Genomic DNA, 115,343 nt, shown 5'->3' with positions numbered 1-115,343 from the left:
GAGTTAGTCCTTCACCGACCATACTTATATGTAACAATGCGGTCCAGCGCGATTGCGTTAACCCCAGCGGCTCTACAGCGGTGGTGATAACATCGCGGCACAAGCGATGTACTCGGCCCATATTACCAATAATGGTTAAATCTAACGTTTCGTGAAAAGGTGGGTGTGTCATTATTAATACGTTATTTAGTTAGCTTGCTAAGTATAATAACATTGCTTAACAGGCTAAGTAAATATGCGGCTGTGATCCATTTTTGTGTTGATAAAATACATTATTAATATTAATCAACAATTAAAACAGTTCGTTAAAAACGTCCTCAAACTGTTCGCCATTATTTAATCTCTCTAAGCCTTTGTACATGTCTTTTGGGTTCATCGGGTTTACAGCGATTAGTGATGCTTGATAATACTTTAAATTGGTGTTTGCAAAGTCACTGAGGTAAAACACCGATTTAACTTTGGTTACGTCATCATTTGTCACATCAATGTTTTCTAATAAAAATGGCTTTCGGTAGTCAGCTTTTATCCCAGTGCCTTCAACGAACCAAGCCGGTAATTGAGTTAGTTCTACATACAAGTTTGTTCTGTGTCTGACTTCTGCATGAACCAGTTCATGAGCTATTACGTCAATGTTTAGCCCTTTTGGACCAAGAAATATGCATTCTCTAAAAAAACCAGAGCTTTGCATGCCTGTGGTGTTGAATCCGAACTTGGCAAATTTAGTTTCTGCTGTTGCAATAACTCTAGGGTGAGCATCGGGAGTACCATAGATACCGGCAACTCTTTTAAATGCGGCTTCTACAGCCTGTAATAGCTCAACTTGCTTTAGGGTGTCGATACTTTGGTCAACATAAAAATTGGGTGACACTTCATTAAAGTGCGATAGTCCTATTAGCTCGCAAGCAATGGCATTTTTTTTAACATAGCCTAATGAAGCTATAAAAAATGTAATAAAAATAATAGTAAATATCTTAAGTATCTTCATTAAAAGTCCAATTGTTTATAGCTTGCATAGGGTAGATACCAGCTATCACTCTTTGTCTGTAAGTATAACCGGTACTTTAGGTATTGTTTTTTTAATGCCAGATAATGGCGTACCAGTGTTACTAAAATGGGGGGCGTGTGGCTGTGCCTTATCATGCACAGCAATGGATCAGCGTCAAATCTTCGCAGTATTAACTATTTTAATAAAAACACGGCCTAAGCCGTGTTTTGGATTTAATTATAATAATGTAAAGAGTTAAAAATTTAATAAATTGGCGGGTGAGTATTGATCTGTTAACACTTTGGTATCGCTTGGCCAATCTTGATTATTTTTGGTGTATTGCAGGTATTCACTTAAGCTTTGCATATCAACACCATAAGGTGCTAATTGTGGATTAAGGGTTTTTATACGTTGCTGTATTTGACTCTCGCTTGGCAAATGGGTGTAACCGGCCAGTATAATTCGGTTACTGCGCTTTTCGCGGCTCACATTAATAAAGTCGCCAAATACACTGTGATAGGTGGCCGATTCATGTTGGTATAACTTACTACTTGAAAACGTGTTGGCCGCTATGATGCCTTTAGGCGCAAGTATACTTTTTACCTCTGTAAAAAATTCTTTAGTGAGTAAGTGCTCGGGAATGTAGTCGCCATTAAACGCATCTAATATGATCCAATCGTAGGTTTGTTTTTTTAGAGCTGCACGTTTTATAAAAATACGGCCGTCTTGTACTTTAGCGCTAATGTTATCGGCTTCGATAAAATTAAAGTAATCGCGAGCCACTTTAATAACCGCAGGGTCAATTTCTACATTGTCTATTTGTGCTGCTGGGTAAAGCTGATGAATAATATTTGATAACGTACCGCCACCGAGTCCTACAATAAGTACATTTTTAGGGTTGTCGATAAGTAATAAACTAGAAAACACTAACTTAGTGTAATTAAACACCAATTTATTAGGGTTATCGGTATACATGCAACTTTGGCTACTTTTACTGCTTTTAGTGTTAAATTTTAAACAGCGTAAATTATCGTTTTGTTCAACAATGATATTTCGATACAAAGAGCGTTCTTGATGAATAACTTTACTGACAACAGGTGCTGAAAATACCGTTGCAAGCAGTAATAAGTATTTAAGCATGAGCAGGCTCCTTATGCGTGTTTACTATTTTATGTAAAAGTATGGCCAGTGTACCAAGCGCCCCTAAAGTGAGTGCAAATGCAGTGATAATGGTATTAACATCAAATGCCAGTACAAAATAAAACGAGGTAATAATAGTACCCAAGGCACTGCCTAATGTACTTACAAAATATAAAATTCCTGCAACTTGCCCACTTTTTTCACTGTCGGTTACCAATAGCCTAACGGAGTAAGGTGAGATCATGCCTAAAATAATCGTGGGAATAAAAAACAATGCGGTAGAGGCTAGTAAAGAGCCATAGCGGCTGTCTTCAATATGCGTAAAAATAAACGTCATAATAGGTTGGGCAAATAACACAATGGGTAACACCATGACGCTGGCAATTAAAAAGATTAAACCGTATTTAGACAGCGACGCATTTTTTGTACTGAGTTTACCGCCAAGTAAATAACCGAATGATAAGCTCAACATAAATACAGTAATAATACTGCCCCATATATGTACACTACTGCCAAAAAACGGCGCGAGTATGCGTCCACCTAAAAGCTCAATACCCATAATGCAAAAACCACTGCAAAAGGCTAAAAAATAAATTAATGTGTTGGTATTTAAAGTCATGTAATTATCGTTATGCAACTTAGTTAAATTATGTACTTACCATACTAACGTGAAGCGTATAAGCTAGCCAGTACAAAAATCAAGCTAAGTTAAAATGTGTATTTAAAAAGGGGTATTTAAGCTCACTGTTAACCCCCTTTACAGTAAAGTATGATGGGCTTAACTAATAAAATTTAATAACAACAGCAAAAATATTTAGCGGGTGGATATGGATAAAATAAAACAAAAAAACCTTACAATCACAATATGCATTATTGCACTGTTAATACTGCCTTTAATAGAAACAATGAGTAATGGCACACTATGGGGAATAAACTTAATCTCGCCCTCCTTTATGGCTCAAGTAAGCGGTTATTTGCTGATTATTAAGTTAGTGTTTGTAAGCCTAGGCCTTGTGGGGTTAGCCCTCAAAGCGCAAACGATTAATGCCGTAATTAAAGCCAGATATTTACGTGTTATGTTTTATTTGTGTGCCGGCTTTATAGGTATAGTTCAGATTGTATTTATTAGTTTAGGGGCTTTATTAAATCCCCTATTTTCATCTTCTGTAGGTTATATACATAAACAATTTAACATCGAAGGGCGCACATTTTATGTGTACACTGCCGATCCGGGAGCTATGGGGCGTGCCTATCACTATGTTTACTTACAGTGCCCACTTGCGTTGTCGCGCTATGAGTTAAAAACCATAGCAAAGGTAGGCTGGATGAAAGACTATTCTCTAGAAATACATAATAATAACTTAACAATACATCATTCACAGAGTGATAAACCCATTCCCAGTTTTGATTTAACTCATATTACCTGCACTAATTAAGCATCACATTTTAAGTGTGTATTGATAAATAACACCTGTATTTTACAGGTGTTATTTGCATTAACTTAAGAAAATCACTCGCTTTATTTTTAAAGTCGCCTGTTTATAGCTCGTATCGTATTTGCTCTTTTGTGATGCGTTTCGGTATGTTATATTATAACAATTAAGGTGGGTTTTTATTTATTCGCCTTGCAATACATTGTTTATATAAGGCTGAATTATGAAAAAGTACACGCAAGGGCTTTGTTTATCTGTTTTATTAAGTTTTGGGGTAAGTGCGCACACTCATACCCATGGACAAGGAGAGTTGCTTGTTGCCCAAGATGGCCATACTTTGCAAATGCAATTTATTATTCCTGCCGATGACGCTCTAAATGTTGAACGCACTGCAGATAGTGCAACAAAACAAGAGGCCATTAATGTCCTTGCTAACAAATTACACACCAGCCACTACATCGTCGATACAAACGGTCAATGCGTTTTGCAAAGTTCGTATAATTCATTAAATACAGAGCATGAAGAGCATGCGCATCAAAACGCGCATTCTGACAAAAGTGAAGATAGCCACGAGCATCACGACATTGAAGCAACTTACACTTTTAATTGTAAAACCACTGTTAATCGTTTTTCAATTACCTTGTTTGAACTCATGCCGTCTCTCAATTCACTGAGTATGCAGTGGATTAATAATTCGGATCAAGGGTTATTAAAAATTACACGTAATCAGCCTGTTATAAATTGGCAAAGTTAACAACCCGATAAGCCCCCATTATTAAGAGCGAAAAGCATGAGAAGCCAGTTAATAAAAAATGCCCGCATTGTAAACGACGGCAAAAGCTATGTTGGCGATGTACGCATTAGTCATCAAATAATTGAATGTATTGCCCCTAACATAACGCCAAGGCCTAATGATGAGGTTATTGATGCAAAAGGCGCTTGGTTATTACCCGGTATGATAGATGACCAAGTGCATTTTAGAGAGCCGGGTCTTACACAAAAAGGGTCTATATTAACAGAGTCACGCGCAGCAGTAGCAGGGGGGATCACAAGTTATATGGAAATGCCAAACGTTAACCCTGCCACCACAAATAATGCAGCGCTTGAGGCTAAATTTGCTATAGCGGCAAAAAATTCATACGCAAACTATTCGTTTTATCTTGGTGCTACAGAGCATAACCTTGACGATATTAAAGCCATTAACCCAAGAAAAGTATGTGGTGTAAAAGTATTTATGGGAGCGTCGACAGGTAATTTATTAGTGGAAAACCCTGAAGCGCTTGAGGGTATTTTTCGTGAATGTCCTGTTCTTATCGTTACTCACTGCGAAGATGGAAAAACCATACATAAAAATAATCAACGCTATGAGCAGCAAGGCATTGTACCGAGTATTACCGACCATCCTAAAATTCGCGATGTGGAAGCATGTTACACCTCATCGTCGTATGCGGTATCGCTTGCTAAAAAGCATAATGCGCAATTACATGTGTTGCATATCACCACCGAAAAAGAATTAAGCTTATTTAGTAAAGGCGCTATTACTGATAAAAATATTACCGCAGAAGCCTGTGTGCATCATTTGTACTTTAGCGAGCAAGCATACCCAGCTTTAGGTAACTTAATAAAATGTAATCCGGCAATAAAAGCACACACCGATCGCGATGCATTAATTGCCGCGGTTAAAAATAATCAAATAGACATTATTGCGACCGATCACGCTCCGCATACATGGCAAGAAAAACAAGCTCACTATGTTGATGCCCCTGCGGGGCTGCCTTTAGTTGAGCATGCACTACTTAGCTTATTAGAGCATGTTAAACACGCGCGTTTAAGCATAGAACAGGTCGTTGAAAAAACAGCCCATAACCCTGCACTGCGTTTTAAAATAGATAAACGCGGTTTTATACGCCAAGGCTATTACGCCGATTTAGTCTTGGTATCACCCGAGCAAACAACCGAAGTTACCCATGAATCATGCCGATACTTATGCGGCTGGACACCATTTAATGGCGTCACATTTTCTTCAAAAATAGCCAGTACATGGGTTAATGGAGAACGTGTTTACGATGGGATTAATGTTACTAAACCGCGTGCTGCTATGCCCCTTGTTTTTAATCGTTAACCGGAATATTTAACTTTATGAATGCTAAAAGCCATTTACCCGATATTACTTCTCAATATAACTCGCTTAACGCACTGCCTTTACAATGGGTTGGTATGGAAGCGATATCGTTGCCGCTACATATTTTAACAATCGATGGCGAGCCCATTCATACGCATGCCAAAGCCGACATTTTTGTAAGCCTAAATAAGGCTGATGCAAAAGGGATACATATGTCGCGTTTGTATTTATTGCTTAAACAACACCTTGCTGAACAACCATTAATGGGCGATAGCTTAACGGTTTTATTAAATAATATGCTGAGCTCTCAACAAGGATTAAGCCTAAGTGCTAAGGTAAATTTAGCCTTTGAACTTACCCTTAATAAGCCGGCCTTGTTATCAAATCAAGCGGGTTATCAGGCGTATCCGGTTAAGGTATCTAAGTATATTGTTGATGGTGAAATGGTGACTGATTTGAGTTTAACCATTGCCTACTCAAGTACGTGTCCATGTTCGGCAGCACTTGCAAGGCAAGCATTGAGCGATGCTGTAGATAAGCAATTTGCAGAGCAACAGGTTGATAAAAATGCGTTATTAGCGTGGCTATCGTCAGCGCAAGGAAGTATTGCTACACCCCACAGTCAACGCTCATATGCTTATATTACGATGAGTATTAAAGGCGAAGAACTCCCCGATTTACCCTCCCTTATTAACGAGCTAGAAAGTGCCATTGGTACGCCAGTACAAACAGCGGTAAAACGCGAAGATGAACAAGCATTTGCAAAACTTAACGCCGAAAACCTACTGTTTTGCGAAGACGCTGCGCGTAGAATTAAACGGGCATTAGAGTTAAAAGCCAATATCAGTAATTACACGTTTAAAGTTGAGCACCAAGAAAGTTTACACGCCCACAATGCGGTTGTGTACGATCAAAAATTTCCATCTCAACATGGTGTTTAAAATCCCAACAACCTGATAAATAGGATAAAATATGTTAAGAAAAAACCCCAGTGGCCATTTACCACAGGTTGCACAAAGTGCATTTATAGACCCTACGGCGATTATTTGTGGCAAAGTAATTATTGAAGATAATGTATTTATTGGCCCTTATGCCGTGATCCGTGCTGACGAAGTAGACGACACGGGTGACATGGAGCCTATTATTATTAAAAAAAATTCAAACATACAAGATGGAGTTGTCATACACTCTGTTGCGGGTGCCGCCGTGTCGGTAGGTGAGCGTACCTCAATAGCACATCGCTCAATTATACACGGTCCTTGCACCGTGGGTGACGATGTATTTATTGGCTTTAATTCGGTTGTATTTCGATCGCATGTTGGTGATGGCTGCGTGGTAAGGCATAATTGTGTTATTGATGGCTTAGATTTACCGCATCGTTTTCATGTGCCACCTATGACCAATATTGGACCCGGTTTTAATTTAAATAGCATCAGTAAAGTCCCACCTGAGTACTCATCATTTTCAGAGTCGGTGGTGTCTGCAAATCACGATTTAGTAAAAGGTTACAAAAAATTGGCAAATGAACTCTAACAATAAAACGTTACATGCAATTCCCACTTCAATTATTAGTGGCTTTTTAGGCGCTGGAAAAACCAGCGCTATTTTGTCGTTGTTACAACAAAAGCCCGCACATGAACGCTGGGCAGTGTTAGTTAACGAATTTGGCGAGGTCGGTATTGATGGCGCTTTATTGCAAGGGCAGCCCTCTGAGAGCAATACGCTATTTATACGTGAAGTCCCTGGTGGTTGTATGTGTTGCAGCGCAGGCGTACCTATGAAAGTAGCGTTAAACCAATTACTTGCAACAGCTAAACCTCACCGTTTATTAATTGAGCCCACAGGGTTAGGCCACCCTAAAGAAGTGCTAGCGACACTAAGCAGCGAGCATTTCAAAGATGTATTAACAATTAACGAAAGCATAACTTTAGTGGATGCCCGAAAACTTAATGACGTGCGGTATACGCAACATGCCATTTTTAATCAACAAATTGATATTGCCGATATTATTGTAGGCAATAAACACGATTTATATACAGAACACGATAAAAGCCGGTTAACCGCATATATTGCAGAGCGTTTTGAGCAGATGCCTAAGGTTATATTTAGTGAGTTTGGGCAATTAGATCTGAGTGTTTTACACAATGAATCGAGTAAAAATAATGCGTGTTTCAGCGATAGCCATACACATCATGCGCCAACTCAGTATGTTGATATTAATACTCTTAGTTTTCCTCAAAGTGGCATTTTAACTGTACAAAATAACGCGCAAGGTTATTACAGTATTGGATGGCGTATTGCGCCACAACATATATTTAACCTACAGGCGCTTAAACAGTGGTTTAGTGAGCTACAAGTAACCCGAGTAAAAGCGGCGTTTATAACACAACAAGGGGCATTTGGGTTTAACCTTGCCGATGATGTGTTAAGTATTAATGAGCTTAAAAAATGCCACGAAAGCCGTATAGAAATAATTACCGCGCAACCCCCTTTAGATTGGCAGCAATCATTTATGCAGTGCCTACAAAAATAAATGTATAGGATAAAAAATGAAACTATTTAATTCGTTAACGCTACTGGCTGTTGCTGTGCTCAGTACAGGGTGTACTGTGACTTCAAGTGAGCCCGTTAAGACTGGTGAGCCGTTAAACGTCATGTCTGGTGCATTAGCCACGCCTTTAAAAGTGGCTACTTGGAATATTGAACATCTTGCATTTCCTATTGATAGTGGCTGTAAAGCGCGTACTCCCGAGCAGATTAAAGCATTACAAAATTATGCTGAAAATTTAGATGCGGATATTATTGCCTTACAAGAAGTGGCTTCAAAAGAGGCGTTGCAACAAGTGTTTGCTGACACTCAATGGCAGTTAATCGTATCACCTAGAGCCGATAGCCCAAGTTATACATGCAGAGGAACCGGTGCTGAATCAACACAACAAAAAGTGGCATTTGCAGTAAAAAAATCAGTACCTGTATTAGCCGTTAACGCCTTTGATGAACTCGGACTTGAAAAAATAGGCCTACGATTTGGTTTACAAATTACGGTTAATACCGCCGCCGGTGCGACCGATTTACTAAACGTTCATATGAAAAGTGGCTGCTTTGTAGATGACTACTTAAAAAGTGATAAACCTGCATGTAAAACCTATGCACAACAAGTCCCAGTGCTTAATAATTGGATAGAAAAACATGAGTCGGCCGCACAGCCTTATCTTATTTTAGGTGATTTTAATCATCGTCTTTCTGCGCCTTATAACCGCGCCACACAGATGCTATTGAATGATGAACGCAGCGCAACAAATACCACTGCGCATTTATTGGGTTGCCAAGCGCGTTACCCTGCGCCTATCGATCATATTATTGTTGGTGGGATGGACACTCAACGTATTGCTGATTCGGCGGTTGTTCACCCATTTAAAAATATGCAACGCGATGCCATGTTAAGCGATCATTGTGCGGTATCTGTGACGTTAAACTTAGATAACGCCGCGCTATCATCGGCGGTAAAATGGCAAACCACAAGTAAAGAGTATCAGGCGCTCACGGCTCATATGTATCAGCAAGCTGAGGCAAGTGTGGTTGCTCTTGATACTCACATTCAACAAAGCGCTAACTGGGTTGCAGTAATGGATGTTGATGAAACTATTTTAGATAACTCGGCTTATCAAAAGCACAGTGAGTTAACCCAATCGGGGTACACACCAAAAACTTGGCAAGCTTGGGTAAAAAGCGAAAATGCAACCTTAGTCCCAGGTGCTAAGTCATTTATCGAAACGGTGTTTAAACACGGAGGTAAAATTGCACTTATTACTAATCGTGACAAGCAATTAGATGAAAATACATGGAACAACTTAAAAGCAGTTGGCTTGGCTATAAACAATCAAAATACATGTTTAATAGGGCGTTCGCAGGCCGATAAAAGTGCCGTTAATAATAAGCAGTTTATAAACGATAAAGACTTACGTCGCCAGCAAGTTACACAAGGTAATGCTGATTGCTTTACGCCTAACAATGCACAAAATAGCTGGCAACAACCACAGTCTATTTTGTTTCAAGTAGGAGATAACATTGAAGACTTTAGTGGCGTAACGCAAGAAAATGCGAATGTAGACACGCTGTTACCTAAAATAGGAAAATCGCTGTTTTTATTACCTAACCCAATGTATGGCTCGTGGTAGTTAAATATTGAGCGCTAAAATAGCGGTGTTAGCTTGCTGACACCGCTATTTTTTGTTCAAGAGAAAACGGCTGACTATTTAAAAAACCTGCTATTTTAATAATGATTTCGGCGTTACCTGCTTGGTTAGCAACATATTTTAAATGATGTATACCGCGGTTACGGGTCAGTAATAGTGAGGGTTTACTCGTTAAGTTAATTGCATCACTGGCAATAAACGTGATATTTACATTGGTGTAGCGTTTAGGTATTTGGTAGCTAAATTTAGCGATGTTTTCATCGCCTGTTTTTACGGTACTTTGGTTGGCATGATTTAGTGTAAAGTTTTGTAGTATAGGGGGTTGAAAATGCTGACGTGCAAAGGGATGAAACTGGTTTGCATATCCGCCATTAGCATGCAATTCACAAGCATTTACTGTTATTGTACTGCTGGCTAAAATCACAGCGCAAAAAAGAGTTATTTTTTTGTTGTTCATTATTTACTCCTCCTCATACAGCGATACGCTATCTAAAGTAAGTTGGTACGCAGACGTACCTAGCTCATTTTCTACCGTGACTATCGATAACGTTCCTTCAAACCAAAATGCATCGTACAAGCTTTCAAGCTCAACACCTTGTTTATGCTCAACATAAATAATTTGATTAGGCGGTGGAGGTGGCAAATGTAAACATGCGCCAAAGTAAGGCACAATAAAAAATTCGGTAATGTCTTCACCTTCAACCGATTCAAGCGGCACGATAAACCCCGGAATACGTATTTTAGTATTGTTAAAACTCGTCATTACGCGCATAGAGTTTAATGCTTGTTGGTAGCGCTTTTCGTGTTCGTTCGAAAACTGACTGCTATCAAAGTTTTCTATCGTATCTTGCGCTGAACCATCGGCAATATCGTCTAGGTATTCGGGAGGATTTAAGAGTGCGTCTAGGTCATCTTTAGGTAATAATTGTATCCATTCTATGGTTTTATAGTCTTTCTCGTTTGCAATTACGCTTGGGCTGGCAACGGTGCTGATAAAAAAAATGCTTAGAAAAACAAATCGTTTAGTTAGGTTTAAGATCATGAGATTAAACTTTAAAATGCTAATTACGTTATACTATAACATTTAAATTTAATTTATTCAGTAGCCTGTTTTCTTATTTTACACTTTGTTGGTAATAAGCCGTGAACGCTCAACTCGTGGGGTTAAAAATAAAAACCGCCATGGTAAATAGCGGTTTTATTTATACTTTTACTTATTAAATTGCTTGGTTAATATGCCCCTGCGCTATAAATTAGCTCGTAGCTATGGCTGTAAATCTCAAGGATGTTGCCAAATGGGTCTTCCATATAAATCATACGGTATGGCTTTTCACCCGGATAATAGTAACGTGGCTCTGGCATGCGTTTTTTACCCCCAGCGGCCACAATACGTTCAGCAAGGCCTTCTACATCGGGGTCTTGAACACAAAAATGAAATATACCTGTTTTCCAGTATTCAAAGTTATCTTTAGGGTTTTCTTGATCTTTAAATTCAAAGATCTCTACCCCAATACGATCACCTGTTGATAGGTGCGCTATTTTAAACTTTTCCCAGTTAGCACCAAATACATCGGTACACATTTCGCCAATAGGGCTGTTATCTTCTGTAATGAGGGTGGGCTGCATGATGGTGTACCAACCCATTACTTTGGTGTAAAACTCAACGGCTTTTTCAACGTTAGGGACCGAAATGCCAATGTGCGAAAAACTACGAGGGTAAGTGTGACTCATAATATTGTTTCCTTATTTAGTGAATGGAAAAAGTTTACGGTCAGACTAATATTAAGTAAAGTTATCATTAATCATCATTTTAAGTACGTTTTGTTATGATAAATCCAGTTTGGTTAAATACGTTTTGTACTTTAGTAGAAGTAAATCATTTTACACGCACCGCTGAGCGCTTATATATGACGCAGTCTGGCGTGAGCCAGCACATTAAAAAGCTAGAACAACAAGTGAATTGCCAGTTGCTTGAGCGTCATGGTAAACAGTTTTCGCTGACGGTTAGGGGACAAAATTTATATCAACAAGGCAGTGCATTACTTAAACAGTGGCAGTTTTTAGAACAACAATTAAAAGAAGACTCTGCGTATACGGGGTTAGTCAAAATACAGTCGCCGGGCAGCTGTGGTTTACAGTTTTATAATCGCTTGTTAGCACTGCAAACGCAGCATAACGAACTCAGTATAGATTACCGCTTTGCGCCTAATAGCAGTGTTGAGCGGGCAGTGGCTGATCACAGTGCTGATATCGGTTTTTTAACTCAAGCGCCCAGTTTAAGCGAGCTAATAAGCCATAAAATAGCAAAAGAGGCGTTATTACTGGTCACTCCTTCACGAGTTACGCAGCCTACGTGGCAAAACTTGTGCGAGTTAGGTTTTATTGGTCATCCCGATGCGAAACACCATGCACAGTTATTGCTTAGCGAAAACTACCCTGAGTTTGAACATGTTGATCAGTTTAAGCGGATGGGTTTTTCTAATCAAATTAGCTTAATTTTACAGCCGGTTAGTTTAGGGTTGGGCTTTACCGTATTACCGGCTCATGCGGTAAGTGCGTTTAATAACCCCGAACTAATCAACACTTTTCACTTAGCGCATCCCATTAGCGAAGACATTTATGTATGCCATCATCGGCATAAGCCATTGGCCAAGCGCATGCAGTACATTATTGAGGTGATAAGCGCTATACAGCCTAAAACAGCGTAGATGCAAACGTTTTTGTGAGGTGTTTTTGTTAGAAAAATCCTAAAAAAGGACGGTATAGAGCGTACTTCTGTGTACTTTATAACACGTTAACCTTCCATGTGTTTGCTGTTTATTGGCACAGTAAAGGGGCACCTTACAAGCAAAGCTGGATTTTTATGCTAAATTTTGAGCTGGCCTGCTTTATAAAAGGAAATACAATGGAAGTTAAAAATTTAACCGCCAAGGCGTTATCTGGCATGATGATCAGAACGTGTAATGCGGATGAAATGAACCCTGCTAAAGCCAAAATAGGCGCGCTGTGGCAAGACTTTGCTGCTCAATGCGGACCACAACTTAATGATGAGTCGAAAGTGTATGGTGTGTACTGCAATTATGAAAATGACATGAATGGTTATTTTGATGTGATTGCAGGGACAGATACAGGGTTAAATTCGCTCGGTAATTTAACCCAGGTTACCCTAACTGAGGGCGGCTATTTGGTGTTTAGTAAAAAAGGTAAAATGCCAGAGGCAGTGATAGCGCTTTGGGGGGAAATTTGGCAATACTTTAATGATAGCCAATGTCCACATATTCGTGAATATCAAACCGATTACGAATTTTACAAAAGTGAAAACGAAATCGACATCGCGATAGGGATAAAAACACCGTAATTTACATGCGATGCACTAAATTACGGTGACACAAAAAAGCGCTCGTTTTTGCCAGAGCGTTTTGTTTATAACATAGGTTTAAGTACATCAATAAGTGCATTAATGTGATCGTCTCTGTCGTTTAAAGCTGGGATATAACGGTATTTTTCGCCTCCAGCATGCTCAAATATTTCGCGGTTTTCGGCTTCTAACTCTTCGAGTGTTTCTAGGCAATCGGCACTAAATGCAGGGCTTATTATAGCGATATCTTTTATTCCTTGTTCAGGAAAGCCCTCTAGTGTGGCATCGGTATAAGGTTGCAGCCATTGCGCTTTACCAAAACGACTTTGAAAAGTACTGATCACTTGGTCTTTCTCAAGCCCTAGCTTTTCGATGACCAAACGTGTGGTTTGCATGCAAAGGCAATAATAAGGGTCGCCTCTTTCTAAAAATAACTGCGGCATTCCGTGGTACGAAAATACTAATTTTTGCGGTACACCGTGAGCGTTTAAATCCTCACTAATACTGTTGGCCAGCGACTCTATATAAAGTGGGTTTTTATGATAGCCGCTCACAAAATGAAGTTCTGGTACCCAACGCCATTTTTTTAAAACATTTGCAACTGCATCAAACGTTGAACCAACTGTTGGGCTAGAATATTGCGGATATAAGGGCAGTACGATTATTCGGGTGTAGCCTTTGTTACGTAGGGTTTTTAAACCCGCTTCGATAGAAGGATTACCGTAGCGCATTGCCATAACTACATCGGTTTCGCTGTACCCTTGTTGCTTTAATAAGGTATCGAGTTTGTCGCGTTGTTGTTTTGTGATGTGAGTAAGTGGTGAGCCGTTTTCGGTCCAAATACTTTTGTATAATTTTGCTGAACGTTTTGGTCTTACGCGTAAAATAATACCATGTAAAATGATCATCCAAAGCAAACGTGGAATTTCAACAATACGGGGATCTGATAAAAATTCGCGTAAATAAGTGCGCAGTGCGGCTGCGGTGGGGGCATCGGGGCTGCCTAAATTGGTCAGTAAAATGCCTGTTTTTTTATTAAAACGCCCATCGTGTGGGTTGTCGGTAATACCAGAAAATCGCGACACCGTTTGCTCCTTCAGCAAAACTTTATATTAAGGTTATTGTAACGAAAAAAAAGCCATTATAGATCATATAAACGGCGCTATTATTGATAAACATGCTAGAAATTAAGTTTATTTAATCATTAGCCTAAATGGCGCTGGCTTTTTCGCTTCGAGCTGCTGTAGTTTTTCGATAGATTTTTTAGTAAAAACATGGCCTTTAGGCAGGAGTAATATACCTGCATGACTATGTAAAGCACGTGCTAATACATTATTTTCTTCTAATTCTTGTGCATTACACACTTTAATAGAACCTGAACTATTTTGTTGGCATGCCAGTTTACTTTGGCAGCTTTCTAATGCTTTAGTTAATTTAGGATGATAAAACGTTCCGCTATAGCGCTTTATAACATCTTGGGCGTAAAGGTGTTTTTCAACATCTTTGGTACTCGGGCTTTGTTCAAAGGCTTCCCAATAATCCCTGGCTATATTTATCATCATTGCCCCAATGGGGATGTCATTTCCCGATAACCCTTTGGGTAAACCATTGCCATTGTAGCGCTCAAATTGGTAGTAAATTGCCTCAGAAACATAGTGTAAATGTGTTGCGGGCATTAGCATTAATTGTGCTGTACTTGGATGGGTATAAAATGTTTTTCGTTGTTGTTCTGTAAGTTGTGAAAAAGGGGTTTCATAAAGCGCAGGATCCATACCTAATAGCCCTATTTGCGCTAAATACCCTCCTAGTGGGGCGAGCTCTACCGCTTTAGGCGGTAACTTTAATGCGATGGCAATTTGCGCACAGGTGTTGGCAATATTTTGTGCTTTGTTACTGTCTAAATATGGATTGGCGTTTATAAAATTATAAAGTAGTTCAACGGTTGATTTATGTTCTATTTTTTCGTGTTCATTCGCTTCTTGTAATTGCTTTAATACTTTTCTGATTTGTTTAGTACGCTTTTCTACTTGTTGCTCAAGATTATTGTTAAGCTCTTTAAGTTCTTTATTTTGCTGATTAATTTTTATTTGAAGGGTATGGTTTTGAGTTTTTAATTGGTACTTTTCAATACTGCCGTTAATACTTTGTAGTAGTAAGTCGTTTTGCCAAGGCTTTTGAATATAACCATGAATTTGTCCTTGGTTTACTGCTGCTAATGTAGTGTCTATATCTGAATAACCGGTTAGTAAAATACGTTGGGTATCGGGTGTGAGTGATTGGGCTTTTTCTAATAATTGCGCACCGTTCATACCGGGCATTCGCATATCACTAATAATTAATGCAAATTGATGTTTAAAAATCAGGTCTATGGCTTCATCCGGATTAGAGCATGTCATGCTACTAAGATTGTTATTTTTTAGTAGCCTAGAGAGCGAGCGAAGAACGATTTCGTCATCATCTACACACAATACATCGATATACGTTCTTGTCATTAGTAGCAACCTAAATATCAGTTATATTTTTGTTTTATAATAATAGCTTAAAAAATCCACTAGGTTGCAAAAATCATATAAAGCAGCTAAATACTATAAAAAAACAGTATGTAAATGATGCGATGGCCACCAATATACCCGATTATAAAACATTATATTTGCAAGAGCGCGATAAGCGAATTGCGGCGCAGCAATTAGTCGAAGATAAAACGCAGGTACTGATTGCAATTAATGATGAATTACAAAAAAAAGTTGTGGCTTTAGAGCAACATCAACAATGGCTAGTGCAAAGTGAAAAAATGGCAACCTTAGGTACGTTGTGTGCAGGGGTGGCCCATGAAATTAATAACCCTTTATCGTATGTAATGAGTAATATTGAAGTAATACAACATACGGGGGTTTCTCGAGTTGCGTTGTTAAATGCGGTTAATGATTTTTTACACCAAGATATGGCTGAAAATGAGTTAAAAACCATTTTAGCAACGATTGATAAACAGCATAACTTGCACACGATGAGTGAAGATTTACCCGAGCAACTAAATGAGATTGCAGAGGGGTTAAAACGAATAAAAAATATTGTGGCCAGTCTACTTAATTTTGCGCATCCAGGCTCAAAAGACAAGCAGTTAGTGGATATAACTCAAGCTGCAAATGACGCACTAAAACTTCTGAATAATAAAATAAAACGTTGCAAGGTAAGTACACACTTTAGTGATGTGCCCAGCATTTATTGCCATTTAGAATCTATTAATCAAATTTTTGTAAATTTGATAATAAACGCATACCAAGCATGTTCTTTAAATGCTAATCAAGAATGGTTAATAGATTTATGCATCTATGCTAATTCAACACATATTGTTATTGAACTGACTGATAATGGCTGTGGTATGAGCAAGCAAACACAGGCTAAAATATTTGACCCATTTTATACGACTAAAGAAGTTGGCGAAGGCACGGGGATGGGGATGACGTTAGTTTATGCCATGGTAAACGATCATGGTGGGACAATAGAGATTAAAACGCAGTTAAATAAAGGAACCTGTATTTGTTGCTTTTTACCTATTACACAAGATGTGGATATATGAGCAGGCTAAAAATGCTTAAAATTTAATCTTAATTGAAATAATAAACCTTTTTCAGGTTGTTAATTAATCAGTGTAAGTTGTAAATTTCTCATGTTGTTTGTTTTTTGCATAATATTGCTTTTTAACATTTCTTTTTAAACCGCGTTATTGTTAGGATACCTGTAATTAGCGAGCTATAGCTTTGCTTTAATACTAAAAAACACACTAACAGGGTCTACAACATGGCAATATTTCGTTTCAATACACTCGCCATTGCTATCGCAATGGGTGGTGCTACTGCGAGCATAGTTAATGCACAAGAAGTAACAAATCAAGCACACAGTAATATTGAAAAAATATCGGTACTTGGTTCACGCGTATCTAATCGTACTGCTACAGAGTCTTCTTCTCCTATTGATTTAATTGACGCAGACGATTTAACTAAAGGAGGGTTTACTGAGCTAGGTCAAAGCTTACAAGCAACAGCACCTTCATTTAACTTTTCAAGAACACAAGTCTCTGATGGTTCAGATTTATTTAGACCTGCCACATTACGCGGTTTACAGCCAGATCAAACCTTGGTGCTGGTAAATGGTAAACGTCGTCATAATCAATCAATTTTTGGCCTTAACGGAACGGTAGGCGCTGGCGCTGCCGGGACCGATATGAATGCTATTCCGCTCACCGCCTTAAAAGGAGTCGAAGTACTGCGTGATGGTGCAGCTGCGCAATATGGATCGGATGCTATTGCCGGAGTTATCAATTTATCACTTAATGATTCTACTGGTATAACAACAGGATATGTTCAGTATGGAAGTACTAGCGAAGGTGATGGCGATACCGTATCAGTCGGTTTAAATCGGGGTTTTGATTTAGGCAATGAGGGTGGCTTTATTAACTTTTCGCTTGAATATCGTGATGCTGATGGCACCAATCGTGCTGAGCAAGACACAGGCGGATCGTTAACTGTAGAACCAGGTACGCTTTCAGAGGATGTACGTTGGAGCCAAGGTAATTCGGCCAGTGAATTTACGTCATTATTTTATAATATGGCATTGCCGATGGGCGATAACGAGCTGTATTCGTTTGGTGGTTACTCAAAGCGTACGGCACTTGGGAATGGGTTTTATCGCAACTTTAATGAAGCGTCTAAAAATGTCACCCAAGTATACAGTGATGGCTTTTTACCGCGTATTTATAATGAAGCGCAAGATATTTCATTTGCTGTAGGTGTTAAAGGCGAGATAAACCCAGATTGGAATTTTGATATTTCAGCGGTCTATGGCGAAAACGAGTACGACTTTACATCACGCAATACAATAAATGCCTCTTATGCTGCTGAATATGTATTTAATAATCCAGATGCCAGTGATGCTGATATAGCGGCGAATGCCGGACCTACAGGTGGTTATTCGGGTGGGTTTAGATTCGATCAAACCACTATTAATGCCGATCTAAGCGGGATTGTAGATATTGGTAGAGATGAGCCTTTGTACATTACTGTTGGCGCTGAGTACCGTAAAGAAAATTATCAAATAGTTCCTGGCGATGAAGCTTCGTACGCTTGTGGTTTAGCTAATATGGATACTTCGTATCCTTCAGTGAACGATCCAGATCAATTTGCACAATGTGGTTTTCAAGCTTATAACGGATTACGCCCTGAAGCATCTAATAGCAGCGATAGGGACAGCTATGCCTTTTATCTTGATGTAGAAACCATGCTTAGCGACGAATGGAATGTAAGTGCTGCACTTCGTTATGAAGATTTTTCGGATGCAGGTGATGACTTAATTGCTAAATTAGCTACTCGTTATGAACTAAGTGATGATTTTGCTGTACGCGCAGCGGTATCAACTGGCTTTAGAGCGCCTTCTTTACAGCAAAGCGGTTACACCGCTTATACAACAAATTTAGCGTCTGATGGGTCTTTAACGCAATCGTTTACTGCAACCACTGGCTCTGATTTCCCATCAGCATTAGGGGTTGATAGTTTAGAGCTTGAAACTTCAACTAATTACAGTGCAGGTTTTGTTTATGATGTGACGAGTGAATTATCGTTAACGGTCGATTTTTATAAAGTAGAAATTAAAGATCGTATCACGTTAGGTAGTTTATTATCATCTGACGATGTTGATTTTAGTGATGAAGCCGTTGCAGCGCTTGCAGCTACGGGCGCAGTACAAGCAAATTACTTTTCGAACTCGGTTGATTCGACCACACAAGGCGTTGATATTATTGCCTCGTACCGTACTGAGTTAGAAGGCGGCAACTTTGGTTTAACCTTTGCGGGTAATTTAAATGAAACCAAAATTGATAAAGTAAACGCCGAAGACGGAATACCACTAAGCGTAGCCTTTGATGATTTACAGCGTAGCTTTTTTACCGATGGGCAACCAGGAGAGCGCGCTACATTAACATTTGATTATGCTCGTGAAGACTACATAACAACATTACGCTTTAACTACTTTGGTGAAACAGACGTAAAATACTTTGGTAATGACCATATTTCACTGCCTGGTGAGCTATCACCGACCGGCTCATTTAAACCAACCAGCACAGTGGAGTCTGCGGTACTTGTTGATTTAAATGTTAGTTATGACATTAACGATATGTTTACTGTTGCCTTGGGGGCCGATAATATTTTTGACGAAACACCGGATGAGTTAGGTGATGATGAAGTACTTAACTTTATTACTAATGGGGCATTCAAGTATCCTGTACGTGCACTGCCTTATGGGTTTGATGGTCGAACATATTATGCAAAACTAAGTTTTAGTTTTTAATAAGCTTTAACTTTTAATAAGCGCAGTAATTTACTGCGCTTATTTATGGGTAACAATAAAATAGATTGCATCGCTGTAAAATAAGTCTACAATCGGCGCGCTCATGCTTGCAGCATGTATAAATATTCGACACGTTTTAACTAAAAAAGCTAACGTTAACTTTATTTACATTGTTGCTGTTGGGCAACTCAATAAAATATAAGTTAAATTTATTAATTACATGATGGGTAATAATAGTGTTTCGTTAATTTAAATAGGAACCAATATGGCTAAAAAAGCTAAACACAATAAAACAAAAAACAGTGCGATTGACACAGGTAGAGGAACTGTTAAGCATAATGCATTAGCAGCATTAGTGACTTCTAAAGTGTTTAAATCGCAAGTAGTTACGGCTAAAAAAGGAAAAGGGTCGTATAAACGTAACAATAAGCATACAGGGCAAGAGCCCTATTTAATCGCGGCTTAAATAGCTGGGATCAAATAGGGCTTTTACTCTTAAAATGAATGACGGTTGTAATAAAATAGACACAAAGTAAGGGTATATTAAAGGGACTTGCTTAGAGATATACAAGTATTGACATATGAATCCCTTTTTTCGGCAAGCTATTAGCTTGCCGTTTTTTATGCTGCACTTTCTTTCAGATCATTATTTTACCTACTAAAGCTAATTTATAGCTAAAACGATAGCGCTTATAATCATAGCAATTAGGGTTAGGGTGCTTAATAGTTTTATATACTTTACTAAAAAACTACAAAAAATCATTATAATTAAAGCACTTAAGTTAGTGTAACCAAAAAATAGTAAAGTGCCATAGCTGCCTTGAGTCGATACACAAAGAGCCAAACTTAGTAAAATATTGATCCACGCAACAGCAAGTAATAATTTTCTTTGCTGTGCACTTGGGCGGGTATTAAACACATCTTTAAAGTGGTTATTCTTTGCTAAAGCAAAGCAATTAAAGGCAAGTAAGCTAAGTAAAAAGGCGAATAAATCAATCATTACTCACCTCATGACGTTTATTTTTAGCTGTATTTGCGGGGCTTTTTACCGTACGTAATTTTTTGCTTTGTATAATAAATATAAGGCTAGAGAGCAAAAATAAGGCATCGAAAATAAACAACGCCCATTGCTTATTTAGCGCATAACTAATTATGTTTCCTTCGGTGGTAAAGGCATTAACGATAGGCACAGCTAGGCATGCAATGGCATTAAGATAGGCGGTAATGCGCCATTGTGTTGTATCGCGTTTCAGCAAAGCCAATATGGCAATAACCAACCAAGCTGCAAAAAATGCATCAATTTCTTTATCGGCTCGTCCTGCCAGCATTGGGTCGAGTAATCGATTTGCGATAAAGAACCCACAGGTGGCAAAGGGAAGGCCCATAATCGTTGTTAAATTGAGTCCTTCTACTAATTTTAAGCCAAAAGAAGGTGGGGTGTTTTTGTTTTTTTCTCGGATCCGTTTTGCCCATAACATACAGCTAGACGCTATCATTATACAGCCCGCGACACCGCCCAGTACAAAGAGCCAACGCAGTAGTGGATCTGCAAATCGCCCGGTATGCATAGAGTTGAGTGCTTCATAAAGTGCTTTGCTATTACTAAGCTCATCTTGCGATTTAGCAATCAACTCTCCACTGGCGCCACTAAAAATAATACGTGGAATTTGGTCACGTAATGCTTTATCAGAGCTGACTAACACGGTGACAGTAGAGGCTGCCATAGCGGGTTTACTGATCAGTACTTGGCGAATGTCGGCGTTTGGCCACTTAGTATAAACCTGATCTAAAATATGCGTTATGTCGACTAATGGTGCTGTTCCTTTTGCATTATTGGTGAGTGTGTTTTTCGGGGTGGTGTCGTTATAAAAGTCTCTGACCCCATTGTCATACGTGCTTTGAGCTGGATAAGGAAACAGCATAAAAATAAGAGTCATAATACCGGTGTAGGTAATCATTAAATGAAATGGTAAGGCAAGAACGGAGCTTAACGTATGAGCATCAAACCAAGCTCTGCTCCCTTTATTTTTCTTAAAATTAAACATATCTTTAAAAATACGTTTATGAATAATGATACCGGTTACGATGGCGATCAGCATAAAAAAGCTGGCAATACATACGACCCAACGCCCCGGAATTGCTTTGAGAAAATAAAGTTGATAATGCACTTGGTAAAAAAATGCACCCCCTTTAGTTTCGCGAAAAGGTGCCAATGGCTGCATGGTGTTAGGGTCTAATTGCGTGTTTATATATTGGCTTCTGCGCTGCCCAGGCTCTTTTGCTTTAGCATAACCAAACTCTAAATATGGAATACGTGGTTCGGGTAATGTAATACGCCAGTTGGGGGCGTTTTCGGCATGTTGAGATAAGTAGCTAATTGTATTTATAAGCTGATCTTTTTGTGCTGCTATACGCTGCTCTTGTGCCTGTATATTATGTATAGCAGGTTGATTCCAAAGATTTATTTCATCTCTGAAAAAGCTCACTGTGCCGGTGTAAAATACAATATAAACAATCCAGCAGGCCAATAAACCAACCCAAAGGTGAACCCAGGTCATGGTTTTTAAAAATTTATCTTTCATAATTCACCTTTAAGTAGTGCAAGTACGCCAATAAATACACTAATACTTAGTAAAATACTGATCCAAACCGTCGTGAATGATTTAACAGCAAATGTATATAGAAATACCAAGGTATAAATAACTAAACTAATTGAGACTGATAAATACACGGCATCTTGTTTACTTAAAGCTAATATAAAGCTTAACAAAGCGATTGCACTTGAGGTGAAAACATAGCCCCCCACAGTGGCAGTAAAAAACCGTAGAAACACTAATACTCGGTAGTTATTGGTTATTTTTTTTAAAAAGGCAGGTAACGTGTGTACTTTGTCTAAGGGTATTGGCATGCAGAGCGAATCATTTATCTATGAGGTTTAAACAGGGGAGCTATTATATCGCGTATAAATACAAAAGATAGTTATTCTCATTTAAAAGTGGTTGTTTTAACTTAGTAAAACAGTGATCTATAAATTATTTATTGTGGTTGCTCTCTATAGCGCAACACACTACAGTGTTTAAACCTCTAATGTGGAGTTAAATGATAATGCACGAACATGAAAAGTTAAATTATGTTGAGTTTGCTGCTGAGAACTTACCTGCAACAAAACAATTTTTTTCACAGGTATTCAATTGGCACTTTAGCGATTATGGTGACCAATACATTGCTTTTGAGGGCCAAGGGCTTAATGGTGGGTTTTATTATGCACCGTTAAAGTCTACTTTTGAACGTGGTGGTGCATTACTGGTGTTTTACTCGAATAATATTGTAGAGACGATGGACAAAGTGATTGCTTACAATGGTGAGATTATTGAGCCTATTTTTGAATTTCCAGGCGGTTGTCGTTTTCATTTTTTAGAGCCTAGTGGTAATGAATTTGCAGTATGGTCTGAAAATCAATGATATTTCATATGGTTATATTTAATTGTTGTTGAGATCATTATTTTACTAACATTGAGGGTATAACAGCAAAATAAACCGATTTTTTACCTACTAAAATACAAAACTTGGCTGTTTAGTCTGTTTTTTAAGCCAATATAGGTGTTTTTAAGTGAACTGTAACAATTTAATGACTCGAGTTAGTCAATGCGTGATCTGTAAATCGGCATTGCCCTTAGAAGTGCGTCCAATTATTCAATTTAACGCCAATGCAAAAATATTAATTGCAGGCCAAGCGCCAGGATTAAAAGCACATCACAGTAATAAACCGTTTACCGATGCCAGTGGGGAAAGGCTAAAGGCGTGGTTAGGATTATCCGACAGTGAATTTTATGACGCGAGTAAGGTGGCTATTTTACCTATTGGATTTTGTTATCCGGGCAGAGGGAGTCGTGGCGATTTACCGCCCAGAAAAGAATGTGCACAGGCATGGCGCGCTCCGTTATTAGCCCAACTAACCAAATTAAAGCTAACTATAATATTGGGTAAGCACGCCCAAGCATACCATTTACCGCAACTTAAAAATAAGCCGCTTACTGAGTTAGTAAAATCGTGGCGTGATCATTGGCCAAAATACTGTGTGTTACCACACCCAAGCCCAAGAAATAATATTTGGTTATCGAAAAATCCGTGGTTTGAACATGATGTTTTGCCAAGTATAAAGCAGCGTGTTTCTCAAGTTATAAAAAATTAAACTGATTTAGACGGTGTTTGATTAGCAGTAAAGAGAATAAATAGACATAAATAAAAAAGCTAAAGTACTAAAACGATAAAAGGGCCTTGCGGCCCTTCGGAAGTATCGTTCAAGTCAGATAGTGCTTTAACCCCTTAAAGCGCTATCCTATTGTTTTGCAACACCGGTTATGTTCTTCTCAAAGTTTCTAAGCTAGCGAGAGGAAAAACCCAGCAATTGCTGCACTCATAAGGTTAGCCATAGATCCTGCTAACACTGCTCTGAGCCCTAAGCGCGCGATGTCCTTTCGCCGACTAGGCGCCATACCGCCTAACCCACCTAGTAAAATGGCTATCGATGATAAGTTAGCAAAACCACATAATGCGAATGTAACAATCGCTTGTGTGTGGGCGCTTAACGTATCGCGATAATTAATAAAGTCTAAGTAAGCTACAAACTCGTTTACAACTAACTTTTGACCGATAAAACTGCCGGCTAGTATTGCTTCATTCCATGGCACACCTAGTAACCATGCAATAGGCGCAAATACATAACCTAAAATTTCTTGTAACGTTAGGTTTGGGTAATCAAACCAACCACCAACGCCACCTAACAATCCGTTAAGTAATGCAATTAAAGCGACAAATGCGAGTAACATTGCACCTACATTAAGTGCTAAATGCATGCCATTTGCTGCACCTGCGGCGGCTGCATCAATTACATTAACAGGCTTATCTTCGTCGATTTCTAAATCGGCTAAATTATCCTTGGGTGTTTCTGTCTCTGGCACAATCATTTTTGCCATTAAAAAACCACCCGGTGCGGCCATAAAGCTAGCTGCAATTAAATATTTAAGCTCTACACCAATAATGACATAACCCGCCATTACTGAGCCTGCAACGGTTGCTAAACCACCGACCATTACTGCAAAAAGTTCTGACTTAGTCATCGTTGCAATAAAGGGCTTAACGATTAATGGTGCTTCTGTTTGTCCAACAAATACATTCGCCGTTGCTGAAAGCGATTCAGTTCGCGACGTTTTAAGTAGTTTTTGTAAGCCACCACCTAAAATCTTGATAATCCATTCCATGATCCCAAGGTGATATAGCACCGCAACAAGCGCTGAGAAAAATACAATAACGGGTAATACCTGTATTGCAAAAATAAATCCCAGTGTGTCTTGTTCTCCTAGTGGGCCAAACAAAAAGCTAATCCCATCATTGGCATAACCAATAACAGAAGACACGGCAGCCGACATACTCGCAAGCACATTTTTACCCGCGTCAAAAAATAACACAAAACCGCCAATAATCACTTGCATCGCAAAAGCAACGCCGACGGTTCTTTTGTTAATTGCTTTGCGGTTTGTGGAAGCCGCAAAGGCAATGCTTAGCAGCATTACCATGCCAACTAAGCTCATAAATGTTGTCATAAACATGTTTCCCGTTGTTATTCTTGTAGTAAATGTTTAATTTTACTTTTTATTATATCTATAGCAACGCGGTTCATGCCGCCTCGAGTTACCACTAAATCAGCATTATGTTTCGAAGGCTCTATAAATTGATAAAACATAGGTCTTACAGTTGCTTGATATTGCTCAACAACAGATTGTAATGTTCTGCCTCTTTGCTCCATATCGCGTTGCATGCGTCGCATTAAGCAAATATCTAGCGGTGTATCGATAAATACTTTTATATCAAACTCTTTATTAAGCGCTTTATCGCTCAATAATAAAATACCTTCTACAATGAGGATTTTAGCCGGTGCGATGCGTCTGGTTTTGTCACTACGGGTATGTTGAGCATAATCGTAGGTTGGTACATCAACCGCGTGTCCGTTTCGAAGTTGCGTTAAATGCTCAAGCATTAACTCATGTTCAAATGCCTCAGGGTGGTCGTAGTTGGTTTGCGTACGATGTGCAAACGGTAAATGCGACTGATCCTTGTAATAAGCATCTTCTTCGATAATGGCAATGGCACCTGGATCAAGTTCATTTACCAACTCATTGTATATAGTTTGGCTAAAAAGAGATTTGCCTGACGCCGATGCGCCAGCTATAGCTATAATTGTTCGTGTCACTAAAGTTCTCACCCACACAGAAGGATATATTGTTGGACGATAACAATAGCAAAAAAGACAAAAATAATCTCTCTTGTATCGCCTAATAACGCAAATTTATAATGTTTAGGTTTTATGAAACAGGACTTATGTCCTGTACGGAAAATTCTAAGAGCGGATAAAGTAACCACCTAGAAGTTAAGTGAGGTCAAAATGGCAAGAGCAATTATTTTAATGGCAGATAGTCTTGGAATTGGTGCAGCACCCGATGCAAAAGCATTTGGTGATGAAGGCGCTAATACTTTAGCTCACTTGCTCAAAGCTTATTATGATGAAAAGGGTGAAGCACTTGCGTTGCCTAACTTATCAAAGCTTGGTTTGATTGATGCGTGCGAAGCCGCAGGTAAAGAACCATGCTTAGTTGCAAACCGTCAAGCACCGGAAGGTGCGTGGGGTTATGCTAAAGAATTATCAAGTGGTAAAGATACACCATCGGGCCACTGGGAAATGGCAGGCGTACCGGTTTTATTTGATTGGGGATACTTCCCTAAGCAACCGCCAAGTTTTCCACAAGAATTTATTGACGAGTTTATTGCTCGTACAGGTATTCCTGGCATTTTAGGTAATTGCCATGCTTCAGGAACAACCATATTAGAACAGCTAGGTGAAGAACATGTAAAAACAGGTAAACCAATCTGTTACACCTCTGCTGATAGTGTGTTTCAAATAGCCGCGCATGAAGAATCATTCGGCCTAGAGAAGCTTTATCAAGTTTGCGAAATCGCACGGGCGCTGCTTGATGAAATGAATATAGGACGAGTGATTGCGCGGCCATTTTTGGGTTCAACAAGTCAGGACTTTGCACGTACCGGTAATCGTAGAGATTACTCAGTATTACCGCCGGCACCCACTTTGCTAGATGTATTAGCAAAAAATGGTGGTGAAGTAATCAGTATTGGTAAAATTTCTGATATTTATGCGCATCAAGGCATTACACAAAAGCACAAAGCACCTGGACTTATGAACTTACTGGAAAAAACCAGTGAAGTATTAGCAAGTGCAGAACAAAATAGTTTAATTTTTACTAATTTAGTCGATTTTGATGAGAAATTTGGTCATCGACGTAATGCGGTAGGTTATGCACAAGCGCTAAAAGAATTTGATGATTATTTACCGAATATTTTAGCCAAATTAAATACCGATGATGTATTAATAATTACAGCAGATCATGGTTGTGATCCGACTTTTCCTGGGTCAGAGCATACCCGTGAATATGTCCCCGTTATTGCTTACCAACCAGGGCTAAAAAATACTCCGCTTGGTGAGCGCAATAGTTTTGCAGATATAGGTCAAACCCTCGCGCAGTGGTTTAACTTACCTGAACTGGAATATGGCGATAGCTTTGTAGATAAGCTAAATAAGTCTTAATAAAAGGATAAAAAAATGAGTACTCCGCATATCAGTGCTAACGTTGGTGATTTTGCCGAAACAGTTTTAATGCCGGGCGATCCGTTACGTGCGCAATATATTGCTGAAAACTTTTTAGATGATGCCGTACAAGTTACTGGTGTTCGTAATATGTATGGTTTTACCGGTACTTATAAAGGTAAACCTGTCAGTATTATGGGTTCAGGTATGGGTATTCCATCAATGTCTATTTATGCACGCGAACTAATAGTTAGCTTTGGTGTTAAAAATATTATACGTATTGGTACCTGTGGCGGTATTGGTAGCGATATTAAAATCCGTGATGTTATTTTTGCACAAGGTGCAAGTACTGACTCAAATGTAAATCGTGCGCGAGTACGTGGTTATGATTTTTCTGCTATTGCTAACTTTGACTTACTTTTAAACGGTGTTAACGCTGCGAAAAAGCTGGGTATTGAAGCAAAAGTCGGTAATGTATTTACTACCGATACTTTCTATCAAGCTGATGATACTTTCTATAAAGATTTAGATAAGCTAGGTATGTTAGCTGTAGATATGGAAACAGCAGGCCTGTACGGTGTTGCCGCTGAATATGGTGCAAATGCTATGGCACTATTTACAGTAAGTGATCATGTTATCACAGGTGAAGCAACACCTGCAGATGAACGCCAAAGTACATTTAATGAAATGGTTAAAATCGCGTTAGAATCAATCTAACGTGCAAACAGTTCCTTGGTAACGTATTCACTTTTTTTGGAGACACGCCCAAAGTGAGTGAGACAAACACCACCAAAGCCGCATATTATTTATGCGGCTTTTTTTATCCCTGTTATCTTTATTAAATAAATACAGATATAAAATATATATTGATGCTTTATGGCGTAAGCTATAACGCTCGCCATGAAATTGATATAACTACCAGTAAAACTTAAAGTTTGCTATGTTATAAATAATAAAATAAATGAATTTATTTAAAGGAAGGCCATGAAGCCAACTATTTACAGCTTTACTTTTAGTGTTGCTTTTTTTGTGTTTTTTAGCGCATCGACAGTAGCGCAAACCCAAAGTATAACGACCGATGAAACTAAACTTAATACTTTGTATCAAGAGCCCGTTAAAAGCAAAGAGGTTATTGAAACAAAAGATAAATCTAAAGTATTAGGCAGTGAGTTACTAAATACTAATGCTCAGGCTAAAACTTCTCAAGATAAAGAAGATGCACTGGCTGAAGAAGCAAAAACGCTAAATCAAGCGAAACAGGCATTAACAAAAAAGCAGCAAGAAAAAGCCAAACAATCTCGAGAGTCACTCGCAGTCGTTGAAAAATTGGTAAGTGCTTATAACGCACGTAACATTGAGGCGTTTTTACGTGTTTATTCTGAAGATGTAGAGTTTTATATTTTCCCAAATGAGCTACTATTTAAAGGAAAAGAAAAACTGATTGCCCGATATGGGTTAATGTTTAAAAAATTAAAGTGTATTCATTCATCGCCTATCAAACGGATAGTGCATGGCGATATAGTGATTGATCATGAGCTTTCTGAAACCTGCTCGCAAGATAAAGATATCATTGATAAGCGCTCAGAGCTTATATCTAGTTATCAAGTTAAAGATGGAAAAATAGTAAAAGTACTGTTTTTTAGGTAATAAAGGATACCCAATGCAAATAAGTGATGAAAAGAAAATACGTTTAATGTACCGAGTTGAGCCGGGGTGTTTAGGCCCTCAAGGTGTGGAGTATATTGAAGACTTTTGTCGGTATGCAAATAAGCATATAAAGTCGCCTTATTACAGTAAATTGATGTTTTTACCTAGATATGACAAGACAAAAGATGAGCGCCAATATAGCGTGAGTAATCGTAATTTATCACAAGCACAAGCCAAAGCGTATTTGCAACATTTTGAAATTAATATAGAAAGCTTTGAAGAGCAGCTAGATGAGCTGCTCACAAAAGCAATTGATTTGTTTTTTAAACGTTAACTAACATTTGCTGTATCAGGATTACTGACAATCGCGTTAAAACTTTCATTATCATGTAAGCTTGCAAAGGCGCTTTCATGTAATAGTTCGTTGCGTAAGTTAGGTGAGTGCTCTAACGCCATCGTGATATCAGCAAGTGCATCATCGTGTTTATGCGTAAGCGCATACGCACAAGCTCTTTGCCAGTAGGCATAGCCATAACCACTATCCATTTCAATTGCCTGATTACATAGTTCAATGGCTTGTGCGGTTTCATTTAGCTCAAGTAACGCATCTGCTTTATAGGCAATGGCTTCTACATCTTCAGGTTTACGTTGCAGTATTTCATCAAAAATTTCGATTTTGTTTGCAAAATCACTTTCTAAATTTGCTCGCATCCATAATGAATGTATCTCGTTGGTTATAGATATTCTTTCTTGGTTACTGAGTATTTCTTCTGAGCGTACTCTGAGCTTTTCTTCTAATGTTTTTAAGCGATCTTCGTATTCATTTGTAATCACACTGACACGGGTGTTAACGATATCTTCAACTTTGTTTTTAACATCTCGCAATGAATTCCAACCAACTAACACTAAAATTGAAGCCGTTGCTGTAATAATAAAAAACACGTTGTTTATTGTGTCAGTGGTATAAATAAGCGCCCTGTCAGCGGTATCTAGCTGAGCATGTGTTACCTGTTTTGTAACATCTTCGCGTAACTTTTGCTGGTCCTGACGAACAGATTTTAATTCATCTAGAATATAACGTTCTAGCAGTGGTTTATACATAGGTTCAGTAAGCTCATTTAGGGCATCTTGTTGCTCTTTTTGGCTTGGTGTATTGGCTTGCGATTTAGCACTTACAGTGAAAATACACGTTAAAATTAATATCAATAAAAAGTGGCGCATTAATATGCCTAAAGGTAGCTAAAGTAAAAGAAATATACTAACACAGCAATGCGATTAGGTACTAGGTGTGGTTATACCGAGACGCTGTTTATGTTATTGCATGTTATTTACCATCTCCTTAATTAATTTTGTTAATACTTAAGTTGTTTGTTTTTCATAAAATGCAGGAAATGACAATTATAAATTAGCACTTTGTTGTTAAGCGAACTATAATGCGTTCGAAATCAACACAAATATGGAACTACTATGAAAAAGCTACCTTTAGCTATCGCTGCGTGTTTAGCCCTAGCTGCAAACTCTGCAAATGCAGAAGTGCGTATTAATGGTTTTGCTTCTATTGTTGCAGGCAAAAGCCTTGACAGTGAGCAAACCATCTATGGTTATGATGATGATATTTCATTTAAAAATGAAAGTATTTTTGCATTGCAATTATCAGCCGATTTACAAGAAAGCTTAACTGCCACTGCACAAATTGTTGCCAGAGGGAGTAACGACTTCGACGCTGAGTTTGAGTGGGCTTATTTAACATACGAATTTACCGATGAGCTGCAACTCAGTGCGGGTAAAATGCGCGTCCCTTTTTATCGTTACTCTGACTTTTTAGATGTTGGTTATGCGTATCGTTGGGTTAGACCACCAGAAACAGTATATGGCTTACCATTTTCTACTTACGAAGGTTTAAGCTTACTGTATACCTCACAAATCGGAGATTGGGATTCGACAGTCCAGGTTATTTACGGTAGTTCTGAGGCAAGCATTGATGCTATTTCGAATGAGGCTTTAGATGAGTCAGAGCTAGAAAGTATCGCAGGTGTTAACTGGTCTGTTTCATATGACTGGTTTAGCGCTCGTGTTGCTTATTTAGTCGCTGAGACAACAATAAACGTAAGCTCTGCTGAAGAAGGCGGTGCTGGTTTTAATAGTTTAGTTGATACGTTAGTTGCATCTGGTTTATCTGCACAAGCCGATGAGCTTTTAATTGAAGAAGATGACGGCGCTTTCTTTGGTATCGGTTTTTCAATTGATTACAACGATATACTTTTTGATACTGAGTACACTCAGTTTGAAGTTAAAAATTCAATTTTAGCTGAACAAAAACAATATTACGTGTCGTTAGGTTACCGTTTAGATGATGTGATTGTGCATGTAACATATGAAAACGATGAGGATAAGCATGACGCTTCACGTTATAACCAAATTGCATCAGTACCTACATTAAATGCTTTCTTTAACGGTGCTTTAGATTCTTCACGCGATAAAGCCGAAGTTTATACCATTGGTACACGTTATGACTTCCACCCATCAGCTGCGCTTAAAGTTGATTACAGTCATGTAAAAAACAACCTAGCACAAACCGATGTTGATGTAGTATCAGTCGCTGTCGATTTAGTTTTTTAAGGAGTTAATAATGAAAAAATTATTATTAGCAAGTGTTGTGTCTTTATTTAGTATCTCGGCGTTTGCTGAGGTTGCTGTTATTGTTAACCCAAGTAACTCAAGTGCGTTAGATGCAAACGAAATTAAACGTATTTACCTAGGTAAATCTAAAAAGTTTGCTGATGGTGTGAAGGTTAACCCTGTTAACCAAGACGGAAATGCAGTGGCTGACGAATTTAACGATAAAGTCGTTGGTAAGTCGAGCAGCCAGTTAAATGCATATTGGTCTAAGCTTGTATTTACTGGAAAGGGAACACCACCAGAAAAGCGAAATAACGATCAAGCGGTTATAAGCTTTGTTGCTGGTAATGCCGATGCAATTGGCTACATTGATAGTAGTAAAGTAACTGATAGCGTAAAAGTGGTCGCTAGCTTTTAAATATAAATAGTTACGAGTAATAAAAGCCCAAGTCGACGTTTGTCGGCTTGGGTTTTTTATTACTTTAAATGTGTATTTATAGTCTTATCGATCGCCTTTACCGACATTAACTTAAACACTGAGTGACGCTGCTCGTATAAAGTAATCAAGCAACGACATACCTACACCGTTTTAACAAGTTAAGCTAACCCCAATTACAACACGTTATGTAATACGGCTCATAAGATCGGTATCACAATACTAACTAAACACGCACAAAAAAGGCCTGTAATAACAGGCCTTTAATACATTATTTCACGTGTTGCTGCGCTAAATTATAACGCCTTTATTCAACCTTAAACTTAGCCGTCGCATTAAGTAAGTTATCTGATAAGGTATGTAGGTTTTGCGCTACATCACCAACCTCAGACAGCGATTGCATGGTATCTTCAAACGATTCGTGCATGTTAGACACGTTTTCTACTACCATAGCTGCAACCGATGTTTGCTCTTCAGTGGCTGTTGCTATTTGCGCATTCATGCCATTGATTTCTAAAATCTGCTCTGCAATTTTCTCTATTGATACGCCTGTTTTTTCAGCTGCGGTGGCATTATCTTGTGCCATATCTCGAGCTGTTGTCATGGCTGTTACCGAGTCGTTGGCTGCGGTAGTTAAGGTATTTAGTAATTCTCTAATTTCGTTTGTCGATTGTGCGGTACGAGATGCAAGCTCTCGTACTTCATCTGCGACTACCGCAAAGCCACGACCATGCTCACCCGCTCTAGCTGCTTCTATTGCCGCATTAAGCGCAAGTAAGTTAGTTTGCTCTGCAATGGAGGTAATTACATTTAAAATTTGTGTTACATTTTTTGTGTCGTCAGCGAGTTTGTTAATGGTGCTTGCTGCTAAATTTATCTCGTCACTTAGCGTACGAGATGCATTGACAGACATTTCAACTTGTTCTCTACTTTGATCAACTTCTTTTTCTGCTGTTTGTGCCGCATGTGATGCATTAGCCGCAGATTGCGAAATATCACCCACGCTGAGCTTCATTTCTTCCATTGACTGCTTAACAACTTCAGCATCGCTCGCTTGTTTAGTGGTTGCATGCTCTGCTTTTTCCATGCCTTGTACTAAACGGGTTGAGTTTGTTAATAGCGGTTCACACACAGCCATCACTTCAAGTACGGTTTTTTTCAGCATCACCATGAAGGAGTTAAAGTTTATAGAGACTTTGCCTATTTCATCTTCTGAATTTACCGCTAATTGAGAGCTAAGAGAGCCTTCGCCATTAGCTAATAACCCTAAGTTTTTTGCCGCCGACTTTGCTGATGAGCCAATGTTTTTTGCAATAACCATCGCCACTATAATCAATAAAATAAGTGAAGTTACAGCAATCATTAGCATTAATTTCATCGCGCTATCAGAGCGAGCTTTGGTGTTTTCTACTAATTCAAAAAAGCGATCATCGGCTTTTTTCTGCGCAGCCGTTAAATCTTTTAAAGATAAATTATATAACGATGTTTTACGCTGAGCTTGCTCTTGTATTTTACTAAAATCGGCAGTGCCATCTATCATGCCAGAGGCGATAGAGGTCGAAATAGATTCATAATCAGCGAGCTCTTGCTTTATTTTAGCATTTGAGTAAAGCGAGTTTATTGATTCTATTGTGTTTAGATTGTTAGTGAGGAGTGTGTAAGTTTCACGTGCACCTTCAAGTAGTTCTTGTTCACCAAAAGTAACTGCTTGAGTGTATAACTCGTCTAACTTTTCTAACAGCACTACATTTTGTGATGTTAATTTTACAACCTTGTATGATGATTTTTCCATTTCATCGAGCGAAATATGATTTTCATTCATTGCAAAATAGTTATTTAAAACAATCATTAAAAAAGCAATGACGGCAATACAAGTGATAGCATGTATTTTCTTTGTAATGCTAAGGTTTTTAAACGAAATAACATCAGACATGTGTGTAGACTCAAATTTTTATTGACTGTATATAGTATCGGCTGAATATTGCAAAATGTTAAATTTTATTAAGTATTTAACGTAAATATTTTTAACACTGTGTTTTTACAGATTACAGGCATCGTACTTAAAGTTAATTAAGTACGATGCCTATATATTTATACTTTGTTTTCTTCGCAACTAGCAAGGTACTCATCAAAAGTGCCTTGAAAGTCGACCACTTGCTTATCTTTTATATCGATAATACGCGTCGCTAACGATGAAACGAATTCGCGGTCATGGCTTACAAATATAAGTGTGCCAGCAAACTCTTTTAATGCATTATTTAATGCTTCAATTGCTTCCATATCCATGTGGTTGGTTGGTTCGTCCATAACAAGTACGTTTACGTCTTGCATCATTAACTTACCAAATAACAAACGGTTTTTTTCACCACCCGAGCAGTTGCGGGCTTTTTTATTTGAATCATCGGCTGTAAACAGTAAACGCCCCAACATACCACGTACCATTAAGTCGTTATGTTTAGCGGTGCGCCATTGCGACATCCAATCAAATAAGGTTAAGTCGTTGTCAAAATCTTTTGTACTGTCTTGCGGGCAGTAACCAAAACTTGCGTTTTCAGACCACTTAATTTCACCTTCGTTACTTTTAAGCTCGTTGACTAAACAACGTAAGAAGGTGGTTTTACCTACCCCATTTTCACCAATTACAGCAAGTTTTGCACCGGCCTCTAGTAAAAATTCGCCGTTAGAGAATAAGGTTTCACCATCAAACCCATGGCTTAACTTACTTACTTCAAGCGCCTGACGATACATTTTTTTACCTTCGTCAAACGATAACGATGGGCTCATTCTACTCGATGCTTTAACTTCATCGAGTTTAATTTTATCCATTTTTTTAGCACGAGAACTGGCTTGTTTAGCCTTAGAAGCATTTGCACCAAAGCGATTCACAAAGTCTTGTAGCTCATCAATTTCGGCACTCTTCTTTGCATTTTCGGCTAATAGTTGTTCGCGTTGCAAACCTGCCGCTTCTAAAAACTTTTCGTAGTTACCTGGGTAAATACGTAGTTCACCGTAATCAATGTCGGCCATGTGAGTACACACAGAGTTTAAGAAGTGACGATCGTGCGAAATAATAATCATGGTGCATTTACGTTTATTTAATTCGCCTGCAAGCCACGAAATAGTGTGTATATCAAGGTTATTGGTTGGCTCATCGAGTAGTAATATATCTGGGTTAGCAAATAATGCTTGCGCAAGTAACACACGTAATTTCCAACCGGGTGCTACGTTTGCCATTAAGCCATAATGAAACTCTTTATCGATACCCGCTTCGAGCAAAATTTCTTCAGCACGGCTTTCTGCCGTGTAGCCATCCATTTCGGCAAAGATGCTTTCAAGATCGGCGACTTTCATACCGTCTTCTTCGCTCATTTCGGGTAAAGAATAAATACGGTCACGTTCTTGTTTTACTTTCCACAGCTCAACATCACCCATGATCACAGCATCAACAACGCTATATTGTTCAAATGCAAATTGATCTTGGCTTAGGTTACCTACTTTTAATCCTGGCGTGATAGATACATTACCCGCACTAGGAACTAAGGCTCCGCTTAAAATCTTCATAAAAGTCGACTTACCACAGCCGTTTGCGCCAATTAAACCGTAACGGTTACCGTTACCAAATTTAGCTGAAATGTTTTCAAACAGCGGCTCTGCGCCAAATTGCATGGTGATATTTGCGGTGGAGATCAAAAAAGGTAATCCTAACAATAATACTGAAAGAGCTTAGGATTATGACCATAAGCTTAAACAATAGGGGGTAAAAGAGGTGGCAAATTATACAGGTGCCTAGTACATGGCACAAGGTAAAGCTGAGCTTGGTTAAAATAATATGTTAAAACGAATAAAACTGCCCTGGCAAAGCTTGTGATTAACGCAACGAATTATAAAAACGCGCTGCGTTAATTATATTTTAATGAAGTTTCATTTTAGGGCGTACTACACGCAGTACTTTTTCGCTTATCCATAGCGCAAAGGTTTTTGCACTTCCATGTATGGCTCGTTGATGCATGCGATACAGCGAAATATACATAAACCGCGCTATTTTACCTTCAATAAAAAAGCTATTACTGGTTAAATTACCCATTAAACTACCTACTGTACTGTATCGAGATAAGTTTACTAATGAGCCGTGATCGTTATATTCAAACTTAGCTAATGGTTGCTGTTTTAATGTTGCGATTAGGTTTTTTTCTACACATTGCGCCATTTGATGAGCTGATTGTGCCCGAGGGGGGACTAACTTGCCATCTTCTTGGGTAAACGCACAGCAATCGCCAATAACAAAAATATCGTCATTGACGCTACTTTGTAAAAATTGGTTTACCTGTATTTGGTTACTACGCGTTAGCTCAAAAATACCTAAATCTTTTATAAAGTCAGGGGCCTTAACGCCGGCTGCCCAAACCATTATATCGGCGTTTATTAATTCGTCGTCTTTTGTTATAAAGCCTTTACTTGTCCCTTCTTTTACTTGGGTGTTTTCAAGTACATTTACGCCTAAATTAAGTAGCTCGCGTTTAGCACTTTGAGCAATGCGTTCTGGTAAGGCGGGAAGTATGCGTGGTCCTGCTTCTATTAAATGAATATGCAAACGCTTAGAAGACATATTCGTTAAACCATATAACTTTAATAACTCCGACACATGGTATAACTCTGCAGAAAGCTCTACGCCGGTTGCACCACCACCAACAATTGCAATATCGAGAGCTTGTTGTTGATTATCGTCTTGGTGTAAGCGGGTAAAACTGTCGAGTAAAGCATGTTGAAAACGTTCTGCTTGTTGCGTTGAATCAAGTAAATAACAGTGGTCTTTAATACCTGGAGTATTAAAATCGTTACTGACACTGCCAATCCCAAGCACCAAATAATCGTAGCGTACAGTGCGCTCAGGTAAAATGTTATGACCAAGCTCGTCGCTTAATGCAGATAAAGTAATGGTTTTATTATTTTGATCTAGATTAGAAAAGGTGCCTAGCTGAAAGTTATAATGATGTTTAGCTGCATGAGCCGAATACACAACCCCGTCTAAATCGGGGTCGATAGAGCCTGTTGCTACTTCGTGTAGGAGAGGCTTCCAAATATGAGTCCGGTTTTTATCAATTAATAATATGTCTGCGCGGTTTTTTTTCCCCAGTTTGTGTCCTAATTGGGTTGCTAGCTCTAATCCGCCAGCTCCTCCACCAATAATGACGATTTTTGGAGTCGTGATACTCATAACGGTTGCCTTTAAAAATTAATATACCCAAATGATCTAATTATTATTTTTTTGAACTCATTTGGGTATATAAAACAATATTAGCTAGTCATTTTATATATCGCTATTTTGCGCTTTAATTAAGGGAGTGTCAGCAATAAATACGTTATAGTAGATGCAAATTTTTCATTTGCCTTGCTGTTTTGTTATTTTGCTAAAAATGCTTAAAGGGAATTTTATGAACATATCACTTTTACAATCACTTGAACACCATTTTGGTTTTAGCGAATTTCGTCAAGGCCAGCAACAAACAATAGAGCAACTGTTAAATGGGGAGTCGTCATTAGCCATTTTTCCTACCGGCTCTGGTAAATCACTGTGTTATCAATTAACGGCATTACATTTACCAAATTTAACCTTGGTGGTGTCGCCTTTATTGGCCCTGATGAAAGATCAAATTAGCTTTTTAAACAGCAAAGGTATTTATGCTGCCAGCTTAGATTCAAGCCAAGATCAAATGCAAAGTAGTACCGTGATGAACGATGTACGACATGGAAAAGTTAAAGTATTAATGGTGTCGGTAGAGCGTTTTAAAAACGAACGCTTTAGAGAGTTTATCAGCCAAGTGGCTATTTCTATGCTGGTGATAGACGAGGCACACTGTATATCTGAGTGGGGCCATAATTTTAGGCCCGACTATTTAAAATTACCGCGCTATCGCGATGAATTAAATATCCCTTTAGTATTATTACTTACCGCAACGGCCACCAAAAAAGTAAAACGCGATATGAGCGAGCGTTTTAACATTGCACCTCAGTGCATAGTGCAAACGGGTTTTTATCGCCCTAATCTCGATTTAAGTGTACTAAGCGTAAAAACGAGTGATAAAAACCATGAACTGACTAACATTGTGCGTGCGCAAAGTGGCCCGGGTATTGTTTATGTCACGCTACAACAAAGTGCTGAACAAGTCGCTAGTATGCTAAGCGCACAAGGCATACATGCTGTTGCTTATCATGCTGGGCTTGAAGATACTCTGCGCTGGCAGATTCAAGATGACTTTATGGCGGGCAAAATTAATGTCGTGGTGGCAACTATTGCCTTTGGTATGGGTGTTGATAAGTCGGATATTCGCTTTGTTATTCACTATGATTTACCTAAATCAATAGAAAACTACAGCCAAGAAATTGGCCGAGCAGGGCGCGATGGAAACTTATCACATTGTTATACTTTAGCGAATTTAGATGGCTTAAATACGGTTGAAAACTTTGTTTATGGCGATACCCCAGAGCTGAGCGGTATTGAATACGTTATTAACGATATTAAATCGCAACCACAGCAGTGGGAAATGCAAGAGTATAGCCTTTCAAGCGAAAGCAATATTCGTCAACTCGCACTCAAAACACTGTTAGTGCAGCTAGAAATACAAGGTGCAATTACAGCACAATATGCCTATTACGCCGATTTTAAATACAAATTTTTAGTAGATAAACACACGTTGCTTGAGCAGTTTGATTCGCAACGCCAAGCATTTTTAACACAAATATTTAGCCATACCGATTTTAAAAAAATATGGGGTACACTTAATTTCGATACCCTCACACATGCAGCACAAGTTGATCGCAAACGTGTTGTTGCGGCACTTGACTATTTAGCCGAAAAAAACTTAATCACCCTAGAAACAAAGCGTATTACACAGGTTTATAAAGTAAATAATGAGATTATTAATAACCCCGCGCTTGCCCAGCAACTACATGCTTATTTTTGCGATAAAGAACAGGCCGAAATTAAACGCATTGCGGCATTAGTGCGCTTTTTTGAGCTGCAAACATGCTTAAGCTATAACTTAGCACGCTATTTTGATGATAATAATGCGCCACAGCAATGCGGGCATTGTAGTGTGTGCCGAAATCAACATGTTAAATTACAATACTCGGTAGACCCTATACAAATTGAGGATAAGCAGATTTACCAAAAGGTTGATGAATTTTTAGCGCATATGGCTAACAAAGGGATTAATAATGTGGGCATTGAAACCCAATGTCGCTTTTTAGCCGGCATGAGTGTGCCATTATTTACACGAAATAAAGTGCGTCAATTAAGCGGCTTTGCACTGTGTGAGCAGCTACGATACAGTGAAATAAAAGCGAAATTACTCGCACGTTAACTTAACTTGGGTATGCTAGGCGAAATTTATGCGTAAATTAAAACCTATGTGCATCTAAAAGTTGCACCTATTTTGTCCCTAATAGTAATTAAGCCCTAGAGGCTTATTAAAAAAGTAAGTTATTATGTCTGAAAATGTTATTCCTACCACCACACTATCAAGCAATAGCAACGAAGTTAGTTGTAGTAATTGCCAAGCGTGTTGTTGCCAATTAGAAGTGCGTATAATTACCGACACGGGAGTGCCTTTTCAATATATCGACTACGATAAATGGGGCAGTGAAGTGATGAAACGAGCGGATGATGGCTGGTGCATGGCGCTTGATAGAAACACGCTAATGTGTAGTATTTACGAAAACCGACCGTTGACGTGCCGTGAATTTGAAATGGCTTCGAATGAGTGTATCACCGAGAGAGAGATCGCCGGTATATAAAAAACCATTAAATATTAGGTGTTATTAAAGCCTTTAATAACACCTAAAAAGTAATAAATTAACTTACTTTAAAGTAATTTATGTATTGTTTTAAAGTATCCGAAAGCTTCGCAAGTGCAATCGCTTCTTGAGCATTGTTATTAAGTGATTGACTGGTTTCTTGCGACATATTGGCAATTTCTTCTACGCCTTCACTTATTTTCGATACCGTTGCAACCTGATGCGAAGTTGCATCTACAATTTCTAATACCTTATTAAGTGAGTCATTCGCTTGTTGTTGAATATCGTTAAGTAGTTGATTGGCTTCATTGGTTAAGGTTAGGCCATTTTCTACTTGCGGGACGGTGGTTTCCATTGCTGTGACAGACGCTTGGGTATTTTCTTGTACTTGTAATATCATGGTTTCAATATCGCCGGTAGCATCGCCGGTACGCTGTGCAAGTTGTCTAACTTCGTCGGCAACAACCGCAAACCCTCGGCCCGATTCACCCGCTCGTGCGGCCTCAATGGCTGCATTAAGGGCGAGTAAGTTAGTTTGGTCAGAAATACTACGAATAACCCCTAAAATATCTCCAATGTGTTTGGATTGTTCTTGTAATAGGTTTACCTGCGTTACCGTGGCTTTAACTGTCACCGATATTTTCTCTATTTCGGCCGCCACTTTTTGCACTGCACTGCTACCTTGCTGTGAAAGCTCAGCGGTAACTTTAGAGTTATCTTCGGTTTGTCGTACTGAGTCGGCTACCGAGTGAATACTGTCACTCATTTGCGCTAAACTGCTCACGGCAGAGTTAGTGTAAGCGACTTGAGTATCTGCGGCTTTTAAAGCTTGTTGCGATCCTGAGGCAACACTTGCCGAATGTATCGAGAGCTCATCAGAAGAGGTGATAATACTGTGTACAATTGTTTTAAGTTCGTTTTGCATAATTTGCACAGATGCCATCATACTATTTGAACAACATGAGTCTATTTCGGTGGTTAAATTACCTTGTGCTATATAAGCAATCGATTCTGCAGCTTCGTGTGGTTCGCCACCTACAGAGCGTTTAATTTGCGAGCTAATAAAGTACGCAACCGTTAACCCAATAACAACAGCAAGTGTGGTGAGTAAAATCATCCATAAAGTGAATGAGCTTGAAATCTCAAGGGTTTCGGCGGTTGTGCTTTGGTTTGCTTGTTCTTGTAAGTTTATAAATTGATTAATTGCACCTAGCCAATCTACAAAAGCAGAGCGCGCATCGTCAAGTAATATGGCTGAGGCTTGCTCAACATTACCTGATTTTTTCGCATTAATAATTGCAGTGATTAAAGGCTGCGTTTTTTGCTCAATTTGGTTTATGTTATTAAGTATTGAACGCTCTTGCGACGACATATTACCAGTTAAGCTACTCATTTTAGTACTTGAGGTTTGATAAAAAGCATCAAGTTCATTAATTTCACGAATAACGGTATTTAATTTACTGTTATTGTTAACTAATATCACGTCTCTTATTGCAATAGCGCGGTCGTGAACACTGCCTCGAAAGTTAATAGCGTAACGTTGCTTTACTGAGTTTACATCGGTCATATGAGTAATATTGCTATTAATTACGCTAACGCGCGAAATACCGATAATCGTTAATACTAACATCATGGCTAAAATAACCCCAAAGCCCGATGCTAAACGCATATTTATTGTCATGCTATTGTCCAAATAAGGAGTAATGAATCTTCATTATAATTTAATTGTTTTATTATGCCTTATTATCTATTTAAAAATAACAACAATGTTGCCTCAAATCGTTATTTTATTAACAAAATAAACGTAAATAAATATGAAATGTAAACAGCTTTAAGGGGGAAGAGGCTATATTAGCCTCTTTTTATTAATCGTACTTAGCTTCTAATTCATCGGCGGTGTGATATTTTTCATGACTTTGCAGTTGTTCGTCATATTTTGCTATATGACTAAAATGCGCTAGCTGACCAGCATTTTTAATAATTTCGACAATAAACGACATCATAATATCGGCACCGGTGAGGGTGTCGTTTACTAAATAGCGTTTACCTTCAAGGCGGCTATTAAAGTAACTCATTATTTTAGCCGCTTCGGCATCGGCATACCCTTCTAAAAACTGAGTTTTAGCGCCATCTTTTGCAACAAACATTTTAAGCAATAAAGGTAAAATTGCTGAACTTTCGGCAAAGTGTAGCCACTGTTGGTAATCTATATACTCGGCAGTTCCTGACTTTGGTGCAAATTTTCCATTACCATATTGCGTAATTAAGTAATCGGTAATGGCGCCTGATTCGGCAATCACTAAGCCATTGTCTTCAATAACTGGCGACTTACCTAGCGGGTGAACTTGTTTTAGCTCATCAGGTGCTAAAAAAGTGTCTTTATTACGTTGGTATGCAACAATTTCGTAGTCAAGGTCTAACTCTTCTAAAAGCCAAATAATACGTTTAGAACGTGATTTATTTAAATGGTGTAGTTTTATCATGGGTGTCCTATTGAGCTTATAAACAGGGTGTGTACCTAGTTTATAAGCCCATTAATTTTAAAGTGGATTGTTAATTTTCACGACGGTTTTACCAAAGCTTTTACCACATAACATATCGTTAAACGCACTGAGAGTATTTTCAATGCCTTCTACCATGTGCTCGCGGTACTGGATTTTTCCTTGCGAAAGCCAGCTTTGCATTTCGGTGGCAAACTCATCGTAACGATGCGCGTAATCGTCAAAAATAATAAAACCTTGCATCTTAATTCGTTTAGTTAATAACTGCCCCATTAGCATGCCCATTCTGTCGGGGCCTTGTGGCAGCTCGGTCGCATTATATTGTGAGACTAACCCACACAATGGTACCCGTGCGGCGGTATTAAGTAACGGCAGTACTGCATCAAATACTTTACCGCCAACATTTTCGTAATACACGTCGATGCCTTTATCACAGGCATGTCCTAATTGGGCTTCAAAGTCATCGGCTTTGTGATCAATACATGCATCAAAACCTAGGTTTTTGACAGCATAACTACATTTTTCTTGTCCACCAGCAATCCCTACCACCTTGCACCCTTTTAGTTTTGCGATTTGGCCAACTGTTGCACCTACAGGGCCAGTTGCTGCGGCAACGACCACGGTTTCGCCTGCTTGTGGTTTACCAATATCAAGTAAACCCATATAAGCGGTAAAGCCGGGCATACCTAATATCCCCAATGCGTACGAAGGATGTGTTGGGTTTTTCCCTAATGGGGTTAAACCTTCACCATTTGAAATAGCGTAATCTTGCCAACCGGTATAGGCTAGTACCCAATCTCCTGTAGAAAATTCGCTATTGTTTGATTCCTCGACTTGGCACACCGTAGCACCGACCATCACATCGCCAATGTTCACTGGAACAGCGTACGATTTAGCATCGTTCATGCGCCCACGCATATATGGGTCGAGCGATAAATAAATAGTACGCAGTAATATTTCGCCCTCTTTAAGGCTTGGAAGTTGTGTCGTTTTTAAAGAAAAGTTTTCATCGCTCGCAATCCCATGCGGACGCGAAGCTAACGTAAGTTGACGTGACGTAATAGACATAAAGGGCCTCCAAATTTAAAAGTAAGTTGCTCAGTGAAACTTCAAAACAGTAAACAAATACGCAACTGAGCAATAAAATAACCGTACTAAACGAACTTAGGGCTGTTGGCCTATAATTCAAGCCATACAATTAAAGTAAATATAAAAAGTGTTTATTAATGAAGCTATTACTTTAATTTAAAGTGCTTTAAACTAATGCACTTAATTTATTAGGAATCGCTATGCACCCACATATTGAAAAACTTTACATTAGCGCGCGTAAATCTAGCCGGTTAATAATAGGCTTAATGAGTGGCACGTCGTTAGATGGTTTAGATGTTGCCTTATGTAAAGTTACGGGGGCAGGGACTAATACCCAAATTAACGTTTTACACTTTACGACCGTAGAGTACGACCAAGATTACAAAAATAAAATTAAACAGGTATTTGCAAAACGCGAGTGCGATTTAGAGCTTGTTACCTTATTGCACCCGTGGGTAGGAAAGTTACACGGCACAATGGTTAGTAAGTGCCTGCAAACATGGAAGGTTAATGCAAGCGATATTGATGTTATAGCCAGCCATGGACAAACGATTTATCACTGCCCTAAAACACAGCATAATCACCCCGATTTTGATAATGGGACATTGCAAATAGGCGATAGTGACCAAATAGCGGTGACAACCGGTATTACGACCATTGGTGATTTTAGACAAAAACATATAGCTGCCGGCGCAGAAGGTGCACCACTTGCGGTGTATGGCGACTACTTGTATTTTTCAAGTGCAGACGAAACCCGTATTTTATTAAATATGGGCGGAATCGCTAACCTCACTTTTTTACCAAAAAGTGGTGCTATGCGGGATGTATTCAGCAGCGATATTGGCCCAGGTAATACCATAATGGATGCCTACGTACAGCAGTATTTTTCGCCTTTACATTATGACGACAACGCAAATATTGCTAAATCTGGAAAGGTGAATGCTGATTTATTAAAGGCATTATGTAATAACGCCTTTTTTAATTTATCAATGCCTAAAACCACTGGCCCTGAGGTATTTAATTTGGCGTATTTACAGCGCGCTCAGCAAAAATCAAATACGCTTAATTTAAATCATGAAGATGTGTTAGCCACCTTAAATACGTTTACTGCGCGTGTTATTGCCAACGCAATAAATGAATGTGCGCAAAATAATAGTGTGGTGTATGCCAGTGGCGGGGGAATTCATAATCCATTACTAATGGCGCAGTTAAAGGAGCTTTGTCCGAGTATTAAAGCATTTAAAAATACGGACGATTTAGGGATTAACCCCGACGCTAAAGAAGCGGTTTTATTTGCTATTTTAGCTAACGAATGCCTAGCAGCAGAGCAACAAAGTTTAAGTAATCACACACAAGGTATTGCCGGTATTACCATGGGTAAAGTGAGCTTTCCCGATTAAAATAACGATAAAAAGGTAGAGCTCATACTAGAAAAGTAATGTTTTACGCTTTGCTTTTTTGTATTACTGGGCTTAACTTGCGTTTGTTTATAGCCTTGCTGATAAGCGTTTATATGAATATCAAATTGTATGCTGTTTTTTAGTGTTGCGTGTTTGCCATGCAACATCATTTGCATAACAAAACACTGACTGGTTGAAATTTTATTGAGTTGTAAATTTACATAGCCAGTATCTAAATGTGCCTGGGTTAGCTTTTTTTCACTAAAGTAGTGACTACCACGTACATTAACTTGTGTCGCACTTAGCGAAATTGCGTCACCTTCGTGTGCATCATCAGGTAATAAGCACTGCAACGTAACACTGTGTAAGCTATTAGCGTTTATTGTCAGCTTTTCATATTCTAAGGTATGTTGCATAGCCGCAGATAAATGATCTACAGGTGATTGTAGGGTAAATGCTAGCTGTGCTAAAGGTGTGCTCATACGTTTACTTAGTCTTACTTGTGGGCTGTTTGTTTATCGAAGTGCAATAATACGACATTTATATTGCAAAATTATGACTGCTGTAACAGGTGGTGATTTAAATTACATCACCTTTTTAATCAGCCTATTCTAATTATTTATTTAAAAGGTAATTATTGGTGAAATTATTAGGGGATGTAATATACGCCGTTATGGTGTGTTATAAACCACCAAAATGGTGTTCAATAAATGGTTATATTCCATTGGAGACTTGAGGTTGATATTGAAAAAACTAGGATGGTCTCTCGCCTTAGGTCCAATGTTCGTTGTGCCAGCAGTTATCGTCGCATTATTTTTAGATTACATCTTTTCATCAAATAACTCTGACTATCTATCATTAGTAGGGTTTTACATTTTTGCAAGCTTGATCGGAGCATACGTGTTTGCTCTTATTATTGGTTTGCCGGCCGCATTAATTTTAATCAAATTGAAAAAGTTGAATCTGTTGTCCTTAAGTATTGTGGCAATAGGTTTTTCTACTATGTATGGGTTATATTATGATCAAGGACCTTTTGAATTTTGGTTGTTTTTGCTTCTGTGTTCATTGGCTGTTTCGACTGGCTGTTACTATGTTTATAAGAATGTACGAGGGTAAGGAGCATAACAAAAAAATTGAAGATGGACAAAATACAAGAGCGGTATTTCGCCGCTTAATTTGGTGTTAACTGTATTTTAGGAGGAATTTTTGCTCCAAGTGATTTTAGATGTTGTAGCACCGCGAGCTCAGGCAACTCTTGATGTTTGTGACGCCAAATTATTTTCTGATATCGTCGATAGATTCTCGGAAAAGTTTGACGTTAAGACTCAAAAAAAAGAGTCTGTAAGGTTTCGCGTAGATGGTGATTTCCTTGCTGATTTGAAAGCAGTGCAAGTAGCTAAAGGCATAGATGCAGATCCCTCTCACTATTCGAAGGTTGGTTTTTACTTAGATGTACGTGTTTTTGATGAGCGTGTTTGGTTTCGTGCTCAAGAGAGAATAATCTTTGGCTATGTTGAAACAAAAGCTGTTGGGTTAGCATTAGAGAACAGCTTGGTTGAACTTGCAAAGACATACTGTTAACAAAAATCTTGAAGGCGACAATTAACAACAAGACAACTAACAAAAAGACAACTAACAAAGACAACTAACAAGACACCCACTTTAAATTTTGCACTTTTATAAGTTAGAGGCTAGCCTTTGTTTAGTGCCAAAAACAAGCAGGGTGTCACATGGCAATTGCAAGAAAACGACAAATAAGTTTGGTTGATACAAAATATTACCACTGTATTTCGCGTTGTGTGCGCCGTGCATATTTATGTGGCAAAGACGATTTTACCGGCAAGTCATACGAGCACCGCAGAGGCTGGGTTGAAGAAAAACTGCTTAAATTAGCCAAAGTATTTTGTATTGATGTATGTGCTTATGCTGTTATGAGTAACCACACTCACTTAGTACTGCATGTTGATGATAAAAAAGTGAATCGTCTGAATGATAAAGCGATTATCATTCGTTGGCATAAGCTCTGTAAAGGCACCTTACTTACGCAAAAATATATACAGGGCGAAACGCTAAGCAATGCCGAACTTATCTTTTTTAATCAAACAGTAAAACAATATCGAAAGCGTTTATCGAGTATTAGTTGGTTTATGCGGTTATTAAATGAAAATATAGCCCGCAGAGCAAATAAAGAAGATAACTGCACAGGCCGATTCTGGGAAGGCAGATTCAAATCGCAAGCATTATTAGATGAAGCAGCTCTTGGCGCTTGTATGGCGTATGTTGATTTAAACCCCATTAGAGCCAAGATAGCTAAAACGCCAGAGGAGTCAGACCATACCAGTGTCCAACAACGTTTAACATATGCAAAAGAAGGCAAGCAACCAAAACCACTGCTTCGCTTTGCAGGCAAGCCACGTCAAACAATGCCAAAAGGGTTGCCGTTTGAGTTTAAATCGTACCTTGAACTTGTTGAGCTAACAGGGCGCTGTATACGAGAAGACAAACATGGTTATATTGCAAGTACGCACTTACCCTTACTCGAAAGAATGAATATTTCCCCCGAAAACTGGTTAAAGCTCACCACCAAATTCACTCGTGTATTTCATGGTGCAGTCGGCAGGCCTGCCTCACAAGTCAGTTACTGTGAAAACTTAAACAGAAAGCGGCGAGCGAACATTAGTAACTGCAAGAAACTATTCGCATAAAACTTAAGCTGCTCAGTAAAACTATTCAGTAATAAATCACAACTGCATCATGCAGCACATTTCCATGGGACAAATTTAGGTTTAAGCGTGCTAATTTGTTTTTTATGGATGAAATAGAAGTAATCGAGTAATAAAAGATACATTCTTAACAAAAAATCAAATTGAAAGAGATTGTTCTGTTCGTAAAATTAAAGTGGCTGTCTAGTTTATTTTTCTGTCTAGTTTATTTTTCTTTTATGGATGAAATAGAAGTAATCGAGTAATAAAAGGTAAACTCTTAACAAAAAATAAAATTGAAAGGGATTGTTTTGTTCGCAAAATTAAAGTGGCTGTCTAGTTTATTTTTTCTTAACAAAAAATAAAATTAAAAGAGATTGTTTTGTTCGTAAAATTAAAGTGGCTGTCTAGTTTATTTTTCTATCGAGTAATAAAAGATAAATTATTAACAAAAAATAAAATTGAAAGGGATTGTTTTGTTCGCAAAATTAAAGCGGCTGTCTAGTTTATTTTTTATCTAGTTTATTTTTGGGAAGGAAAATAAAAAAGCAGAAACCTTTTTGATTCCTGCTTTTAAATGAGCAACTAGCTGTATTTAATTAAGCCTGCGGGTTAATTAAATATTTTTCGCCTGTGGCTTGTTTTGAATAACCCTCTATGGCTTTTAATTGCAAAGCGCCATTAAGTGATACTTCGTGAGTATAGTGGCTTGCAAAAGTGGTGGTTATTTCGTTGGCTACACGTTGGCGCATTGCCATGACTGTTTCGGCTCCTAATTTGCCTAATGCATTAAAGAGTAAAAAGCCATTTACAGCCCAAGCAAAACCAAAGTTACGATTAAGCGTAATGGGGCCACGATCTAATGCACCGTATATATACGCTTGTTTAAATGTATCTGAACCATACAAGCTGTGCTCTTGCATATCGCGCGAGGCGGCTACTTCCATACAATTTAAAATATCGCTTGTTAATTTCCCGCCGCCAATAGGGTCGAATGAAATGGTTGCGCCAGTTTCAATTATCGCGGCCGTTAAGTCGTTAATAAACGTGTCGCTAGTTGAATTTATTACGTATTTTGCTCCCATGTTACGCAATAATGTTTCTTGCTCGGGCTTGCGTACAATATTAATTAAATCAACGTTATCGGCAATACACACACGGTTAAGCATTTGTCCTAAATTAGAGGCGGCCGCGGCATGAATAATTGCTTTATGACCCTCTGCACGCATGGTTTCAACCATGGCTAAAGCGGTCAGTGGATTAACAAAAGACGATGCCCCTTCTTTTGCGGTTGTGCCTTCTTTTAGTACCAAACAGCTTTGCACATTAGCGCATAAAAACTTACGGTACGTACCCCCTCCAATCACTGCCACTGTTTTACCCATTAAGGCTTGTGCCGTTGCCGACGAACCTGCAGCAACCACAACCCCCGCGCCTTCATTACCAACGGGAACGGCTTTATTTACACGCTTTTCAAGCGACGGCATAAACTGCGCAGGCACGCTGGCAGAAATAACGGTGCTTTCTTCAGTACCTAACTGCTTGGCTGTGGTCATATCGGCTGCGCTAAACAAGACCCCTAAATCAGATGGGTTTAATGGTGCAGCTTCTATACGCACAACAACTTCGTCGGCATTAGGTGTAGGCATATCAATGCTTTGCAAAGCAAGTGTTAGAGTGTGATCTGCGTTAATGGTTGAAGTAAGTTGTGTATTTGTATTTGTCATAATATCTGTTCCTTATTTATGGATGACTACTGGCCCTGAGCAGCTTGAATTTGTGCTGTTACTTTTTGCATAAATTCGGGCATATTTGCTTGGCGATCCGCTTCTATTTGTTGGGCTATAGGAGATTGGCTTAGTGTAATTTGCCATTGTTTCATCCCTGGTATATCTGCAATTACATCCCACTCAAGTTGGCTTGAGCCAAACGCAGTAACAATGGTGTTTACGTAATAAAGGTAAATGTCTGCCATGGTAAATTGCTCGCCTACAACCCATGTAGAAAAATGCGTTAATTGGCAAAGTGCATTTACCCCTCGGGTTAATAGTGTGCGAACTTCGTCTTTTAGTGATTCAGGGGCTTGTGTACCTGTAAACGCATAGGGGATAAGGCGTCTGCTTGGCAATTCAAAATACAGCTCGGCTATTTTCATTATTTGACGAACTAAAGCGCGGCTTTCGGGGTTGTTAGGATATAACGGGTTACTTGGGAAAGCCTCTTCGAGGTAATCGCATATAACGCTCGATTCTGCAATGTTAACGCCATCGGCGGTGGTTATGGCCGGTACTTTGCCCATAGGATTAATGGTTAGTAAGGCGTCATCACTGGTATAAATAAGGTGTTCATTAAATGGGAGTGCTTTGTATAAAAGTACGTGTTTTACCACGTTATAGTAGTTGCTAGCTGCAAAACCATGCAAAGTAATCATAATGTAGCCTTTGGTTTTATCGCTTTTAGTATTGCCTGTAAGCATAACTAAAAGCGTGTAGATAAGTTATGTGCATTATTACTTGTTTTATTGTGCTTATATATAGGGTAAATCGCTAATCACTTTTGCTTTTTTGACAATAACCTGTGCTTGAAGGTTTTATGCTATTTTACAATGGCTTTATTTCTACATTTACTGCTCTTTGTGAGCAGTAGTTTTAGTTTTTAAGTAATTAGCCATTATTTGCACAAAGAGGCGCTACGCTCTGGAGGCGCTGCGCTTTTAGAGTAGTGACTTAGTGACTAGAACGTGTTTTTAACTTCTCATTTCTGCTCATTTACTTCTCTTTGTGAGCAATGTTTTTTGTTTTAGTTTTAAAGTGATTAAAACATATATGCACAAAGAGGCGCTACGCTTTTGGAGTAGTGATTAGTAACTAGATCGTGTTTTTGGCTTCTCATTTACCCCCATTTACTTCTCTTTGTGAAAATTGGTTTTTGTTTTAGTTTTTAAGTAATTAAGACATTAAGACATATTTGCACAAAGAGGCGCTACGCTCTGGAGGCGCTGCGCTTTTAGAGTAGTGATTAGTGATTTAGTGACTAGATCGTGTTTTAACTTGTGTTTTTGGCTTCTCATTTCCGCTCATTTTCTTCTCTTTGTGAGCATTGTTTTTTGTTTTTTGTTTTTGATTTGTTAGTGATTAAAGCTAGTGATTAAGACATATATGCACAAAGAGGCGCTACGCTTTGTAGGTGCTGCGCTTTTAGAGTAGTAATTTAGTGACTAGATCGTGTTTTTGGCTTCTCATTTCCGCTCATTTGCTTCTCATTTCCGCTCATTTTCTTCTCTTTGTGAACATTGGTTTTTGTTTTAGTTTTTAAGTAATTAAGACATATATGCACAAAGAGGCGCTACGCTTTTAGAGTAGTGATTAGTAACTAGATCGTGTTGTTTCTTCTCATTTACCTTCGTCTTTTGTAAGCAGTAGTTTGGGTTTAGATAAAGGGGTCTTTAGCATCAAACACTGGCTGTTTTATTTAGATTTATGTTTAAAGGAGGGGCAGAAAACGATGAGTAAATTACGTTTAGTTAAAAGTGGTAAGGTATTAATAAAATCGTAGCAAATTTATCAGGCTCTATTAAGGTTATAGAGCCTGATATTAAGTTATTTAAAAGCGGTAACTTGCGCCTAAATAAATAGTACGGCCATTAACGGTCGTATTGTATAAACGGTCGCTTGAATCAGAGTACTGCTCTTCACGTTCGTTAGTTAAGTTACTTGCTTCGATAGTTAATTTTAGCTTTTCGTTAACTTGATAAAACGCCGATGCATCGATGTAGGTACTCGCATGAAAACCATTTTCATCCTCATCCCCATTACCCGCTTGAACTGAGGCAATGTAGTCACTTCTATACGCTGTAGCAATACGAGCTCCCCACGTGTCAGAGTCGTAATATACAGTAAAGTTACCAGAGTGTTCTGAAAGCCCTGGGAATGACTTGTATTGATCTACCCCCGAATTCCCCACATTACGGTATAACGCTTCGCCATCAGCAAAGGTATAGTTAGCAATAATGCCTAGATTATTAAATGGTGCGGGTAAAAAATCAAAATCGCGCTGAAAGGCTAATTCCCAGCCACTAATATCACTTTCATCTAAGTTTTGTGGTTGAATAACGGTAAAAATAGTATCAGCTGTTTGCGGGTTACCGTTTTCATCTACATCTCCTAAAAAGCTTTCAGGGTATCCGGTTTGGCTATAGGGAATATCGTAGGTTTCGGTAATAATAAAATTATCGATAGACTTATGAAAGTAGCTGACGGCTGCATAACCTATGTTTTCAAAATAATACTCAACAGATAAATCAAAATTAACCGACTCATAAGGTTTTAAGTTTGGGTTACCTGAGCTAATGCTTAGTCCATTGGTTGATGTGGCGTCGTTTTGCACTACGCCTGTTGGTACTAATGCCCCTAATGAAGGGCGAGTTAGGTTTTCGCCGTAGCTTGCACGTAATACTAGGCTGTCGTTACTATCCCACGCTAGGTTTATTGCCGGTAATAAACCCGAGTAAGCGTTTTCAACATTAACCACTTGTGCGTTAATTAAACCAATTGCATTTGTGGTTGTATCGTAATGGCGTACGCCAACATTACCTAATAAATACCCAGAGCCCAGTTCCCATTGCGCTTCGTATTGCAAATATGCAGCAAATGTTTTTTCTTGAACGTTATCGGTAAAGTCGGGGTTATCAAGTTCAGGGTTAATATTCATGCTTGCTAAAGTGCCCGGTACGTCAACGCTTACCCACTGTAGTTTGTTGTGGGCGGTATTTGTAAATGTAAGGCTGGCATCTACGGTATCATCAAGCACACCGTTTTCCCAATCACTGCGATTAATGTTGTCTGATTTGATTTCACCGTTTTCACTTTCGAAGTGTTTATTTGATAAGCCAAATTTAATATTAGCAACATCGTTAAGTATGTAGTTAAAGTCGAGCTTAATTGAGTCAAATGTATTGGTAATCTCTTCTTTTGATAAATCAATTTCGTGATAGCGAAACAAGCTACTATCGGTTGGATCGAACCCATATGTATTTTGCCCATAGTATGCATCGTCTCGGTAATCTATGGTTTCATTACCAAAGGTTTCGAGGTAAATTTTTACGCTGGCGGTGTCAAACTGTGTTTTTGCTCGGCCCACTAACGCCGTCATATTAAAATCGTCACTAATTTGCCAGTCAGTATTAAATACAAATTGACTTATTTTCGTATTAGCATATTGATTACGGCTTTCTGAGTGAATGGCTGCGTTTTCAAATACCGAGTAAATAGCATCATTGTTTTCGTTTAGTTCAAGCTCCGTTAATGTTGAACATATAGGTGCATCATTGTAAGCAGGGCCGGTACACCCTATCGCTGTAGAGCTTGAGCCTCTGTTTTGTAAATGGTATTCACTGCGGTCGTTATTCAATTCGCCATATAAAGCATCAAAGCCTAATTCAAGATTATTGGTTGGGCGGTACTGTAAAGAAAGAGTGGTGCCTAGGCGTTCTTGTTCGTTTTCAAATAATGAATAACGACTACCGCGTGAAAAGCTTACTTCTTCGTTATTAATTTTGTTTTGTAATTCGTCTGATAACTGTGAAATATCTGACCCCGATGCATTCTTTTTACGCCAGCGATAAGTATTATAACCTTGCTCGTTAACATCTCGTTTGCTGTAAGCGACAGAAAATAATGCACCAAATTTATCATCCCAGGTGTTTGAAATTAGTACTGCAACGCGTGGGCTTATATCGTCTGTTTGCGAGTTGTCACCTAACTGAGCCGATACCGCGGTATTAAAACCATCAAAATCGAATGGTTTTGCTGTATGAAGGCCTACTGTTCCACCTATGCCGCCTTCGTCCATTTCGGCAGAAAATGATTTTTTTACATCAACACGTTGAAATAACTCCGAGGCAAAAATATTAAAGTCGAAAGCGCGAGAGCGACTTACCGAGCCACGGCTGTCCATTGCCGAAGACGAGGTACCTAGTGCTTCCATACCGTTTAGTTGTACCTGAGTGAAATTTGCTCCTAAACCACGTAACGATATTTGACGCCCTTCACCCCCTTCACGAGTAATAGCAATACCCGGCACTCGTTGTAATGAGTCGGCCAAATTTAAATCGGGAAAGTCAGCAATATCTTCAGCAACAATAGAGTCTTGCGATCCTACTGCATTGCGCTTTAAATCTTTTGCCTTTAACAGGCTATTACGATAGCCCTGAACAACAATTTCTTCGATTTTTGGTTGTGCGCCTTGCTCAGCATAAACAGTCCCAGTTAATCCAAATGAACTGATTATAGCGGTTGCTAAAAGTGTACGTGATGGTTTGTGTAACATGATGCTTCCTTGGGGTTTAATTTAAAGTTGATTTAGTAAATGGGTTTTTGCGAACCAAACGACCTTGATCAAACTGCACAACATAATTAAAACGAGCATGTTGTGGTGAGTTTGCAATAAAGTCGGTCGAAATAATGTGTGCGCCGCTATGTTTGGCTGCATTAAATTGTTTTATGCGTTGCGCGTTATCATCAGTTAGTGATGCATCTGCACGGGTGCGTACTAGGTAACCTTTGGCTACAAGCTGTTGAATTTTATGTAAGTGCTTTATGGGGTTGTTCACTATCATAAACGCCGCTTCGTTTTGATTTGTGTCGTAGTGAGCAAACATACTGGCCCCCTTTAATGAAGGGCGCTGGTGTTTGTAATCGCGGTTTTGTTGGTGATTGCCATCAAATAAGAAAATAAATCGGCCTAACAGCGCGTCAACATTAGGCCAACCATGTTTAACAACGCTTTGATTTAATGTTAATCCAACATGGCGTAAATCATCGGGTGTGAACAGCAATGCTTGCAGCGTATTTTTTATGGTTTTATCGAGTAATTGATAGTCATTGGGAGTAAAAATGAGTGGCGTTGGGCCTGCTACTAAATCTGAGCGTGTTTCTTTTACATTTAGCATGATAACAATGGGAAAATGCTGCTCATTAGCGTTTGACCAGTTTTTTAATGTGGTTAAACAATCAATAAACAACACACAATCGCTTTGCACATCAATATCGGGAATATGCATTACTTTAAAGCCCGCAGTGGCTAATTTTTGTTTTTCTAACGGGCTAATAATAGTGCCTTTAGCCACCTTATTTGCCCAAGGGTTTGAATATAAATTGCCTGTGGGATCATTTAACACATCAATTTCTAAATGACGCACGCCGCTATTTAACTGCGACATAATCGAATTATGGCCATAATCAATGCGTGTTACTAAGTTAGGGCTTAATTTAGTAAGTTGGCTTTTTACATCCGGGTTAAGCATTTTTTTATAGCTATTGTGAGAGCCAATGATTTGAAATTGATTTAATGGCGTAGCAGCCACACAAAAAGTTAATAGGCTACAAATAACAAAAATAAAAAAAGGCATGCCACATCTCATTTAATACGTTTGCTAGCTAAGAGCGCGTAGAGATAAATTAGGGGACACAAAAAAAGGGGTTTAACAAAAGCTTCATAATTGGATGAATATTGTTAGCTAAAAATGTCCCCTTTTTTATGTAAGGTGGCTCTACCTAATAACAAAGAATGTATTGATAAGATGACTATGAATAAAGTAAAAGTAGGGTGTGTATTATTTGTTATATTTACGCTAAGTATTTTTAAAGTAACCGCTATAGAGTATTTTGAAGAACCGCAGCTACAGCAAAAAAATACAGTGAAATTGGCATTTTTAGCTGATATTCACTTACATGATATTTTTGCTCCGATAGCACACACAGCCAATATAAAACGCCCTACTTATTTATATACACAGCAGTCATTATTGATACGTAGTATGTATTCGCAGTTGCACTCTACGCGCCTATTTAACGAAAACTATTTTGTGTTTATTCAGGCATTAAATGAATTAGCCGCTAAAAATATTAAGCTGGTAGCGCTACCAGGAGATTTTACAGACGATGGACAGCCTATTAATGTAAAAGCATTGGCACGTGTGTTACGCCATTATGAAATACGCTACGGGATGCGTTTTTTTGCTATACCCGGTAATCATGATCCAGTAAAACCCTTTAGCGTGGCTGGTGGAAAGGCCGACTTTTTAGCTGCTAATGGCAAAGAGTTTGGTGTGTACAGTCACACTCATAAAAAATGCCTTGAGCACCAAGCTGTATGCGATGATGGATTAAAGCTTTGGGGGTATAAAGAAATTTTAACCACATTAAACGACTTTGGTTTTAGCCAACATAAAGATGACGTGTTATACGAAACGCCTTATAAAAATAGTGCGTTTTCGTGGTGCGATCCTAAAAATTCAAAGCGATGCGTTACCATGGCCGATGCAAGCTACTTAGTAGAGCCGATTGAAGGTGTTTGGCTATTAGCAATAGATGCCAATGTATATGCGCCGCAGTGGGAAAATAACCCCGTGACCTTTAAAGGCTCGTCAGGTGCTGGATATAATGCATTAATTCAGGCAAAGCCAGCTCTTTTAAGTTGGATAAAATCGGTGGTTAAACGCGCTAAAACGCAAAATAAAGCGCTTGTTGCTTTTAGTCATTTTCCAATGGGTGATTTTTATGATGGTGCAAACGAAGAGCTGCATAAATTGTTTAGCCAAGGGCAATTTTCGTTACCGCGTGTACCAACCCCTAGTACGGCAAAAACCTTAGCAGAAACAGGGTTAACTCTTCACTTTGCAGGACACATGCACTTAAACGACACCGCGTTAATTACCGCTAATACGGGGTCTCAATTGGTTAATGTGCAAGTGCCTAGTTTGGCAGCCTATAAAGCGGCTTATAAAGTTGCCGAACTTGATATTAATAATGCAACAGCCAAAATCAGTACGCATACTTTAGAGAATGTACCTAATTTTAATAACTTATTTAGTATATACGAAACAGAGTGGCAATTTAGAAATGACAATCATCTTGATAATTTTGATCGCTCAATTTTAGCTTCAAAAAACTATAATGAGTTTACAAAACGTCACTTGTTTGGGTTAATTCAGCAACGTTTTTTAAAGCGAGACTGGCCCAAAAGCTTAGCGACATGGCTTAATAAAAATAATGATTTTAGCGTGTGGTTTAATGAAATGCAGTGCTTAGATAAAGTTAAGCCCGCTTTACTCCAATCGGTAAAAAAGCTAACAACCAAAGCCTGGTTGCACGATTTTTATTTATTACGTAATGGTGATGTCAGTGCCGATGTATCAACTAAACAACGCGTGTTTTATCAAAATATAAATACATTTATAGAGCAAGGCGATTGTAACGTTAAAACGCCAATACAACAGCACTTAGCCCTACTAATTAAAGTTATGGCTAAATTTAGTACTTATACCCAAGGCGAGCGCTTTACTGTTGATTTAACCACAGGAGAAGTCACTTAATATTGATAACTTAATCCCATATAAAAAGTACGCCCGCTAGTGGTTGTGTTATAAGCTCTTTGGGTTGAATTACTATATTGGCGCTCTTGTTCGTTAGTTAAATTGAACGCACTAAACTTAAGTTTCCAGTGTTCACCAAGGTAGTAATTAACACTCGCATCCCAATAGGTTGTAGGCATAAATCCAGTTTCATTTTCATCAATAAGTAAAGAACCCGCGCGTATTAAGTATTTATCACGGTAAATAGCGCCCACTTTAAAATTAAAGTTTGAATGGTCGTAAAACAACATTAATGATGCGGTGATTTTAGATAAATAAGGCAGGCTTTTATTAAAAATAGCCTCTCCAGTATTGTTATTATAATAAGTGACTTTGCCCTCATTATAAGCCGCCTGCATATTAACTCCCCAATAGGTATGCGCAATTAAGTAGTTAAAACTAAACTCTGATCCCCATTGATAGGCGTTTTCGGCATTACTTTGCCAAAGTAAGGGGGTATTACTCGGCGTGTAATTAGTGACTGCTGAGGTGGGCACTTGTGTGGTTACAATGTAATTGTTTAGGTGTTTATAAAAAAAAGCGATGTTTAATGTACTGCCCCCATTTAATTTCCCCTCTAGCGAAATGTCTGAATTATAAGCGGTATAAGGTTTTAGGTTTGGGTTAAATACATAGTTAACGTTACTTGTTTCATCGCTTGGCTTTGCAAGATTAAGTGAATCTAGCAGGGGCTTTGTATGATTTTTAGATAGTCCTGCGCGTAATCGCCATTGCTGATTTATAAAGTAGGTTGCATTAAACGTGGGCAACCATAGTTGATACGAAATAGGAGTCAGCGGAGCTTGGCTATAGGAGGTAATAGACTCTGATTGAAAACGTACGCCAAGTTGAGCCTGCCACTGTTGCTGTTGCGAGCTTAGTAGCGTGTATACGCCTTTACTGTATTCTTGTATGTGTTCTTGCTCACTGCTAATCGAGTCGTTATTGTTTTGCATATTAAATGCATCAATCCCATATAATGTAAGGGCTTTATTGGTATTTATTTTTAACCAGCTTAGGCTTTTATGTTCGTTTTTCACTGCCACTAATGCACTTGGTAGTTCACTTAATTGTTGAGGTGTGTTGTTTATGTCGCTAAAAAAAATATCGTTTTGTTGAGGGTTATACATTTTGTTTTTAAACTTGGTCCAATCACCACCAAAGGCCACGGTTATTGTATTATTAAGTGGAAATTGCAGGCCTAGTTTTGCAAATGTGTATTTACTATTAGAGCGATACTGCTCTAAGTCTCCATGATACATTTCCCACATCGATGGGTTTTCTAAATCTTCGCTATAGTTAATATCGGCATAAAATGGCGATGCTCTATAATCTATCGAAACATCGCTCACCCCTTGGGTATAAATCTTATTACTATACGGAATGTGATAGCTTGATTGCTCGTTACCTAAAAGCAAATTTAGTTTTACTTTGTTAGCAAACGTATGCTTAAGTGACGCGACATATTGGTTGTAGGTGGTATTAATCTTTTGCGCTCTACTTTCACTTGCAACACGTGCATTTTCATAATTAGCATATACAAGCTCGTTGTTTTCATTTGTTTCAATGTGGGTGATCGCCGTTATATTTTTAATCACGGGGGTGGACTGATCGCCTCTAGGGTATAAGTGGTACTCGTTTCTATTCCCTTTTAAAAAACCCGATAGAAAATCAAGGTCGAGATGGGTAGTATTGTCTTTGTATTCTAATGATAGATTGGCACCAAAGCGTTGTTGCGACGACTCCCATACAGAGTAACGGTTGCCTCTAGGAATAATGTAATCGCCCTGAGTTAAGTGCTTAATTTGCTCATCATTTAATGCGGATAAATCGGCATTGGTAATGGCAATATTACGCCAACGAAAGGTATTAGCTCCTTGCTCTAGTGCGTTTTTTGTAGAGTAAGCCACACTTGCAAGCGCTCCCCAACTTCCCCATGTATTTGATATTAAAGCTGAATAGCGCTTTGCCCCCGTACCAGAATAATCGTTGTAACCTATTTCGGGTGTAAAAATAAATGCAAAGTCGTTGTTGTCTGAAGGATTTAATGTTTTAAGTGCAATTGTACCCGATATACCACCTGCTATTTGCTCTGCTGAGTAGGCTTTAGATATGTGTATTTGTTTAAATAACTCAGCGGGTAATATATTAAAATCAAAAGAGCGGTCGCGTTGCTTTTGTACTCGGCTGTCCATTGGTGAGTCGTTATTAGCAAGTACAGGCATGCCGTTGAGAGTAACTAAACTAAAATCGGGATAGCTACCTCTTAATGATATTTGACGACCCTCACCAGCTTCGCGCGTAATTGCCACTCCCGGAATATACTGTAACGCCTCGGCTAAATTGGTATTAGGAATATCGTTAATATCTTGTGCGGTAATGGCATCACTAATGGTATTTACACTTTGTTTTAAATCACTCGAACGGGCCAGTGAATAGCGAATGCCTTTGACCGTTACCTCTTCAATAGCATGGTTATCTGATACTAATTTTTGCTGGTAAATAACAAAACCATGGTCAAAAATTTTATAGCTAAGCTGGCTGTTTTTTAATATTAAATTTAACACCTGAGGCAGCGTGTAAGTGCCACTGACCATCGTGTTTTGCTTGTTGTTAACTAGCATTGGATCGCAGCTAAATGACACATTAAAACGGCTTGCGATACTTTGTAGGCTATTGTGCATTGCACCGCTTGCGATATAAATAGATTTTTTTGAGGAGGGTTTTAAGTTATTAGCTAAAGCGGGCAAGTGCGCTAAAACCCCAATATAAATAAAACTATAAATTAAAGTGCGTTTAATTAATGGGGTCATAGTTACTTACTAAGTAGAATGTCATTATTTATATTTAAGGTGTTGTTAAATATAAAGTATTGTTAGTGTTTTTTATTTCCCATTGATAAGTAGAAGCAATTAACATTAGGCTGCTTTTAGGAGTTTCTAGATTAAATCGCCCGCTAATTAAAGTGTCGCTAAGTGCCTTATTTACTGTGATTGGCACAGAGCTGTAACGCTGTAGTTGCGTTAATATGTGCGATAAAGGCTCGTTATCGGCCTCAATAAAGCCGGTGCGCCAAGATGGTAGTTGAGACAGTAAAAGATCATTTCTTAATGTAATAATCCCATTTTTTACACGGGCTTGTTGTGGCGGCTTGAGTACGACAGTATCTGCTGCTGATACTTCAACACTGCCTTCATAAACAGTAATTAATACATTATTTTTATTACGCTCTACATCAAACGATGTACCAAGTACTTTAATTTTAGCCTGCCCGCTATTGATGATAAATGGCCGTGTTTTATCTTTAGCTACATCAAAAAAAACTTGGCCTTTTTTTAATTCTATCTCTCTGGCGTTTGGTAATAATGAGGCGCTTAATTCGCTGTCTGCATTTAAATGTAAATACGAGCCATCATTTAATAACTGCGATTTACGCTCGCCCACCGAGGCCTTAAGTATTTGCTTTGGCTGCGTTTTATTAATGTTTTTGGCTAGAGAGGCCGACACCGGCACTTGGCTTGGTATCGTTTGCCAATAAACAATTAAGGCAATGGCTGCAAAACTTGCCGCTAAGGCTAAAAATCGGGTTGTTTGTTTGGTTTTTTGCTTTGGCGTGAAAGTGTGCGTGGTCACATTATGTGTTTGAGCATAGGTATGCAAACACTGTTTAATAGTGGGATCGCCAAATACGTTAGCCATTTTTTCAAATGCCTTTTTATTCAAAGGACACGATAACCACTCTACAAGCTCTTTGTATTCATGCTCGTTTAAATCGTTAATACGATCTATAAAATCGGCGGCTTGCTCTAAACGTTGTTCGTTCATTAAAAAACCTATTTTGCCACTATGTAAGTAAAAAGAGCGGTGATAAATGAAAAAGGGGACATTTTATTGATACTTTTCGAGGTAAAGGGTTATTTGTGTCATTGCGCGCGTAATATGCTTTTTTACCGATTCGGGGTTCATGTTAAGTTGCTTGGCAATATCTTCGCGGCTCAGCCCTTCTATGCGGCGAAGTTCAAATACTTTACGTCGTAATGGTGGCAGTTCGTCTAATGCTTGTTTTACTAATTCTAATTTTTGCTGGGTAATTGATTGAGATTCAGGATCGCTACTTTCGGGTGTAAATAACTCGATGTCTTGGGCATTATCGGGTTGTGTTTTACCTTTTTGCCAATCGCTATACATAACTGATTTAGTAACTTGATTAATATATGCCTGAAAGTTCTCAATCTCAGAGGTATTATTTCTGCTTAGTGTTCGCACTAAGGCCTCTTGGACTAAGTCATCAACATTATCGGTATTTGCTGTACGGCGAGTGACAAAGCGGCGAATATGTTTAATCACACTTTGTACATCGGTTTGCTCTATATCAACAGCTAAATTAGATGGCATGGGGATTTTCAAAGTTTTCCTTACTCAGTCCAGGCTTTATTTTTAATAAATACTAGGTGACTAATATGACCAGCACATGACAGTGGTAATTAATGAAGTAAAGAATTGGTTATTTACTGTTTTAAAGTGATTAAGACATATATGCAAAAAGAGGCGCTTCGCTTTGGAGAAGCTGCGCTTTTAGAGTAGTGATTTAGTGAATTAGTGATTTTATGACTAGATCGTGTTTTAACTTGTGTTTTTGGCTTCTCATTTACCCTCATTTACTTCTCTTTGTGAGCATTGGTTTTGTTTTATTTTTTAAGTGATTAAGACAATATATGCACAAAGAGGCGCTGCGCTTTGGAGACGCTACGCTTTTAGAGTAGTGAATTAGTGATTTAGTAACTAGAACGTGTCTGGTTTTGTGTTTTTGGCTTCTCATTTGCGCTCATTTACTTCTCTTTGTGAGTAATGGTTTTTGTCTTTGGTTTTTAAGTGATTAAGACATATATGCACAAAGAGGCGCTACGCTCTGGAGGCGCTGCGCTTTTAGAGTAGTGATTAGTGAATTAGTGAATTAGTGATTTAGTAACTAGAACGTGTCTGGTTTTGTGTTTTTGGCTTCTCATTTGCGCTCATTTACTTCTCTTTGTGAGTAATGGTTTTTGTCTTTGGTTTTTAAGTGATTAAGACATATATGCACAAAGAGGCGCTACGCTCTGGAGGCGCTGCGCTTTTAGAGTAGTGATTAGTGAATTAGTGAATTAGTGATTTAGTAACTAGAACGTGTCTGGTTTTGTGTTTTTGGCTTCTCATTTCCGCTCATTTACTTCTCTTTGTGAGCAATAGTTTTTTGTCTTTGGTTTTTAAGTGATTAAGACATATATGCAAAAGAGGCGCTTCGCTTTGGAGGCGCTGCGCTTTTAGAGTAGTGATTTAGTGGTTAGAATGTGTTTTTGGCTTCTCATTTACTCTCATTTACTTCTCTTTGTGAACATTGGTTTTTGTTTTAGTTTTTAAGTAATTAAGATATATATGCACAAAGAGGCGCTACGCTTTGGAGACGCTGCGCTTTTAGAGTAGTGAATTAGTGATTTAATGACTAGATCGTGTTTTAACTTGTGTTTTTGGCTTCTCATTTACCCTCATTTACCCTCATTTTCTTCTTTTTGTAAGCAGTGATTTTTGTTTTAGTAATTAAATGATTTTATGTATAAAGTGGTGCTGTGTTGTTGATCATAGATGAAAACTAAAGGGGGTATTTACACATGCTTTTACAATTAATTACACCGAAGTTACTTTTATTAAGGTAATCTAATTACTTAATCTAAATAAATATATAAAAACACACCTGTTTTTAAAGGGATTTTGTATGCTAAAGCCACTATCTTATGCACTTGCTATTTTGCTTTCGCCAATGATCGCATTTGCACAAACAATGGTGATTAAAACCACAGATAAATTAATCACCACCGACTCACCTATTTTATTTGCTTACAATAAAGAATCAAAACAACTAGAAATAATAAACCTACTCACTGCAAAAAGCAGTGAACTGATTTTACCTAAAAATGCACTGGGTTTTGATGTTGCAACACTTGCTAATACACAAGAAAAAAAAGCACTTATTTTAACCAATAACGGCGTGTATAAAAGCGAAGTATCTACAGCTTCGCTTTTATTTAATTATCAGTCGGTAGTTAGCCATTTAAAAATGGATCAATTTAAAAAAATTGACTTTGTTTTTGATGCCAATAACGATGGCTTGAGCGACATTTTAATTCCCGATTTAACCAACAGTACGTTGTATATTCAAAATAGTGCAGGGGAGTTTAAGCCGCATCGCTTTACACAGACGCCTCAGTACGAGGGGCGTTTTTCAAAAAAAGGGCTCATTCTCGAAGTAAATATAAACAACAAGCCTGTAATTAACGACTTTAATAAAGATGGCTTAAACGATTTAATTTTTACAAGCGAGTTGGGTGCAGACGTTTTAATTGCTACTGCCAATGGGTTTGAAAATACTTTAACACCGATTAATTTTAATGTTGAGCTAGGCGAACTGAGTAGCGGCGAAAAACGTAAAATTAAGCAAGTAATAGACGTTAATAACGATGGTTTTTTAGATGTTATTACCCGACAGTTTAAGCCTGCTCAAGGGATGGACGCTTTAGATATAAAATTTAAACACACCTTATATTTAGGCAATGCAAGTGGGTTTACTACATCGCCTATAAGCTTATTTGAAACAGAAGGTCCGAGCGAGCTAGTGCTTAAAACCGACTTTAATAACGATGGCTTAATTGATTTACAAAAAATGGATTTAGATATTGGCTTAGGCACAATTGCTTCTATGGCAATGGGGGGAGGGAGTACCGATGTTGATGTTGAAATGAGCTTATATAAACAACATAAAGATGGGTCATTTGCTAAAAAATCAAATATTGAAATTGACTTAGAAATGCCAATAAATATGAGCGGAGATGACTCTTCGCCTGCGTTATATTTAGGCGATATCAATGGTGATAGCCAGATTGATGCCGTTTATAAATACAGTAAAAAAACCCTTTATATTTACTACGGTGAGCAAAGCTCATTACTTAATAAAAAGCGTAAAAAATTAAAGCTTACGTTGCCTAAAAATAATAAAGATATTTTATTGGTTGATATAAACCAAGATGGCAAAAAAGATTTTGTGTTTAAATTTACTGAAGAAGACGGCACTAGCAAAATAAAAACACAGTTAAATTAACTAAAACAAGGCTATTTTTATGCCCTAATCACCTAAGTAAAAAGGTGATTAGGGCCTATGTAACGCGGTTAAAATGAGTATTGAAACCTAAGCGAAATAGCGTCGCCCGATGTGATTTCGCCACCGGCTTCAAAGTATTCGGCTTTTATGTAGTCGGCCATAAATTTAATGTTTTTATTTACTGTGTAGTTAACGCCAATAGCGTAACTTTTTGCGTCTTGGTTTTCTTGTTTGAGGTTAAGCAAACTGTAGCGGCCTGTTATTTCCCAGCCTGGTTGTGAGCTGGCACCTAATTTAGCATTTTTATATTTACGATACCCACCGGATACCTGGTAACCAAATTGCACGTAACCACCGTCGTAATCGTGGGTGGTATTTTCAATGCTGGTTATCTCAGCTTGTTGCCATTCGGCCATTACCGTTAGTTTGTCTTTAAGCCATAACAATTCGACTCCTTGTTGAGAAAGGCTGTCGGCATTAATTTTATCGCCTTCAAGTAACGAGTCGGCGGTGTATACTTCAAGCGGCTCGTTTACCCTAAACTCGTTGCCGTCGTATTTGCGTTCGCTAAATGCTACACCTACATGTAACAGGTTAGTATCTTGTTGCCATGGCACCCAAGTTAAACGTCCAGTTACGGCAGAGGTTGATTCATCTGGATCGGGCTCATAATAACCTAGCTGCCAGTTAATCGAAGCCACCTCACCCGATAAACTTACCCCTAAGCTGCGCCCTGGCGAAAATGCTTCGCTTATCATGCTGCGCTCTATCATAAGGGTATTGCGCGAGCTGGTTCGTTTTTCAAGGCCAAAGCTTTCTTTTTGTTGGCCTATCGTAAGCTCAGCAAACGACCAACCGGTATAAGTTAAATAGGCATCTTTTATTTCGACTTCATCATTGGCAAAACCAAGCTGAAATTTACTTTTCCAATTATCGTCAATGTCTGATTTTAAACTTAAACGAGCGCGCCTAATTTCAAAATTGTTTTCAGAGCCACTGGCCAGCGATGAGTCTTCTAATAATGAGGTATCAAACTTGTCGTAATCAAGCATGATGTAGCCACTTAAATCTATATCGTCATATGTTTTTGCAAAGCTTACTTGACTTGCAAAGCAGCCTATTACTGCAATGGCCACGTTGGTTAATGTTATTTTACGTGTCATGTTAGGCTCCTTTTTTTGCCGCGATATGGCTTACTTTTAATTGGGCTACATCTCTTAAAAAGTCTATGTGATCTATTTCTACGGCCACCACATTTAAGCCTGTGCGGTGTTTTAAATCGGCAATTAATGAGCTTTGTTTTTCGGGGGTTATGTTTTCAATACGCTCGTAAGTAACCGTTTGTACTGCGTAGTGTTTTACAAATAAGCTTGAGTCGATAATAAAGGCAATTAAACAAATAATACCGTTTAAAATCCCAAGTTCTATAAAACTCATTTGGCCTACAGAGGTTAATAAAGCAATGGCAGTCACTAAAAATAGGTAGGTCATTTCTTTTATAGAAATAGATTCGGTGCGATACCTTAACATGGTAAATACGGCAAATAAGCCAAAAGCAAATTCCATCGACATATCAACACCATGCAGTAAAAAGGTGATAATAAATACACCTACACCAAACAGTGTAAACGACCCCGCCACAACGGCGTTTTTGCTTACTCTAAAATAACAGCCGTAACACAGCACTGCTAACGACAGTATGTTAACTAAAAAGCGCGAAAGGAAAATAACATCTAGTTTGGTCATTTTAAAAATTCTCTATTGGTGATAATGGGTTGTTAAGGTGTAATTTTTTTATGCGTGATAACACCGACTTAAATCGATTGGCTTTAATACTGGTGAGGTATAACAATGCGCAGCCAATGCAATATTTACTAAACGAGACGGGAAAAACGTGGTGTTTACTCATTAGTTGATAAAACGGCGAGTTTTTAGATTTTTTACTTTGTTTTAATTCGGCAATAAAAAAGCCAGGCAGTGATACTTTGTTATCGCCCTCGGGGGTGTTGTACCACAGGTTAAAATCTAAAGTTAAACGCTCGGCTTTTTCTTCATTTGCTAGTGCAATGCGGTTATAACCACTTTGTTGTGTAATGGTTAAATGATCATAACTGTGCTTCATTTCTTGTTTAATAAAAGCCGTACAGCGGGCTTCTTTGTTAGCCGTATCGGCAAGTTTTATCCGTGTTTTAACGGTTCTTTTTTGATTATTTTTAAGCTTAACTTCTAAAAACTCGGTTTGTGTATCCACATAGCACCGTCTGCGTACTTTATAGCGGTTTAGTTTACCGTTGTGATGGGCTCGATATAAGTTTAAATCAGGGGTATCAAAGTATTGATTATAATACGAAAAAAAACGCTTTCCTTTAATGTCTAATACCCGATACTGCCCTTCTAAGTGTTTTAGTAACTCAGGCAAAAACGATAACGGCAACATAAACTTACTATCAACACGGTTCATTAAATTCGCATTATTCAGATCGTTTAAGCCATAGCCTTCAAATGGCATTAATAACGTATTTACGACCTCATAAAGATTTGACTGTATTGTGATTGGGCTAGGCTGTACTATTTTTTTTGCTGGTATATCACCTGATTGTACCTGTCGCTTTGGGCTAAGCGGTACGACATCCATTTCATAACTTTCGTCCTGCACGCGCATTTGAATTGCCATAATTATCTCGGATTATTTAATAGTTATATTTGGTTAAGCGGATTTAAAATAGCGGCTGTTTAATGGCGTATTTACCCGTTGTTTTAAACGTATAAACACAAACAAACCTTTAAGTGACTAACTTAGTTAAGCTTTTTATTAAATAGAGTTATACCATTTAATGGCTGAGTAACGTTTTTGCTATACATGCGTAATGCGGTAACACTCATTTATGCGGCTCTTATTGTTGTTAGTGCAAAAACTATAAAAGCAGAAGGTGCAATAAATGTGTAAAAAAAGAGTAAATTACATTTTTGTGTATTTAGTATGAATTTTAAAAATAAATTTAAGCAGTGTAGTTATTTTGCTTTTTTAGAGCATGGTATGAATGGCAGGTAAATAATACTGTGTTTAAAGAAAGCTGTGCTTAAAGCGAAAAGTATTTAACGAAAAAAATATTTAAAGAGAAAAGTGCTTAAAGAGAGAAAATATGGTGCTTTGTCTAATATTACTGATCTCCACCATTTTGGTGTATTTACGCACTGACCAAAAATAATGCTAAGTTAACCCACTGTTTACAGGTGGTTATTTGATGGTTAAGATAAATACAGTGTTATATATGGACATTTGTCGGTTTATAAAACGACAAATGTCGTAGACAAAATTGTTAACTTCCCTCGGTGTCCAAATCATCATTGTGGTGCATTAATTTATAAAACGAAATCAAGGATAGGGTATGAATTTTGAAGTATTGGTTGAAGATGATTTCTTAGAGTTATGTTTAGATGAGAATCTAAAACCAATAGGAAATAAATCATTATTATCTATGGCTAATGATTATCAAGAAGGGAAATGGCGCCACAGTAAGTTTCACAACTTTGTTTGGGATAATATCGCTGAAACGTCATTGTCGTATTCAGAAAGAGAAAGTTTAATCGACCATTCGCATAGCAAACTAGTTGCCGCAGCACAAAGCCTTCGTTTAACTGACTCAGATAAAGACATTGGTAAAGGTAGTGAACTCGCTGAGATTGTTTTATATGGAATAATGAAGAATCACTACGATGCATTGCCAGTCGTACCAAAAATATTTTACAAGCAAAACTCTCAAGATAATGCAAAAGGCGCCGACAGCGTTCATATAGTTCTCGATGGAGATGATGATTTTACTGTTTGGTTTGGAGAAGCAAAATTTTTTAATAATATATCAGATGCTAGGTTAGGCGACATAGTAAAATCAGTAGGAAATTCTCTCATAACTACTAAGCTAAAACGTGAAAATTCCATCATTACAAATGTACCTGATATTGATCACTTGATATCAAATAAGCAGCTACTCGAAAGTATAAAAAAAGCTCTTAGCTATAGGGAATCAATAGATAATATAAAGCCAAAATTGCATATCCCAATATTAATTATTCATGAGTGTGAAATTACCGAAAAAAATGGAAGATTTAATGATGAGTACAAACAATCAATAATATCATTCCATAAAGATAGAGCTACTGCTTATTTTAAAAAACAATTAAAGGCTATGTCTGAAATCGATATGTATGAAAGCATAACTTTTCACTTAATTTTATTTCCAGTTCCAGATAAAGAAAAAATTGTCACTAGGTTTGTAAATAAGGTGAGAGTATTCAAGGAGGACGCTGCAGATGAATAATGTCTTTAAACAACTTCATTATATAAATGATTTCATTAATGCAAACGAAATTGATCTCGCTAGAAATGAAGTTATAAAATTATTAGCAAAAATTGAGAAAGAAAACCTTGAATTCCCAGAACCACTTAATCATTTCATTCGTTCAGTTGGACTGTATCCATATTTAGATTTAAAAACAGCAAGCTGGCAGGAAAAATTCGTTCACGAGTCTTTCAAAGTAGATGTTGGGCGTAACGAAGTTACATTACACAAAGAGCAATCATCATTATTAAAAAAGCTTCTAGATGGAAAGAATATTGCGGTGAGCGCACCGACAAGCTTTGGTAAAAGTTTTGTCGTGGACTCATTCATAGCCATTAAAAAGCCCAAAAATGTAGTTATAATTGTTCCAACTATAGCTTTAACTGATGAAACTAGAAGAAGGTTGCAAAATAAATTTTCAAGCGAATATAAGATAATAACAACTGCAGATGTTTCTCCCGGAGAGAAAAATATTTTTGTTTTTCCTCAAGAAAGAGCTATGGGGTATATTGGGGTTTTAGAAAAAATAGATATTCTTATAATTGATGAATTTTATAAAGCTAGCAAGCGTTATGATAAAGAGCGATCACCTTCATTGTTACGAGCTATCTTAAAACTTAGTAAAATAGCCAATCAACGATATTTCTTGGCCCCGAATATAAAGTATTTAAATGGTAGTGTATTTACGGAGGGTATGGAGTTTTTAAGCCTCAATTACAATACTGTTTTCCTAGAAAAAAATGAAATTTATAAAGATATAAATGATGAAACTTATACAAAAAGTGATGCGCTGATAAGTATCTTGGAAAAAGAGAAGGGTAAAACACTCATATATGCAGGAACCTATTCTAGTATTGATGAAGTATCAACTCTTTTAATTGATGCAATGCTTCCAACAGAGAGTGAATTACTGATAAATTTTTCCAATTGGCTTAATAAAAATTATGACAAAAACTGGAAGCTCACAAACTTGATAAAAAGAGGTTGTGGAGTTCACAATGGTAGATTGCACCGTTCATTAACTCAAATCCAAGTCAAATTATTTGAAGAACCAAAAGGCTTAAATAGATTGCTTTCTACATCATCAATAATTGAAGGTGTGAACACGTCAACTGAGAATGTTGTCTTGTGGAGAAACAAGAATGGTAGCTCAAATTTAAATGATTTTACATATAGAAATATTATTGGACGCGGCGGTCGCATGTTCAAGCATTTCATTGGAAATATTTTTTTACTAGAAAAACCACCCAAACAAGAAGAGAACCAGCTAGATCTTGAGTTTAGCGACGAACTTTCTGCAAGCCTGAATGAAGAGCACTTCTCTAAAGAGTTAACTCAAGATCAAATAGCGAAAATAATAGCCTACAAAGATGAAATGTCTGAAATATTAGGCGATGACTCTTTTGAGCGACTACAAAAAGAGCATGTCTTTGATGATAGTGACACATCAGTAATCCTAAGAATATCTCGCGCACTTGATGAATCGCCAAGCAACTTCAAAGGACTTGGCTATCTAAACTCCGATGACCCAGAACAATGGGATTATTCGTTATTTAAGGTTCTTGAGGTAATTCCTGGCTATATTGGTGCGCCATATAGAAAATTTGTAGAGTTCATAAAAGTTATTTCTAATAATTGGCATATGGATTTTCACCAACTGCTTAATCAGTTAGATCAACATAATATAGGCATAGATGAGTTTTTTGACCTTGAGAGAAAAGCTTCATTTAAGTTTTCTTCACTTTTGAATGAAGTGAATTTAATCCAGCAAGAATTATATCCTGAACGTGCCATCGATATATCTTCATTTGCATCAAAAGTTTCGCATGCTTTCCTGCCTACGAATGTATATATTCTTGAAGAGTATGGTCTACCAAGGATGATTTCAAAAAAAATAAATCAGTCGTCAGTTATTGACTTAGAAAACGAAGAAATAACTATTCATGAAGTTCTCGATGTTTTCAACAAAATTGGAATTGATAAAATAATAAAAAACTGCCCAGATTTGGATTTCTTTGATAAGTATATATTGAATCACTTTTTTGAAGGTATTCAAAAGTCAGAGTAGCCAACAACTCAAATGACGGGAAGTTAACAAGGCCATCAAGTCGGATTCGTAACAGTTGGCTACGTTTCGCTTCGCTACACAGTATAGCCAACAGCCACTCACCGCTTATGGCGGCGTTGGTATGACTCCCACTGTCAAGTTAAACGCACTGATCCTTGCCTAACTTTTTAAGCCATAATTACTTCAGCTCGAATTAGAGCGAGTTAATACATAGGATGAAGCAAGTAATGTCGTCGGTTATCTTGCTGATATGACTACAGGCGTCCTGCCTTTCGTGAATCAGCTACGCTGTTCAAAATTGTTCCTGACAATTTTGTCGTTGGTTATTACTATTTCTAGTAACAGAGCAGACCTTACTTAGTTCGTCGTGGCACCTGTCTTCAGTCTATGTTCGTGGTTCAATGCAGCGTTAGCTGCATTGCCATCCTAACGCCGTCGGTGGTTGTGCCACACCCGATGCTTGATCCCATGCACTAACTCTAATTCGTTTATCATGCGGGTACTCTTGCCAATCTAAGTTTTGTATTCACTGGCGTAAGCACCACTTCTTTAGCTATTGCCCATATGTATGCAATCATTTCTCGGGCAATGGCAGTGACAACAAGGTTGTAGTGTTTCCCTTTAGCTATCATTTTTTTATAACGTTTGCAGAGCCTAAGCTGCGCTTTCCACGCAATATCAATAATATCCTTTGGTAAACCTTCTTGTCGTTTTTGCATATCTGTGGATATATTTGCCGCATACCGATAAGTGTGCGCACCTTCAACAAGAAGGCGTCTTGCTCGGCCGTTTCCGCATTTTGTGATAGCGCCAATATGGCGTTTGCCACCACTGGAGTGTTCACTAGGTACAAGACCGAGATAACTCATTAATTTACGGGGATGATCGAAGCGAGTTAAATCGCCAAGCTCAGCAACAACGCCGGTGGCGACCAATAATCGAACGCCACGCATAGCTTGTATTGCTTTAACAACGGGGTAATAACGCCATTGGTGAACGTGGTGTGTGAGTTCATTATCAAACCGTTCAAGTCGGCTTATTCGTTCGGTAATTGTTTGTAAAAATTCTTGTAAGACGATGTGCTGAGCGGGATGCGGAAGCACAAGTTCAGTGAGCCAACGTAAATGTTTTTGTGACCAATTTGCGGTGCCTTTGTAATTAATATTATTACGAAGCAGCAGCGCTTTTAATTGGTATTTAGCATCTTTTAAATCCTTCATTGCTATTTCGCGTGCGCGAGATAAATCGCGTACAGCTTCATCTTCAGGCTCAGGAACATAGATAGGTGTTAAATCTTCAGATTTAAGTAATTTAGCGAGCTTAAGGGCATCACGTTTATCGGTTTTAATTTTCTCACCGGGTTTTTTAGGGATAAGAGAGGGTGCAACCACATAACAGCAATGGCCAAGGCTGGTGATTAATCGGTAAATCCAGTAACCACAAGGGCCTGCTTCATAAACGAAATGAAGCGTTGCGCCAGGGTATTTAGATTCAAACTGACGAACAAGCTTTTGAACGGCCACTTTGGAAGAAGAAAATCGACCAAGGTGAACAGGTTGTGCACCTCTATGTTCTTCAATATAGGCGACTTCATTGAATTCTTTATGTGTATCAAGACCGATAAAAAGTATGCTATGTTTATTCATGTTAGCCTCTGCTGTTTAGTTAATTGACAAACTAATTATGGCTCTGGCTTTGAATTAAGCTAACCCACGAAAAGCGGAGGCTAACACCGTGTGGGAGTCATTATGTCTATATGCCATCACAGCTGGAGATATATGGAGATTAAATTCACGGTTAACTACACTGATGATGAATACCTTTGTGCAGTTCGAGAAAAAGTAGAGCAAATGCCAAACATTAAAGTCCATACATATATCCCGTTCATGATGTTGGTTTTAGTAGTTTGGTTACTCAACTACTTTGTGTTATTAGATAGCTGGTGGGGTATGTCGCTATCTTTAATTTTGGCTCTATACGCTATTCCGTCTTTGTTTGGTCGTTATCTTACTCCTTATATTGGATTGTTCTTTGCACGAAAGAAAAAACTACAAGAAACGTATAATTTTTCAATCAATTCAGAAAAAATTTATAGATATTCTCAACAGGGTGTAATAGAAATATTGTGGTCGGATATAAAATCAATTGATGTAACTACTAAAAACTATTTTTTTAACTTATCTAATGGTTCAATGTTACTTCCAAAATCTAGATTTAGTAATGAACAATTACAATGGTTAAATGAAATGATATTGGCATATAACAAGTGAATAATGTCCCTCGTATACTCACTGGGACAAATACTCGCTGGCCTTCGGCCAAATCACTCACATTTCCACTATATTCAAAGCGTTAGTTACATATGAAGTTGTCTGATGTAGGTAAGAAAATTCATGATTGAATTAAGTACTTTTGATCTATGGTTTTATGTTCTCTTTGGTATCGCATTGGCCTTAGGTGGATTCTTTCTATTTTATTACTATAACAATTGGGTTAAACGGCAGCTAGAAGATGTGGGGTCATCTTTTATTCGTGGCTCGCTGCTAGTTTGGTTTATTGGTTTTGGTATTTCACTGACAGGGGTAGGTGTGACTTATATTTTTGGCTCGGCGCTGTTTAGTTTTTATTTTAGCTAAGTGCAAAGTCTACATAATAAAGCAAATTAAAAGGGGCGGACAAAAACCAGTTGGCTTTGTTCGTACTCAATTAATTTTTCTGTTAACAGAGCGTTAACTGTAAAGGGAGTCTTGAATATTGATCTCGCAACTACCAAAATGGGTTGAAATAGGTGCTTTTATTTTAGCGATGATAGCTGGTTGTGTGAATGCTGTCGGATTGCTTGGCTTTGAACATCAATCTGTCTCCCATTTGTCAGGGACAGCTACTCTATTAGGGACAAACATTTTAACATCATCTTATCAAAGTGTTATTCATTTGCTAGGTATTTTGTTGTCCTTTTTGTTCGGCTCAATGATAGCTGGTTTTTTATTACATGGTTCAACGATAAAACTTGGCAGACACTACGATACAGTATTGATATTAGAATCTGCTTTATTGCTAATCACACTATGGTTTCTATCTAATGACTCGTTTTATGGCCATTTTTTTGCATCAGCGGCATGTGGTCTACAAAATGCGTTAGCAACAACATATAGCGGCGCTGTAGTAAGAACAACTCATGTGACGGGGATTTTCACAGATTTAGGTATAATGATAGGCGAATTTTTTAGAGGTAAAACGCTTGATAGGCGTAAGGCTAAGATATTTTTAACTATTATTATCGGTTTTATATTTGGTGGAACATTAGGTGCGTTGCTGTATATAAAATTTAACTTTATGGCATTGCTGTTTCCTGCGAGTATTTGTTTTTTTATTGCTGTTTGTTATCGTGTGTATTCTAAACGTTATAGCTAACAAAGCGTGCGTTATACGTTTTTCAAGGATGGAGTATGAATTACCTAAAATTAATATTATTTAGTATCTGTATAGCCACTTGCTATTATGCACTGACGATTTCAGCTATAGGTGTCGCAGCCGCAGGTAAAGTGTTTTGGTGGTTTCAATGGAAGGAGAACTTCCACTTTTATCATATAGCTCAAAACTTTTTCGGAATAGGCTTAGCTGCATTGATTCCAGCATTTCTCGTTCATAGTTATGAACCAAGTAAAAAGTGGTTAAGTATTTCTATTGTTATTTTAGCTTCAATGCTTTTTTTCGGTAACATAAATTACATGCCGCTTGATCCTAATGGTTTTGTTCGTTTTTTTAAAACTACATTTGTTTATGGTGATATTGGTTCTATCGGTGTGTTTTTAGAAATAGTTTTTTGGCCTGTGCTTTGGTTATTGATATTTAAACGAATAAAAACACGCCCTAGTTAATTAACAAACTAATTATGGCTCTGGCTTTGAATTAAGCTAACCCACTAAAAGCGGAGGCTAACACCGTGTGGGAGTCATTATGTCTATATACCTAGGATCATCAATGTCAGTTATCGCTAATACACCTAAACCTCCATATTTTGCTGTTATTTTCACTTCTACACGAACTGAAGGTGATAATGGTTACGGTGATATGGCAAATAGGATGGTTGAGCTTGCAGAACAACAACCCGGATTTTTGGGCATAGAATCAGCAAGAGAAAATGTTGGTATAACTGTTTCTTATTGGGCCGATTTAGATTCAATTAAAAATTGGAAAGCTAACTCAGAACACTTAGAAGCTCAAAAAACTGGTCGTAAGTCTTGGTACGATTCATTTAAGGTTCGCATATCTAAAGTTGAACGTGATTACGGTATATGACAAGCCCATTAAGCTGATTCGCAACGCCGTCACATTGGTTGCAAAAAACAAAGGCCTAATAAATTGTTTCAGCACTGCTCACGGCTTATGGGGGTATAATATGCTTGCTAGGAAGGTCGATAAATTAGTGTAGAATCAGAGTTTTGAGGAAATTGGATATCAGTATGCCTAAGCCAGTTCAGCAGCAAATCGGTAATGTAGCGCTAGTCGTTGAAAACTACGATGATGCGATTGCATTCTATACCCAGAAGCTTCAATTCACGTTGCTCGAAGATACCGACTTGGGTGGGGGGAAGCGCTGGGTGCAAGTATCTCCTCCAAATTCTAATGGTACACACTTACTTCTAGCCCAAGCGAGCAGTGAGGAACAATTTCACGCCGTAGGTAATCAAACTGGCGGTCGTGTATTTTTGTTTCTACAAACTAATGATTTCTGGCGTGATTACAAATTGATGAAATCAAATGGTGTACTATTTTTGGAAGAACCACGAATTGAAGAGTACGGTACCGTAGTCGTGTTCGAGGATCTATATGGTACTAAATGGGACTTGTTGCAATTAAACGATGCAACAGGCTAGCCTGCACATAATAAAGCGTTCAAGTATAGCCAAGCGTGCTAACACTGTATGGGAGTTATTATGTCTAGAGCTAACATATATAGAGCTACCATATATAGAGCGACTAAGAGAGTGGTGTTAAATTAATTTATGGTATTAACTCGAAGCCGAAATTATTTTCAGATATTTTTTGCATCATTATCGCCAATGGTTGTAGTGGTTATTGTTCTTGCAGAACTTAATTTAGGTATTAATTTATCGCTCTCAATCCTTTTAGTGAGTTACTTAATTTCATTTATATTTTGGTTTAAGAATGGTACTAAACCAGCTGCATGGATTAAGTACGATGAATTACATATTAGAGATGGTGCTTTCGAAACGGATGTCATTAATAAAAATTTAGTAGAATACATGCGCTATGAAACTGGGCATAAGCGTGCTGTCGCAAGAAGAGGTAACGAACAAATAGATATGCACATCATGGTTATTAAAATGAAAGGTTTCGATAAATGGACTCTTCCAATTAAAGATTTGGTCGAACATGGTGCCAATTTAAGACTTTACAAATTTATAAAAGAAAATTTTTACAACATAACGTTAGTTAAAAAATAGCTCTAATAAGTTACTAAATCAGGAAAATTACTGGGGTTATGCTTTTTGCAAAAATACGCTAAAAGCCTGCTCTTGAAACTACCCATTAGCAACGAGTTTTGTATACAAGGAGCTCCATTGTTCATTAGGCATGTCTTTTTATTCAGTTTAATCTTTATTTGTTCTGCCTGTACCACGTCAGGCCAGCTTTATTATGTTGATACCAAGGGTAATGAAAAGCTTGGTTGTGACGTAGAATTTATTGGTATACCAAGTGTCGATAAATTTGCCGTTGAATATGCTTTAAGCCTTTGCGCTAAAAGCATTGTAAAAAAAGGTGGCGTGATTAAGGAAAGTCACCTTTTAAAAATTGATACTACGATTCCTGCTGCGCCGTGTGGTGCCGCTTGGACTCATGAGCTAGCAAAGCAACATTTTCAATCTAAATATTTATCTAAAAAAGAGTATGGTTATATTGTGGCGAATATTGATTTGAAGCTTGCTGAATTAAACACGTGTATATAATGGACGTCCTAGTTTTCACTACACGGTGTGTAACTTTGAATAATACGCTTCGTTAAACTTATCAGCTGCTTTGTGTATGTGAATGAACTTCATATAACTTGCTAGGCATTAGGTATCATGCGCTAGGCTTTGTTTTTATGCTATTTACTTTTAAAGCATGTAATTTATTGATAGCGTGAATAAAATATTTAAAATAAAATTAGTGAAAAGGGAATTGTTGCTATTAAAAATGTAAATCCGTGGTTGATATCGGCGGCGATTCCGTTAGTAAAAGCCATGTAAAATAAAGCGAAAAAAAAGCAAACAATGATTAACACCGGCAAATGTGTAACTCGGTTTTTCCACAACGTATCAAAAATGCAGGTATTGACCAAGGTGTGTTAAGTGTTGCCCTGTTTACAGGGAGAATTTATTTATAAAGTTAAATGCTTTGCCATTGGGTATTAAAGCACAGGAGTTGTCGGTTGGATCAACTAAAAGCCATACGGTATTTTATTAAAGTAGCCGAAACCGGTAGTTTTACCAAAGCCGCTAAAGCCTTTAGTGTGCCGCCTTCGTCGTTATCGCGCCGTGTGGCGGATTTAGAAAAAAGCTTAGGTGCTACGCTTTTAAAACGTTCAACCCGTATTGTTAAGCTTACCGAAGTTGGGCATATTTACTATAACGATATGCAGCAAATTTTGGGGCAGCTAGCACAAAGCCAAGAAACCGTCCGCAGTTATCAAACAACGCCAATGGGGCGGTTATCAATTAGCTGTATGGTTGGCTTTGGCGATAAAATTTTAATGCCTTTGCTTGATGAATTTAGCGCTTTGTATCCGCAAATTATACTTGATGTGAGCCTAAGCGATGAGCTTTCGACCTTAGGGCGAGACGACGTTGATATAGCGATTCGTGGTGGTTATGCCCCAAACGAGCGCGTATTAGCGATTAAGCTTATGGATAATGGTTTTATTCCTGTTGCCTCGCCATGCTATATACAAAAATACGGTATACCTAGTAGCGCAATGGAATTAAAACAACACCGTGGACTTTATTTTAAAACGCCATCGGGGCCTACACCGTGGTTATGTAAAATAGATGAGCAATGGCACGATGTATCCGCACCTGCGGTGGCTATTTCAAATAGTGGGACTTGGCTTGCTAAAAAAGCCTGCAACGGTGAAGGTATTTTAATGTCGACTCGATGGGCACTTAAATCGCACCTTGCATCGGGCGAGTTACAGATGCTTAATTTTGAACATGAATTAGCTATTACACAAAATACCCATTTAGCGGTTTACTTGTTGTATCAAAAACAGCGTTATTTAGTGCCTAAAGTAAAAGCGGCGGTTGATTTTTTAGTGCAAAGAATAAAAGCGCCTTCCAAAGATGCAAACTAACTAAATAAATAACTAAAGCGCGTGCCTGTTTATTGGCTGTTTTATTTATTTGTATAAAAATAGGTACTAAATGTGTCCTTGGCCTAAAGCTTTTTACTCAGCGCCCGATAAATTATTAAATTGGGTAGGGCGATTAAGGATAATCATGATCAATAATGCACTGAGTAACCACACACATTTAAATACTTTGTTTGCTCAATCAGTTAAAAGCGTTGATCAATCTTCCCTTTCAAATACCTCGTTAAGCGCTCATAACCTTCAAGCGCTCAATGATATAAAAGCCAGTGCCTCAAATAACGCCGAAGCGTTACTTAGTCAATTAAATAATCAAACGCCCAATAGCGCTTTGAATAACGAAGCTGCAGAGATGGTGTTAGAACAACAGCTGACCTCGTTATTTACTATTTCAAGCACACCTAGTTTTGGTAACTATAAACTCACGAATGAAGAACGTGCCTTGCGCACCGTTATAAGTTCGCAACAAGAGGGGTTATTACAAAACGAAAGCAGCGATAAATTAATGGCACGTTTAAATACGTCGGTTAAAAATATTGCGGGTGCTTATGCAAATACGAGCGATATTTTATCGAGTTTAGGGCAGCTTGGGGATGAACAACAAAGCTTTTTAGCGTCAAGTCAGCAGCGTGTTGAGCGCACGCTTAATCCTTACATGGAAAGCCTTAACCGTGCTAAATATGAAAACGATGATAACTATAAGTTTGATCTATCGGTAACCACTAAAGAAGGTGATGTGATAAATATTACCTTTAATTCATCACAAGGTTATGACGAAAAAACCGGCGAAGCTGTTGATGCATTTGGCATAAGTTATGAAGTAAATGGCGATTTATCGCAAGATGAACATGCAGCTTTAACGCAAGTGATGGACGGCATTGGCGAAATGGCCGATGAATTTTTTAAGGTCAATGAAAACGCATTTAATGCTGTTATTGTGCCAAACCAAGCCGATATGGGCTTAGACTTTTTAGCCGGTTTTAATAGTGAACAGTTAACAGGATTTGATGTGTCGTTTTCTAGCTCGCACAATAATGAGTTTAACGCTGGCGAGAATACGCTTGATTTAAGTTATTCTATTGATGGTGCATTAAACCAACAAGCACTGGTATTTAAAGCCGATACGGGGCAGCACGATATTGATTTTGCGCTTGATATGTCAACCATGGGTGGCAAAGACACACAACAAATGCAGCAGTATTTAGCGTCGCTCGATCAAAGCCTAGAAGATACCCGCGTAAACAGCACGCAGGATGATAAAGCATCGGCATTTGGACGTACAGGCGATGAGGCAATGCAGCAAGGATTTGCGTTATTTAAAAGTGCATTTTCGAGTATGTCGTCGGCGGCTGAGCGCTATAGTCATTTAGAGTCGATAGCCGAGCAGCAGTTTAATGACGGGCGCGCTATGGTTGCCGATTTAGTTGATAACATGATCACCCGCGATCCTCGTTACCAAGGGCTTGGCAGTAATGCGCCTAATACATTGGGGACGGGTATTTCAAAGCTTGCTGATTTTGATGCTACTTTTTCGTATGCGCTAGATAGCGGCGATTATCAGCCTAAAAGCACGATTGAACTAAGCCAAGCAACAACGCAAACCCAGCAAGGGGAGCTAAGCGGTGTAACACAAAGCAAAAACATAAATAGCCACTTTGATTACCAATTTAGTCGCCCTGATTACTACACCAAAGACGAAAGCTATAACGTAGACACGGCAGTTAAAAATAAAGCGCTGGTAGGGCTTAATCAATCGCACAATGTGGATGTAGATACACAACTGTTTGCATTTAATCCGCAAACCAATCAATACGAACTGCAAATGGCAATGCAACAGCACACCGAGAGTAAAAGTAATATTCGTTTAATTGATGATATTTGGCTAGAAGAAAACGAAAATAGCGACACGATGCATAAAAAAGAGCGCGACGAGAGTGAAGATCGCCAAGATGATTTTATAGAAACAAGTCGTCATTCTCATACTAAGCTGGTGACCTTAATTGGTGATTTAGATAAGCTGGCAGAAAATAAATATGCACGACGCGAGTATTTAGCTAATTTATCGCACGTTAACTTTTTTATGGATAAAAAATAACGCCTTAGAATTGTTCACTCCACACTCAATCTTGGGTATAGTCGTTTAATACCTTATTTAATACCTTATTTAATACCTTATTTAATACCAAAATTAAGAGTAACCCAATGTTTAAAAAATTAATTCTATTATGTGCTTTAAGTGTTGCCCTAACGGCCTGCGCGGCGAAAGGGCCTTTTGCTGGTGCAATCAGCACACAAACACTGTTAAACGATTACGCACCATTTAACGAGCAATACACTGCATTTACACCCACTCAGCAAGATATTGCCTTAATGCAAAAGCTAAAAGGTAAAGAAGTAATTGTATTATTTGGAACCTGGTGTCACGACAGTGAGCGCGAAGTGCCCAAGCTTATTAAGTTACTTGAAGCGTCGAAGGTAGAGCTTGCAAGCATTGAGTATGTGGCTGTGGGTTACGACAAACGTGACGACGGCGGTATCGCACAGGCTAACGACTTAAAATACACCCCAACGTTTATCGTAAAACAAAACGGAAAAGAGTTAGTACGGGTAATTGAAAAACCAACGGGTACGTTAGCACAAGACTTAACTAAGGGATTGTAAGTAGAGCTTGTTGCCGGTTTTGCTAATAGATATATCAGTTAGCTGGTAGGTAGTTATGTTAATGATTGTTGTGATCTCGCGAACAAAAGAGAAGTAGGTTATAGCTGGCCTCGATTGACATTTTCTCGTTGGCGTTAGCGCGTTATTTTAGACCTCTCATAGCATGATATGTAGCCTATTGGTAATATTTAAAGTAAACTAAAGTCATGGGATATTATTTTGGAGGCATTATGAAAGCTTTGTTAGGTAGTTTAGCTAAGAAAATTAAAGGTGATCCATTGGGAAGCAAACAGTTGAGATCTTTTATTTCTAGTAGCTCAAAAGACAGTGAAGTGATTACTTTGTCAAATGGCAAGAAATATCGTGTTTCGACTTCGCCTAAAGAGAAAGCTGTTGCATGAATATAGCTTTTCCTGCTTTTTTTATTTTAGTGTTGATAATTCCAGGTTTTATATTCCAAAACTCTTATGAAAAAGTAGAAAATACTAGCATAGAAAAAAAGCCATTTGATGTATCTTCATCTTTGGCTTTTTTTTATGCTTTAATTTTACATATTTTTCTAATTTATATTTTAGTACCTTTATTTGGAAACGAAATTAATTATGAAATTTGTCTAAAATTATTAACTGGTTCTAAATCCGTGTCGGAATCCGATGTAGAAATTGTAAGTGCTAGTATCCCTAAAATCATTTTATATTTTTCTAGTTCATTTCTCCTTGCATATATTTTGGGGAAAATATTTCAAAAGCTAATTTTTCACTTTAATCCATACAAATCCTCAAGGTATGCCTTCGATACTCCATGGTATTACGAGCTAACTGGAAAATTATCTGAAACTCAGGATGCAGAGTTAATTAAGTTATCTTGTTTAGTTGAGACTAAAAATATTTCCTTTTTATATTATGGTGTTCTTGAAGACTTTTATCTTGACTCTAGTGGGCAGTTAGATCGTGTTGTTTTATCCGGTGCCATGAGAAGACATATAGAGTCAGATAAGCCTTCATCTACAGGTTCCCCAACCACTCGTTTTTATGAGATTAAAGGAGATCGACTTATTCTCAAGTATGAAGATATTAAAAATATAAATATTGAGTATCTTTATATTATTGAAGAAGAATAGCCAACTAACAAGAAGTACAGTAGTACTGTTACTAATTGGTACACAAATGTGATTTATATACTGCGTTTATACTTACTTATAATCATTACTTATTAAACAGATTTTTTTCGAATGCTTGCGCTGCATGCGAAGAGGGCCTGTCTTTGTAATGTAGCTGATACAGCGGCCGTGAAAGCGGGGCTTTATTTTGTTGACTTACCCGTTTTAGCTTTCCTAATTGCACTAAATCCTCAGTAACCACATTGGGCAGTAATGCAACGCCCATCCCTTGGGCTACGGCCCTTGCTATGGCTTCGTTGCTGCCTAGTTGCATGCTTTCTTCTACTTTTACTGCGTGTTGAGTTAAAAGTTTACTCGATATTTCGAGCGTGCCAGAGCCGGGCTCGCGTAATAACCAATTTTGTTTACTTAACCAACGCTGTAGATTTTTATCGGGTGTGAACGTACTGGGAATAACAATGCTCATTTTATCGTTTTGCCAATGTTTGCTGATGATATGTGGCTCGGTTGGGGTGCCTTCTACAAGCGCTAAGTCAATGGTGCAATCACGTAGTGCTTGTTCAATATGTGCGGTATTGGCAACTTGTACTTCTACTTTTATATGCGGGTATTGGGTGCAAAAGTTAGCTAAGTAGGGGGGTAACCAATAACTGGCTATGGTGGTGCTTGCCCCAATTACTAAGGTGCCGCGCTTTAAACCTGTACGCGACTTTATATCGTCTATGGCGGCTTTTTCTATAGCAAAAATACTACGTGCGTGCTCAAACAGTGCTTGGCCGCCTTCGCTTAAAGTGAGTTTTTTGCCTTTAGAGGCGCGCTCTATTAATTGTATGTTTAGTTGATGCTCAAGCTCTTTTAATGCTTTAGATACCGCGGGTTGGCTTATAAAAAGCGCCTCGGCTGCGCCTGAAAAACTACCCAATTTTGCTACGGTGTAAAACACTCTGAGTGCGTGTAAATTCATTGTATAACCTAAAGTTATCAAATCATGATATTAATATATTGGAGTTATATTTTGCACTTTCTTAAAATGAAGTCAATACATTAACGTTGTTTAATTAAGAGAATACAATGCTTAGCGCAATTAAAAATGAATGTTTGCCTTTAGCTATTAATACTAAGCAATATAACGATACTCGCTGGTGGTTAGGCATGCTGCTGGTGGTTGTTTTAGCCGGGGCATCTGTTGTATTAAGTAAACACCCGATAATGCAAGGGGCGCAATTTAGCTCGTTAACAATTGGTATTGTGCTTGGCATTATGGTGGGTAACAGTGTGTTTTCGCGAATTGCAACGCATACCAATGTAGGTGTTGATTACGCTAAAAGTATATTGCTTAAAGCGGGCATTGTGTTGTTTGGTTTTAGAATTACGTTTGCTCAGGTTGCGGGGGTAGGCTGGCATGGCCTATTAACCGATGTGATTATGCTCGGGGGGACATTTATTTTGGCAGTGCAGCTAGGTAAGCGCGTATTTAAGCTTGATGAACAAACAACCATATTAATAGGTGCGGGTAGCTCTATTTGTGGTGCCGCTGCGGTTATGGCTACTGAGCCGGTGATAAAAGCACAGGCGCATAAAGTGTCTGTAGCGGTGGCAACAGTGGTGGTGTTTGGTACGTTAAGTATGTTTGCCTACCCTGTTATGTTTAAGTTTATGGGATTTAGCGAGCACGCTTACGGTATTTTTGTTGGTTCAACCATTCATGAAGTAGCGCAAGTGGTAGCAGCAGGTACGGCGGTAAGTGCCCATGCCGGTGACACCGCCGTGATTGAAAAAATGCTACGCGTAATGATGCTTGCGCCCTTTTTAGTGATCTTATCGTTTTGGCAAAGTAAAAAGCACGGAAAAACAAACAATAACAAGCCTGGTAGCGAGCAAAAAACGGGTGTGACTATTCCTTGGTTTGCGGTGTTATTTATAGTGGCAAGTGGTGTGCATTCGTTATCGGTTATTCCTCAAGGTGCTACAAACGCCATTGTATGGTTTGACAATATATTACTTACCATTGCCATGGTGGCTTTGGGTTTACGCACGCATGTTGGCGCTATTCGCCAAGCAGGTATTAAACCACTGTTATTAGCTGGCTGTTTATTTTTGTTTTTAACTTTGGGTGGCTTTGCCATTAATGTAGGCATTGCGCAGTTGTTTTAAATTTTGGATAAATAACCTGAACTCAATTTAACTAGATTGGCTTAAACAGGCCAATCTACTTCGTTGAAGTCATCGACCTGCTGTGTTTTATTACTGTGCCCATGCCACTTGTTGGTATAGGTACCATTTGGGTCAAACTGTGTGGTTTGCTTTTGTATATTAAAGTGGCGTCCGCCACGTGGGTCAACCCCTACACCGGCTATGTACTGCCAGTTTCCCCAGTTTGCTGCTACATCGTAATCAATAAGTTGCTGCTCAAAATAGGCTGCACCGTATCGCCAATCAAGGCTTAACTCGTTCACTAGGCAGCTTGCTGCAATTTGCCTTGCACGGTTTGAAATGTAACCCGTAGCGTTTAGCTGGTTCATAATGGCATTGACAAGCGGGTAAGGTGTTGCGCCATTACACCACGCAGCAAAGCGGGTAGGTGTAAAAGTAGTAAGCGGTTTAGTCTGCTTTTGACCTTTAAAGCTAAATAGGCTGCTACCTGCTTTAAGCGCGTGCCATTTAAAATACTCTCGCCATAGCAATTCAAATTTAATCCAGTAAGTAGACTCGTTTGCCGTATTGCTTTGCTCGTAATCTTCTACGGCTTTATAAACTTGTTTTGCACTTAAACAGCCAAAGGCAAGCCAAGTGCTAAATTTGGTGGTGTTGTTAAAGCCATCGAGCTCGTTACGTGTCGTTTTATAAGTACTCGGTATTGCGCTTGCAAAGTACTGCTTTAAATGTGCTTGAGCGCTGTTAAGGCCGCCATGCATTACGCCTTTATTGGTTATACGTTCTATAGGTTTTTTGGCGCATAAGGTTATTGGCTGAGGGAGCAAACCGTTTGGAAAAGTAGAAGATGTAATGGGGCTATTAGCGGCCTCTACCTTTTTACGAAACGGAGTAAAGTGTTTAGGTAACTCGCTTAAATCAAACGGGAGGTCACTTTGCTTAAAGAGGGTGTCGTGCTGCGACCCTGTAAACTGGGTATTGGGGCAATGTGCTTTAAGTAAGTGTATTTGGCGTTGCTCGTACACGCCAAATTGCTCGCTGTATAACACTTCATCTATATTTTGCTCATAAATACGCGCTTTTAAAAGCGATACGGGGTCACCCTCAAGTACATGCAGGGTTTGCCCACACTCAATAAGTGCTTGTTGCAGCTCGTACAAGCTTTGCATTAAAAATAGCTGCTTATGTATGCCGTAGGGTTTTTGTTGGTAATTATTATTTTTAAACCAGTGTGGATTTATAACAAATACAATATCAAGCGCGCATTGCTCTGTAGCAAGGTCACTAAAAAGTGGGTTGTCGGTTAGGCGTAAATCGTTTTGTAGCCAATATAAAATGCGTTTGCTCATACTTAATGCTCTGGTTTTTGTAATCATTAAGTTTACGAAGCAAAAGCGGGTAAGGATTGATTTTCACTTGTATTTAATTAAGAAAGGATGAGCAAGTGTGACTTGCTCATATAGATTTACTTAAAAGATTGAGTTGCTTGGCGTATGTTTTCAGATATATAGGCAATTAAATAAACAAAAACAGTGAGTGGTAAACCAAATATAAACAAGGCAATTTTGTACTTATTAGCAACTGTTGATTTAGGTAATGTGATTGCAAAGCAAACGCTCATGGCTAACCAAAATAATGCTAAAAGTGGTGATAGGGTTGATTGAGGGTGAGATAAATCACAAGTGCCAAATGAAATACTGGCAATAGATGCGTTACCTATTTCTATACACTCGTTGCTGTTGATAAGGCTTAATGTAATTACTGTTATGATTAATACTAGTAATAGAGGTAATAAGTGTTTCATATTTTTTTCCTTAATTATTTAATTTTATGGGTCGCTCTATAGCGCCTAAACAAATTAAAACGATTGGAAAAAAATAACGATAACAAAGCCATTAACTCGTTATTATAAAGTTATAACCATGGTGTTACCTTGGTTATAACTTTTATAAATCATTACTATTCAATAGGTTGTGTTTTACTTCGGCGATAAGCTGATAACCTCGCTTCATTACAGACTTTATATATTTAGGGTTTTTTGTGTCGTTATCGTTAAGGGCCACACGTAGTTTGCTAATCACTCGCCGAACTGCGGTATCGGTTACGATTTGATTCTCCCATACATTATTGTGTAACTCTTCAAGGCTAACTATTCTTGGTTGTTGCTCTATTAAGTAACTAAGCACCTGCATGCATTTAGGCTCTAATGTGTAGAGGTTATCTTCTTTAATTAAAGATTGCTGCAGGCTGTCAAAAGTGTACTCGCCAATTGTTAGCTGATTAACACTCGGCTTTTCAATAACGGGTTCTGCGCAATCATGGTTAGGTTGGGCTTTATTTTTTGCGGTGGTTGAATATTTTTTATAAATGCGAGATACCATCATTGCAGTTAAATTCATTAATAGTACTAACGGGCTGAGTGGGAATGCACACAGAAAAAGTAAATATTTAAACCCCACGTGTATATTTGGTTTATTAAGAGTCTGTCCGAATAACACGTTTAAAAGCATCCATATAATAAAATAAGGCGTAAGGGTAATTGAATCTATTTGCTCTCCACAAGCGCCATATTTTACTCCCTCTATGTAGTTTGATGCTTCTAAACAAAACGCATTAGCTTGGCTGCTAAATAAAATGAGTGATATAAAAATAAGTAGGTGTTTCATTAAAAAATCCATTTAGAAGAGGCGGCAAATAATACCGCCTTCATTAATGTTAAATAGCCGATTTTTGTTTTGCTATCCAATCGTTTATAACGTCTTCAAGTACTGCCATAGGGAGCGAACCTTGGCCTATTACGGTGTCGTGAAAGCTGCGAATATCAAATTGTGCGCCGAGTTCTTGTTCGGCTTTGGCACGCAGCTGGCGTATTTTTATTTCGCCCATTTTGTAAGAGAGTGCTTGGCCTGGCCATGAAATATAACGATCTATTTGATCTTCTACGGCGCTTTGCGGTAAAGCGGTGTGACTGGCTAAGTAATCAATCGCTTTTTGACGACTCCAACCAAAAGCATGAATACCGGTATCAACCACTAAGCGCACTGCACGCCACATTTCGTAGCCTAAGCGGCCAAAGTCGCTGTATGGATTTTGGTAAAAACCCGCTTCTTTACCTAATCGTTCGGTGTATAGCGCCCAGCCTTCGCCAAATGCAGAGTGGCTTAGGGTACGTCTAAACTCAGGGACATTTAGCTCCATTGCAATGGCGTTTTGTAAATGGTGCCCGGGTATGGCTTCGTGCAGACTAAGGGCTTCTAAATTATATAAAGGTTGCAGTTTAGGTGTTGAGGCTAAAAAGTAGGTACCTGGTGAGCGGTTATCGGCCGGTGGCATATAAAATGCTCCGCGGCTCGCAGAGCCTTTTATAGTAAAAGTATTGCGTGGTAAATGGCCAAAGTAAGTGGGTAACTTGCCATACATTTTTTGCGTTATAAAGGCGGTTTTTTCGAGTAAGTCTTGCGCGTCTTTTGCGTAAAATTGCTCATCGGTTGCTAAAAATTGTAAAAAATCGCTGTACGACCCCTCAAAGCCAACTTCATCAATGATGTTTTGCATTTGTGTTTTAATACGTGCCACTTCTTTAAGGCCAAGCTCATGTATTTGCTGAGGAGTTGCATTTGTTGTGGTGTAGTAATTAACCGTGTACTGGTAGTAATCAAGCCCGCCTTTAATGCTTGCAATTCCTGGCTGCGCTCTGCAATGTGGCATGTATTCATTAACAAAAAAATCGTAAAAGTGCTGATAAGCAGGTACGACTTTTTCGGCAATAACGGTTTGCGCTTTTTGTTGGTAATCGTTTTTTTGCTCATTGCTAAACGTAGTGGGTATACGCGTAAAGGGCTCGTAAAGGGCGCTGTTTTTGGGGTTTTTAACTATGTGCGCGCTAATGCTTTGGCTGTAGTTTTCAAACGTTTTACAGTAATGAGTAAAGCCGGTTTTAATCCCGTCTTTCATCAAATCAATGTTTTGCTGATTAAAGCGCGGGTAATCAGCAAGGCTGATTAAAAATGTGTTGTAATCATCGGGGGTTAAAAATGCCATATTGGCCGGTGCTTCGGCAAAATAAGTATGCCAGCCACTTAAAAAATTAACCGGAAAATACTTATCTTGATAAAGATAACTTTGTTGTTCGGTTTCGCGTTCATATTTAAATAAACGGTAGTTCATTAACTGCTCGTTATTGAGCGTTTTAGGGTCAATGCTGGCTAGGCTTTTTAACACGCTGTTGTTATATGCTTGGCGCTTTGCAATGGCTTGCTCGCTCCAATTTGGTAGTGTGCCATTTGGCTTCCAACCATCTGGATCGGTACGAAAAAATATTTTTTCGGTTTGGGCATTTTGCCAGTGGTTATCAATAATGGTTTTTAAATCGGTATTACTGTTGGCTAAACTTGGTAGCGACACTAAGGCTAAGCACGCAGCTAAAAGGTTTTTTTTAAACATAGTTATCCGTATCAAAAAGTGAATTGTTATGGTTATTTATGAGTTTATAATTGTTATGTTAACTATATTACCAAGTTAACTTTATTAAAGCGCTGGTTTTTACATAACCCCACGTTTATTGTTTTATTAACGCCAAAAAGGATTAAAGATAAAAATGACTGTCATGTTTAATAAAGTGATGACCTTAATTGATGAAGCCAATAACCAAGACCCAAATACAGCGCTTTATAATGGCCAAAGTGTATGTAAAGAGTTTCTTTATGCAATACATATGAGCGACATGCTTAAGCGCTTTAAACCCAGTGCCGATGAGCTTATGCAAATTGCAGTGCACGGGCAGCACATACAGCGCTGGAAATCGCCGCGTAGTGACTTTGAGATGAATAAGCAAGGCTATCATCAGTGGCGTAGTGCACTTTATATATTTCATGCAAGTCGTGTTGCTGGGCTCATGAAGCAAGTGGGATATAACGAGGCTGAGCAAAACAGAGTGTACAATGCAGTTGCTAAAAAGAATATTAAACGTAACCCAGACAGCCAATTAGTAGAAGATGTAGCAAGCTTGGTTTTTATTGAGCATTACATGCTAGATTTTGCTAATGCTAAACCAGACTACAACGAAGAAAAGTGGATAGGTATTATTCGTCGTACGTGGCAAAAAATGTCTGATGAAGCGCATAAATTTGTATTAGCAGGAAATATTACTTTGCCTACGCCGCTTGTGGGGCTTATTGATAAAGCACTTGAGTGAGTTTATTGCATTATAAATAACAAAAACGGCGTACTAAAAAGTACGCCGTTTTTTGTAGTAAATTAATTCGTAGCGAATTTATTTATTACGGTTTTCTTTTGCAAATGCACGTATTTTACGTTTTTGCGAAAGCGTTACTTTATTAGTACGCCCTGCAAATGGGTTATCGCCTTCTCTAAATTCAATTTTAATTGGCGTGCCCATAATTTTAAGTGCTTTACGGTAGTAGTTCATCAGGTAGCGTTTATAGCTATCGGGTAAATCGTGAACTTGGTTACCGTGGATAACAATACGTGGCGGGTTATAACCACCGGCATGGGCATATTTAAGCTTAACACGACGACCACGAACAAGTGGCGGCTGGTGATCGGCTTGAGCCATGTCCATGATACGACGTAACATTGCAGTGCTAATTCGTTTAGTGGCTGACTCGTATGCTTCGTCAACTGATTCAAATAAATGACCTACACCTGTACCATGAAGTGCAGAGATAAAATGTAAGCGGGCAAAGTCAATAAAGCCTAAGCGACGATCAAGCTCTGTTTTTATGCGATCTTTAACGTAGTCATCTAAGCCATCCCATTTATTAACGGCAATAACTAATGAACGACCTGAATTAAGGGCAAAGCCTAGTAAGCTTAAATCTTGATCAGAAATACCTTCGCGCGCATCAACAACCAGTAACACTACGTTACAGTCTTCAATGGCTTGCAATGTCTTGATTACAGAGAATTTCTCTACTACATCGCTTACTTTTTTACGCTTACGGACCCCCGCAGTATCGATTAAAATATATTCTTTGTCGTTACGCGTCATCGGAATATAAATTGAGTCGCGTGTTGTTCCAGGCATATCGTAAACAATAACCCGGTCTTCGCCTAGTATGCGGTTTGTAAGCGTTGATTTACCTACATTTGGACGACCGATAATTGCCAGTTTTACCGGCTTATCTGCAAAGGCTTGGTGATCGGTATCATCGTCTTCACCTTCTTGATAAAGATCGATTAGCTCGTCATCATTCTCTGCAACATCTTCATCTTGTGCAGCAAGCTCAGCAATAACGGGCTGTAAGGTATGCTCAAGTAATAATGTAATACCACGACCATGTGCGGCTGCAATATGATGAATATCACCTAACGATAACTGGAAAAACTCTGCACAGTTTGAGTCGGCATCGATACCATCGGTTTTATTAGCAACGACAAAACATTTCTTTTCTTGCTTACGTAAATGGTTGGCAATAGCTTGGTCGGCTACGGTCATACCTACGCGGGCATCAACTAAAAATAGAACGATATCGGCTTCTTCAATGGCTAATAGCGATTGATCAGCCATTTCGATTTCGATGCCTTCTTCTGAGCCATCAATACCACCCGTATCTACCACGATAAATTCATAGCCATCGTAATTAGCTTGGCCATATTTTCTATCTCGTGTTAAGCCTGGAAAATCGGCTACGAGTGCATCACGAGTACGTGTTAAACGGTTAAATAATGTGGATTTGCCCACATTGGGTCGCCCAACTAGAGCGATCACGGGAAGCATAAACTACCTCTTTAAAAAACAACAAAAGGCTTCGCTGAGCGAAGCCTTACAAAAATCAATTAACTATTAGTGGGTTAGACTAATAGCATAGAGTTAATTTGGTATTGCTACCGCACTAACTTCACCATCTCTGGTGTATAAAATAAGTTTGTCATCAGCAACAACTGGCTCTATAAAAAAGCCTGAACTGTCAAAGTCTTCACGGGCAACAAGCTCGCCGGTTTCTTTGTTTAGCCAATGCAAATTACCTTCTTGGTCACCCAATGCTAAATAGTTACCAGCAATTGTAGGACCCGTTAAGTACCAGCCACGTAAGGCCGGTTGACTCCAGTGTTCAACACCTGAATCTTTATCGAGTGAATAAATAACGCCATCGCTATCAACAACGTATATATCTTGCCCGTCCATTGATATTTCACGGTAGCTACTATATTCACGTTTCCATACCGTATTACCTGAGCGGATATCTACCGCTGCTAAATTACCATTGTAAGCAATAGCATAAGCATATGGGCCGCTAATAATTGGCTGTGTGTCTACATCAACTAAACGTTCAAACTCAGAAGCGCCTTTTGCCACGGCAATCTCTGCACTCCAAGCTGAGTATCCATTTTCAGAAATAAGAACATTAAGCTTACCCGTTTCAAGACCAATCAATACACCGCCATTAGCGATTGTTGGAGAGCTTTGACCACGTAAAGTTAATGCAGGTACTTCTTGTTCAAAGCTCCAGCGTTCTTCACCGGTATCTGGGTGTAATGCTAGTAATTTACCTGAAGCTAAGTTTACAAAAACTAAGCCATCACCGGCAGCTGGTTTTGAAAGCGCTTCACCAGGCACTGATTTACGCCATACTTCTTCACCGGTTTCACGATCAAGCGCAATTAGTAAGCCGTGTTCTGAGCCGATGTAAATTTTACCATAAGCTTGTAAAATACCACCTGATAGTTTGGCATTTAGTTCATCTTCCCATGGCCAAAATGAACTTTCTTCGCGAACATCGGTTTCCCAAAGCGTATCACCGTTCTCTAGTGAAAGTGCTTCGACTTTCCCTTCGCGGCTAGCTACATAAACCGTGTCTTTATAAATTGCAGGTGCTAAGCGAGAAAAATAGTGCTGCACCCCATCGCCAATCGATTCTTGCCAAATAACGTCGGTTTCAAACTGGTTTACCACCGTTGGTAATATCAGTTCTTCTTCATCACTTGACGAACACCCTGCCAAAGTAGCCATACATAAGGCAAGGGTTGCGGTAGTAAATTTTTTCATTGTTAACACCTTATGCCGCTGGTGAAGTTACTGCGAGGTCGTCTAACTTAATTTGTAAAAGAGGGTTAGAAACTAATCCACCGGCATCAACTGCTGCCTGATAAGCACTACGAGCCTGTTCTTTACTTCCTTTAGCGCTGTATACATCGCCTTTTAATTCAGCGATATTTGCACTAAAAGCCTCAGGTAAAGGTGAGTCTAATAATGTAAGTGCATCATCAAATTTTTCTGTTGCAATATAAACACGTGCTAAACGAGTGGCTGCTATGGCTTTTAACTCTTGGTTTTGTGCGTTATCAACAATCCAATTTAGTTTGCTAGTAGCAAGGTCTAATTTATTTTGGTCTACGGCATCTTTTGCAGCAACAAATGCAGCAAGTGTTGCGTAGTTAGTGTCTTTATGTTCACTAATAAATTGATCTGCTTGGCTTAATACATCATCGCTTTGCACTAAAATGGTGTAAACGTCAGATGTGGCTTCAGCTGTTGTAATTTGGTTTTGGTTATATGCTTTCCAGCCGTATAAACCGCCTAGTCCTAATACGACGCCTAGCGCTAACGTAACGCCGTTCTCACGGAAAAAACGTTTAATGGCTTCTGCTTGTTGTTCTTCTGTTGAATAAATGTCCATTGTTACCTCTTTGTATCGGCTCAGCTGTTGATTAGCTCAGCTAATAGCGCTTTTGCTTGTTCTAGGTTTAGTGTGACTTGTTCTTTACGTTCTCGTAAGTATTTAATTGTCACAACACCTTGTTCTAATTCATCTTCACCGATAATAATTGCGACTAAGGCATCGCTTTTATCGGCACGTTTTAATTGTTTTTTAAAGTTACCACCGCCTGCGTGAACTAATACACGTAAACCGGGCACTTCTTTGCGTAAACTGGCAGCTATTACCGGTGCTTGAATACTGGCTTTGTCGCCCATCGCAGCAAGGTATACATCGCTGTTGCGGCGTATTTCGCCGGTGCACTCTAAGGCTTGTAATAAAAGTACTAAGCGTTCAAGGCCCATAGCAAAACCAACTGCTGGCGATGACTTACCACCTAACTGTTCAACTAAACCATCGTAACGACCACCGGCACAAACAGTACCTTGTGCGCCTAAACTGTCTGTAACCCACTCAAATACAGTGCGATTATAGTAATCTAATCCACGTACCAGCTTTTCGTTAATCGTATATGAGACGCCAGCTGCGTCTAAACGTTCACATAAATTTTCAAAATGTTCTTTTGATTCAGTATCTAAGTGTTCTGATAACTTAGGAGCGTTTGTTAATATGGCTTGTACGTCTGGGTTTTTGCTATCAAGCACACGTAACGGGTTAGTATGCATGCGGCGTTTAGAGTCTTCATCTAGGCTCTCTACGTGTTGTTCTAAATAGCTTACTAATGCTTCACGGTATTGAGCACGTGCTTCATTTGAGCCCAGTGAGTTTAGTTCAAGGCGAACATGTTCACTAATTCCAAATTGCTGCCAAAGTTGCGCTGTTAGTAATATAACTTCAGCGTCGATGTCGGCTGTTGCAATACCAAAGGTTTCTAAACCAAACTGATGAAACTGACGGTAACGTCCTTTTTGTGGGCGTTCATGGCGAAACATTGGACCCATGTACCAAAGACGTTGCTCTTGATTGTAAAGCAATCCATTTTGATTACCCGCACGTACACACACTGCGGTCCCTTCTGGGCGTAATGTTAAGCTGTCGCCGTTATGATCGGCAAACGTGTACATTTCTTTTTCTACGATATCGGTTACTTCACCAATAGAGCGTTTGAAAAGATCGGTTGATTCTACAATTGGAAAACGAATTTCTTGATAACCGAAAGATGCAACTGTTTCACGTAAGATGTTTTCTACTTTCTGCCAAACTTGCGTATCGCCCGGCAGACAATCGTTCATTCCACGTATTGCCTGAATTTGTTTTGCCACTGCTAAATCCTAAAAACTGTATATGCGTATAATTTAAAAAACTACGCGACTAAAAAGAATGCTTAAAATTGACCCGCCATTATAGCGTGATCAGTAAAAAGGTAAACGGCAAACCAGCTTGTTTGCCAAGTATAATGCTATTTATTCGACAATTTTTACATCGATAGGAGTTTGCTGCTCTTTTTCAGCGATAAAGTCACGTACATAGCCTTCAAGTTGGTCAACAATATTATTGTTATCGATACGTGCTTTTTGACGCTCACCGTTAATGTATAGTCCTGAGCGGCGATTTGCCCCTGCTAAACCGATATCACTTACTAATGCTTCACCAGGACCATTTACAACACAGCCAATAACCGATACCGACATGGGTTCAACGATGTCTTCGAGGCGCTCTTCTAATTGGTTCATGGTGCTCACTACATCAAACTCTTGGCGCGAACAACTTGGGCAAGCAATAAAGTTAATGCCGCGCGAGCGAATGCGCAGTGATTTTAAAATATCAAAGCCTACTTTTATTTCTTGTACAGGGTCGGCAGCAAGCGATACGCGTAATGTATCGCCAATGCCTTCGGCAAGTAGCATGCCTAGGCCAACGGCCGATTTAACCGAACCAGAACGCATCCCCCCGGCTTCAGTAATACCTAAATGCAGTGGTTGGTCTATTTCTTTGGCTAATAAGCGATAAGCACCCACGGCTAAAAATACATCAGAGGCTTTTACCGATATTTTAAATTGGTCAAAATCAAGGCGGCGTAATATGTCTACATGGCGCATCGCTGATTCTAATAAGGCTTCAGGGGTTGGCTCACCGTATTTTTCTTGCAAGTCGCGCTCAAGTGAACCGCCATTTACACCAATACGAATTGGAATATTATGCTCTCGGGCAGAATCAACAACCGCTCTTATACGCTCTTCACTACCGATATTACCTGGGTTGATACGTAAACAATCAACACCATATTTAGCGACTTTTAGTGCAATGCGGTAATCAAAGTGAATGTCGGCCACTAAAGGAATCGACACTTGTTCTTTTATGCTTTTAAATGCTTCGGCAGCGTCCATTGTAGGTACTGATACACGCACTATATCGGCCCCTGCATCTTGTATTGCCTGAATTTGTGCCACCGTGGCATCAACATCCATTGTATCGGTATTAGTCATCGACTGCACGGCAATCGGTGCGCCATCACCAATAGGAACATTACCTACGTTAATTCGGGTCGATTTACGGCGTTTAATAGGAGATTCTGAAAACATAGCGGTTACTCTGCTAACGGTAATTTAAATTTGGCTAAACGATTTGGTGCAAAAGCTGAAATATCAACGTTCTCACCATTTAATGTAATACTAACAACGGTATGCTTACCTAGCACGACCGAAAAAGGAGCTATGCCGCTGACGGTCATGGTATAGCCTGCTTTTTTAACTCCAAATGCAATTTTATCGCCTTGTGCATCATGTATTTCAACCCAGCTATCGTCACTGAAGTTCATGACGATGGTGCTATTTTTTGATGCATTTTGCTCTGCGGTTTTTATCTCTGCAGGGGCAATGACTGGACGTGCAATGTCAGTCGTGTCGCTTTGCCCTAAGGTGTTATTTATTGTATTTTCTTGTTGCGGCTGTGCTTGCGGTGAAGCCGTTATAGTTGAAACTGTTTGTACGCTAGTTGGTGCATCATCTAATAACGTGCTTTGCGTTGTTTGACTACGATCGTTTTGAACAACATGACTTGCTGTTAATTGCGATTGTTGTGTGCCTACACCTGTATTTGAATTAGATCTTAACTGTACTTGCTCTTCAATTGGTGTGGCATTTTGCCACCACCATACTGCTGACGAACCAATCACGATTGCCAAAATGAGATAGCTGACAAGCATTAAACGATTGTCGTTAGCTTCTTTTTCTGTGCGTCTTGAAAAGCTTTGCATTTTCGCCGGTTTTTGAGGCACTGGGGCCTCTGGCAGTAAAGCTAATATAGGTTCGCAGTCGATATTTAATTCTCGGCAGTAGTTTTTAATATAGCCTTTTACAAAAGTGGCTGGGCCGAGTAATTGAAACTCATCATTTTCTAAATGTTGTAATTGCACCACCGATAACTTTAAAGGGTTGGTGAGTGATTCAAGGCTAACGTTAGCTTGCTCTCGATGGCTTTTTAAAGTGTGTCCAACGCTTGGCTGATCTTGCGTTTCAGTTTGTGTATTTTCTTGTGTCATAATTTGTATGAATCTGGATCCACTAATAGAAGTCGGTGCCCAGGTGTGAGTTCTATATCTGGGCTTAATTTATTCCATCGCATTAATTGGTCAATTAATACTTGTTGCTGGGTGGCTATATCGTATAGCGTATCACCGGTTTTAATTTCATAATAAACATTTGGATCGTTTAAGTAGATTTTACTTCCATTCACTACACGATCAGACTCTTTTAAACCATTCCATTGTAATAATTTTTGTAGTTTAACATTGTATCGTACTGAAATGCTAAATAGGTTTTCGCCAAATTGAATTATATGAAAAGGGATTGTCAACGGCGATACTTTAGGGTTTAACATTGCCATGCTTTTGTCTGTACTTGTTTGGCTGTTGTTAAACATATTTTCTTGTTCTGCTTTGTTGTCGTTTGCAAATACGGTTGTATCTTTTGTAGCGCGATAAAATACAACTGATTCTTCGTTTTCGCTCGGGGCGCTGACTGACGTGTTAGGCGTTGTAGTTGCTTTATTAATGTTTGTTGTAGTGGGTGAACCAAAAGAGATGATTTTTACACTATTTTGCTGAGTTGTCTCGGCGGATGGCATTTTGATCATTTTTTCGATTTCAACCGATTGAGGCGTCACTTTAGGGGTTGCGACGCTTGTCGGTGGTGCCGATGCCATTATTGCAGAGAGTACTGCGGTCGTATCTGTACTTGGCTGCAATGTTTCAGCCGATGGCTCTATGTCGGTATTAACTGCTGTAGAGGGGGTTGAATCACTCTGTTGAGAATTTAATAGCGTATTAGCAGCCGGTGTACTGTTATTTTTAGTCGGCTGTACTGTGCTGGCCGATTCGTTATTTACACGGGTTATTTGTGCATCTAATGAATTTTCAACGGGTGTGGTTGCTTTGCCAGTGTTACTTGGTGTGGTTGTGATTGACTCAGTCGTTGTAAGGGCCGTATTTACAGGGTCTGTTTTGACAGTGTTTTCGGCGGCTATATTAGCGGCGACTAAGCTAGTTGAATTATTACTGACAGGGCGTTTCTTTCGCTTAATTATGATTTTTGGTGTTTTGTTTTGCGTATAAGCGGTGTCTTCTTGCATCGCTTTTAAAGAGGCTTTACGGTAGTTGTTGCGTAATATTTCAAATTCGCTTTTACGTAATGCTTGCTCTCGTAACAACACGGCTTCGTTAGAACTTGGGTAAGTTTGCTGTATTGTTAAGGCAATTTTTTCGGCTGCTTCAAGATGCCCAGTACGTTGTTTAATTAAGTATTTAAGTAATAAAAAACGAGGTGACACAAGGCCTTTATTTTCATACTGTACAATTAACTCATTCGCTTTATGTAAATCACTTTTTGCATAATACAAAGCCGCTAAGCTAATAACCGTCGATGAACGTTGAGAGCTGTGATTCATTGCCTGAATAAAATAGCTTTGAGCCGCATCAAAGTCGTCAAATTCGATAGCACACAAGGCTAAATTTTCGTAGCTTTCGGCGACACGTATATAGCTGGGGATGGCAATTGCTTTTAGAAATTGATCGGTTGCTTCATCATATTTATCGATACTACATAAAAATACCCCATAGTTATTTAAGGTATTTGGGTCATCAGGTTTGATACTAAGGGCTTTTTGATATGACTTATCAGCGAGTGTATCTTCGCCAACTTGTTGATAGTAATACGCGAGTGAGTAATGTACTTCAGGGGAGTGTGGAGCAAACTCCATGGCGCGTTCGAGGTTGTATTTAGCTTGCGAGTTATTGCCTGCTGCTAAATATTGTAACGCTAAAGAGATTCGGGTTCGTGCAACGCTTTCATTATTTATGGTGCTATCGGGGACGGGTTTATCGCTACCTTTATAACTTGTTTCGGTAACGCATCCCGTTAGAGTTAGTACACCCATTGTTAACACAAGTAATGATCGCATTTCCATATCTCTTATTTTTTTTCTATAGCGCCTATCTTACCGAAAAGCCTTTATGTTGCATCAATTATTTAGAAAAATAATGATTTAAATATAAAGGCTTAGTATTGTTTTAATTTTAAAGGACACATTTACATTAAATGCACCGTTTTATTTATGCTTTTTGAATATTGACCGCAATTGCATTATCGTCGCGCATTTTCTTTTTAGCCATACGTTTTGTACGGTCGACAACATCGCCAGCGAGTTGCCCACAAGCTGCATCAATGTCATCACCACGTGTACGACGTACAATACAAGTTATGCCAGCTGCTTGAAGTACTTTAGAAAAGCGATCGATGCGGCTGTTGCTTGAACGTGTGTATTCATTACCTGGGAATGGGTTAAATGGGATAAGGTTCACTTTTGAAGGTGTGCCTTTTAAGGTTTTAACTAATTCGTGGGCTTGGTCGGTGCTGTCGTTCACACCATTTAGCATTACGTATTCGATAGTGACGTCTTTATTTGCTTTTGAACCATCGATGTAACGGCGACACGCGGCTAAAAACTCTTCTATTGGGTACTTTTTATTAATTGGAACAAGTACATCACGAAGTGCATTATCTGGTGCATGTAGTGAAATAGCTAACGCTACGTCAATTTTTTCTTTTAACAAATCAAGTGCAGGAACAACACCCGAAGTACTTAGTGTGACGCGACGCTTAGATAAACCAAAGCCCCAATCGTCCATCATTAATTCCATAGCCGGTACTACATTTTTAACGTTTAGCAGTGGCTCACCCATTCCCATCATCACTACATTGGTGACAGGGCGTTTTTCGCTGTTACCATCAAGGCCAATGTCTTTAGCTACACGCCATACTTGACCGATGATTTCAGATACTTTTAAATTACGGTTAAAACCTTGCTGTGCAGTAGAACAAAAAGTACATTCAAGGGCACAGCCTACTTGTGATGAAACACATAAAGTCGCGCGATCTTTTTCAGGGATCCACACTGCTTCTACTTCTTGCCCGCCATCGAGTACTAACGCGTACTTAATGGTACCGTCGCTTGCTTGTTGGCGTACTGAGATTTCTGGTGCAACGATTTCGCATTCGTTTTTAAGCTTTTCTTTAAGCTTTTTATTTACGTTGCTCATCTCGTCGAAGTTGTCTACACCAAAATGATAAATCCATTTCATCACCTGATCGCCACGAAATGGCTTTTCACCGAACGATACAAATAGCTCACGCATTGCATCTCGATTTAAATCTAATAAATTAATCTTTTTTTGTTCAGTGGTCATGAAACAACCTTAATCAGTGACGGTGGTGATAAAAATTTACGAGTATGAATTGTACATAATTCACACACTTTAATCATTAAGTAAAATATTAACGATAAGCAGAAATAGTTTACGTAATGATTAAAAAAGGGCTCGAAAGCCCTTTCTTACTTTGCATTACAGGATTAACTGTAAAACTCGAATTAACGAGTACGTGGGCAAAGTTCTTCGTCAGCGAAGAAGTACGCGATTTCGCGAGCAGCAGATTCAACAGCGTCAGAACCGTGAACAGCGTTTTCGTCGATGCTATCAGCGTAGTCTGCACGTAAAGTACCTGCTAGCGCTTCAGCTGGGTTAGTTGCACCCATGATTTCGCGGTTTTTAAGTACAGCGTTTTCGCCTTCAAGAACGGTAACCATTACTGGACCAGATGTCATGAAAGATACTAAAGCGCCAAAGAAAGGACGTTCGCTGTGCTCAGCGTAGAAACCTTCAGCTTTCTCTTGTGAAAGGTGAACCATTTTTGCTGCAACGATTTTAAGACCCGCAGTTTCGAAACGGTTGTAGATTGCGCCAACGTGGTTTTTAGCTACTGCATCAGGTTTTACGATTGAGAAAGTACGCTCTAAAGCCATCTTTATGCTCCAATAATTTAATTTAAAAAGTGTGAATATTAACGGCCGCGAATTATACGCGCTTTAGTTGAAAAATCCTAATGTTTATTAAAAAGCAGTTTCGTGGCATTCATATGAAAATGAATTAGTTTAGCTAAGTATGGTGTTATTATTTATGTTCAATAGGGCGCATAATGAGTTACTTTTTATAAAAACATTTCTAAAGAGGGGGCGTTCAGTATTTAATAGTGTGGTTGGGTGAGTATTATCTTTAAAGTACATTTAGAGTAATGAGAGGCTATGGATACTAAAATTTTAAAAAGCTTTGTCAGTGTTGCAAACCATAAAAGCTTTTCTTTGGCGGCTGACGAATTACATACGGTACAACCGGCGATCAGTCGACATATTTCTTCATTAGAAGCAGCGCTTGGCGTGACATTATTTCAACGTACTTCAAGAGAGGTTGTAATTACTCCTGCGGGTGTTCAACTTTTTAAAGATGCGACAGCTATATTGTCAATGATTGAACAAGCGACAACGCAAGTTAAGTTAGTCGATAGTGGCAAAGTGGGTACTTTAAAAGTGGCTTATTTTAGTTCGGCGTGTTTGTCGTTTATGTCGCATTTGATTAAAAGTTACAAACAACGCTTTCCTATGGTTAAAGTGTCACTATATGAAATGACTGCTTCGGAACAAATTGAAGCGTTTAAAAACGATGCCATAGATGTGGCATTTTCAAGGGTTTTGCCCAGTAATATTAAAGATCACTTTATTACAGAAGATATTTATACCGATAAACTGGTGGCAGTTGTACATGATAGCCACCCATTAGCTGGGTTTAATACAATTGATTTAGCGCAATTAAAAAATGAACCTATGATTATTTTTAATCGAAATGAGGCGTATGGATTATTTGATGAAACGATAATTCAATGTAATAACGCTGGTTTTTCGCCTCAGATCATCAGTCAACCACGCAATATGCAAACACTATTGACAGAGGTTGCCGCGGGCTTAGGGGTTGCGATAGCACCTTATTGTATAAGTAAGCTGTATAGTGAAGGATGCCATTATATTGCTTTAAACGATGTAAACACCCCCATTCCATTACAAATGCAATATAAGAAAAAACAGCATAGTGCGACATTGGCGACGTTTGTAGATTTAGTATTAAGTAATAAAGAAAATATTAGCCGTAATATGCTCTAGAAATGTGTTTTTGTAACCACATTGTTTTATTACCTGTAAATTAGGATGAATAATTAAAAATTTAATTTGCTATAGTTTTGGGTACTAAAGAGTGGTTATCATACCAATTGTTGATAATGAAAAGGAAATAATATGGCTAACCTATTTATCATGCCAGTAGGAGAGGTTGTTGAGTTTACTCGCGTTTATTTAGCGGCTTTTTATACTTTTGTTGCGGTATTTTATACTTTTCGCATTGTGAGTAAAAACCGGGTGATTTCAGGTGGTGTTGTATTTGAGGGGGAGAAATATTGCCAAAATTGGTGGAACCATCTTACATTTCGCTTTTTCAGAGTAGTAATTTGGCTGATATGTGTAGCGAGACTGTTTTATCCTGAGTTAGATCAATACTTAGGGCATTTAACAATAGGTAATAATGTGACGCTTTTAGCGTTAGGTAGTGTGTTACTGACTATCGGGTTTGCGTTGAGTATGTGGGTGCATTTTAATATGGCTACATTGTGGCGTTCGGGGATTGATCCTCAAGGGCCCGCACAGCTAAAAACCAATGGTTTATATCGTTATTCACGTAATCCTATGTTTATCGGTGTTGCCATAGCGCAATGGGGTTTTTTCTTAGCGATGCCAAGCGTATTTACTTTGGTTTGTTTGGTTATTGGTTTTGCCGCGCTTCGTAGTCAAATTAGCACAGAAGAAGCGCATTTATTACAACGTTTTCAATCTACTTATCTTCGATACCTACAGAGCGTTCCTCGGTGGCTTTAGAGGATAAGTAGCTAGTTAAAAACTCTTGCTTTGTTAGCGGCTTAGAGAAAATATAACCTTGTATAAAATCACAGTTTAAAGCGACTAACTTTTTGTACTGACCAAATGTCTCAACACCTTCAGCAACTACGCGTACGTTTAAACTGTGCGCCATTGTTATAATTGCGGTCACTAATGCTAAACTGCTGTCGCTGTATTCTAAATCATCGATAAATGATTTATCTATTTTTAAAATATCAATATGTAATCGCTGTAAATAAGCCAGTGATGAATAACCAACACCAAAGTCATCGATGGCAACATCAATATTAAGTTCGCTTAAGCGTTTTAAGTGCTTTTTAATGGCTGAATTAGGCGCCATTAACGTGTTTTCGGTTATTTCTATTAATATCGCATTTGCAGGTAGATTATGCTCATTGATGGCTTGTATCCATTTTTCGGCCCATTTACCGGCTTTATCTATTTCTAATGCGGAGGTATTAATACTAATTTGAACATTTTGCTCACCGGTTTGATAAAACTCGCTAATATCGGCAATTGCTTGCTGTTTTATCCATAAACCTATTTGCTTTATTAGCCCACTTTCTTCAGCGGTATCAATAAATTCATTAGGGCCTAATAAGCCTCGTGTTGGGTGATGCCAACGAATTAATGCTTCTGCTTTTTTTACAATGGTGCCACTAATATCAAAAATAGGTTGATAGTACAGTTCAAATTGTTGTGCTTCTAATGCAGCTCTGAGCTCGTCAATTAATAAACGGTTTTTAATCGCTTCTTGTTCCATTTCTAACGTGAAAAATTGAAAGCAATTTCTCCCTTTGCTTTTTGATAAATACATAGCTTGGTCGGCTCGTTTAACCAGCGCTTCAACGGTGTCTCCGTCGGCGGGATAAAATGCGATGCCGATACTGCCTGTAACAAATACTTTCTCATTTTTTAAATGGATTGGTTCGATAAGGCTATCTAATAATTTTTTACCTATTTCAGCCGCTCTTTCGGTATTTTCTATATCGTTTACGATTAAAGTAAATTCATCGCCACCTAAACGCGCAACTAAATCGTCTGCTCTAATACAATGACTAAAACGTTTTGCAACTTGGTATAATAATAAGTCACCAAAGTCATGGCCTAATGTGTCATTTATTTCTTTAAACCCATCTAGATCGACAAAGAATAATGCAAACTTCATATTAGGGGTACTGACTAAAGAATGAAGTTTTTCGTAAAAAAATCGTCGATTAGGGATGTCGGTTAAGCCATCATGGTAGGCATATTTATGAAGTTGCTCATTAGCCGTTTGAAGTTCATCAGTTCGTAATTTAACTTGTTTTTCAAGTGAGCTTTCACGCTGCTCTATTGTGTGTAACATACTATTAAAACAGGTTGTTAGTTCTCCGACTTCATCTTGTGAGGTTTTGTTTACACGTAAAGTGTAATCATTTGAGGACGTTACTTTTTTTGCTATTTCAGCTAAATACAAAATAGGGGTTAAAAAACGTCGTCTGAAAAACAATGATAAAAAGAAGCTTAATGCAAATGTCACCATTAACAAGCAAATAATAAATTTGATATAAAAACGGGCTTTATTTTCCAAAAAGCTATGATCAGCACGAATAATTAATTGCCCGAGTATTTGCCTATCTATTTCTAAGCGCATACTCACGATGGTATCTGAGCTTTTGGTTGAAATATTTTCTTTTTTACTTTTTGCTGTGATTGTCGGTTTAGTATTGTTTTGTGGGATCACACTAATTAAGACGATATCTGAACGTGATAAAATAGGGTTAATTTGCTCTTGCACTGCGGCCGAATCATCGAATAAAAGTGCGGTGATAATATTAGGGGCAAGCATATTTAACAACGATTGTAGACTTTCTTTTTGTTCTTGTTTGGCTGTGTTTAATTCATAGGCGGTAAACACACTGGTTATAATTAAAGAGGATGCAATAGCAACACTCATTAAAATAAAGAGCAATTTTTTTCTGATAGTGTTTAAAGCAAAAAGAGTTCTCATAAGGTTATTTATCCACTAATCTTGCTAAACGTAATACTTTTGAGCTCATTGTGAGGCCTGAATTTTTTAATCGCTCTGGAGATATTTCAAAACGTACTTTGCCGCCTGATAAGAAAAAACGTATATGCCCACCATTTTTAATAAAGTCTGTGTTTTCTCCAACTAACATCATATTTAGCGGCTCTTGATGCGCAGTTGTTTGCCAGTTTTCAAATGTATTATTTGTAATAAATAACATTTCACAGTCACTGAAGTTTGCCGTGTTGAGTGGGGTATGTTTACTTTTTAAAATATGAGAATGTACTGTTTTCCCTGCTACAACGGTGTTAGCAATATCGATAAAGTTTTTATCGGGGCTACACAGGGTGAAATACTCATCAGATGGGTTATGTGATTGCCACTGTCCAAAGCGTGCAAAGTTAAATAAAAACCCTGCTTTTAACGCATACTCTTTATTATTGGCAAAACAAGGTTGGCATAAACAAAGCAATACTAATATTAGTATTAACTTGCTTGTGTTATGCCAAAGAGAAATCATTAAAAATTCGCCGTAACTTTTACACTGATGTCATCATCACTGTAATTCGGAATCGCATACGTTTCATTACGATTGTTGTACTCAATGTGCTTACCAGCAAATATGTTTTTACCAGACAAAGCGGTAGACCAAATATTGTTGATTTGCCAATTCCAGGTAATATCTAAGGCTGTGTAATTATCACTTTGATATGCATTGCTATTTTCGTTTCTTAGCGTGGCAAATAAGGTATGGTTTTGCACAGGCGTATAATTTATTTTGGCAAATACCTGACGTGTGGTCGAGTCGACCCCGATAGCGGGTATCGTGTTTGGCGGTAAGTGATATTTAAAGAAAATGTAACTATAACCTAGCTCTGTACTGAGGTCTTTATTTGCCGAGTATGAAAATAACACCTCGTAGCCTTGTGTTGTAGTATCTGCAGTTGAGACTAAATCAAACGTAATATGTGTTGCACTTAAAAAATTAAAAGCGTCATCATAAAGCCCTTGTTGTAGCAAACCAATCAGGGGATCAAATTGCGTTAATTCGACTTCAGTATCAACAACACCCACATTACGACCAGTGGTGTGGTAAGTTGATATATCGACAGACCAAACAGGGGCTTTATATCGGTAACCTAATTCATAAGACGTGTACTTTTCAGAAACAATGCTGTCGTTGCCATTTAAGGTGGTGTTGAGGAAGAAGTTATCTATTTTTTCGATACCTGTTTTTGCACCTACTACGGTATAAAACTGAGCGCCAACTAGCTGTGCGTTATTATCATATTCTATCAATGATGGCGCACGAACACTTGTAGAGACGGCAGCCCAAATATTTTGGTTTTTACTCGGTTTTAATTTAACTCTAAGAAGCGGTTGGTTTTCCCACTGTGTTAAATCATTATACTCAAACTTGTTACCTAAAATAATTGATAGTTCGTCATTTAAGAAGTCAAATTGGCCTTGAACAAAAACGCCATATTGCTCTAGCTCGTTAATGTTGTTATCGGACGTAACAAAGCTGCTTTGTGCCAACGACATATCGTTATAGCGATAGTTTAACCCCCAATCAAATTGCATGGTTTGATAAACAAAGTTCATTTGGTAGTCAAAATCATAGGTGTTAAACTTTTCTTGTACAAAAGTATCTCGACCTTGTTGATTAACCCAAGATAATTGAAACATTTGGTTGGCTGAATTTGATATTCTATTATCTAAGCGTGCCATAATTCGGCTATCGTGGCGCTGTACTATTTCGGGTAGCTCTTTACTAATATTATTTTCATCAACTAAGTCTTGGTAGTTTTGACCAAATTCTGAATCTGAGTAATCGGCTTGAATGAGTGCCGACCAATTGTCATTCATAGAAAAATCAAGTCGAGTGCCTACAGCTTGTTGTTTAGTCTCATCAATAGGTGGAATAGTGGTAGTACTGCGCTCTGAGGCTGAAAGGTTTTTAACTGAGCCATAAACTCTATAACTCCCTAGGTTTTTAAATAAATCGCCGCCGTGCCGCAAATTTATAATTGAGTTAATTTTTTTACTGGTTGTGGCATCTAGGTAAGTCCCACGGCTGTCTAAACTGTTTTTGGTTATAATATTTATAACCCCATTATTGGCATTATTACCCCAGAGGATTCCTCCATGACCACGCATTACTTCGATGCGCTCTATATCATAAAGTGGGATGTTAAGCGCTTCCCAGTAAACCGTTGCAAATTTAGGGGTATATAAACTCTGGCCATCGACCATGACTAAAAGTTTACTTGAAAAACGAGAGGCTAAACCTCTGGTAGTAATGGCCCACTGGTTGTTATCAAGCTGGCGAACCACTAATCCAGGCACTAGCTTTAATACTTCGGGGATAGAGTCGGCATTGGCATAAGCAATTTGTTCTTTAGTTAACACATATATTGACGAGGCTGTATCAAATGCAGATTGAGATCTTCTCATTGCCGAAGTAGCTTGGACATCGGCGGCCATTAACGTATCTAAATCAAGCTCGATAGAGTCGAAAGATGCTTGGGCACTCACCATTGAGGTAAAAAGAGTACAGAAAAACAATATACATTTGTAATTACTCATCTGTGTCCTCTTTTTAAAGTTTACGTTAAAAATCAAAATAGCTCCCTTAAAATGATTTGTTTTTAAATACATCGAATGATAAAAAACAACAAACTTGGTACTTTTTTACTGTTATTTGTTCCTAAATTGTAATTTTAGCATATGTAAGCTTATTTTAAAGTATTTAATGCTATTTATGTTAAGTAAAATACTAACTCATAAAATGGTATGTAAGGGGTTAACTAGATTGAATTATCTTATTTTTATTGCCGATATAAAGCATAAATCCTCAATGGCGAATGTAGTTTTAAGTGCAGAACCCGTTTACTTATAATAACTAGCTATCACCGTTATTATGTACTTTTTAAGTGACTGCATTTAATAGATTTGATTTATTTTTGTTAAGTTATTACTTAATGCATATCTTATAGTTTCATTAATATGAATAGCCAAAGTTTATATGGAGCAGAACTTTCCTCTTATTATGTTTGTATTTTAATTTGAATTTATACATAGGTTGGTACTAAAGTGTTGATTTTTGTTTTTTTAACATTACCTTATCATTTCCGGTTCTTTAGGGTTAAATATGCTTAAGGGGCTACTTTTTTATTTAATAATTTCAATTTTTTTGAACAAAACTATTAGTTAACCGGTCTTCATTATTAGATACGGTATAGAAACCATAAAAAAAAGTAATTTTGATTGAAAAATAGTCGTAGTTATAGTCTTTTATGCTGTAATCCTATAAGATTACGCTTTCTATTTTATATCCAACTTTTAAATTGTAATTTGGCTTTTACTCAGGGTTTCTCCAGTTATTATGAAATTTTTTTCCTCAAAAAATATGGGCTTCACGCTTGTTGAGCTTTTAATTGTTATTGCTATTTTAGGTATATTGTACAGCGTAGTGGCGCCGAGTTACTCAGACTATATTATTAAAAGCCGTAGGGCCGATGTTCAGCAACAGTTATTACAATACAGTGCTATTTTAGAGCGACAATATACTCGTATGGGAGGTTACCCTGATGAGTATACATTTAGTACTTCGGATTATTATGATTTTAACTACACCAGTGATGCAACTTCGAATAGCTCCGATGGCACTAGCTTTTTGATTACGGCATCGCCAAAAGGCGCTCAAAAAAGTGATGAATGTGGTGCTTTAAAAGTTGATCAAACGGGTGAGAAAACAGCTAACTTAAGTAGTTGTTGGATTAATTAATGCGTGGATTTTCATTATTAGAGCTGCTTATTACTATTGTTGTTATTGGTATATTATCGGCAATTGCTGCGCCATCGTTTATCTCTTTTATAAAAAATGAGCGATTAACGACTAATGCGAATCAACTTTATAGCACTTTTAAAGTGGCGCGTAGCGAAGCGATAAAGCGTGAGCAAACCGTTTCGATTGTTGTGAATGATACAAAATGGCAAGCAAACACTTTAATCGATTCTCAAATGACAACTGTTGCCTCATTTGAGCCGACACATACAAGTATTTCTGTTGCATTAGAAGATATTACAATTAGCTCATCGGGTTATTTATTGACTAACTATGACTTTTTAATAACCGACAATGATGATTCAACCAGTGATATTCGGTTGTGTATTTTAATAAGTGGGCAAAGTTGGCTCAATGAGGATGGATTGTCTTGTTAACAAAGTTGCAGCATAAAGGTTTTACGTTAATTGAAATATTAGTTTCTTTGATAGTGGCATCAATTGCATTGCTTGGTTTAGCAGCAGGTCAATTAAAATCACTGCAATATGCAACCAATAGTTTTGATTATACAATGTCTGTTATTCAGGCAAATAATGCGATTGAACGTGTTTGGCCATATTTGTGTCAATTACAGCATAGTAACCCTTCTCTTTATGATGATGCGGCATTTCGAGCGAATTTAGCTCCACAAACTGATAAATATACTTTGGTATTACCTGATGATTTTTCTAATGATTTAACTATTCAAGTGAGTTGGGAAGATAAACGCTTGGATGACAATTTAGATAATGAAATTGCAATTACAGGCAGTTACCCTGCATTACCTTCGACATGCACACCATGAAAAACCATATTATAAAAGTACAACAAGGTTTTACGCTCATTGAATTAATGGTTGCATTAGTGGCAGGTATGTTTTTACTGGCTGGTGTTAGTGTTGCTTATTCATCTATTTCGAGTAGTAAAACAGCTGAAAAAGAAATAGAGAATGCGCTTGATGTTATCCGTTTTTCAAGCACTTTATTTAGTACCAGTTTAAAACAAACACCAAACGAGCCTACCATTATTGGTAATACGTTATCAGTTAGGCAAGAAGCGAGTGCGCAAGCGTGTACAGGACAAGTTAAAACCAGTGACTTTACTGAAATATATAGCGTGCAAGATGAATTTTTATATTGTGATTGTGGTGAGGGACCAGTAAAACTACTTAAGGGAGTTCAATCGATTAGTTATTCTTTAAATAATAATGTGGTGAGCGTGTCGTTATCTATTGATAACATTGCAAGCCCTTTAAACGGGGTTGTTGGTATAGATATTGCTTTAACTCGCATTATTATGAATGAGGCATTTGGATCTTAATGAAATCAAAAGCAGGTTATACCTTAATTACCGTATTATTACTGACGTCGGTGGCATCGATTGTGGTATTGAGCTCCCTACACGATACGGTATTACAAGAACGATTAAGTGGTAACTTTCAAAAAAAACTTAATGCTCGTTTAATGTCTGAAAAAGGGGTTTATGACAGCATGGCCGCTTTGCTTCAAACGATAGAAGATCAACCTACTATTTCTATTGAAGATTTAATGAATGAAAACAGTGAAATGTCTGCAAGTGGTGAGCTAGATAATATGCACTATTCAGCGATGATGGATGTCAATAGCGACGGTGACATCGTTGTATCGAGTACCGGTGAGCGTTATGAAGGTGAAGTAACGCTGCAAGCGGTATTTGAATTAGTCACCCTTACCTCTGGAACAGAGAGCACCGTAGAGTCGGTTTTTGATAAAGCGATTACAGGGTGTGCCAGTGTTGCTGTAACACAAGGTACATCTATTGATAGTTTTGATTCAAGCTTAGGTGAGTATGGCGCGACGTTATCTGACGGCAGTAGTAATATTTCTCAAGAGGCGTTTGTTTACACGTTAGATGATGACAGTGAAATTGTTTTAAGCGGATCGGGTAATATAAATGGGGATGTTATCTCCTCAGATGCTCTAACGCTCAGTGGTAGCGCTTATATATCGGGCAATGTTCATTCCAATGGTGATTTAGTCTTATCTGGTAATAGTATTGTTGGTGGAAACGCAACGAGTTTTAAGAGTTTTACTCAAAGTAGCGGTGAGGTAAAGGGAAGTATTTCGGCTAATGATTTTATTACGATAAAACAAGTACCTGTAGGTGGTTCATTAACCTCTCAAGGTGATATTTCTGTTACTGGGAACACAATACAAGGCGCGATACTCTCTGGCTCTGATGTTTATTTATCGCAAACTACAATTAATGGTGGAGTGCAGGCTGCGGGTAATTATCAACAAACGGGCGGTACTGTTTATAATGGGGTAAGGGTGACAGGTAATGTGGCTTTAAATCAGTGGGGAAGTAACATTAATGGAGATGATTTACGCTATTCTGGTAGCGGTAGTTTTCAAGGTGATCACCCTGAATATTATTCCGCACCTTATAAATCGTCAACAACGGTTAACGTAGATGATGTTCCAGCAGTTGAGCTAATTACCGATGAAAGTGAAAGCGGTTTTTCAACCTGTGACAGTTTAGCTATTGATGACGAAGTGTCTGCTGCGAATAATAGTGCTATTGCTTCACAAAGCTTAACAATAAGTAATAATGGGAATAACGATTATTTTCAATTTGAAAATACTAAAGCAGCATACCTTGAAAATAATAGCAGAACACCTGATACGCAAGTTACGCCAAACGCAGCCAGCTTTTTAGATACAAGTACCGATATTTATTATTTTGATGATGTTAGCATCACAGGAAATGTCACGGTTAAAGAAGGGCACAATGTTGTTTTACTCATTAGGGGGGACTTTTCGATGTCGGGGGCTGCATCATTAACGATTCCTGAAGAATCGAGTATGACTGTCCTTATAACAGGCCAGTTTGAAATTTCAGGAGGGGCACAAGTCTATACGCCTGTAAATGGTATTACTTCACAAGGCCAACCTGTTTTTAGTATATATAGTAGCTATACTGGTACAACCGCTTGGGATCCAGGGATTTATTTAGGTGGGGGTAGTGATGAAATTTACGCAGCTATTTATGCACCTTACACCAATGTTGAAATTGCTTCTCATTTTAGCTTTATGGGATCAATTTTGGCAGACACGGTTAATGTCTCAGGATCAGGTGATATACATTATGATACCGCGTTAAGCGAAGCAAGCTTTGCAGGCAGTGCGGGAAGTTCAAGCTCAAGTACCAGTACCAGCTCAACAACAACGCAGTTAGTGTTTAAAGAATGGCAATATGTATACGATCAAACAGATAGTAATAATTGATAGCCATGTAAAATTATTTTTCTTTTAGAGCATATTTAATCGATATTTTATTCTATGATTAGAAAGTTTAATATCATTTATCTCTAAAGGAGTTGATGTCAACAAACGGATTTAGTTGCTAATAATAACTTATGAATACATATTCAGACTTAACTGAACGTAAAGTAATAATAAAACTTTTTGCATTAATTGCATGCTTAACTACTGGCTTTATGGCTATTGTGTCATTTTTTGGTGGCCTTAAAGTGCTCGCCATTATTTTAATCGTGAGCGCAATTGGGTTTTTCACTGCATTTTACATAACGAGCTTTGTAAATAAGCGTATTTTATTTAGCTCAACTATTGTTTTATATAATATATTTCTTTTAATGCTGTATTTGGTTATTACCGGTGGGAGCAAAGGAACGGGGATATTTTGGATATATTTAGTACCACAAGTTACGTTTTTTATCAGGGGTTTTAAACGTGGTATTTTAGATATTATGCTTTTTGGCATAGCTGTTATTGCTTCATTTTATGCAGTATATATATTTGACCTTAAAAGCTACGGTAATCGAGGGGAAATATTACATTTCGCATCTCGTATTATGTTTTCTTTTGTTATTGTAAGCAGTTTAAGTGGCTTATATGAGTTTTTTAGAGAAAGTTATAGTAAAAAATTAATTGGATTAGCGAAACACAATAAACTACTAGCAGTAACTGATCCCTTAACTAAGTTACCTAACAGACGCCATGCAATCGATACTATGCACGACTTTAAAAAAACTCAAAGTGATAGTGTGTTTTCAATTGTGTTGGTTGATGTTGATGATTTTAAAAATATAAACGATAAATATGGTCATCTCGTTGGTGACGAAGTACTAATTAGTTTAGCCGATATTTTAACTTATGAATTAGACAATACTGACTTAGTCTCTCGTTGGGGAGGAGAAGAATTTTTATTCGTACTTCCACATAAAAATAAAGAGCAGGCTGTACAGGCAACTCAAAAAATTCACCAAGCATTGGCTAAATCCCCCATTCAAACACACGAAGGTATCGTTTATATAACGGTAAGTATGGGGGTTAAAGAAGTGCTTGGCTCTCATTTATCAATTGATGATGATGTAAAACAAGCCGATGATTTATTATATAAAGCGAAACGTTTAGGTAAAAACAGAACGTGCGCATAAAGTCGATGCAATAGTGTTTTAAGTAGGAACAATTAAATACTAAAGGTTGCAATAACAGCCATTTACGTCGTTAATCATTAAATTTGAAGAAAAACCCATATTATAATTATTTAACACAGTTTCTATATAGCCATTTGATTCAGTGCAAGCAAGCCCAGCAGAATAAGGGCCAAAATATAATAATTCGCTCATTTCATCTAACATTAAAATAGCGGGTGTTGAGGGAATAATCGAATTAAGTTTTTCTGGCAAGGTTATATTTACAATAGCAAAGCCCGCTTTTAATGCTGTTTCGTTAATACTTTTTTTATGCTCTTCACTAAACTGTGTGCAACTACAGTTTTCGCTGGTTATATGGATAATAACTTTTTTAAATTGCGTATTTTTAAACTCGCTAAGTAAACTAATTTCATTTAATAATGCCGTAGAATTTTTAGCCGTAAGTAGTTTATTAGGATCAAAAGGCTGCAACCGATCGCTGATAAAGTATGCCGCTGCAATTCCCATCATCATAAGCCATAAACTAAATATAATATAATGCTGTTTTTTCGCTGTATTATTTGAAGCAGGCAATACTAGCCTCTAATAATTTTACTTCTGCCGATATATTATTTGCCTCTTGTGCTACCAACGCAACCTTTTCTACATCACTTTTTCCTAAAGAAATCATGCGTTCGGTACTTCTTGCGATTTCATTGGTTGTAATTGATTGTTGCTCAATTGCAGAAGCAAGTGAGTGTGATATATCACTTGATAATAACACTAATTCAGAGGCATGATTTAATTCAACTTTTACCTTTTTAGAAGCTTCTGCCACTAACTGCACCGCTTCAAGACACTGTGACATAGAGACCGTAGAAGCGCTTGAATAAGACACTAAGTTATTTAACGTACCTTCTATTTTGTCGGTGCTTTCTTTTGTTCGATTTGCTAATGCACGTACTTCATCGGCAACAACGGCAAATCCACGTCCTTGGTCTCCGGCCCTAGCCGCTTCAATCGCTGCATTTAATGCAAGTAAGTTTGTTTGATCTGCGATACTGGTTATTTCAGATAATACATTAATAATGATATCACTGGAGTTTGCTAATGCTGATATTTCTTCACTGGTTTTATTTAATTTACTTGTCAGTTCACTGTTTTTGTTATGTATTTCTTCTACAAACTCATTGGCTTGCTGTGTCGCTGCATTAGCTTCTTTAACCTGGTCGCTCAAGTCATTACTGTCTTTAGCAATAGAGGTAATGGTAAGCGACATTTCTTCTACGGATGATGCGATTGTTTCTGTTTCTATTTGTCGATTTGTGGCAGAAACCTCTAAGTCAGATTTTGCAGCAATAAGATTATTCGAATTGACAATAAAATCATTAATTTGGTGTTTAACTTCTGACACTACATTATCAAGTATATTTAGGAGGGTATTAAACCCTTGTAACACTTGGTTGCCGTTAGTGGTCGTTTGTATTTTTAAATCAAGAGCGTCCTCATTTTTAGTGAGCTCCTGGGTAACAAATGCAAGCTCTTTACCTACTTGGTTATCGTCATATAATGTCTTGGCAATAAAAGCTGCAACAACCCCTTCTACAATGGCATACACACCATGCACTAAAACAATCGAAAAGGTAAGCCTATCGCCATCAAAAATATGAACATTTAAACCGCCTGTTTGCATAAAATAAAAAGAAAAATGATGTACAGCAATTACTGCAACGGCAGAAATAAAAACCTTCCAATCTTTAAAAATAATCAGCGTGGCCATGAGTATAAAAATTTCAAAGTGTACTTCAATAGCCCCGTTTAGCTGATGTATATGAAGGGCTGAGAAAATCATGGCTGCTGTAGCCGCACAATGTTTTGTAAGTGTAGCGTTAGGAATACTATTAAACAGCCATAATGGAACTAATAATGTTGGGAGACCGACGATAAATGCCTCAATATAGGTATCATAAACAAATGCCATTACAATTGATTCAACAAAGAGCAGTGTTAAAATACTTGCAAATACTTTGTTTGTTTTATTCATGATTAGTTCCTAATTCAAATTTTATTCGTCAATGACAATCAGGGGTCTTTATACGCACATTTTATAAAAATAGCTCAATAATTTTAGAATAATTAGAACTTAACTAATATTACCTATAATATTAAAGCTTTTAAAATACGATTTATTTAAATCACTATAGACCAGTATAAGTTAAAATATAGGAAATGGGAGAGTAATGTGAATGGGTTAAACGCAATTGAACATTTAACTATTTTGTTAGTAGAGCCTTCTGAGGTACAACAAAAATTAATTATAAAAGCCTTAAATGTCATGGGTGTATCTAAAATTGAAACAGCTATCACTATGCAGGCGGCTTTTGAAAAAGTAGTTCAATATGCTCCCGATCTGGTTATTAGTTCTATGTATTTATCAGATGGAACCGCAGATGATTTACTGCAAAAAATAAGAGGGAATGAAGCCACCGAAAATCAACCTTTTATGCTTATCTCTAGTGAACGCAATAAAAAATACTTAGAGCAATTAAGGCAGTCGGGTGTGCTGGCTATTTTACCTAAACCTTTTACCGCAGAAGCGATAACTCGGGCTCTTAAGGCGACTCTTGATCTGATTAGTGAAGAAGAAGTTGAGCTGGATCATTTTGATGTAACTTTACTCAGGGTATTAGTTGTTGATGATAGCCGATTTGCTCGTAAGCATATTATACGAGTGCTCGCAGGCATGGGAATACCTGAGCCCGTAGAGGCCGAAAACGGGAAAGAAGCGATTGCACACTTAGATGAGCAATCGTTTGATTTAATTGTAACGGATTATAATATGCCCGAAATGGATGGTCGAGAATTAACAGAAACAGTCAGAAAATCAAATGCTTACTCTCACATTCCTATTTTAATGGTGAGTTCTGAGGCAAACGACACTCACTTAGCAAATATAGCTCAAGCCGGAGTCGATGCAATTTGTGATAAACCGTTTGAGCCTGCCACGGTAAGAGATTTACTGTATAAAATAATGTCTTGAAAAGATCGCAAGAGCTAAGGTAAAAATTACTTTTTTGCCTTAGCTATATACTTCAAAAATAAACTTTAAAAACTAGCCTATGAATTGAGTTTATTGTCGCTGTTAAGTTTGTTCAGATTTTTTATCTGACATTAAAACAAATGCCGATACAACAACAAAGAACGCAACCACCATACCAATAAGCTTATAGGCCTCAGCAAAGCCTATTGCATCGTACATAACACCAGTAAATACCACCAAATTAGCTAGACACCCATCCTAAATTTTGTAGTTTAGCAAACTAAGTACTAGGCTTTTATTAGTTTTGAAAAAAGCAGAGTGTCTTATGGCTATCGCAAGGAAACGTCAGGTAAGTTTGGTTGATACAAAACACCAAATTAGCTAGACACCCATCCTAAATTTTGTAGTTTAGCAAACTAAGTAC

Annotated in this window: 106 protein-coding genes (1 of these 106 running past the window's edge); 53 read left to right on the top strand and 53 right to left on the bottom strand. The window is 38.2% G+C overall.

Annotated elements, in window-relative coordinates; genetic code table 11:
* The 4 genes from J8L70_RS10240 to J8L70_RS10225 form a co-directional block, all read right to left on the bottom strand.
* Positions 1-175, bottom strand: partial view of a MarR family transcriptional regulator gene (locus tag J8L70_RS10240; RefSeq protein ID WP_211055540.1) — the 5' portion only. It extends 308 nt beyond the left edge of the window; 175 of the gene's 483 nt are visible here — the first part of the coding sequence; its start codon is at positions 173-175; its stop codon lies off the left edge, out of view.
* Positions 176-292: 117 nt separating this feature from the next.
* Positions 293-985 (bottom strand): hypothetical protein, encoded by a 693-nt coding sequence (locus J8L70_RS10235; RefSeq protein WP_211055477.1) that lies wholly within the window; start codon positions 983-985, stop codon positions 293-295.
* A gap of 255 nt (positions 986-1,240) precedes the next feature.
* Positions 1,241-2,125, bottom strand: coding sequence for a fused MFS/spermidine synthase (locus J8L70_RS10230; protein WP_211055476.1), 885 nt, complete (start codon positions 2,123-2,125; stop codon positions 1,241-1,243).
* A complete protein-coding gene (locus J8L70_RS10225; RefSeq protein ID WP_211055475.1) occupies positions 2,118-2,744 on the bottom strand; it encodes a fused MFS/spermidine synthase in 627 nt (208 codons plus the stop codon). Before J8L70_RS10225 ends, J8L70_RS10230 begins: the two co-directional genes overlap by 8 nt.
* A gap of 208 nt (positions 2,745-2,952) precedes the next feature.
* Between J8L70_RS10225 and J8L70_RS10220 the strand changes: the two genes are divergently transcribed.
* From J8L70_RS10220 to J8L70_RS10190, 7 genes are all read left to right on the top strand, one after another.
* A complete protein-coding gene (locus J8L70_RS10220; RefSeq protein WP_211055474.1) occupies positions 2,953-3,561 on the top strand; it encodes a hypothetical protein in 609 nt (202 codons plus the stop codon).
* Between the two features lie 220 nt (positions 3,562-3,781).
* Entirely contained in the window at positions 3,782-4,312 is a 531-nt protein-coding gene (locus J8L70_RS10215) for a DUF2796 domain-containing protein (protein WP_211055473.1), read from the top strand.
* Positions 4,313-4,348: 36 nt separating this feature from the next.
* A complete protein-coding gene (locus J8L70_RS10210) occupies positions 4,349-5,680 on the top strand; it encodes a dihydroorotase (RefSeq protein WP_211055472.1) in 1,332 nt (443 codons plus the stop codon).
* Positions 5,681-5,697: 17 nt separating this feature from the next.
* Complete coding sequence (gene folE2 / locus J8L70_RS10205; RefSeq protein WP_211055471.1) at positions 5,698-6,621, top strand: GTP cyclohydrolase FolE2; 924 nt, start codon at positions 5,698-5,700, stop codon at positions 6,619-6,621.
* Positions 6,622-6,652: 31 nt separating this feature from the next.
* Positions 6,653-7,213, top strand: a complete 561-nt coding sequence (locus tag J8L70_RS10200) for a DapH/DapD/GlmU-related protein (protein WP_211055470.1) — start codon at positions 6,653-6,655, stop codon at positions 7,211-7,213.
* Positions 7,203-8,213, top strand: a complete 1,011-nt coding sequence (locus tag J8L70_RS10195; RefSeq protein ID WP_211055469.1) for a GTP-binding protein — start codon at positions 7,203-7,205, stop codon at positions 8,211-8,213. The genes J8L70_RS10200 and J8L70_RS10195 overlap by 11 nt, the downstream gene beginning before the upstream one ends.
* Positions 8,214-8,229: 16 nt before the next feature.
* Positions 8,230-9,858 (top strand): HAD family acid phosphatase, encoded by a 1,629-nt coding sequence (locus J8L70_RS10190; RefSeq protein ID WP_211055468.1) that lies wholly within the window; start codon positions 8,230-8,232, stop codon positions 9,856-9,858.
* A gap of 28 nt (positions 9,859-9,886) precedes the next feature.
* Here the strand turns inward: J8L70_RS10190 and J8L70_RS10185 are convergent, their stop codons facing one another.
* The 3 genes from J8L70_RS10185 to J8L70_RS10175 all read right to left on the bottom strand — a co-directional run bounded on the left by J8L70_RS10185 (position 9,887) and on the right by J8L70_RS10175 (position 11,607).
* Positions 9,887-10,333 (bottom strand): hypothetical protein, encoded by a 447-nt coding sequence (locus J8L70_RS10185; protein WP_211055467.1) that lies wholly within the window; start codon positions 10,331-10,333, stop codon positions 9,887-9,889.
* 3 nt (positions 10,334-10,336) lie between these two features.
* Positions 10,337-10,918, bottom strand: a complete 582-nt coding sequence (locus J8L70_RS10180; protein ID WP_211055466.1) for a DUF3299 domain-containing protein — start codon at positions 10,916-10,918, stop codon at positions 10,337-10,339.
* A gap of 188 nt (positions 10,919-11,106) precedes the next feature.
* Complete coding sequence (locus J8L70_RS10175) at positions 11,107-11,607, bottom strand: lactoylglutathione lyase family protein (protein WP_211055465.1); 501 nt, start codon at positions 11,605-11,607, stop codon at positions 11,107-11,109.
* 95 nt (positions 11,608-11,702) lie between these two features.
* Between J8L70_RS10175 and J8L70_RS10170 the strand changes: the two genes are divergently transcribed.
* Together J8L70_RS10170 and J8L70_RS10165 are read left to right on the top strand one after the other, a co-directional pair.
* Positions 11,703-12,584 carry a LysR family transcriptional regulator gene (locus tag J8L70_RS10170; RefSeq protein WP_211055464.1) on the top strand — a complete coding sequence of 294 codons (882 nt, stop codon included), beginning with the start codon at positions 11,703-11,705 and terminating at the stop codon, positions 12,582-12,584.
* 197 nt (positions 12,585-12,781) lie between these two features.
* Positions 12,782-13,234, top strand: a complete 453-nt coding sequence (locus tag J8L70_RS10165) for a GyrI-like domain-containing protein (RefSeq protein ID WP_211055463.1) — start codon at positions 12,782-12,784, stop codon at positions 13,232-13,234.
* Between the two features lie 65 nt (positions 13,235-13,299).
* On the opposite strand, the gene hemH is transcribed toward J8L70_RS10165, so the two are convergent.
* A complete protein-coding gene (gene hemH / locus J8L70_RS10160) occupies positions 13,300-14,319 on the bottom strand; it encodes a ferrochelatase (RefSeq protein WP_211055462.1) in 1,020 nt (339 codons plus the stop codon).
* Between the two features lie 108 nt (positions 14,320-14,427).
* Positions 14,428-15,726: an HD domain-containing phosphohydrolase gene (locus J8L70_RS10155; protein WP_211055461.1), complete on the bottom strand. Its 1,299-nt coding sequence runs from the start codon at positions 15,724-15,726 to the stop codon at positions 14,428-14,430.
* Between the two features lie 122 nt (positions 15,727-15,848).
* On the opposite strand from J8L70_RS10155, the gene J8L70_RS10150 reads away from it, so the two are divergent.
* The 3 genes from J8L70_RS10150 to arfA all read left to right on the top strand — a co-directional run bounded on the left by J8L70_RS10150 (position 15,849) and on the right by arfA (position 20,039).
* Complete coding sequence (locus J8L70_RS10150) at positions 15,849-16,811, top strand: ATP-binding protein (protein WP_211055460.1); 963 nt, start codon at positions 15,849-15,851, stop codon at positions 16,809-16,811.
* A 221-nt stretch (positions 16,812-17,032) separates the two neighbouring features.
* Positions 17,033-19,573 (top strand): TonB-dependent receptor, encoded by a 2,541-nt coding sequence (locus J8L70_RS10145; protein WP_211055459.1) that lies wholly within the window; start codon positions 17,033-17,035, stop codon positions 19,571-19,573.
* 265 nt (positions 19,574-19,838) lie between these two features.
* Complete coding sequence (gene arfA, locus J8L70_RS10140) at positions 19,839-20,039, top strand: alternative ribosome rescue factor ArfA (protein WP_211055458.1); 201 nt, start codon at positions 19,839-19,841, stop codon at positions 20,037-20,039.
* A gap of 198 nt (positions 20,040-20,237) precedes the next feature.
* On the opposite strand, the gene J8L70_RS10135 is transcribed toward arfA, so the two are convergent.
* The 3 genes from J8L70_RS10135 to J8L70_RS10125 are packed head-to-tail and all read right to left on the bottom strand — an operon-like array spanning position 20,238 to position 22,481.
* A complete protein-coding gene (locus J8L70_RS10135) occupies positions 20,238-20,573 on the bottom strand; it encodes a DUF3325 domain-containing protein (RefSeq protein WP_211055457.1) in 336 nt (111 codons plus the stop codon).
* Positions 20,566-22,155 carry a PepSY-associated TM helix domain-containing protein gene (locus J8L70_RS10130; protein ID WP_211055456.1) on the bottom strand — a complete coding sequence of 530 codons (1,590 nt, stop codon included), beginning with the start codon at positions 22,153-22,155 and terminating at the stop codon, positions 20,566-20,568. Before J8L70_RS10130 ends, J8L70_RS10135 begins: the two co-directional genes overlap by 8 nt.
* Positions 22,152-22,481 (bottom strand): hypothetical protein, encoded by a 330-nt coding sequence (locus J8L70_RS10125; RefSeq protein WP_211055455.1) that lies wholly within the window; start codon positions 22,479-22,481, stop codon positions 22,152-22,154. The genes J8L70_RS10130 and J8L70_RS10125 overlap by 4 nt, the downstream gene beginning before the upstream one ends.
* A 197-nt stretch (positions 22,482-22,678) precedes the next feature.
* On the opposite strand from J8L70_RS10125, the gene J8L70_RS10120 reads away from it, so the two are divergent.
* Both J8L70_RS10120 and J8L70_RS10115 read left to right on the top strand, forming a co-directional pair.
* A complete protein-coding gene (locus J8L70_RS10120) occupies positions 22,679-23,035 on the top strand; it encodes a VOC family protein (RefSeq protein ID WP_211055539.1) in 357 nt (118 codons plus the stop codon).
* 148 nt (positions 23,036-23,183) lie between these two features.
* Positions 23,184-23,765, top strand: coding sequence for a uracil-DNA glycosylase family protein (locus J8L70_RS10115; protein WP_211055454.1), 582 nt, complete (start codon positions 23,184-23,186; stop codon positions 23,763-23,765).
* A 187-nt stretch (positions 23,766-23,952) separates the two neighbouring features.
* On the opposite strand, the gene J8L70_RS10110 is transcribed toward J8L70_RS10115, so the two are convergent.
* Both J8L70_RS10110 and udk read right to left on the bottom strand, forming a co-directional pair.
* Complete coding sequence (locus J8L70_RS10110) at positions 23,953-25,176, bottom strand: NupC/NupG family nucleoside CNT transporter (protein ID WP_211055453.1); 1,224 nt, start codon at positions 25,174-25,176, stop codon at positions 23,953-23,955.
* 17 nt (positions 25,177-25,193) lie between these two features.
* Positions 25,194-25,823, bottom strand: a complete 630-nt coding sequence (gene udk, locus J8L70_RS10105) for a uridine kinase (protein WP_211055452.1) — start codon at positions 25,821-25,823, stop codon at positions 25,194-25,196.
* Between the two features lie 192 nt (positions 25,824-26,015).
* Between udk and J8L70_RS10100 the strand changes: the two genes are divergently transcribed.
* The 4 genes from J8L70_RS10100 (at position 26,016) to J8L70_RS10085 (ending at position 29,211) form a co-directional block, all read left to right on the top strand.
* Positions 26,016-27,230 (top strand): phosphopentomutase, encoded by a 1,215-nt coding sequence (locus J8L70_RS10100; protein ID WP_211055451.1) that lies wholly within the window; start codon positions 26,016-26,018, stop codon positions 27,228-27,230.
* A gap of 15 nt (positions 27,231-27,245) precedes the next feature.
* Complete coding sequence (gene deoD, locus J8L70_RS10095) at positions 27,246-27,947, top strand: purine-nucleoside phosphorylase (RefSeq protein WP_211055450.1); 702 nt, start codon at positions 27,246-27,248, stop codon at positions 27,945-27,947.
* A gap of 267 nt (positions 27,948-28,214) precedes the next feature.
* Complete coding sequence (locus J8L70_RS10090) at positions 28,215-28,877, top strand: nuclear transport factor 2 family protein (protein WP_211055449.1); 663 nt, start codon at positions 28,215-28,217, stop codon at positions 28,875-28,877.
* Between the two features lie 13 nt (positions 28,878-28,890).
* Positions 28,891-29,211: a hypothetical protein gene (locus J8L70_RS10085; RefSeq protein WP_211055448.1), complete on the top strand. Its 321-nt coding sequence runs from the start codon at positions 28,891-28,893 to the stop codon at positions 29,209-29,211.
* Here the strand turns inward: J8L70_RS10085 and J8L70_RS10080 are convergent.
* Positions 29,208-30,098 (bottom strand): tetratricopeptide repeat protein, encoded by an 891-nt coding sequence (locus J8L70_RS10080; protein ID WP_211055447.1) that lies wholly within the window; start codon positions 30,096-30,098, stop codon positions 29,208-29,210. The two genes, J8L70_RS10085 and J8L70_RS10080, sit on opposite strands and share 4 nt — an antisense overlap.
* 246 nt (positions 30,099-30,344) lie before the next feature.
* On the opposite strand from J8L70_RS10080, the gene J8L70_RS10075 reads away from it, so the two are divergent.
* Both J8L70_RS10075 and J8L70_RS10070 read left to right on the top strand, forming a co-directional pair.
* Complete coding sequence (locus J8L70_RS10075; protein WP_211055446.1) at positions 30,345-31,496, top strand: porin; 1,152 nt, start codon at positions 30,345-30,347, stop codon at positions 31,494-31,496.
* A 10-nt stretch (positions 31,497-31,506) separates the two neighbouring features.
* Positions 31,507-31,914 carry a phosphate ABC transporter substrate-binding protein gene (locus J8L70_RS10070; protein ID WP_211055445.1) on the top strand — a complete coding sequence of 136 codons (408 nt, stop codon included), beginning with the start codon at positions 31,507-31,509 and terminating at the stop codon, positions 31,912-31,914.
* 325 nt (positions 31,915-32,239) lie between these two features.
* Here J8L70_RS10070 and J8L70_RS10065 read toward each other — a convergent pair whose 3' ends face one another.
* The 3 genes from J8L70_RS10065 to J8L70_RS10055 form a co-directional block, all read right to left on the bottom strand.
* Entirely contained in the window at positions 32,240-33,865 is a 1,626-nt protein-coding gene (locus tag J8L70_RS10065) for a methyl-accepting chemotaxis protein (protein WP_211055444.1), read from the bottom strand.
* A gap of 158 nt (positions 33,866-34,023) precedes the next feature.
* The gene (locus tag J8L70_RS10060; RefSeq protein ID WP_211055443.1) at positions 34,024-35,622 is read right to left on the bottom strand and encodes an ABC-F family ATPase; all 1,599 of its coding nucleotides are present in this window, start codon (positions 35,620-35,622) and stop codon (positions 34,024-34,026) included.
* A 220-nt stretch (positions 35,623-35,842) separates the two neighbouring features.
* A complete protein-coding gene (locus J8L70_RS10055) occupies positions 35,843-37,147 on the bottom strand; it encodes an NAD(P)/FAD-dependent oxidoreductase (RefSeq protein WP_211055442.1) in 1,305 nt (434 codons plus the stop codon).
* 217 nt (positions 37,148-37,364) lie between these two features.
* Here J8L70_RS10055 and J8L70_RS10050 point away from each other — a divergent pair, with 217 nt between their 5' ends.
* Positions 37,365-39,293 carry a RecQ family ATP-dependent DNA helicase gene (locus J8L70_RS10050; protein ID WP_211055441.1) on the top strand — a complete coding sequence of 643 codons (1,929 nt, stop codon included), beginning with the start codon at positions 37,365-37,367 and terminating at the stop codon, positions 39,291-39,293.
* A gap of 124 nt (positions 39,294-39,417) precedes the next feature.
* Positions 39,418-39,726, top strand: a complete 309-nt coding sequence (locus J8L70_RS10045) for a YkgJ family cysteine cluster protein (RefSeq protein WP_211055440.1) — start codon at positions 39,418-39,420, stop codon at positions 39,724-39,726.
* A gap of 58 nt (positions 39,727-39,784) precedes the next feature.
* Here the strand turns inward: J8L70_RS10045 and J8L70_RS10040 are convergent, their stop codons facing one another.
* The 3 genes from J8L70_RS10040 to J8L70_RS10030 all read right to left on the bottom strand — a co-directional run bounded on the left by J8L70_RS10040 (position 39,785) and on the right by J8L70_RS10030 (position 43,295).
* On the bottom strand, positions 39,785-41,407 hold the full coding sequence (locus J8L70_RS10040; protein ID WP_211055439.1) for a methyl-accepting chemotaxis protein: 1,623 nt from the start codon (positions 41,405-41,407) through the stop codon (positions 39,785-39,787).
* Positions 41,408-41,591: 184 nt separating this feature from the next.
* The gene (locus tag J8L70_RS10035; protein ID WP_211055438.1) at positions 41,592-42,209 is read right to left on the bottom strand and encodes a glutathione S-transferase; all 618 of its coding nucleotides are present in this window, start codon (positions 42,207-42,209) and stop codon (positions 41,592-41,594) included.
* Positions 42,210-42,266: 57 nt separating this feature from the next.
* Positions 42,267-43,295, bottom strand: a complete 1,029-nt coding sequence (locus J8L70_RS10030) for an NADP-dependent oxidoreductase (RefSeq protein ID WP_211055437.1) — start codon at positions 43,293-43,295, stop codon at positions 42,267-42,269.
* 221 nt (positions 43,296-43,516) lie between these two features.
* Here J8L70_RS10030 and J8L70_RS10025 point away from each other — a divergent pair, with 221 nt between their 5' ends.
* On the top strand, positions 43,517-44,716 hold the full coding sequence (locus tag J8L70_RS10025; protein ID WP_211055436.1) for an anhydro-N-acetylmuramic acid kinase: 1,200 nt from the start codon (positions 43,517-43,519) through the stop codon (positions 44,714-44,716).
* On the opposite strand, the gene J8L70_RS10020 is transcribed toward J8L70_RS10025, so the two are convergent.
* Entirely contained in the window at positions 44,713-45,198 is a 486-nt protein-coding gene (locus tag J8L70_RS10020; RefSeq protein ID WP_211055435.1) for a hypothetical protein, read from the bottom strand. The genes J8L70_RS10025 and J8L70_RS10020 overlap by 4 nt on opposite strands.
* Before the next feature lie 724 nt (positions 45,199-45,922).
* On the opposite strand from J8L70_RS10020, the gene J8L70_RS10015 reads away from it, so the two are divergent.
* Positions 45,923-46,297, top strand: coding sequence for a hypothetical protein (locus J8L70_RS10015; protein WP_211055434.1), 375 nt, complete (start codon positions 45,923-45,925; stop codon positions 46,295-46,297).
* Positions 46,298-46,446: 149 nt separating this feature from the next.
* Positions 46,447-47,421 (top strand): transposase, encoded by a 975-nt coding sequence (locus J8L70_RS10010; protein WP_211055433.1) that lies wholly within the window; start codon positions 46,447-46,449, stop codon positions 47,419-47,421.
* A gap of 596 nt (positions 47,422-48,017) precedes the next feature.
* Here J8L70_RS10010 and J8L70_RS10005 read toward each other — a convergent pair.
* The 4 genes from J8L70_RS10005 to J8L70_RS09990 all read right to left on the bottom strand — a co-directional run bounded on the left by J8L70_RS10005 (position 48,018) and on the right by J8L70_RS09990 (position 54,826).
* Positions 48,018-49,145: a zinc-binding dehydrogenase gene (locus J8L70_RS10005; RefSeq protein ID WP_211055432.1), complete on the bottom strand. Its 1,128-nt coding sequence runs from the start codon at positions 49,143-49,145 to the stop codon at positions 48,018-48,020.
* Positions 49,146-49,171: 26 nt separating this feature from the next.
* Positions 49,172-49,849 (bottom strand): glutathione S-transferase family protein, encoded by a 678-nt coding sequence (locus J8L70_RS10000; protein WP_211055431.1) that lies wholly within the window; start codon positions 49,847-49,849, stop codon positions 49,172-49,174.
* Between the two features lie 1,172 nt (positions 49,850-51,021).
* Positions 51,022-53,745, bottom strand: a complete 2,724-nt coding sequence (locus J8L70_RS09995) for a TonB-dependent receptor (RefSeq protein ID WP_211055430.1) — start codon at positions 53,743-53,745, stop codon at positions 51,022-51,024.
* Positions 53,746-53,761: 16 nt separating this feature from the next.
* Positions 53,762-54,826: a Ca2+-dependent phosphoinositide-specific phospholipase C gene (locus J8L70_RS09990; protein ID WP_211055429.1), complete on the bottom strand. Its 1,065-nt coding sequence runs from the start codon at positions 54,824-54,826 to the stop codon at positions 53,762-53,764.
* A gap of 177 nt (positions 54,827-55,003) precedes the next feature.
* Between J8L70_RS09990 and J8L70_RS09985 the strand changes: the two genes are divergently transcribed.
* Positions 55,004-56,791 carry a metallophosphoesterase gene (locus J8L70_RS09985; protein WP_211055428.1) on the top strand — a complete coding sequence of 596 codons (1,788 nt, stop codon included), beginning with the start codon at positions 55,004-55,006 and terminating at the stop codon, positions 56,789-56,791.
* On the opposite strand, the gene J8L70_RS09980 is transcribed toward J8L70_RS09985, so the two are convergent.
* The 3 genes from J8L70_RS09980 to J8L70_RS09970 form a co-directional block, all read right to left on the bottom strand.
* Positions 56,788-59,643 (bottom strand): TonB-dependent receptor, encoded by a 2,856-nt coding sequence (locus J8L70_RS09980; RefSeq protein WP_211055427.1) that lies wholly within the window; start codon positions 59,641-59,643, stop codon positions 56,788-56,790. The two genes, J8L70_RS09985 and J8L70_RS09980, sit on opposite strands and share 4 nt — an antisense overlap.
* Positions 59,644-59,677: 34 nt before the next feature.
* Positions 59,678-60,655 (bottom strand): FecR domain-containing protein, encoded by a 978-nt coding sequence (locus tag J8L70_RS09975; protein ID WP_211055426.1) that lies wholly within the window; start codon positions 60,653-60,655, stop codon positions 59,678-59,680.
* Between the two features lie 63 nt (positions 60,656-60,718).
* The gene (locus J8L70_RS09970; protein ID WP_211055425.1) at positions 60,719-61,237 is read right to left on the bottom strand and encodes an RNA polymerase sigma factor; all 519 of its coding nucleotides are present in this window, start codon (positions 61,235-61,237) and stop codon (positions 60,719-60,721) included.
* Positions 61,238-62,579: 1,342 nt separating this feature from the next.
* Here J8L70_RS09970 and J8L70_RS09965 point away from each other — a divergent pair.
* Positions 62,580-63,959: a VCBS repeat-containing protein gene (locus J8L70_RS09965; protein ID WP_211055424.1), complete on the top strand. Its 1,380-nt coding sequence runs from the start codon at positions 62,580-62,582 to the stop codon at positions 63,957-63,959.
* Positions 63,960-64,027: 68 nt separating this feature from the next.
* Here the strand turns inward: J8L70_RS09965 and J8L70_RS09960 are convergent, their stop codons facing one another.
* Genes J8L70_RS09960 through J8L70_RS09950 form a run of 3 tightly spaced genes read right to left on the bottom strand, consistent with a single transcriptional unit; the run spans position 64,028 to position 66,633 of the window.
* On the bottom strand, positions 64,028-65,122 hold the full coding sequence (locus J8L70_RS09960; RefSeq protein ID WP_211055423.1) for a porin: 1,095 nt from the start codon (positions 65,120-65,122) through the stop codon (positions 64,028-64,030).
* A gap of 1 nt (position 65,123) precedes the next feature.
* Entirely contained in the window at positions 65,124-65,705 is a 582-nt protein-coding gene (locus J8L70_RS09955; protein WP_211055422.1) for a DUF4956 domain-containing protein, read from the bottom strand.
* A 1-nt stretch (position 65,706) separates the two neighbouring features.
* Entirely contained in the window at positions 65,707-66,633 is a 927-nt protein-coding gene (locus J8L70_RS09950; RefSeq protein WP_211055421.1) for a polyphosphate polymerase domain-containing protein, read from the bottom strand.
* A gap of 715 nt (positions 66,634-67,348) precedes the next feature.
* On the opposite strand from J8L70_RS09950, the gene J8L70_RS09945 reads away from it, so the two are divergent.
* The gene (locus J8L70_RS09945; protein ID WP_211055420.1) at positions 67,349-68,278 is read left to right on the top strand and encodes a DUF1837 domain-containing protein; all 930 of its coding nucleotides are present in this window, start codon (positions 67,349-67,351) and stop codon (positions 68,276-68,278) included.
* Positions 68,271-70,367: a DEAD/DEAH box helicase gene (locus tag J8L70_RS09940; protein WP_211055419.1), complete on the top strand. Its 2,097-nt coding sequence runs from the start codon at positions 68,271-68,273 to the stop codon at positions 70,365-70,367. The genes J8L70_RS09945 and J8L70_RS09940 overlap by 8 nt, the downstream gene beginning before the upstream one ends.
* Before the next feature lie 491 nt (positions 70,368-70,858).
* Here J8L70_RS09940 and J8L70_RS09935 read toward each other — a convergent pair whose 3' ends face one another.
* Complete coding sequence (locus tag J8L70_RS09935; protein ID WP_211055418.1) at positions 70,859-72,013, bottom strand: IS110 family transposase; 1,155 nt, start codon at positions 72,011-72,013, stop codon at positions 70,859-70,861.
* 102 nt (positions 72,014-72,115) lie between these two features.
* Between J8L70_RS09935 and J8L70_RS09930 the strand changes: the two genes are divergently transcribed.
* The 13 genes from J8L70_RS09930 to J8L70_RS09870 all read left to right on the top strand — a co-directional run bounded on the left by J8L70_RS09930 (position 72,116) and on the right by J8L70_RS09870 (position 81,520).
* Complete coding sequence (locus J8L70_RS09930; RefSeq protein WP_211055417.1) at positions 72,116-72,637, top strand: YcxB family protein; 522 nt, start codon at positions 72,116-72,118, stop codon at positions 72,635-72,637.
* A gap of 123 nt (positions 72,638-72,760) precedes the next feature.
* The gene (locus J8L70_RS09925; protein WP_211055416.1) at positions 72,761-73,003 is read left to right on the top strand and encodes a hypothetical protein; all 243 of its coding nucleotides are present in this window, start codon (positions 72,761-72,763) and stop codon (positions 73,001-73,003) included.
* Between the two features lie 118 nt (positions 73,004-73,121).
* Complete coding sequence (locus J8L70_RS09920; protein WP_211055415.1) at positions 73,122-73,781, top strand: YoaK family protein; 660 nt, start codon at positions 73,122-73,124, stop codon at positions 73,779-73,781.
* 35 nt (positions 73,782-73,816) lie between these two features.
* The gene (locus J8L70_RS09915) at positions 73,817-74,248 is read left to right on the top strand and encodes a hypothetical protein (protein WP_211055414.1); all 432 of its coding nucleotides are present in this window, start codon (positions 73,817-73,819) and stop codon (positions 74,246-74,248) included.
* 103 nt (positions 74,249-74,351) lie between these two features.
* Positions 74,352-74,669, top strand: a complete 318-nt coding sequence (locus J8L70_RS09910) for an antibiotic biosynthesis monooxygenase (protein ID WP_211055538.1) — start codon at positions 74,352-74,354, stop codon at positions 74,667-74,669.
* A gap of 164 nt (positions 74,670-74,833) precedes the next feature.
* Entirely contained in the window at positions 74,834-75,247 is a 414-nt protein-coding gene (locus J8L70_RS09905) for a VOC family protein (protein WP_211055413.1), read from the top strand.
* Positions 75,248-75,376: 129 nt separating this feature from the next.
* Entirely contained in the window at positions 75,377-75,838 is a 462-nt protein-coding gene (locus J8L70_RS09900) for a hypothetical protein (protein ID WP_211055412.1), read from the top strand.
* Between the two features lie 45 nt (positions 75,839-75,883).
* Complete coding sequence (locus tag J8L70_RS09895) at positions 75,884-76,342, top strand: hypothetical protein (protein WP_247664771.1); 459 nt, start codon at positions 75,884-75,886, stop codon at positions 76,340-76,342.
* Between the two features lie 464 nt (positions 76,343-76,806).
* On the top strand, positions 76,807-77,724 hold the full coding sequence (locus J8L70_RS09890; protein WP_211055411.1) for a LysR family transcriptional regulator: 918 nt from the start codon (positions 76,807-76,809) through the stop codon (positions 77,722-77,724).
* A gap of 145 nt (positions 77,725-77,869) precedes the next feature.
* The gene (locus J8L70_RS09885; protein ID WP_211055410.1) at positions 77,870-79,834 is read left to right on the top strand and encodes a hypothetical protein; all 1,965 of its coding nucleotides are present in this window, start codon (positions 77,870-77,872) and stop codon (positions 79,832-79,834) included.
* A gap of 107 nt (positions 79,835-79,941) precedes the next feature.
* Entirely contained in the window at positions 79,942-80,400 is a 459-nt protein-coding gene (locus tag J8L70_RS09880; RefSeq protein WP_211055409.1) for a thioredoxin family protein, read from the top strand.
* Between the two features lie 230 nt (positions 80,401-80,630).
* Positions 80,631-80,801 (top strand): hypothetical protein, encoded by a 171-nt coding sequence (locus J8L70_RS09875; protein WP_211055408.1) that lies wholly within the window; start codon positions 80,631-80,633, stop codon positions 80,799-80,801.
* On the top strand, positions 80,798-81,520 hold the full coding sequence (locus tag J8L70_RS09870) for a hypothetical protein (protein WP_211055407.1): 723 nt from the start codon (positions 80,798-80,800) through the stop codon (positions 81,518-81,520). The genes J8L70_RS09875 and J8L70_RS09870 overlap by 4 nt, the downstream gene beginning before the upstream one ends.
* 85 nt (positions 81,521-81,605) lie before the next feature.
* On the opposite strand, the gene J8L70_RS09865 is transcribed toward J8L70_RS09870, so the two are convergent.
* Complete coding sequence (locus tag J8L70_RS09865) at positions 81,606-82,484, bottom strand: LysR substrate-binding domain-containing protein (protein WP_211055406.1); 879 nt, start codon at positions 82,482-82,484, stop codon at positions 81,606-81,608.
* 107 nt (positions 82,485-82,591) lie between these two features.
* Here J8L70_RS09865 and J8L70_RS09860 point away from each other — a divergent pair, with 107 nt between their 5' ends.
* Entirely contained in the window at positions 82,592-83,674 is a 1,083-nt protein-coding gene (locus tag J8L70_RS09860) for a YeiH family protein (RefSeq protein ID WP_211055405.1), read from the top strand.
* Positions 83,675-83,715: 41 nt separating this feature from the next.
* On the opposite strand, the gene J8L70_RS09855 is transcribed toward J8L70_RS09860, so the two are convergent.
* The 4 genes from J8L70_RS09855 to J8L70_RS09840 form a co-directional block, all read right to left on the bottom strand.
* On the bottom strand, positions 83,716-85,023 hold the full coding sequence (locus tag J8L70_RS09855; protein ID WP_211055404.1) for a DASH family cryptochrome: 1,308 nt from the start codon (positions 85,021-85,023) through the stop codon (positions 83,716-83,718).
* A gap of 116 nt (positions 85,024-85,139) precedes the next feature.
* Positions 85,140-85,478, bottom strand: coding sequence for a transcriptional regulator (locus J8L70_RS09850; RefSeq protein WP_211055403.1), 339 nt, complete (start codon positions 85,476-85,478; stop codon positions 85,140-85,142).
* 142 nt (positions 85,479-85,620) lie between these two features.
* Entirely contained in the window at positions 85,621-86,340 is a 720-nt protein-coding gene (locus tag J8L70_RS09845) for a winged helix-turn-helix domain-containing protein (RefSeq protein WP_211055402.1), read from the bottom strand.
* Positions 86,341-86,389: 49 nt separating this feature from the next.
* Positions 86,390-88,117 (bottom strand): DUF885 domain-containing protein, encoded by a 1,728-nt coding sequence (locus J8L70_RS09840; protein WP_211055401.1) that lies wholly within the window; start codon positions 88,115-88,117, stop codon positions 86,390-86,392.
* 163 nt (positions 88,118-88,280) lie between these two features.
* Here J8L70_RS09840 and J8L70_RS09835 point away from each other — a divergent pair, with 163 nt between their 5' ends.
* Positions 88,281-88,868: a DUF4202 domain-containing protein gene (locus tag J8L70_RS09835; RefSeq protein WP_211055536.1), complete on the top strand. Its 588-nt coding sequence runs from the start codon at positions 88,281-88,283 to the stop codon at positions 88,866-88,868.
* Between the two features lie 78 nt (positions 88,869-88,946).
* On the opposite strand, the gene der is transcribed toward J8L70_RS09835, so the two are convergent.
* The 9 genes from der to ndk all read right to left on the bottom strand — a co-directional run bounded on the left by der (position 88,947) and on the right by ndk (position 99,648).
* Entirely contained in the window at positions 88,947-90,413 is a 1,467-nt protein-coding gene (gene der / locus J8L70_RS09830) for a ribosome biogenesis GTPase Der (RefSeq protein ID WP_211055400.1), read from the bottom strand.
* Between the two features lie 93 nt (positions 90,414-90,506).
* Complete coding sequence (gene bamB, locus J8L70_RS09825) at positions 90,507-91,682, bottom strand: outer membrane protein assembly factor BamB (protein ID WP_211055399.1); 1,176 nt, start codon at positions 91,680-91,682, stop codon at positions 90,507-90,509.
* 10 nt (positions 91,683-91,692) lie between these two features.
* Positions 91,693-92,313: a tetratricopeptide repeat protein gene (locus J8L70_RS09820; protein WP_211055398.1), complete on the bottom strand. Its 621-nt coding sequence runs from the start codon at positions 92,311-92,313 to the stop codon at positions 91,693-91,695.
* A gap of 20 nt (positions 92,314-92,333) precedes the next feature.
* The gene (gene hisS, locus J8L70_RS09815; protein WP_211055397.1) at positions 92,334-93,614 is read right to left on the bottom strand and encodes a histidine--tRNA ligase; all 1,281 of its coding nucleotides are present in this window, start codon (positions 93,612-93,614) and stop codon (positions 92,334-92,336) included.
* Between the two features lie 141 nt (positions 93,615-93,755).
* Positions 93,756-94,874 (bottom strand): flavodoxin-dependent (E)-4-hydroxy-3-methylbut-2-enyl-diphosphate synthase, encoded by a 1,119-nt coding sequence (ispG, locus tag J8L70_RS09810; RefSeq protein WP_211055396.1) that lies wholly within the window; start codon positions 94,872-94,874, stop codon positions 93,756-93,758.
* 5 nt (positions 94,875-94,879) lie between these two features.
* Positions 94,880-95,833, bottom strand: coding sequence for a RodZ domain-containing protein (locus tag J8L70_RS09805; RefSeq protein WP_211055395.1), 954 nt, complete (start codon positions 95,831-95,833; stop codon positions 94,880-94,882).
* Positions 95,830-97,749: a type IV pilus biogenesis/stability protein PilW gene (pilW, locus tag J8L70_RS09800; RefSeq protein ID WP_211055394.1), complete on the bottom strand. Its 1,920-nt coding sequence runs from the start codon at positions 97,747-97,749 to the stop codon at positions 95,830-95,832. The genes J8L70_RS09805 and pilW overlap by 4 nt, the downstream gene beginning before the upstream one ends.
* 151 nt (positions 97,750-97,900) lie before the next feature.
* Positions 97,901-99,034 carry a bifunctional tRNA (adenosine(37)-C2)-methyltransferase TrmG/ribosomal RNA large subunit methyltransferase RlmN gene (locus J8L70_RS09795; protein ID WP_211055393.1) on the bottom strand — a complete coding sequence of 378 codons (1,134 nt, stop codon included), beginning with the start codon at positions 99,032-99,034 and terminating at the stop codon, positions 97,901-97,903.
* A 182-nt stretch (positions 99,035-99,216) separates the two neighbouring features.
* On the bottom strand, positions 99,217-99,648 hold the full coding sequence (gene ndk, locus J8L70_RS09790) for a nucleoside-diphosphate kinase (RefSeq protein ID WP_211055392.1): 432 nt from the start codon (positions 99,646-99,648) through the stop codon (positions 99,217-99,219).
* A 279-nt stretch (positions 99,649-99,927) separates the two neighbouring features.
* Here ndk and J8L70_RS09785 point away from each other — a divergent pair, with 279 nt between their 5' ends.
* Positions 99,928-100,836, top strand: coding sequence for a LysR family transcriptional regulator (locus J8L70_RS09785; RefSeq protein ID WP_211055391.1), 909 nt, complete (start codon positions 99,928-99,930; stop codon positions 100,834-100,836).
* Positions 100,837-100,968: 132 nt separating this feature from the next.
* Entirely contained in the window at positions 100,969-101,601 is a 633-nt protein-coding gene (locus J8L70_RS09780) for an isoprenylcysteine carboxylmethyltransferase family protein (protein ID WP_247664770.1), read from the top strand.
* On the opposite strand, the gene J8L70_RS09775 is transcribed toward J8L70_RS09780, so the two are convergent.
* The 3 genes from J8L70_RS09775 to J8L70_RS09765 are packed head-to-tail and all read right to left on the bottom strand — an operon-like array spanning position 101,558 to position 106,222.
* Entirely contained in the window at positions 101,558-103,615 is a 2,058-nt protein-coding gene (locus J8L70_RS09775) for an EAL domain-containing protein (RefSeq protein ID WP_211055390.1), read from the bottom strand. The two genes, J8L70_RS09780 and J8L70_RS09775, sit on opposite strands and share 44 nt — an antisense overlap.
* A gap of 4 nt (positions 103,616-103,619) precedes the next feature.
* Positions 103,620-104,153 (bottom strand): YfiR family protein, encoded by a 534-nt coding sequence (locus J8L70_RS09770; RefSeq protein WP_211055389.1) that lies wholly within the window; start codon positions 104,151-104,153, stop codon positions 103,620-103,622.
* A complete protein-coding gene (locus J8L70_RS09765) occupies positions 104,153-106,222 on the bottom strand; it encodes a TonB-dependent receptor (protein WP_211055388.1) in 2,070 nt (689 codons plus the stop codon). Before J8L70_RS09765 ends, J8L70_RS09770 begins: the two co-directional genes overlap by 1 nt.
* A gap of 799 nt (positions 106,223-107,021) precedes the next feature.
* On the opposite strand from J8L70_RS09765, the gene J8L70_RS09760 reads away from it, so the two are divergent.
* The 6 genes from J8L70_RS09760 to J8L70_RS09735 all read left to right on the top strand — a co-directional run bounded on the left by J8L70_RS09760 (position 107,022) and on the right by J8L70_RS09735 (position 111,900).
* A complete protein-coding gene (locus tag J8L70_RS09760; RefSeq protein ID WP_247664769.1) occupies positions 107,022-107,423 on the top strand; it encodes a type IV pilin protein in 402 nt (133 codons plus the stop codon).
* The gene (locus tag J8L70_RS09755) at positions 107,423-107,860 is read left to right on the top strand and encodes a GspH/FimT family pseudopilin (RefSeq protein WP_211055387.1); all 438 of its coding nucleotides are present in this window, start codon (positions 107,423-107,425) and stop codon (positions 107,858-107,860) included. Before J8L70_RS09760 ends, J8L70_RS09755 begins: the two co-directional genes overlap by 1 nt.
* A complete protein-coding gene (locus tag J8L70_RS09750; protein ID WP_247664768.1) occupies positions 107,854-108,267 on the top strand; it encodes a prepilin-type N-terminal cleavage/methylation domain-containing protein in 414 nt (137 codons plus the stop codon). Before J8L70_RS09755 ends, J8L70_RS09750 begins: the two co-directional genes overlap by 7 nt.
* Entirely contained in the window at positions 108,264-108,782 is a 519-nt protein-coding gene (locus tag J8L70_RS09745) for a prepilin-type N-terminal cleavage/methylation domain-containing protein (RefSeq protein WP_211055386.1), read from the top strand. Before J8L70_RS09750 ends, J8L70_RS09745 begins: the two co-directional genes overlap by 4 nt.
* Positions 108,782-110,728 carry a hypothetical protein gene (locus J8L70_RS09740; protein ID WP_211055385.1) on the top strand — a complete coding sequence of 649 codons (1,947 nt, stop codon included), beginning with the start codon at positions 108,782-108,784 and terminating at the stop codon, positions 110,726-110,728. Before J8L70_RS09745 ends, J8L70_RS09740 begins: the two co-directional genes overlap by 1 nt.
* A 131-nt stretch (positions 110,729-110,859) precedes the next feature.
* Complete coding sequence (locus J8L70_RS09735) at positions 110,860-111,900, top strand: GGDEF domain-containing protein (RefSeq protein ID WP_211055384.1); 1,041 nt, start codon at positions 110,860-110,862, stop codon at positions 111,898-111,900.
* Positions 111,901-111,939: 39 nt separating this feature from the next.
* Here the strand turns inward: J8L70_RS09735 and J8L70_RS09730 are convergent, their stop codons facing one another.
* Both J8L70_RS09730 and J8L70_RS09725 read right to left on the bottom strand, forming a co-directional pair.
* Positions 111,940-112,473: a DUF6436 domain-containing protein gene (locus J8L70_RS09730; RefSeq protein WP_211055383.1), complete on the bottom strand. Its 534-nt coding sequence runs from the start codon at positions 112,471-112,473 to the stop codon at positions 111,940-111,942.
* A complete protein-coding gene (locus J8L70_RS09725) occupies positions 112,457-113,923 on the bottom strand; it encodes a methyl-accepting chemotaxis protein (protein ID WP_211055382.1) in 1,467 nt (488 codons plus the stop codon). The genes J8L70_RS09730 and J8L70_RS09725 overlap by 17 nt, the downstream gene beginning before the upstream one ends.
* A 198-nt stretch (positions 113,924-114,121) precedes the next feature.
* On the opposite strand from J8L70_RS09725, the gene J8L70_RS09720 reads away from it, so the two are divergent.
* Positions 114,122-114,919 (top strand): response regulator, encoded by a 798-nt coding sequence (locus J8L70_RS09720; RefSeq protein ID WP_211055381.1) that lies wholly within the window; start codon positions 114,122-114,124, stop codon positions 114,917-114,919.
* A gap of 102 nt (positions 114,920-115,021) precedes the next feature.
* On the opposite strand, the gene J8L70_RS09715 is transcribed toward J8L70_RS09720, so the two are convergent.
* Positions 115,022-115,156, bottom strand: coding sequence for an MFS transporter (locus J8L70_RS09715; RefSeq protein WP_348772153.1), 135 nt, complete (start codon positions 115,154-115,156; stop codon positions 115,022-115,024).
* Positions 115,157-115,343 lie beyond the last annotated feature (187 nt).

The sequence above is a fragment of the Pseudoalteromonas sp. MMG010 genome (assembly GCF_018100905.1).
Lineage (GTDB): Bacteria > Pseudomonadota > Gammaproteobacteria > Enterobacterales > Alteromonadaceae > Pseudoalteromonas.
The sequence above is the reverse complement of the archived record's forward strand: the minus strand, read 5'-3'. Positions and strand labels throughout refer to the sequence as shown.

What these genes read in the sequence shown, in the direction of transcription:
- J8L70_RS09995 (WP_211055430.1), bottom strand. Translation starts at nt 53,745, where the DNA reads ATGTTACACAAACCATCACGTACACTTTTAGCAACCGCTATAATCAGT.
- J8L70_RS10090 (WP_211055449.1), top strand. Translation starts at nt 28,215, where the DNA reads ATGAAGCCAACTATTTACAGCTTTACTTTTAGTGTTGCTTTTTTTGTG.
- J8L70_RS10120 (WP_211055539.1), top strand. Translation starts at nt 22,679, where the DNA reads ATGCACGAACATGAAAAGTTAAATTATGTTGAGTTTGCTGCTGAGAAC.
- pilW (WP_211055394.1), bottom strand. Translation starts at nt 97,749, where the DNA reads ATGCGATCATTACTTGTGTTAACAATGGGTGTACTAACTCTAACGGGA.
- J8L70_RS09765 (WP_211055388.1), bottom strand. Translation starts at nt 106,222, where the DNA reads ATGAGTAATTACAAATGTATATTGTTTTTCTGTACTCTTTTTACCTCA.
- J8L70_RS10170 (WP_211055464.1), top strand. Translation starts at nt 11,703, where the DNA reads ATGATAAATCCAGTTTGGTTAAATACGTTTTGTACTTTAGTAGAAGTA.
- J8L70_RS10125 (WP_211055455.1), bottom strand. Translation starts at nt 22,481, where the DNA reads ATGCCAATACCCTTAGACAAAGTACACACGTTACCTGCCTTTTTAAAA.
- J8L70_RS09770 (WP_211055389.1), bottom strand. Translation starts at nt 104,153, where the DNA reads ATGATTTCTCTTTGGCATAACACAAGCAAGTTAATACTAATATTAGTA.
- J8L70_RS09990 (WP_211055429.1), bottom strand. Translation starts at nt 54,826, where the DNA reads ATGCCTTTTTTTATTTTTGTTATTTGTAGCCTATTAACTTTTTGTGTG.
- J8L70_RS10135 (WP_211055457.1), bottom strand. Translation starts at nt 20,573, where the DNA reads ATGATTGATTTATTCGCCTTTTTACTTAGCTTACTTGCCTTTAATTGC.
- J8L70_RS09945 (WP_211055420.1), top strand. Translation starts at nt 67,349, where the DNA reads ATGAATTTTGAAGTATTGGTTGAAGATGATTTCTTAGAGTTATGTTTA.
- J8L70_RS10040 (WP_211055439.1), bottom strand. Translation starts at nt 41,407, where the DNA reads ATGACAATAAATATGCGTTTAGCATCGGGCTTTGGGGTTATTTTAGCC.
- J8L70_RS10175 (WP_211055465.1), bottom strand. Translation starts at nt 11,607, where the DNA reads ATGAGTCACACTTACCCTCGTAGTTTTTCGCACATTGGCATTTCGGTC.
- J8L70_RS10005 (WP_211055432.1), bottom strand. Translation starts at nt 49,145, where the DNA reads ATGACAAATACAAATACACAACTTACTTCAACCATTAACGCAGATCAC.
- J8L70_RS10065 (WP_211055444.1), bottom strand. Translation starts at nt 33,865, where the DNA reads ATGTCTGATGTTATTTCGTTTAAAAACCTTAGCATTACAAAGAAAATA.
- J8L70_RS09955 (WP_211055422.1), bottom strand. Translation starts at nt 65,705, where the DNA reads ATGACCAAACTAGATGTTATTTTCCTTTCGCGCTTTTTAGTTAACATA.
- J8L70_RS10020 (WP_211055435.1), bottom strand. Translation starts at nt 45,198, where the DNA reads ATGAGCACACCTTTAGCACAGCTAGCATTTACCCTACAATCACCTGTA.
- J8L70_RS09900 (WP_211055412.1), top strand. Translation starts at nt 75,377, where the DNA reads ATGGTATTAACTCGAAGCCGAAATTATTTTCAGATATTTTTTGCATCA.
- J8L70_RS10130 (WP_211055456.1), bottom strand. Translation starts at nt 22,155, where the DNA reads ATGAAAGATAAATTTTTAAAAACCATGACCTGGGTTCACCTTTGGGTT.
- ispG (WP_211055396.1), bottom strand. Translation starts at nt 94,874, where the DNA reads ATGTTTTCAGAATCTCCTATTAAACGCCGTAAATCGACCCGAATTAAC.
- J8L70_RS09915 (WP_211055414.1), top strand. Translation starts at nt 73,817, where the DNA reads ATGAATTACCTAAAATTAATATTATTTAGTATCTGTATAGCCACTTGC.
- J8L70_RS09775 (WP_211055390.1), bottom strand. Translation starts at nt 103,615, where the DNA reads ATGAGAACTCTTTTTGCTTTAAACACTATCAGAAAAAAATTGCTCTTT.
- J8L70_RS09940 (WP_211055419.1), top strand. Translation starts at nt 68,271, where the DNA reads ATGAATAATGTCTTTAAACAACTTCATTATATAAATGATTTCATTAAT.
- J8L70_RS09905 (WP_211055413.1), top strand. Translation starts at nt 74,834, where the DNA reads ATGCCTAAGCCAGTTCAGCAGCAAATCGGTAATGTAGCGCTAGTCGTT.
- J8L70_RS10195 (WP_211055469.1), top strand. Translation starts at nt 7,203, where the DNA reads ATGAACTCTAACAATAAAACGTTACATGCAATTCCCACTTCAATTATT.
- J8L70_RS10150 (WP_211055460.1), top strand. Translation starts at nt 15,849, where the DNA reads ATGGCCACCAATATACCCGATTATAAAACATTATATTTGCAAGAGCGC.
- J8L70_RS09735 (WP_211055384.1), top strand. Translation starts at nt 110,860, where the DNA reads ATGAATACATATTCAGACTTAACTGAACGTAAAGTAATAATAAAACTT.
- J8L70_RS10215 (WP_211055473.1), top strand. Translation starts at nt 3,782, where the DNA reads ATGAAAAAGTACACGCAAGGGCTTTGTTTATCTGTTTTATTAAGTTTT.
- J8L70_RS10220 (WP_211055474.1), top strand. Translation starts at nt 2,953, where the DNA reads ATGGATAAAATAAAACAAAAAAACCTTACAATCACAATATGCATTATT.
- J8L70_RS10085 (WP_211055448.1), top strand. Translation starts at nt 28,891, where the DNA reads ATGCAAATAAGTGATGAAAAGAAAATACGTTTAATGTACCGAGTTGAG.
- J8L70_RS10100 (WP_211055451.1), top strand. Translation starts at nt 26,016, where the DNA reads ATGGCAAGAGCAATTATTTTAATGGCAGATAGTCTTGGAATTGGTGCA.
- J8L70_RS10190 (WP_211055468.1), top strand. Translation starts at nt 8,230, where the DNA reads ATGAAACTATTTAATTCGTTAACGCTACTGGCTGTTGCTGTGCTCAGT.
- J8L70_RS09930 (WP_211055417.1), top strand. Translation starts at nt 72,116, where the DNA reads ATGTCTATATGCCATCACAGCTGGAGATATATGGAGATTAAATTCACG.
- deoD (WP_211055450.1), top strand. Translation starts at nt 27,246, where the DNA reads ATGAGTACTCCGCATATCAGTGCTAACGTTGGTGATTTTGCCGAAACA.
- J8L70_RS10165 (WP_211055463.1), top strand. Translation starts at nt 12,782, where the DNA reads ATGGAAGTTAAAAATTTAACCGCCAAGGCGTTATCTGGCATGATGATC.
- J8L70_RS10055 (WP_211055442.1), bottom strand. Translation starts at nt 37,147, where the DNA reads ATGAGTATCACGACTCCAAAAATCGTCATTATTGGTGGAGGAGCTGGC.
- J8L70_RS10155 (WP_211055461.1), bottom strand. Translation starts at nt 15,726, where the DNA reads ATGACAAGAACGTATATCGATGTATTGTGTGTAGATGATGACGAAATC.
- J8L70_RS09885 (WP_211055410.1), top strand. Translation starts at nt 77,870, where the DNA reads ATGATCAATAATGCACTGAGTAACCACACACATTTAAATACTTTGTTT.
- J8L70_RS09850 (WP_211055403.1), bottom strand. Translation starts at nt 85,478, where the DNA reads ATGAAACACTTATTACCTCTATTACTAGTATTAATCATAACAGTAATT.
- J8L70_RS09860 (WP_211055405.1), top strand. Translation starts at nt 82,592, where the DNA reads ATGCTTAGCGCAATTAAAAATGAATGTTTGCCTTTAGCTATTAATACT.
- J8L70_RS10050 (WP_211055441.1), top strand. Translation starts at nt 37,365, where the DNA reads ATGAACATATCACTTTTACAATCACTTGAACACCATTTTGGTTTTAGC.
- J8L70_RS09845 (WP_211055402.1), bottom strand. Translation starts at nt 86,340, where the DNA reads ATGAAACACCTACTTATTTTTATATCACTCATTTTATTTAGCAGCCAA.
- J8L70_RS09725 (WP_211055382.1), bottom strand. Translation starts at nt 113,923, where the DNA reads ATGAATAAAACAAACAAAGTATTTGCAAGTATTTTAACACTGCTCTTT.
- der (WP_211055400.1), bottom strand. Translation starts at nt 90,413, where the DNA reads ATGCTTCCCGTGATCGCTCTAGTTGGGCGACCCAATGTGGGCAAATCC.
- J8L70_RS09950 (WP_211055421.1), bottom strand. Translation starts at nt 66,633, where the DNA reads ATGGCAATTCAAATGCGCGTGCAGGACGAAAGTTATGAAATGGATGTC.
- J8L70_RS10070 (WP_211055445.1), top strand. Translation starts at nt 31,507, where the DNA reads ATGAAAAAATTATTATTAGCAAGTGTTGTGTCTTTATTTAGTATCTCG.
- J8L70_RS09875 (WP_211055408.1), top strand. Translation starts at nt 80,631, where the DNA reads ATGAAAGCTTTGTTAGGTAGTTTAGCTAAGAAAATTAAAGGTGATCCA.
- J8L70_RS09805 (WP_211055395.1), bottom strand. Translation starts at nt 95,833, where the DNA reads ATGACACAAGAAAATACACAAACTGAAACGCAAGATCAGCCAAGCGTT.
- J8L70_RS09975 (WP_211055426.1), bottom strand. Translation starts at nt 60,655, where the DNA reads ATGAACGAACAACGTTTAGAGCAAGCCGCCGATTTTATAGATCGTATT.
- J8L70_RS09840 (WP_211055401.1), bottom strand. Translation starts at nt 88,117, where the DNA reads ATGTTTAAAAAAAACCTTTTAGCTGCGTGCTTAGCCTTAGTGTCGCTA.
- J8L70_RS10210 (WP_211055472.1), top strand. Translation starts at nt 4,349, where the DNA reads ATGAGAAGCCAGTTAATAAAAAATGCCCGCATTGTAAACGACGGCAAA.
- J8L70_RS09785 (WP_211055391.1), top strand. Translation starts at nt 99,928, where the DNA reads ATGGATACTAAAATTTTAAAAAGCTTTGTCAGTGTTGCAAACCATAAA.
- J8L70_RS10000 (WP_211055431.1), bottom strand. Translation starts at nt 49,849, where the DNA reads ATGATTACTTTGCATGGTTTTGCAGCTAGCAACTACTATAACGTGGTA.
- J8L70_RS09965 (WP_211055424.1), top strand. Translation starts at nt 62,580, where the DNA reads ATGCTAAAGCCACTATCTTATGCACTTGCTATTTTGCTTTCGCCAATG.
- J8L70_RS10010 (WP_211055433.1), top strand. Translation starts at nt 46,447, where the DNA reads ATGGCAATTGCAAGAAAACGACAAATAAGTTTGGTTGATACAAAATAT.
- J8L70_RS10110 (WP_211055453.1), bottom strand. Translation starts at nt 25,176, where the DNA reads ATGACAACATTTATGAGCTTAGTTGGCATGGTAATGCTGCTAAGCATT.
- J8L70_RS10145 (WP_211055459.1), top strand. Translation starts at nt 17,033, where the DNA reads ATGGCAATATTTCGTTTCAATACACTCGCCATTGCTATCGCAATGGGT.
- J8L70_RS10235 (WP_211055477.1), bottom strand. Translation starts at nt 985, where the DNA reads ATGAAGATACTTAAGATATTTACTATTATTTTTATTACATTTTTTATA.
- J8L70_RS09985 (WP_211055428.1), top strand. Translation starts at nt 55,004, where the DNA reads ATGAATAAAGTAAAAGTAGGGTGTGTATTATTTGTTATATTTACGCTA.
- J8L70_RS10025 (WP_211055436.1), top strand. Translation starts at nt 43,517, where the DNA reads ATGCACCCACATATTGAAAAACTTTACATTAGCGCGCGTAAATCTAGC.
- J8L70_RS09960 (WP_211055423.1), bottom strand. Translation starts at nt 65,122, where the DNA reads ATGACACGTAAAATAACATTAACCAACGTGGCCATTGCAGTAATAGGC.
- arfA (WP_211055458.1), top strand. Translation starts at nt 19,839, where the DNA reads ATGGCTAAAAAAGCTAAACACAATAAAACAAAAAACAGTGCGATTGAC.
- J8L70_RS09780 (WP_247664770.1), top strand. Translation starts at nt 100,969, where the DNA reads ATGGCTAACCTATTTATCATGCCAGTAGGAGAGGTTGTTGAGTTTACT.
- J8L70_RS09865 (WP_211055406.1), bottom strand. Translation starts at nt 82,484, where the DNA reads ATGAATTTACACGCACTCAGAGTGTTTTACACCGTAGCAAAATTGGGT.
- J8L70_RS09795 (WP_211055393.1), bottom strand. Translation starts at nt 99,034, where the DNA reads ATGACCACTGAACAAAAAAAGATTAATTTATTAGATTTAAATCGAGAT.
- J8L70_RS10080 (WP_211055447.1), bottom strand. Translation starts at nt 30,098, where the DNA reads ATGCGCCACTTTTTATTGATATTAATTTTAACGTGTATTTTCACTGTA.
- J8L70_RS09880 (WP_211055409.1), top strand. Translation starts at nt 79,942, where the DNA reads ATGTTTAAAAAATTAATTCTATTATGTGCTTTAAGTGTTGCCCTAACG.
- J8L70_RS10180 (WP_211055466.1), bottom strand. Translation starts at nt 10,918, where the DNA reads ATGATCTTAAACCTAACTAAACGATTTGTTTTTCTAAGCATTTTTTTT.
- bamB (WP_211055399.1), bottom strand. Translation starts at nt 91,682, where the DNA reads ATGAAAAAATTTACTACCGCAACCCTTGCCTTATGTATGGCTACTTTG.
- J8L70_RS09835 (WP_211055536.1), top strand. Translation starts at nt 88,281, where the DNA reads ATGTTTAATAAAGTGATGACCTTAATTGATGAAGCCAATAACCAAGAC.
- J8L70_RS09870 (WP_211055407.1), top strand. Translation starts at nt 80,798, where the DNA reads ATGAATATAGCTTTTCCTGCTTTTTTTATTTTAGTGTTGATAATTCCA.
- J8L70_RS09820 (WP_211055398.1), bottom strand. Translation starts at nt 92,313, where the DNA reads ATGGACATTTATTCAACAGAAGAACAACAAGCAGAAGCCATTAAACGT.
- J8L70_RS10035 (WP_211055438.1), bottom strand. Translation starts at nt 42,209, where the DNA reads ATGATAAAACTACACCATTTAAATAAATCACGTTCTAAACGTATTATT.
- J8L70_RS09980 (WP_211055427.1), bottom strand. Translation starts at nt 59,643, where the DNA reads ATGACCCCATTAATTAAACGCACTTTAATTTATAGTTTTATTTATATT.
- J8L70_RS09760 (WP_247664769.1), top strand. Translation starts at nt 107,022, where the DNA reads ATGAAATTTTTTTCCTCAAAAAATATGGGCTTCACGCTTGTTGAGCTT.
- ndk (WP_211055392.1), bottom strand. Translation starts at nt 99,648, where the DNA reads ATGGCTTTAGAGCGTACTTTCTCAATCGTAAAACCTGATGCAGTAGCT.
- J8L70_RS09755 (WP_211055387.1), top strand. Translation starts at nt 107,423, where the DNA reads ATGCGTGGATTTTCATTATTAGAGCTGCTTATTACTATTGTTGTTATT.
- J8L70_RS09855 (WP_211055404.1), bottom strand. Translation starts at nt 85,023, where the DNA reads ATGAGCAAACGCATTTTATATTGGCTACAAAACGATTTACGCCTAACC.
- J8L70_RS09745 (WP_211055386.1), top strand. Translation starts at nt 108,264, where the DNA reads ATGAAAAACCATATTATAAAAGTACAACAAGGTTTTACGCTCATTGAA.
- J8L70_RS10030 (WP_211055437.1), bottom strand. Translation starts at nt 43,295, where the DNA reads ATGTCTATTACGTCACGTCAACTTACGTTAGCTTCGCGTCCGCATGGG.
- J8L70_RS09910 (WP_211055538.1), top strand. Translation starts at nt 74,352, where the DNA reads ATGTCAGTTATCGCTAATACACCTAAACCTCCATATTTTGCTGTTATT.
- J8L70_RS10230 (WP_211055476.1), bottom strand. Translation starts at nt 2,125, where the DNA reads ATGCTTAAATACTTATTACTGCTTGCAACGGTATTTTCAGCACCTGTT.
- J8L70_RS10225 (WP_211055475.1), bottom strand. Translation starts at nt 2,744, where the DNA reads ATGACTTTAAATACCAACACATTAATTTATTTTTTAGCCTTTTGCAGT.
- J8L70_RS10075 (WP_211055446.1), top strand. Translation starts at nt 30,345, where the DNA reads ATGAAAAAGCTACCTTTAGCTATCGCTGCGTGTTTAGCCCTAGCTGCA.
- J8L70_RS10045 (WP_211055440.1), top strand. Translation starts at nt 39,418, where the DNA reads ATGTCTGAAAATGTTATTCCTACCACCACACTATCAAGCAATAGCAAC.
- J8L70_RS10185 (WP_211055467.1), bottom strand. Translation starts at nt 10,333, where the DNA reads ATGAACAACAAAAAAATAACTCTTTTTTGCGCTGTGATTTTAGCCAGC.
- folE2 (WP_211055471.1), top strand. Translation starts at nt 5,698, where the DNA reads ATGAATGCTAAAAGCCATTTACCCGATATTACTTCTCAATATAACTCG.
- J8L70_RS09935 (WP_211055418.1), bottom strand. Translation starts at nt 72,013, where the DNA reads ATGAATAAACATAGCATACTTTTTATCGGTCTTGATACACATAAAGAA.
- J8L70_RS09740 (WP_211055385.1), top strand. Translation starts at nt 108,782, where the DNA reads ATGAAATCAAAAGCAGGTTATACCTTAATTACCGTATTATTACTGACG.
- J8L70_RS09925 (WP_211055416.1), top strand. Translation starts at nt 72,761, where the DNA reads ATGATTGAATTAAGTACTTTTGATCTATGGTTTTATGTTCTCTTTGGT.
- J8L70_RS10200 (WP_211055470.1), top strand. Translation starts at nt 6,653, where the DNA reads ATGTTAAGAAAAAACCCCAGTGGCCATTTACCACAGGTTGCACAAAGT.